We start from the raw sequence: 108,023 nt of genomic DNA, 5'->3' as shown, positions 1-108,023 counted from the left end.
CATCGCCGATGGTAGTGTGGGGTTTCCCCATGTGAGAGTAGGTCATCGTCAAGATTAAATTCCGAAACCCCAACTGCACATGCAGTTGGGGTTTTGTTTTTGCACGTGGAAAATTTGCTCTTATTCGCAAACAAATTTGCACAGTTATTTTCGGATTGGAACACTAGAATAACCGTTACTTTCTCCACTCCCAGAGCCTTCTATGCCAGATCCGGTTGACGCCCCCGGGTTGTCAGAATTACCACTGGACGACCTGGTTGCCTGCCATGAATGCGACTTGCTGATGCGCAAGCCCAAGCTCGCCCTCGGTGAGAAAGCCCAGTGCCCTCGTTGTGGCTATGAGCTCTACGCGCACCGGCACAATGTGGTCGAACGCAGCCTGGCCCTGGTGATCGCGGCCTTGTTGCTCTATGTGCCGGCGAACTTTCTACCCATCATGCAGCTCAATCTACTGGGACAGTCTTCCGAGGACACGGTCTGGAGCGGTGTGCAGGGGCTGTTCGACACCGGGATGGAAGGCGTGGCGGTGGTGGTGTTCCTGTGCAGCATGGGCATTCCCCTGCTCAAGTTGATTTGTCAGCTTTTAGTCCTGCTGAGTATTCGTTGGGACATCGGCCGCAGTTACGGCCTGCTGCTCTATCGCATTTATCATCATCTGCGCGACTGGGGCATGCTCGAGGTCTACCTGATGGGGGTGCTGGTGGCCATCGTCAAGTTGGCCGACATGGCATCCATTACCGTGGGCCTGGGCCTGGTGTGTTTTATCAGTCTGTTGTTGGTGCAGGTCTGGCTGGAGGTGGTGATGTCGCCTCACCAGATCTGGCAAGCGTTATCGGGAGAGGACATACATGCGGGCGATTGAGGCAGGCATTCTGATCTGTACTGAATGCCACGAGTTGAATCGGCAGGAGGCTGACAGCGAAGAGCAGACCTGCACTCGCTGCGGGGCCATGGTTCATCCTCGTCGCCCCAATAGCATACTGCGCACCTGGGCGTTGCTGCTCACCGCCGCGATCCTCTACATCCCGGCCAACGTGCTGCCGATCATGACCGTCAGTTCCCTGGGCCAGGGTGACCCCAGCACCATCATGTCCGGGGTCATCCAGCTGGTGCAGCACGGCATGTTTCCCATCGCTGCGGTGGTGTTCGTCGCCAGTATCCTGGTGCCCACCTTCAAGCTGGTGGGCATTGCCCTGTTGTTGTTTTCGGTGCAACGTCACCAGCCGCTCTCGGCCCGACAGCGGATCATCATGTACCGCTTTATCGAGTTCATCGGCCGCTGGTCGATGCTGGATATCTTTGTCATCGCCATCCTGGTGGCGGTGGTCAACTTTGGCCGGCTGGCCAGCATCGAGGCCAATCTCGGTGCGGTTGCCTTTGCCAGCGTGGTGATTCTGACCATGCTGGCTGCAGTAACTTTCGATCCCCGACTGATCTGGGATAACACGGAGTCGGACGACGACCATGAGTGATTTGCCTACCGCCAAAACCCGCCCGGCCTCCAACTGGTCGGCTATCTGGGTATTGCCCCTGATTGCCCTGATCATCGGCGGCTGGCTGGGCTGGCGTGCCTACAGCCAGACCGGTATCGAGATCCAGTTGCGCTTTGAAAGCGGCGAGGGGATCCAGGCCAACAAGACTGAAGTGGTCTACAAGGGCATGCCCGTAGGTAAGGTCAAAACCCTGGCTCTGGACGATGAGGGCAACTCCAAGGGAGTGATTGCCACGGTCGAGATGAACAAGGACGTCGAACAGTACCTGAAGACCAACACCCGCTTCTGGCTGGTCAAACCCAGTGTCAGCCTGGCCGGGATCACTGGCCTGGAAACCCTGGTCTCGGGCAACTACATCGCCGTCAGCCCCGGGGATGGCGAGCCGAGCCGCAAGTTCAAGGCCCTGGCCGAAGAGCCTCCTTTATCTGATGCCAAACCGGGCCTGCACCTGACCATCAAGGCCGAGCGCCTGGGGTCGCTGAACCGTGGCAGCCCAGTGTTCTACAAGCAGATCCAGGTTGGCCAGATCAAGAGCTTCCTGCTCTCCGAAGACCAGAACACGGTAGAGCTCAAGGTCTATATCGAGCCCACCTATGCCAATCTGGTGCGCAAGCACACACGTTTCTGGAACGCCAGCGGCATCAGCATCGACGCCAACCTGTCCGGGGTAAAAGTACGCAGCGAGTCCCTGTCCAGCATCGTCGCCGGGGGGATCGCCTTTGCCACGCCGGAGAATCGCAAGGACAGCCCGCCCACCGACCCAAGCCTGCCGTTCCGTCTGTATGAGGACTTCGACGCCGCCCAGGCCGGGATCCGGGTCAAGGTCAAGCTCACCGATTTCGAAGGCCTGCAGGCCGGGCGCACCCCGGTGATGTACAAGGGCATCCAGGTGGGCAGCCTGAAAGCCCTGAAGGTCGACTCCGACCTGAGCAGCGCCACCGCCGAGCTGACTCTCGATCCCCTGGCCGAGGATTACCTGGTCCAGGGCACCCAGTTCTGGACCGTCAAGCCTTCGATCTCCCTGGCCGGCATCACCGGTCTTGAGGCCCTGGTCAAGGGTAACTACATCGCTATCCGTCCCGGCGACAAGGGCGCCGCGCCCCAGCGCGAGTTCGAGGCCCGGGCCAAGGCCCCGCCGCTGGACCTGCGTGCCCCCGGCCTGCACATGGTGCTGTTCACCGACAACCTGGGGTCGCTGGATGTCGGCAGCCCGATTCTCTATAAACAGGTCAAGGTCGGGTCGGTGCAGAGCTACCAGTTCTCCCACACCCGCAAGCAACTGGTGATCGGCGTCCACATCGAGAAGGAATATGAAGGCCTGGTCAACGGTTCGACGCGCTTCTGGAACGTCAGTGGCATCACCCTGACCGGGGGCCTGACCGGTGGTATCCAGATCAAGAGCGAGTCGCTGCAAAGCCTGATGGCGGGTGGCATCGCCTTCGAGACCCCGCTGCCCAACGTGCCGCTGAAAAAGCGCATTCCACGTTTCCGCCTGTTCGCCAACCAGGAGGAGGCGGCGCAGCGCGGCACCCTGGTGAGCATCAAGGTTGATCGCGCCGACGGCTTGCGGGCCGGCACGCCTGTACGCTTCAAGGGCCTGGACGTGGGCAAGCTGGAAGAAGTGACCCTCAGCGCCGACATGCAATCGGTCATGCTCAAGGCGCGGATCACCGAAGTGCCCGAGCGCATCGCCCGGGTCGGCAGCCAGTTCTGGGTGGTCAAGCCGGAGTTGGGCCTGATGAAGACCTCGAACCTGGAAACCCTGGTCACCGGCCAATACATCGAGGTCCAGCCTGCGACGAAGAGCCAGGGCGTGCAGACCAGTTTTGTCGCCTTGCCGCAACCGCCGGAAGCCAGCGTTCAGGAAGCCGGCCTGAGCCTGGTGTTGAGCGCTGCTCGGCGTGGCTCGCTGAAAGTCGGAGTGCCGGTAACCTACCGCGAAGTGGCGGTGGGCAAGGTGACCGGTTACGAGCTGGGCCAGACGGCCGATCGGGTACTGATCCACATCCTCATCGAACCCAAGTACGCACCGCTGGTTCGCAGTGGTACGCGCTTCTGGAACAGCAGTGGATTTGGTGTCGACTTTGGCCTGTTCAAAGGGGCGACGGTGCGTACCGAATCCCTGGAGACCCTGATCCAGGGGGGGATTGCCTTCGCGACGCCGGATGGCGAGCGCATGGGCAACCCGGCGCGGCCTCAGCAGACCTTCCCGCTGTTCGACAAGTTCGAAGAGGAATGGCTGACCTGGGCACCGAAGATCCCCCTGGGCAAATAACCTTCCTGTAGGAGCCGGCTTGCCGGCGAAGAGGCCCTCAGCCCTGCGTCGCGCCAGAGGACGCCTTCGCTGGCAAGCCAGCTCCTACAACAGCTTTCCCATAAAAAAGGCCGCGCTCGGAAGAGCGCGGCCTTTTTCGTTGCAGCGTTACGAAATCAGACTTCGTCCAGCTCCGCTTCTGCTTCCGGCTCTGCGTTCAGCACGGCCTTGACCTGATCGTGACGACGGATGAACTTCCAATCGGCCTCGTCGATGTAGATGCCGTTCGGTCCGCTGCCACCTTCCAGGTCGATGGCCACTTGGGCGGAAACCTGGGGCTTCACACTGGCCAGGATTGGCACGAAGCCCAGTTGCAGGCTGGTTTCCAGCAGCGCCGCCTGGTTGCGCTCGTCGATGTCCGCCGCCTCGTCGAGGTAGTAAGGCAGGCGGATGCGCCCGGCCTGGTCGCGGTCCATCAAGTGCAGCAACAGGTACATGTTGGTCAGCGCCTTGATGGTCATGGTGGTGCCGTTGGACGCCGCGCCATCGATGTCGGTGTGGATGACCGGCTGGCCGTTGACCTTGGTGATCTCGAACGCCAGTTCGAACAGGTCCTTGAGGCCCAGCTGGTTGTGGTTGGCCGCCACCAGCCGCGCCAGGTACTCCTTGGCTTCTTCGTTCTTGTTGTCCTGCTCGGCGCTCTGGCTCAGGTCGAACACCGACAGGGTCTCGCCTTCTTCGTATTGCCCGGCGCTGTGGATGATCTGGTCGATGTGCTTGAGGGCTTCCTTGTTCGGCGCCAGGACGATACGGAAGCTCTGCAGGTTGGACACCTGGCGCTTGTTGATCTCGCGGTTGAACAGCGCCAGCTGGTGTTCCAGGCTGTCGTAGTCGCTGCGGATATTGCGCAGGGTCCGGGCGATATCGGTGACCGCGGCGCGGCGCGCCTTGCCCAGGGTCAGGGCTTCGTCGGTGCGGTGGGCATAGGCGTTGATCAGCAGCTGCAGGCGCCGCTCTACGTCATCCTCGCTGTCGAACTTGGCCACGCCCTTGAGGCGCACCTGGGCATACAGTGCCTCGATCTGCCCGTCGACCCGCTGCAAGCCCTGCCAGCTGTCCTGGTAGTCGTTGAGCAATGGCAGCAGGTTGTCCATGGAATCGTCCACCGGGTCCATGAACGGCGTGCCGAAGGGCAGGTCTGCCGGCAGCAGCTGACGGCGACGCAGAGCGTCGTCCAGGGTGCGCTGCTTGGCTTCCATGTCGGCGATCTGCCGGCCCACCAGTTGCAGCTTCGCAGACAACTGCTGGACGCGCTCGGTGAAGGCGTCGCTGGAGCGCTTGAGTTCGTCCTGGGCGGCCTCCATCTGTGCCAGCTGCTCCAGCTTCTCGCCTTCCTCGGCGCTCAGAGTCTGAGCGCGGCGGAAGTCTTCCAGGGCCTTCTGGGCATCCAGTACCTGTTGGTACAGGGCTTCGGTCTGGGTCTTGCTGGCGGCGCGGTCGGCGGCCACGGCGGCCTGGGTCTTGAGCTGTTTGAGCTCTTTTTCCAGGCGTTCTTTCTGATCCCGCAGGGCGGCGCGGTCGGCCAGGGCCTGCAAGGCTGGCGGTTCGATGTGGGAGATGTCGATCGACAGCCCCGGCACTTCGAAGCGCTCGCCCTTGAAGCCGTCGAGGATCAGCTCCACCGACTTCACCCACTCGCCGTTGTCGTCCAGGGCAATGCCGTGTTCGCCCAGGGGCAGGCTGAACAGCGCGCTGTTGAACAGGCGCATCAGGCGCTCCACGTCCTGCTGGGAGAACTCTTCCCGCAGGCGGGCGTAGCTGTTGTTGTCGGCATGATCGAGCTGCTGCTTCACCGACTTCAGGCGTTTTTCCAGGTCCCGCAGGCGCTCTTCCAGGTCTTCGGCGGAGAATTGCCGGGACTGGGCCAGGGCGCCGGCCAGCTCGTCGTGAGCATCCTTGGCCGCCAGCAGTTGCTGTTCCAGGACCTTGACGTCATCCACCAGGGCGAAGCGGTGCTTGAGCACCGACAGCTCACCCAGCCAGCGCTGGGTACCGGTGATTTCCCGCTCCAGGCGCATCATTTCCTGGGTGCTGCTGCGCTGGTCGTTCTGCAGCGCGTCCTGCTCGTTGCGGTAATGCTCGGCCTGGATAGTCAGCTCTTCCTTGCGGGCGCCGGCGTAGTCCGACCAGGTGCCCAGCAGCGAGTCCAGCAACGGCGACAGGCGATGCAGCTTGCCCCGCAGAATGTCCCGCTGTTTCACGCCGTTGGCCAGGGCCTCCACCAGGGGGCCGGCGGCCACCAGGGAGTTGTAGTCCTGCTCCATGCGTCGTACGTCGCGGAAAGCTTCGTCGCACGCGGCGATGTAGTCGACGCTGCCGGAGCGCAGGCTGTGCTCGAAGGCGTCGAGGAACAGCTGCTTGAGCTTGGCCGCGGTGATTTCGCGCATGTGCAGCAGGTTGATGAACAACGCGCGGAAGGTCTTCAGGCTTTGCTCGCTGGTGGAGCGCAGCGGGATCAGGGTCAGGTCCAGGGGGATCGAGGTGTGGCCGCCCACCAGCAGGCGCCGCAGTTCATCGGGCTTGAGCTCATAGGCCTTGAGGCCCTGGCGCTCCAGGTTGGTGAACAGCTCTTTCTGCCGCAGGCAGGTGTCGTCCTTCTGGTAGTGCGCCAGGTCCAGCTGCCCGGCGTAGGCGAAGAACTGGTGGCCGAAACCGCCGCCCGGGCCGCGCCCGACCACGCCGATCACATGGGGGCCGTGGGGCAGCGAGACTTCCACCAGGATGTAGCTGGTGTCGGAAGCGAAGTAGAAGCGCCGGGATTGTTCCAGGCTGTACTTGCCGAAGCTCATGTCCGACATGCGTGCCAGGATCGGGAATTGCAGGGCGTTGATGGATGCCGACTTGCCCAGGTTGTTGGCCCCGTACACCGACAGCGGCTCTTCCAGGGGGAACAGGCCGAGGCTGTAGCCGGCGGTGTTCAGTAGGGCAAAGCGGCGGATGCCGTAGCGTTCCTTGCTCATGCGTCGAGCTCCTGTTCTTCGGCGATGGCTCGGGCCAGCGCGTCTTCTTCACTTTCTTCGGACTCGTCGAATTCGCTCAGGTCCAGCGGGTCATCGGTCTGCAGCAGTTTTTCGTCGCTGTCGTCGTCCACCAGCACCGGGGTCGGCAGCGGCAGCACGCTGTGCAGGCTGGCGGCCAGGTCGCGGTCCTGCTGGACCGACAGGCAGACATCGAGGAAGCGGTGCATCGGCGGCAGGAAGCGATAGATCCCCGGCTCCTCGGCGGCAAAACCCAGCTGGGTCATGCGGCGCATGATCTTCTCTTCCAGCTCTTCCTGGGTCTGCACTTCGGCCTGGATGAACAGGTCGCGGTATTTTTCCAGCAGCGACGGCAGTTCGTCGCGGCCCAGGCTGCCGCCGTCGAGCACGGCGATCGGGTCGCGGCCCTGGTCGGCCAGGTGCTCCACCAGGATGAAGGTGAACAGCGCCAGGCGCTGGGCGGTCTTGTTCACCTGGGCGGCGGCGTTGTCCGGCACGAAGTAGTAGAAGCCGCGGGTATCGCACACCAGCTCGAAGCCCAGGGCCTTGAACAGGGTGCGGTACTGGTCCTGGAAGTTCGACAGTTGGGCGTACAGCTCCGGGTCGCGGCGGCTGACGTGGTAACCCTTGAACAGCTCGCGGAAGATCGGCGCCAGCTGGGACAGTTCGGAAAGATCAAGATGCATTGGCGTTGCTCGCAGAATGCTCGGCGGCGTCATCGCGGGCCGAGAGCAGGGCGAAGGAGCGCAGGCTGACCTGGTGCTCCTGGGTGTGGTAGTCGCGGCGTTCGAGGCGCTCGCGCTTGAAGCGTTTTTCCCGGGACAGGCGCGAGAACCAGTACAGCAGTTCGTCGGTGGCGCCATCGGGCTCCTGGTCCAGCAGCCAGCTCATCAGGTCCGGCATCGGCAGGGCGTCTTCGCAGCGCTCGAGCATTTCCCGGACCGTGCGCGGTGCCTTGGGGGCCACGCCCTTGTGGGTCTTGTGGGCCTTGGGGAAGCGCGCGGGCTTGGGTTCGAAGCGGGCCAGGGCGTAGACATAGGCTTCCACCTGGCCGGAGCTGCCGAGGAAGGTGCTTTGCGGACGGGTGAACATCGGCATGGCGGCCTGGGGCACGGCGTCGATGCCCTTGCGGCGGATGGCCGACAGGGCCAGGGCCGCGCCGCGGGTCACGGCGTTATGACGGCGCGCCTCCTCACGCAGCGGCAGCAGCAGTTCCCGGGCGTGGCGCAGGGTCAGTTGGGCGCTGGTCTGCATTTCCAGGATCCGCGCGTGGGTGCGCAGCAGCATGTCGTCGTCCACCAGGTGGCCCAGGCGCTGCTGTTCGGTGAGCATGCGCAGCAGGACGTTCTCCACCTTGCGCACGCCCTGTTCGAAGGCGCCGTCGGCGTTCACCAGTTGGATCATCGGTTCGACGTATTCGTCCCAGGTGGCCAGCACCTCGGCATAGCGCTGGCGCAGGGGGATCTGCCGGTCGCTGGTCTTGGCCCGCTCGGCAACGGCCACCAGGGCCTGTTCGTCGTTGGCGAGCTTCTTCAGGACATCGCGCACGCGCATGTCCAGCAGCCGCAGCTGGCGCGCCAGGTCGTTGCCGTCGCGCACGTCGAAGGCGTCCTGGATGTAACCGGCCAGGCGCTCGAGGTGGCGCAGGTAGGCTTCGATCTCCAGGCACAGGCCCAGGCGGTGCTCACGGCGCAGGTAGGCGAGGAAGTCGTGGATCTGCGCATTGAGCTCGAAACGGTTCGGGCTTTTCGCCACCGGGACCAGGATGTCCAGGCGTATCCATACGTCCAGCAGGTGGGTGATGTCCTGGGGCGTGCTGTCCAGTTGTTGGGCAGCCAGCTGTGAACGCAGTTCGGCAAGACTCAGGGTGCCTTGGTCGAAGTGCTCGCACAGCGGCTCCAGAAGTGCCCAGTGTTCGGCGAGGGCGCGCAAGACGCGCTTGGGTTCGATCATCGGAATGGCCGGCTGGTTGGCAATGAAAAGCGGCGATTGTACTGCATCAGGGGGCTGACGATTCACCCCCAGGTCCAGGTATGAGACGGACAGTCGCTTTTGTGCGCAATCAACTGCGGGCGATCTTCGGCGAAGGACGGTAGAATCCCCCACCTCAGTTATCCACAAGTGGCCGACCTTTGCTTATCGAGTCCCGTCGTCGCGCTTATCTGTCCGCCATGCAGGTGGTCAGTTGGCTGCCGCGCAGCGAATTGCCCTTTGCCGCCCCTTCGCGCCCCGAGTTGCTGGCCCTGCCGGAACCGGAGGTGGAGGCGCCGCCTGCCCCTGTGGTCGAGGCCAAGGCCCCCGCGGCGCCGGCGGCAAGGAACGTCGAACGGCCGAAGATCGAGGTGCCGCGCCCCTCCACCGCCCCTGCGCGCCCAGCCAGCAAGGCGCTGACCGAGGGCGAAGAGGCCCCGGCCCCGGTGGTCAAGGCCCCGGTGGTACCGCCGCCACGTTTTGCCCTGCAGTTGCTGCGGGCCGGCCGTTGCCTGCTGCTGGTGGAGTTACCCACAGGCGAAGCCTTCCAGAGCCGCGACCCGGCCTACCTGTTGCTCAAGGACATGCTGCGCGCCGCCGGCCTGCCGGACAGCCCGCAGATCCTCGCCGAGCCGGTGCGCTGGCCGATGCTGACCCGGGGCAACCTGGACCAGGGCCCCGAGGCTGCGCGGGATTTCGTCCAGGCCTTTGTCGGCGTGCGGATCGAGCAGGAACCCTGTGTCTGCCTGTGGCTGATCGGCCTGCCGGCGGTGCGATTTGCCGGCGAGGCGAATGCCGAATCCTACAACCGCGAACTCCAGGTCGAAGGCCTGGGTTCGGCCTGGGCCCTGCCTGGCCTGGAACTATTGATGGAAGAGCCACAGCGTAAGGCTGATGTCTGGCAAGCCATGCGTCGCTTGATGACGCGCTGGAAAAGCACTGATGAGCAAAATGACCAATGAGTGACGCGTTGACCTTCCGCCTGGCCACCGAAGCGGACCTGGATAGCATCCTGAAAATCGAATATGCGGCGTTCAGCCACCCCTGGACCCGGGGCATTTTCATGGATGCCTTCAAGTCCTACGAGGTCTGGCTGATGTTCGAAGGCAGCCAGCAAGTGGGCCACGGGGTGATCCAGGTGATCATCGACGAAGCGCATCTGCTGAACATCACCGTCAAGCCGGAAAGCCAGGGCCGCGGCCTGGGCCTGCGGTTGCTGGAAGAGCTGATGAAGCGCGCCTACCAGAAGGACGCCCGGGAGTGTTTCCTGGAAGTGCGCTCCAGCAACCAGACCGCCTATCGGTTATACGAGCGTTATGGCTTCAATGAAGTGGGGCGCCGCCGCGACTACTACCCGGCGGTAGGCGGTCGCGAAGACGCCCTGGTCATGGCCTGCACGCTGGTCGACTGAGCCTTTAACCGCACGCGGGCCAATGTAGGCGCTGGCTTGCCAGCGAAGGCGCCATTCGGGGCGATGCACGGCTTGAGGGCCTCTTCGCCGGCAAGCCGGCTCCTGCGGGAGAGCGCGCCATTGAATGCGGTGCAGGGCTCAGGGCTTGCCGTCCAGCGGGTCGCGGCGGGCCAGTTCGGCTTCATCCAGGCCATTGCCGCCACCAATGTTCTCTTCTTCGACAATACTCAGGTCCCAGTCGGCCGGTTTGTCGGCACCGGCCTCATGGGCGGAGCGGGCGCCGTCTTCGCGGATCAGGGTTTCCGGGCTCAGGTCATCATCGCTTGCACCGTCGTCCGTGACGCGGTTGCTGGCGCGGGCGGCGGGTTCGTCGTCATCGAAATGCAGCTCCTCCATGGAGCCCATGCGGTCCTGATCGTCGTCGATGGGTTCGGGCTGGGGGGCGTTGTAGGGGCGTCGTGATTCGTTCATGGCGATTACTCATACTTCGGGACTGGATAAAGGGTGGACCCTTGCACGCCCCTGAAGATTCCCCCGCAAGGGATGGCCGGTATCTGTAGCAATAGGCGTGACCTCGACGGGCGGCCGTCTGTCAAAGCAGTGCATCATTCTTGAGGCTTCACAGCATGAACGAACTACAAGATCTGATTGATAACAACGAGCGTTGGGCCGAAGCGATCAAGCAGGAAGATCCGGACTTCTTCTCCAAACTGGCTCGCCAGCAGACCCCGGAATACCTGTGGATCGGCTGTTCGGACGCGCGGGTGCCGGCCAACGAGATCGTCGGCATGCTGCCGGGCGATCTGTTCGTGCACCGCAATGTGGCCAACGTGGTACTGCACACCGACCTCAATTGCCTGTCGGTGATCCAGTACGCGGTGGATGTACTCAAGGTCAAGCACATCCTGGTTACCGGCCACTACGGCTGTGGCGGCGTGCGCGCCTCTATGCAGGATCGCCAGCTGGGCCTGATCGACGGCTGGCTGCGTTCGATCCGCGACCTGTACTACGAGCACCGTGAAGCGCTGGGGCAGTTGCCCACGGAAGAAGAGCGGGTCGACCGTCTGTGCGAACTGAACGTGATCCAGCAGGTGGCCAACGTCGGCCATACCAGCATCGTGCAGAACGCCTGGCATCGCGGGCAGAGCCTGTCGATCCACGGTTGCATCTACGGCATCAAGGACGGTCGCTGGAAGAGCCTGAACGCCACCATCAGCGGCTTCGAGCAGTTGCCGCCGCAGTATCGGCTGCGTCCGGTAGGCGCGGTCTGATCGTCGCTGGCCGCAGGCGGCGATAGGGCGCAGGCTTGCGGGCTCTGTCAGAGCACCGCGACCCTGCGGGTCGATCGCAGCCTGCGGCAGCGGCTACAGGTTGAGCGGCCGGCTCAGAGGTGCGGTACCTCGGTGCTTGGCGCCGGTGCCGGGGCCTTGAGCTGGTTGAGCTGGGTCTTGACCGGTGCACTGGTGCATTTGGCCGCGGCTTGCTGCTCGCTCAGCTTGCGCACCGAGGTGTAGAACAGCTCGCAGGTCTGCACTTTCTGCGTCACCTGCCAGGTCTGGGTGCAACTGCCGAGCAGGGTGCTCGGGTCCGTCCCCGGCTTGCTGCCCATGCCGGCCTGCCAGCAGGCCGCGCTCAGGTCCTGGCCCATCACTTTCAACCCCGCGGCATCGGCCTTGGCCTGGTCATCGTCGTAATTCGCCGGGTCTGCCGCGTACCAGATATAGCTCGGGTGGTTGGAGCCCAGCACCGGCACCTTGACCCCCTCGCTGGGGCTGATCTGTGCCAGGCCCAGCACATTCACCGTGACCCCGTACTGCTGTTTGAGCCAATTGCGCACCGGTGCGCCGAAGGCCACCATCGGCAGGGCCGCGCCGCTGGTGCTCTGGCTGACCTGCTTGACCATGCTGGTCTGGTAGCTGTTGAAGTAGCTGTAGACCCCCTCCAGGTCCTTGCCGGCACTCGATGGCGCGGCAATCGGCGCGATGTCGACGATGGTCTGGTAGGCCGGGGTCTGCTCGGCGGCGATGCCGTTGGCCGTCAACAGGGTTGCCCAGCGGTCGGTGGTGGCCGACTCCAGATAGTCCTGGGCCTGGGTCAATGAATAGTCCGGCGGGAAGTGCAGCAGCTCGACGCTCTTGCGGTTTTCCAGGGCCATGCCCAGGGGCAGGAACAGGTACCAGCTGTAGGCCCATTTGCCATCGGCATTGAGCTGGCTGGCGCCCTTGTAGGCCAGGTCGCCGGCATCCAGCAGGGCACTCAGGGGCTTGTCGTAGCCGTCCGGCACACCGCTGATGGAGGCCAGGACCTTGTCGCCGGTGGTCTTGACACTGACTTTTGCAGCGCTGTAGCCGTCACGCTGCACGCTCTGGGTCAGGTAGTGAGCCACCGTCTCCTCCAGGGTCCAGTTGCGATAGCAGATCACGTTGCAGTTGTTGGGGTAGGCGAAGAGTTGGGTGACGCGCTGGGGGCTGCCCAGATCGACTTCGACATCGGCCTGTGCCGTCGCGCTCAGGGCAGCAGCGGTCAGCGCCAGGGTCATTCCTGCGAATTTGAACATGCTCAGATCCTTTTCAGCGTGAACCCCTTCGAAGGGGGGGCAGGACATACTGAAACAGCACCGAGCGGAGAAACAGCCGGGAGTGAAAAAATATCCATTGCCCCGGCCGCGCAGGGTTCAACCAGGCATGAGGCGCGTCCAGGGAAACCCCGGGGCATGGAGCTGACAGACCCGGATGACCACGATCATGACGACCAGATAGATCGGCTGCCAGGGGCTGAAGTGATTCCAGTGCAAGGCGCCCAGCCAGGGGCTGCGGGCACAGAAATCCGGGTCCGGCTGGCCGATGCGCCGCGAATGCAGCAGGCCGATCAGCACAAAGCCCAGGTAGGCCAGTATCCCCAGGGCCCCCAGCCAATAGCCGAACAGGCCCAGCATGACCGCTTGCGGCACCCCGTGGCGCAGCACCAGCCAGTGCTGGTGCGGATTCAGGCGCTTGGGCACCAGGCGCTCGCTCAACCACAGGTCGATGGCCAGCAGGCGGGCGATCGCAGGGGCCCAGGTGTTGAGCAGGATCAGCCCGAAAAGCGCCAGGACACCCCCACAGAACAGCCCCATCATCACTGCAAGTTCTTTGCTGTGTTGGGGCTTGTCCATGAAGTACAGGCTCAGGGCCAACCCCATGGCGACCCCTGACCTGATCCAGCTGTCCACGCCCTGCGGACGCGGCATCAGGTTCTGCCAGAAAAACACATCGCTGCGAGGCAGCCGCTCCAGCAGCGCCGGGAAACGCGAGGCCAGGGTCTGCGACAGTTCCATGCAGGCCTGCCAATGTTCGTCTTCGAAGTGCCGGGTCAGGGCGACCTGGCGACGTCGGGGCATGGGGTTCAGCAGCAGGCGAGCCGCAGCAACGTCCGGCGTCGCTTCGCCGGGTTCCCCGGCCTTGGCCAGCAGCTCCTGATAGAAGGCCTCCTGCTGGCAGCGCTCGATCAGCGACTGCCAGAGCCACGCCGGTTCAGGGGTGTTGCCACGGCTTTCGTCCCAGCCGAACACCTGGCATACCCGATCGAACAAGGGTACCTGCCAGGCTTGCTGCTGCAGCAACTGCAGCATTTCATGCTGCCAGTTCTGGCGATGATCGAAGATCCGCAGCCAGGGTTGTGCGCAGTAGCTCGTCAGGCGTTCGAGGAAGGCCCGCTCCTGGCCGGCTTGCAGCAACGCTTCCAGCGTCCGGCGGTATTCCTGCAACAGCGTCTTGACCAGGAATGCCTCTTGCCAGGCCTCCATGGGCGGTTGTTGCCAGGGTGTCAGCCAGTCCAGATGCTCGGCGGCCCAGCCGATGATCGCGGCGTATTGCTCGGGGTGGGCGCAGCACGCCACCAGCAGGCGCTGCAGGAAATCGTCCTCGCAGCCCTGCTGCCGAGCCTGTTGCCAGCGCTCTGGCAGGTTCTCGACGCTCAGCCCCTTGAGCAGCGGCAATGCGCTAGTGGCTGGAGCGGGTAGGGGGGCGGGATCCTGCGGGGCGGGCGGGACCCAGTCCGCCAGCGGTTCGACGGACAGGGGGACGTCTTCAAGCAGGCTGGCCCATTGCTGGGCCTGGGAAGGGCCCCTCGGCGTTGGCCGCGGGGCGGCCGCGTCCATCTCTATCAGGCCCGACCAGGCCTGCAGGTTGTCCGGGGGCGGTGCCTTAGTGGAGGCGGCCTGGATCACCGCGACTTCATCCGCGATCTCTTCCCGCCAGCGGGCCAGTTGCAGCGCCCGCTCATAGGCTTCACGCAGGCGCTGGAAGCCTTCGGCATCCTCGTCCGGACGGGTGATCTTCAACTGCCGGGCATAGCTGCGCTTGATGCTGCGTTCGTCGGCGTCCTCGGGCAACTCCAGCAGGGACCAGCAATCCATGTTGCCGCTCCTCAGTGCCAGTGGCCGTTTTCCAGGTGTTGCAGTTGTTCACTGAGCTGGCTGCGCACTTCGCGGATCTTGCGCTCGTCCTGGGTTTCCAGCACTTGCTGGAATTGCCCGGCCCAATAGCCGATCTGTTCGCGCAACTCCCCCAGGCTCTCCTGATACAGGCGTTCCAGTCGGGCGCTGAGCAGCGTGTTGACCTGCTGGTCGCGGGGGTGAATCTTCAATTGCGCCAGGGCCTTGAGGCGCTCCTGGATTTCTTCCGGAGTCAGCACGCCGGGGTTGTTTTCGATCACCAGGGAATGGCTTTCCCCGGTCAGCGGGATGCTCACCTGAGCTTCCAGCAGGCCGTTGATGTCGTAGGTGAAGCGCACGTCCAGCGAGACTTCGCCGGCGGGGCGCTTGGGCACGCGCATTTCCAGCTGGCCCAGAGCGACGTTGTCGCGCACCAGGCGGCTTTCGCCCTGGAAGATCTTCAGCAGCACCTGCTCCTGGTTGTCATGCAGGGTCTGCACGGTCTTGACCCGGCTTACCGGCACCACGCTGTTGCGCTCGATGATCGGCAGGTAGTGCCCGCTCTCGATCTGGTTGCCGTATTGCTGGGAGGTCTCGATCCCCAGGGTGTAGGAGCAGACGTCGGTCAGCACTACTTCTTCCAGGGCCGCCGAGCGTGCCTTGAGGGCCGCCTGGACCGCCGCGCCCTGGGCCACCACCTGGTCGGGATCGAGGCTGATGGAGGGAAAGCGCCCGAACAGCCCTGCCGCCAGCTTGCGCACCAGGGGCATGCGGGTGGCGCCGCCCACCAGGAGGATTTCATCCAGGTCGCTGACGCGGATCCGTGCATCGCGCAGGGCGCGTTCGATGGGCGCCCGCAGGCGTTCCAGCAGCGGCGCATAGAGGCTGGCCAGTTGCGCCTGGGTGATGCTCTGGGTCCATTGCCGGCCATCGACCCGCAGGCTGAATTCGGTGCTGGGCTCCTGGCCGAGGGCGCGGCGCACGCGCTCGGCTTCCCGGCGCAGTGCCTGGAGCACGCTCTGGCGTTCGGGAAAGCCCGCGGCCTGGGCCTGCTGTTCGAGGAAGTGTTCCAGCAGCAGGTTGTCGAAGTCCTCGCCGCCGAGGAAGTTGTCGCCGGCGCTGGCGCGGACTTCCATGACCCCGTCGAACAGCTCCAGGATCGACACGTCGAAGGTGCCGCCACCGAGGTCGAAGACCAGGAACGAGGTTTCCCGGTCACGCTGGTGCAGGCCGTAGGCCAGGGCTGCGGCGGTGGGTTCGTTGATCAGTTTTTCCACCTTGAGCCCGGCCAGTTCGCCGGCAATCCGCGTGGCCTTGCGCTGGGCATCGCTGAAGTAGGCTGGCACGCTGATCACCGCTTCCTCCACCGGTTCGCCATAGGCCCGCTCAACGTCTTCCTTGAGGCTCTTGAGCACCAGGGCCGAGAGTTCTTCGGGGCGGTAGGTACGTTCCCCCAGGCGCACTTCGGTGGCGCTGCCCATGTAGCGCTTGAACAGCGCCGTGGTGAGCTGCGGGTGCGTGTGCAGGCGCTCCCTGGCGGCTTGCCCCACCAGGATCCGGCCTTCGTCGTCCAGGCCCACCACGCTGGGGGTGAGCAGTTCGCCGAGGGCATTGGGCACCAGCTCGCTGGCGGTTTCGCGCCAGACCGCGACCAGGCTGTTGGTGGTCCCCAGGTCGATACCTACGATCATGACGACGAACTCCCTTTCCAATCGGAAAACAGATGAAACAAATAGGTGGCGCGCAGGATATTACCCGCCGGGTGGATGGGTAAAGTGGGTGATGTTATATGGCTATCATTTGTGCCGGTGCCGCAGAACCGAAGCCGGGCTTGGGTTTCGGTTCTGCGGTGGCAGGTGGGCCCGTTGCGGGCCCGGCCGGGGTCAGGCCGTGAAGTGCAGGGCGTTGGTCAGGTCGCCCATGGGCTTCTGGCCCCGGGCGATCATGGCCTGGTCACGTTCCTTGATGCCGTCCAGGGTTTCCAACTGGAACACCCGGGTGATCAGCCGCAGGATCGAGGCGGTGTCGTACACCGTGTGGTCCACCGTGCCCTTGCGGGCGAACGGCGATACCACCAGCGCCGGAATCCGCGTGCCCGGGCCCCAGCGGTCGCCCTGGGGCGGCGCCACGTGGTCCCACCAGCCGCCGTTTTCGTCAACGGTGACGATCACCACCATGTTTTTCCACTGCGGGCTTTCCCGCAGCACTTTCAATGCCCGGTCGATATGCCGGTCGCCGGCGGCCACGTCGGCATAGCCGGCGTGCAGGTTGAGGTTGCCCTGGGGCTTGTAGAAGGTCACCGCCGGCAGCTTGCCGGCCTCGGCATCGGCGAAGAACTTGTTGGTGCTCGACTCATCGCCCAGGCCGCCGTCGCGCAGGCGCTTGGCCCGTTCGGCGGGGTTTTCCGGGCCCTGGCGCACGAAGTAGTTGAAGGGTTGGTGGTGGTACTGGAAGTTGGGGATCTTGGGAATCCCGCCGGAATCCTTGAACTGCTCCAGGGTCGCCTGCCAGGCGCCGCCGTACCAGGCCCAGTCGACGTTCTTTTTCGACAGCTTGTCGCCGATGTGTTCGTGGGTTTGAGGCACCAGTACGCTGGGCAGGTCCGGCTTGGCGTAGTCCGGGCGCTCCGGGTCGCGGATCCAGGTCGGCCAGTAGGGCGGGGCCATGGTATTGACCGCGTAACCGTCCGGGGTCAGGGCGCTGGGACCGAACTGCGGAGCGCCGTCCATGGCACTGGCCGGGGACTTGTCCAGGGGCTTGAGGCGGGTGCCCTTGGGGTCGTCGCCCTGCAGGGTGGCGATCTGCGACTTGGCCACCGAGTTGGCGGCATCGGGGTAGAACGGCACCTTGGCGCTGATCAGGTACTGGTGGTTGAGGAACGAGCCACCGAATGCCCCCTGGAAGAAGTTGTCGCAGAGCACGAACTCCCGAGCCACGTCCCACAGGCGCAGGGAGTAGCGGGTCTGGGCGTAGTGGCCCATGGTCAGGGCGCCGGAGTCGGCCCAGGCCACGAAGCTGTCGTTCTTGCCGCCGTTGATCTGCATCTGGTTCTGGTAGAACACGTGCCACAGGTCGCGGGTCACCAGGCCCAGGGGCAGGTCCTCGCCACTGGGCCCCTTGAGGGCGAAGGGGGCATTGGGCAGGTTTTCCTGGAACTGGGTTTCCACCGGGTAGGTGATGCCGTCCAGGGTCTGCGGGCCCACCTGGAGAATGCCGCCCCAGATCGGCGGCAGTTTCTGCAACAGGTTGCCGTCGCGGTCGCGCTGCTGGAAGTCTTCGGGCTTGAGGGCCGAGAGCGGTTTCTCCACCCCGGGAAAGTTGGCGAACAGGTTGTTGAAGCTGCGGTTCTCGGCGAACAGTACCACTACGTTCTTCACCTGCGCCTGCAGCGTCTTGTCCAGTTCGGCCGGGGACAAGAGGCGTTCCACCGGCGGTTTGCCTCCTGGCTCGCCGGGCTGGCCGCAGGCGCTCAGGGTGGCGCCGACCCCCAGAACCGCAACGCCGCCTAGGAAGCGGCGGCGGCTGGTATCGGTAGGCTGGTCGGTGGCGGATTCGGGGGTGTCGCGCAGGTCGGTATCGTCGCTCATGTCGGCTCCTTGCTCGGCTCTCTGAGGATTCGTTACAAAGTATTTCGGTCGCACGTTAACAACCGAATATGACGCAAAGGCTACAGGAATGCGGCACGGCCTGGCTGTCTGGGCCCTGGATAAATCTGCGATTGGGCCGACGGGCCGTTATCCACAGGCCCGCTGTGCAGCGGGCCTGTGGCTCTGTCAGGGAATGACTGGCGGCAGGTAGGACAGGGTGGTCCCCAGGGCCCAGAGCAGCACCAGCACCAGGGGCGCATGCACCAGCAACTGGACAAAGGAGAAGCCGATCAGGTCCCGGGCCTTCAAGCCCAGCACCCCCAGCAGCGGCAGCATGTAGAAGGGGTTGATCAGGTTCGGCAGGGCCTCGGCGGCGTTGTAGATCTGTACCGCCCAGCCCAGGTGGTACTGCAGGTCATTGGCCACCTGCATCACGTAGGGCGCCTCGATGATCCACTTGCCGCCGCCCGAAGGAATGAAGAAGCCCAGCACCGCCGAGTACAGCCCCATCAGCAGCGCGTAGGTGTCGTGGGAAGCGATCTGCACGAAGAAGGTCGAGATGTGGTGGGCCAGGGTCTGGCCATCCACGCCCTTGACCACGGTCATCAGCGCGGCGATCGAACCGTATAGCGGGAACTGGATCAGCACCCCGGTGGTGGTGGGCACTGCCCGGGCCACGGCATCAAGGAAGCTGCGCGGGCGCCAGTGCAGCAGGGCGCCGGCCATCAGGAACAGGAAGTTGTAGGTGTTGAGCCCGGAGATCGCGGTGATCGCCGGTTTGGTGGCGAACTCGTGATACAGCCAGCCGGCCGCCAGCAGCGCCAGGAGAAGGGTCAGCAGCGGGCTGTATTCCAGCCATTCGCCAGGGCGGGTCCGGGGTTGCGGCTTGGGCATGCTGAAACTCGGGTCGACCCCGCAGGCCTGGGCATCCCGGGCGCTGCCGGGGCCGGGCGCCGTGGCGTAGGCGACGATCAGCGAGACCACCACCAGGGCCAGCAGCAGGACGCCGGATTGCCAGAGAAAGATGGTCTGGGTGAAGGGAATGACCCCGGTGATGGCCAGGATCGACGGTGGCAGGCTGCCGGGGTTGGCCTGCAACTGCGCCGCCGAAGACGACAGCCCCAGGGCCCAGACCGCGCCCAGGCCCAGGTAGGCGGCAGCGCCGGCGGCGCGGTAGTCCATGCGCAGTTCGGTACGCCGGGCCAGGGCCCGCACCAGCAGGCCACCGAACACCAGGGACAGGCCCCAGTTGAGCAGGGAGGCGACCATGGAAATCAGCGCCACCCAGGCCACCGCCGAGCGGCCGTTCCTGGGAATGCGCGCCAGCTTGTCGATCAGCTTCACCGCCGGCGGCGAGCTGGCTACCACATAGCCGCCAATGACCACGAAGGCCATCTGCATGGTGAAGGGGATCAGGCTCCAGAAGCCGTCGCCAAACGCCATGGCGGCATCGGTGGGCTTGGCGCCCATGGCCAGTGTGGCCAGGGCAACGATGATCACCGCCAGCGCGGCGAACACCCAGGAGTCGGGAAACCAGCGTTCGGCCCAGTTCGAGCAGCGCAGGGCAAAGCGGGCGGAGCGGCTATCTTGAATATCAGCGGCCACGTGAGTACCTCGGATTTCTTATGTTTATAAGGAGGTCGGCCGCCCCAGGCAGAGGCGGCCGAGAACTGTGCAAGAATGCGGCAATTGCCACGGACTGCAAAGGATCTCAACGCCCATGTCATTCTCCCCCGAAGAACGCGCCGCACTGCTCAAGGTCAAGGGTGTCGGTTCTACCGTGGTCGCTCGCCTGGAACAACTGGGCATCACTTCCCTGGCCCAGCTGGCCGCCGCCGATGCCCTGCACATCGTCACCCAGGCTTCGGCCCTGGTGGGTTCCAGTTGCTGGAAGAACAGCCCCCAGGCCCGCGCGGCGATCCAGGCGGCGATCGCCATGGCCAAAGGCAACTGAAGCGGTGCAGCGCCACCCGCCTTTCGCCTATCAGGCGGTCTACCGCTACCTGTCGCGGTGGATCGACAACGCCGCCAGCGATCAGGAGCAACGCCTGCCGTCATTGCGCGAACTGGCGCAGCGGCTGAAGGTTTCCCTGTCCACCATCAAGTACGCCTACGCCCTGCTGGAAGACGAGGGGCGCATCTGTTCGCGGCCGCGCCAGGGCTATTTCACCCGGGCCCTGGCCGCCGCGACCGTGCCCGAGACCGGTGAGGATCTGCTCGACAACCTCTATGCCCAGGCCCGCCTGCCGGGGCGCCTGGCGCTGTGCAGCGATGCGCCGGCGATGCTGCTGTCGCTGGAGCAACCCTTGCTGATGACCGAGCGCGAACTGGCCCGCCAGTACCCGCGCAACCAGGCACCGCTGTACCAGCCCCTGGGCGAGCAGGAGCTGCGCAGCGAACTGGCCCGGCGCTACACCTGCTCCAGCCGCGACTACTGGCAGGCCGACCAGGTGTTCCTGGGGGCCGATCTGCACAGCGTGGTGGAGTTGGCGTTGCGGGCGCTGGACCTGGACGGCGGCGTGGTGCTGGTGGAGTCCCCGTGTTCCTGGGCGATCCTGCGCCAGTTGCGGGCGGCGCGCCTGCGGATTATCGAGCTGCCCCTGGATGCCGGCGGGCGCTTCGATCTGCAGCAGGTGCAAGCGCTGCTTCAGCGCGAGCCGGTGCGCCTGGCGGTGTTCTCCTCGACGGTGAACATCCCCCACGGCAGCCTGATGCCCGCCGCCGACAAGCAGCAGCTGTGCCGCTGGTTCGCCGAGCGGGGGATCTGGCTGCTGGAGAACGACAGCTACGGAGCATTCAGCTTCGTGCCCGGCGCTGCTCGCTATCGGGATTTCGCCGATCCCGAGCGCCTGCTGGTGTTCGCCAGCCTGGACAAGGCCATCGGCGCCGAGGCGCCCTTGAGCTACGTGCTGAGCCGCAGCCTGGGCCCGGCCTTGCAGCGCCAGTGCCTGGAGCGGCGCTTTCGCCTGTCGCCGATCCGCCAGAAGGCCGTGGCCCGGCTCTTGAGTTCCGGTCGCGTAGACCAGCACGTGCTGAAACTGCGGGGCATGCTGCAACAGCGGATGAAGCAGTTGCAGCAACTGCTGGACGAGCAGGCCGGCGGGCTGTTGCATGCGCCGCTTGCCGCCGGCGGCGCGACCTTGTGGGTCGAAGCCAGGCGCCCGGTGCCGATGACCCGGGTCTACGAGCGCCTGCTGGCCGACGGCATCGTCATCGCCCCGGGGGCGATCTTCAGCCAGCAGGGCTTGTGGCAGCAGCACCTGCGCCTGAGCTTCACCCTGGACTGGAGCAAGGATATCCAGGGCGCCCTCGGGCAGTTGGCGCGGGCGGTGAGTCAGGCTTCCTGAACCACCCCATAACAATGCTGCAACTGCGGAAAGGCCTGCTCCCGAACCTCTGCGGCGAAGCGTTCGCAGGCCTGGCTGATCAGGGCGCCGGCATCGGCGTATTGCTTGACGAAACGCGGCACCTGGGGCCCGCCCAGCCCCAGCAGGTCTTCGGTCACCAGTACCTGGCCGTCGCAGGCCGGGGAGGCGCCGATGCCAATGGTCGGCATCGGCGAGAAGTCGCTGATGCGCCGCGCCAGGGGCTCCGCAACCCCTTCCAGCAACAGGCTGAAGGCGCCGGCCTCGAGGTGGGCCCGGGCATCTTCCTCGATCTTGCGGGCCGCCTCGCTGTCGAGCCCCTGGGCCTTGAACCCGCCCATCTGGTTGACGAACTGCGGCATCAGGCCGATATGCGCCATCACCGGAATGCCCCGCTGCACCAGGAACTCCACGGTGGGCGCCAGGGCCCGGCCGCCCTCCAGCTTGAGGGCGGCGCAACCGGTGCGGGCCATCACCTCGGCGCAATTGCGGTAGGCCTGTTGCGGGGATTCCTGGTAGCTGCCGAAGGGCATGTCGGCAATCACGCAGGCCAGGCGGCTGCCGGCCACCACCGCGCGGGTGTGGGCGATGATTTCCGCCAGGCTCATGTCCAGGGTCGAGGTGCGCCCGTAACCGACCATGGCGGTGGAATCACCGATCAGGATGAAATCCACGAAGGGGTCCATCAGCCGCGCCATGTGGCTGGTATAGGCGGTGAGGGAAACGATCTTCTGCCGGCCTTTCATGGCCACCAGTTGCGGGACGCTCAGGCGCTGGGTGCGGGTATGGCTGCTCATGACGACTTTCCTGATTCTGCTTGGGTGGGAAAGTGCCCGATTATTGGCCTGGCGCGCGGCCGTTCAAGGTACAGAAAACCCCGGAAAACCAACCCAGGGCCGGGAACGGGTTGTTCCCCGGATCTTTTGCGTAGACCATGAGCGCCTTTGCTTTGTGCTGCCATCGAGTTGCTTTATGACCCCTTCCACTGAGTCGTCGCCGGCGCGCTTTTCCCGCTCCGACTACAAGACCCTGGGCCTGGCCGCCCTGGGCGGTGCCCTGGAAATCTACGACTTCATCATCTTCGTATTTTTCGCCCTGACCCTGAGCCAGCTGTTCTTTCCCCCGGAAATGCCCGAGTGGCTGCGCCTGCTGCAGAGCTTCGGGATCTTCGTCACCGGCTACCTGGCCCGGCCCCTGGGCGGCATCCTCATGGCCCATTTCGCCGACCGCCTGGGGCGCAAGAAGGTCTTCAGCCTGAGCATCCTGATGATGGCGCTGCCCTGCCTGCTGATCGGCATCATGCCGACCTATGCCCAGATCGGTTATTTCGCGCCCTTGCTGCTGCTGGCGCTGCGGGTGCTGCAAGGTGCCGCCGTGGGCGGCGAAGTGCCCAGCGCCTGGGTGTTCGTCGCCGAGCACGCGCCGCGGGCCCATCGCGGTTATGCCCTGGGCTTTCTCCAGGCCGGGCTGACCTTCGGCTACCTGCTGGGCGCCCTGACCGCGACCTTGCTGGCGCGGGTCTTCAGCCCCGAGGAAATCCTCGACCACGCCTGGCGCTATCCCTTCCTGCTGGGCGGCGTGTTCGGCGTGATCGGCGTCTGGCTGCGCCGCTGGTTGAGCGAAACCCCGGTGTTCGTGGCGCTGCAGCACCAGCGCGATGCCGCCGCCGAACTGCCCCTGCGCACCGTGTTACGGGAACACCGGCTGGCGATCCTGCCGGCGCTGATCCTCACCTGCGTGCTGACCTCGGCGGTGGTGGTGTTCGTGGTCATCACCCCGACCATGATGCAAAAAAGCTTCGGCATGAGCGCCAGCCACACTTTTGCCCTGAGCAGCCTAGGGATTGTCTTTCTCAACATCGGTTGCGTGCTGGCGGGGCTGATCGTCGACCGCCTCGGCGCCTGGCGCACGGTGATGCTCTATAGCCTGCTGCTGCCACTGGGCATCGCCGTGCTCTATGGCTGCCTGATCAGCGGCGGCGCCTGGATCGGCCTGGCCTATGCCATCGCCGGCCTGGGCTGCGGCGTGGTGGGGGCGGTGCCGTCGGTGATGGTGGGCCTGTTTCCGGCGAGGATTCGCGTGTCGGGGATCTCATTCACCTACAACATCGCCTATGCCCTCTGGGCCAGTACCACGCCGTTGCTGCTGATCGCCCTGATGCCCTGGAGCCCCTGGATCTGCGTGATCTACTGCGCAGTGATGGGAGCGGTGGGAGTCGTCAGCGCCGGTTACTTCGGCGGCCGTGTGGGTGAGGAAGGGCCAGCGGCGGCGAGAGAAAGCTGCATGGCTGACCAACGCTAGGACTTTTCTTCGGCCTGCTGTGATTCAGCGAAGCGGCGAGCTAGAGCCTTCACCACAACGCCTCTTGATCCCGCGTGAAACCGGGCTGAAAAAGGGCTTTCAGCCCCCGGTTTTTTCCCGCTAATCTCCCGGAACGCGCGGCCTGCGCTTGGGTTTCCGGGAGCTGTCTTGATTCGTTCGACGCTGTGTTCCTTGCGAAATTTCTCCGCCTTGGCGCCACTGTTACAAGTGGCACTGATGAGCTTCGTGCTGGGGTTGGTGTTTGCCCTGATCCAGGCCTGGACCTGCACGCAACTGGACTACGGCCTGGAGGGCGCCAGCCCCGACAGCTTGCGCGCCCGGGTGATCGCAGTGGAGGCCGGGGCGTTGCTGGTGGAGGAACTCGACACCGGGGAGCGCCAGCGCTTGCGCCTGAACCGTGAACTGACCCGGCTCCAGCTGCCACTCGCTCAACTGCCGGGGCAGACCCTGGGTCTCCGCCACCTGCGGGGGTACCTGCTCAGTTGTAGTCGCGACGATCAACCCGGGTGCAGCGCCCTGTGTTCCAGCGCGGCAGAGTGCCAGCAGCGCCTGCGCCAGGGCGACTCGTGTGTTGGCCTGCTGGGCTTTGCCTGGCTCGTCAGCCTGATCTGCGGGCTGCTGCATGGCTTGGGGCATCGACCGTTCTGGCAGCGAGCGGGCTCCTGAGGCCGCTTTCGCGGGCAAGCCCGTTCCTGCAGGTGCTCCGGCTTGCCGGCGAAGAGCCCCCCGGGCCTGCTGTCATTCGGGCAGCAGTTGTTCCAGATAGCGGGTGCGTTCGGTGCTCAGGCGGGTCACGCAGAGGTTGATCAGGGTCACATGGGCCGGCTTGCCCGGTTCCACTTCGAAGGCCTCCAGCACGCAGGTGCTGTCGCGGTATTTGATCCAGGCGCGTTGGGCGTTCTTCAATTTGCCGAGGTATTCCTGTTCTTGCAGCAGGCTGCTGGGGTACAGGTTGTGCACCCGGACCAGCAGCGCCTGATAGCTCTGGTTGAGTGCGGCGTCGGCCCGCTCCTTGTCCTGCTGGGCGCAGCGGTCGACCTGTTCGCTGACGCTGATGTGCTCGCAATCCAGCGCTGCGGCCTGGGCAGGCGCCCAACCAGCGGCGCCTGCAATTACGGCGATGACGAGGCCAAAGATCCAGGGCTGATAAGGCATGTCGGTCCCTTGCGCTGAGAATGAAGCGGGCATTCTACAGCGCTGTTCCCAATGCAGAAGGGCTGGCCTGCCCACCACGGCCAGCGGTTATTGCAACCAGTGCCAGAGCAGCAGCGTCCCCACCAGCCCGACCACGGAAACAATGGTCTGCAGCACCGACCAGACCCAGAGTGTCTGCTTGAGTTGCAGGCCGAAATACTCGCGCACCATCCAGAACCCGGCGTCGTTCACGTGGCAGAAGAACACCGAGCCGGCGCCGATGGCCAGCGCCACCAGGGAGCTTTGGGTGGCGGCCAGACCGGCCATCATCGGCGCCAGGATGCCGGCGGTCGTGGTGGTGGCCACGGTAGCCGAGCCGGTGGCCTGGCGCAGGGCCACGGCGATCAGCCAGGCCAGGAGGATATAGGGCAGGTGCGCGCCTTCGGCCACCTTGCTGATGGTCTGGCTGACCCCGGCATCCAGCAGCGTCTGTTTGAGCCCGCCGCCGGCGCCAATGGTCAGCAGCAGCACGGCAATCGGTGCCAGGCTTTTGCGCAGGGTGTTGCCCACCTGGTCCCGGGCCATGCCGTTGGCCCAGCCCAGGCAGATCACCGCGGCGATCACCGCCAGGCCCAGGGCGATCAGGGGTTCGCCGAGAAATTTCAGGGTCAGGGCCAGGGTGTTCTCCGGGCTCATGGCGACCTTGGCCAGGGTGCTGCCGAGCATCAGCAGCACCGGCAGCACAATGATCAGCAGCGACACGCCGAAGCCCGGCTGGCGCGGGGCCTTGGGCGCAGCACTGAACAGCGCGCCGAGCTCCGCCGGTTCGCTGACCTGCAGGCGCTTGGACAACCAGTTGCCATACAGCGGGCCGGCCAGGATCACCGCCGGCACGGCCAGGCACAAGCCCAGCAGCATGGTCAGGCCGAGGTCGGCGTGCAGGGCGCTGACGGCGATCAGCGGGCCCGGGTGCGGGGGCATCAGCGCGTGCAGGGTGGTCATCCCGGCCAGGGCCGGAATGGCGATTTTCAGCAGCGGCAGGCCCGAGCGGCGGGCCATGACGAAAATGATCGGCACCATCATCACCAGCCCCACTTCAAAGAACAGCGGCAGGCCGATGACCATCGCCACCAGGGCCATGACCCAGGGCAGCGACTTGCCCTTGCCCAGGCCCAGCAAGGTCGAGGCGATGCGGTCGGCGGCGCCGGACTCGGCCATCAATGCGCCGAGCATCGAGCCCAGGGCAATGATGATCCCGGCCTCGCCGAGAATCGCCCCGGCGCCCTTGCTGAAGGCCTTGGCCACTTCCTCCGGCGGCAGGCCTGCGCCCACCCCGGCAATGAAGGTACCGATCAGGATCGACAGGAACGGCGGCAGTTTGGTGGCGCTGATCAGCACAATGATGCTGGCGATGGCCACCAGGCAGCAGATGATCAGGCGGGTGTCGTGGACCATCCAGGCGGCAGTCGATACATCCAAGGCGGGACTCCTCAATCGGCTATTTTTATCTGTTACGTTTTGTTTCACTTTTTCGGGAGCATACCCGAGGCGCCCGCCGCAGAGGGCTTATGCGCACTTTTGGTGCATTCGTTAGCCGGCTAACTATGGGCCTGACCTGGATAACCGGCAGATAACCGGCAGATGACAATTCGCTTATCCAGCCCTGGGCACCTGGCCAATCGAACTATCATCAGAGCCACGCTTTACCAGCCAACCGAGGATCTCTCATGGGCGCAGGACACAGTCACGGCCAGGTACGGGCCGGGCATGAACGCAAGTTGTGGATGGCCCTGGGGCTGACCGGCAGCTTCATGCTCGCCGAGGTCATCGGGGCCTTTGTCACCGGCAGCCTGGCGCTGCTGTCGGATGCCGCGCACATGCTCACCGATACCCTGGCGCTGGCCATCTCCCTGGTGGCGATCCAGGTCGCCAAGCGCCCGGCGGACCGCAAGCGTACTTTCGGTTATGCGCGCTTCGAGATCCTCGCCGCGGCGTTCAACGCCCTGCTGCTGTTCGTGGTGGCGTTCTACATTCTGTTCGAGGCCTGGCAACGCCTGCAGGCACCGGCCGAGATCCAGTCCACGGCAATGCTGGTGATCGCGGTGCTGGGGCTGATCGTCAACCTGATCTCCATGGGCCTGCTGGCCTCCGGCAGCAGCCAGAGCCTCAACGTCAAGGGTGCATACCTGGAGGTGTGGAGCGACATGCTCGGTTCACTGGGGGTGATCATCGCCGCGTTGGTGATCATGTTTACCGGTTGGGGCTGGGTCGATTCCCTGGTGGCCGCGGCCATCGGCCTGTGGGTGTTGCCTCGGACCTGGACCCTGCTCAAGGAGAGCATGAACGTGCTGCTGCAAGGGGTGCCGGACGGGGTCGACATCGACCAGGTGGAGCAGGCCATACGCCAGGTGCCGGGGATCAGCGAGGTGCACGACCTGCATATCTGGGCCCTGACCAGCGGCAAGAACGTGCTTAGCGCGCATCTGGTGGCGCACCTGCAAGGGCGGGATGAACAGGCGATCCTGGCCGAGGTCACCGAGCTGCTGCAGGAGCGCTTCGACATTGCCCACGTCACCTTGCAGGTGGAGCAGGTAGGGTTTCATGAGCAGGTGCATGAACATTGAGGGAGCCGCGCTTGCGTCTTGTGCAGGAGCCGGCTTGCCGGCGAACACGGCCGTGCCTCAGTCGCGTTCTTCAAGGACATAACCCACACCGCGCAGGGTGTGGATCAGCTTGCGTTCGAAAGGGTCGTCGATCTTCGCCCGCAGGCGGCGGATCGAGACTTCCACCACATTGGTGTCACAGTCGAAATTCATGTCCCAGACAAAGGAAATGATCTGGGTCCGCGACAGCACCACGCCGCTCTGGCGCATCAGCAGGTGCAGCAGGGCGAACTCCTTGGTGGTCAGGTCGATGCGCTGCTTGCCGCGAAAGGCCCGGTGCCGGCCCTGGTCCAGCTCCAGGTCGGCGACCCGCAGCACATCCGGCACCGGCGCCTGTTCGCTGCGGCGCATCAGGGTGCGGACCCGGGCCAGCAATTCCGGAAACTGGAACGGCTTGACCAGGTAATCGTCGGCGCCCAGGTCCAGGCCACGGATCTTGTCCGCCAGCCGGCCCTGGGCGGTGAGCATCATCACCCGGGTGCTGCTGTCCTGGCGGATCTGCCCGAGCACGCCCCAGCCGTCGATGTGCGGCAGGTTGATGTCGAGGATCACCAGGTCGTACGCATGCTGGCGAGTCAGGTGCAGGCCATCCGCGCCGTTGTTGGCGCAATCCACCACGTAGCCACTTTCAGTCAGCCCCTGATGCAGGTAGTCAGCGGTCTTGGGTTCGTCTTCGATGACCAGAATACGCATGAAAATGAGGTTCTCGGCAGATGGGAGACAGTAACGAAAAGACGCGAATAATCAGCGGGCCAATGCTCGAAAGTTGTGCGGCCCCGTGCCGTATTCGTGTTCTTTAAAGTTCGCTTGCTGGCACTTGAAAAGTGCTCTTGATGTTCACTTCGAATAGCCGGATGTTAATACAGAACCTTGAGCCAGAGCCTTTGCTAACGGATTTGTAATCTTTGCGCCACCCTGCTGATAAGCACTGAAAGTTACAGTTGGCCGAACTTGAAACTCTCCCTGTCAATGGGCGAACTGCTGCAGTTTCATATCGGCCGGAACTCCCGTGGATAAGCGTCGATATGGTGCGCTGCAACTTCGCAGACACTTTGCCTCCATAGGGGCCGGAACTTGTTATGCCGACTTTCCCGAGAATATCTGCCCGGGCAGCACGCACCTGCGTCCTGACCCTGTTGCTGGCCCTGGCGAGCCAATCTGCAAGCGCCGTCGAGCAACCGCTGTTGAGCCTGGACAGCGCCCTGGCCCGAGCCTTTGCCAACAACCCTGAACTGGCCGCCGCACGCTGGGAGATCGACATCGCCCAGGGCGCCCGCCAGCAGGCCGGGCTCATCCCCAACCCGGTGCTGTCGGTGGACGCCGAGGACACCCGCCGGGATTCGCGCACCACTTCGGTCAAGCTCAGCCAGGCCCTGGAGCTGGGGGGCAAGCGCGGAGCACGGATCGACGTGGCCAGTCGCGGTCAGGAGCTGGCGGCCCTGGAGCTGGAGCGGCGTCGCAACCAGTTGCGTGCGGATGTTCTGGATGCCTATTACGCGGCGCTGCGGGCCCAGGAGCGCACCCAACTGGCCGGGCGCTCCCTGGCCCTGGCCGAACGGGGCGTGGCGGTAGCCCAGGGCCGGGTCAACGCCGGCAAGGCCTCGCCGGTGGAAGCCACCCGTGCCCAGGTGCAACTGGCCGAGGTGCGCCTGGAACTGAACCGGGGGCAGATGGAGCAGGACAATGCCTACCGACGCCTGGCCATGGTCACTGGCGCGGCCACCAGCGACTTTGCCGGGGTGCAGGAGCAGCCCCTGGCGCTGGCGGCGCTGCCGGCCCCGGCACAGTTGCTTGGCCGCCTGCCGGAAACCACCGAACTGCGCCTGGCGGAGCAGGAAGTGGTGCAGCGCGAGGCGTCCCTGGGGCTGGAGAAGGCCCAGCGCATTCCCGACCTGGACGTCAGCGTGGGCAGCCAGTACGACGCCAGCGCCCGGGAGCGGGTCAACCTGGTAGGGCTGTCGATGCCTTTGCCGCTGTTCAATCGCAACCAGGGCAACGTGCTGTCCGCCGCCCGCCGCGCCGACCAGGCCCGGGACCTGCGCAACGCCACCGAATTGCGCTTGCGTACCGAAACCCGCCAGGCCCTGGAACAGTGGAACACCGCCCGGGGCGAGGTGCAGTCCTTCAACCAGACCATCCTGCCCGCCGCCCAGCGTGCGGTGGACAGCGCCACCCAGGGCTTCGAGATGGGCAAGTTCAGCTTTCTCGACGTTCTCGATGCTCAACGCACCCTGATCGGCGCGCGCACCCAGTACCTCGCCGCGGTGGCGCAAACCACCGATGCCTGGGTACGGATCGAGCGCATCTACGGCGACCTCAGCCGTTGGTGAAACCCTGGCTGATGGGCCTGGCGTGCCTTGCCGCGTTGCTGGTGAGCGACTGCAGTGGCGCACCCCCGACAGCCCCCGAAGACCCACCCGCGCATTGGTGCGTGCATGAGCTGCATCGGGCCATTGGTCAATGGCTGTTTCCCTCTACCCCGTAAGGCAGCGCCTGGCGCTACCGACCCTCGATCGATTCAGGAGTCCCCATGGATAAAAAACGCAGCCTTGTTCTGGCCAGCACGGCAGTGGTCGGCCTCGGGCTGGCGGCCTTGCTGCTGCCGGGCCTGTTCGCCAGCCCGGCAACGGTGCCCCAGGCCGAGGAGGCCGGGCACGGCGCCCAGGAGCCCGAGGGCCATCTGGAACTCAGCCCGGAACAGATCCAGGCCGCCGGCATCGAGCTGGCCGCAGCCGGTCCGCGGCGCCTCAACCGGGTACTCAGCCTGCCGGGAGAGATCCGCTTCGACGAGGACCGTACCTCGCACATCGTGCCCCGGGCCGCCGGTGTGGTGGAGTCGGTACAGGTCAACCTCGGCCAGGCGGTCAAGCGCGGCGAACTGCTGGCGGTGATCGCCAGCCAGCAGATCTCCGATCAGCGCAGCGAGCTGGCCGCCGCCGGGCGGCGGGTGGAACTGGCCCGTACCACCTTCCAGCGCGAGCGCCAGTTGTGGGTCGACCAGATCTCCGCCGAGCAGGATTACCTGCTGGCACGCCAGGCCCTGCAAGAGGCGGAAATCGCCCTCAACAATGCCCGGCAGAAGATGAATGCCCTGAGCGGCAGCGCCCAGTTGGTGGGCGGCAACCGCTATGAAATGCGCGCGCCGTTCGACGGTGTGGTGGTGGAAAAACACCTGAGCGTGGGCGAAGTGGTGGGCGAAAGCAGCGCCGCGTTCACCCTCTCGGACCTGTCCCGGGTCTGGGCCACCTTCGGCGTGTTTCCCAAGGACCTGGACAAGGTCCGGGTCGGCCAGCCGGTGCAGGTCAGCTCCAGTGAGCTGGGGACCCAGGTCCAGGGCCAGGTGGCCTACGTCGGCAGCCTGCTGGGGGAACAGACCCGCACCGCCACGGTGCGGGTGACCCTGGCCAACCCCAATGACGCCTGGCGCCCGGGGCTGTTCGTCTCGGTACAGGTGGCCACCGAAGCCTTCGACGCACCGGTCAGCGTGCCGCAGACGGCGATCCAGACCGTGGAAGACCGGCCCTCGGTGTTCGTCCGCGTGGCCGAGGGGTTCCAGGCCACGCCTGTGGTCACCGGGGCCAGCCAGGACGGTTTTGTCGAGATCCGTGAGGGCCTCGAAGCCGGGGCCCAGGTAGCCGCCCGCGGCAGCTTTACCCTCAAGTCCGAACTGGGCAAGGGCGCGGCCGACCACGGCCATTGATCGGCCTCATCAGAGAGTGACTTCCCATGTTTGAACGCATCATTCAATTCGCCATCGAGCAGCGCATCATCGTCCTGCTGGCGGTGCTGCTGATGGCCGGCGTCGGCATCGCCAGCTACCAGAAGCTGCCGATCGACGCGGTGCCGGACATCACCAACGTCCAGGTGCAGATCAACTCCGCGGCGCCGGGGTTCTCGCCCCTGGAAACCGAACAGCGCATCACCTTTCCCATCGAGACGGCCATGGCCGGCCTGCCGGGGTTGCAGCAGAGCCGGTCGCTGTCGCGCTCGGGGTTGTCCCAGGTAACCGTGATCTTCAAGGACGGCACCGACCTGTTCTTCGCCCGCCAACTGGTCAACGAGCGCCTGCAAGTGGCTCGCGAGCAATTGCCCGATGGTGTCGAGGCAGTGATGGGGCCGATTTCCACCGGGCTCGGGGAGATCTTCCTGTGGACCGTGGAGGCCGAGGAGGGCGCCCGCAAGGAGGATGGCACGCCCTACACCCCCACCGACCTGCGGGTGATCCAGGACTGGATCATCAAGCCGCAACTGCGCAACGTGCAGGGCGTGGCCGAGATCAACACCATCGGCGGCTTTGCCAAGGAGTACCAGATTGCCCCGGATCCCAAGCGCCTGGCGGCCTACAAGCTGACCCTGAGCGACCTGGTGACGGCCCTGGAGCGCAACAACGCCAACGTCGGCGCCGGCTACATCGAGCGCAGCGGCGAGCAGTTGCTGATCCGCGCGCCGGGGCAACTGGCGTCCATCGAGGACATCGCCAACATCGTCATCAGCAGCAGCGACGGCACGCCGATCCGCGTGCGCAACGTGGCCGACGTGCAGATCGGCCGCGAGTTGCGCACCGGCGCGGCCACCGAGAATGGCCGGGAAGTGGTGCTGGGCACCGTGTTCATGCTGATCGGCGAGAACAGCCGTACTGTGTCCCAGGCGGTGGCGAAAAAACTTGAGGAGATCAACCGCTCGCTGCCCGAAGGCGTGGTGGCGGTCACGGTGTACGACCGCACCAACCTGGTGGAAAAGGCTATCGCCACGGTGAAGAAGAACCTCTTCGAGGGCGCGCTGCTGGTGATCGTGATTCTGTTCCTGTTCCTGGGCAATATCCGCGCGGCGCTGATCACCGCCCTGGTGATCCCGCTGTCCATGCTGTTCACCTTCACCGGCATGTTCAGCAACAAGGTCAGCGCCAACCTGATGAGCCTCGGTGCCCTGGACTTCGGCATCATCGTCGACGGCGCGGTGGTCATCGTCGAGAATGCCATCCGCCGCCTGGCCCATGCCCAGCAGCACCACGGGCGCATGCTGACCCGCTCCGAACGCCTGCATGAAGTCTTTGCCGCGGCCAAGGAAGCCCGGCGCGCGCTGATCTTCGGCCAGTTGATCATCATGGTGGTGTACCTGCCGATCTTTGCCCTTACCGGGGTGGCCGGGAAAATGTTCCACCCCATGGCCTTCACTGTGGTCATGGCGTTGCTGGGGGCGATGATTCTCTCGGTGACCTTCGTTCCGGCGGCCATCGCTCTGTTCGTCACCGGCAAGGTCAAGGAAGAGGAAAACCTGCTGATGCGCAGCGCCAAGCGCGGCTACGCCCCGGTGCTGGACTGGGTGATGGCCCGGCGTGGCCTGACCTTCGCCCTGGCGGGCTTGATCCTCGCCGGCAGTGCGCTGCTGGCCAGCCGTATGGGCAGTGAATTCATCCCCAGCCTCAGCGAAGGCGACTTTGCCCAGCAGGCCCTGCGGGTGCCCGGCACCAGCCTCACTCAGTCGGTGGACATGCAGCAGCGCCTGGAGAAAACCCTGCTGGCGCAAGTGCCGGAGATCGAGCGGGTGTTCGCCCGCACCGGCACCGCGGAGATCGCCTCGGACCCGATGCCGCCGAATATTTCCGACAGCTACCTGATGCTCAAGCCCAAGGCCCAGTGGCCGGACCCGAACAAGTCGCGAGAGGCGCTGATCGCTGATATCCAGCGTGCCAGTGCCCTGGTGCCGGGCAGCGCCTACGAGCTGTCGCAGCCGATCCAGCTGCGTTTCAACGAGCTGATTTCCGGGGTGCGCAGCGATGTTGCGGTGAAGGTGTTTGGCGATGACATGGCGGTGCTGAACAAGACCGCCACGCAAATTGCCACGGCCTTGCAGAGCTTGCCTGGCGCCTCGGAAGTCAAGGTCGAGCAGACCTCGGGGCTGCCGGTGCTGACCATCAATATCGACCGCGACAAGGCCGCGCGTTTCGGCCTCAACGTGGGGGACGTGCAAGACACCATCGCCGTTGCGGTGGGCGGGCGCCAGGCCGGCACCCTGTACGAAGGCGACCGGCGCTTCGATATGGTGGTACGCCTGTCCGATCAACTGCGCACCGATATCGACGGCCTGTCCCGGCTGCTGATTCCCATACCGGCGACGGCGGGCACGGCCAACGGGCAGATCGGCTTCATCGCCCTGTCGGAAGTGGCCAGCCTCGATCTGGTGCTGGGCCCCAATCAGGTCAGCCGGGAAAACGGCAAGCGCCTGGTGATCGTCAGCGCCAACGTGCGCGGGCGGGATATCGGCTCCTTCGTCGAAGAGGCAACGGGCCTGATTGCCGAGAAGGTCAAAGTCCCGGCCGGCTACTGGACGACGTGGGGCGGTCAGTTCGAACAATTGCAGGAAGCCTCCCAGCGCCTGCAGGTGGTGGTGCCGGTGGCCTTGCTGCTGGTGTTCGGGCTGCTGTTCATGATGTTCAACAACCTCAAGGATGGCCTGCTGGTGTTCACCGGGATTCCCTTCGCCCTGACCGGCGGGATCATGGCCCTGTGGCTGCGGGACATACCGCTGTCGATCTCGGCGGGGGTGGGCTTCATTGCCTTGTCCGGGGTCGCCGTGCTCAACGGCCTGGTGATGATTGCCTTTATCCGTAACCTGCGAGAGGAAGGGCGCTCGTTGTCCCTGGCGATTCATGAAGGCGCCCTGACCCGACTGCGCCCGGTACTGATGACCGCCCTGGTGGCCTCCCTGGGCTTCATCCCCATGGCCCTGGCCACCGGCACCGGCGCCGAAGTGCAACGGCCCCTGGCCACGGTAGTGATTGGCGGCATCCTGTCCTCCACCATCCTCACCTTGCTGGTGCTGCCTGCCCTGTACCAATGGGCGCATCGCAGGGAAGAAGACTGATCGCTTGCCGCTTCTTGTAGCCGCTGCCGCAGGCAGCGGCTACAGGTGTCAGTCCTGCGGCAATTGTCGGGCAAAAAAAAGCGCCCCAAGGGGGCGCTAAAAATTCATCTCTTTCCAAAGGAGCATCAGAAAAAACGCTTCAAGAGATGAATGTGCTCGGTAGGCAATCGCTGTCAGATGTCTTCTTCGGCCGTGGTGGGCGCAGAAGCATCGCGAGGGGCTTTGCCGGTGCTGCCGGTGGCGGCTGTTTCCTGGTTGGCGTCGCCGTGGATCTGTTCCTGGCTGGCCAGGAAAGCTTCGCGGACCTGCTGTGGGCGTTCGCTGCCATCAGCGGCCCAGGTGGCGGAGCTGGTTGTGGCCAGTAGGCCGATCAATAACAGTTGGGTTGGGCGCATGGGCTTCTCCTGACACGTTGGGCGGCCGTGAAAAACACGGTGGCTGCCAGTGTGTCCGGGAGTATATGAAGGCCAACCTAACGAGAAGGTGAGGCCGATATTACAGTTCTGAAAGGCATGAGTCTGTGAAGAAGTTTTAACACCGGGCAGGCCTGGCGCCTGCCCGGAGCCGTTCTCTAGAGCAGGGCCAGGGGGTACTCGACGATCAGGCGGAACTCTTCCAGATCGGATTCGAACTGGCTCGAACGAATGGTCGCCTGGCGGATGCGCAGGGACAGATCCTTGAGGCTGCCGCCCTGGAACACGTACTTGGCTTCGATATCCCGCTCCCAGCGGCGCTGGTCGGTCAGTGGGTCACCCGCCGCATCGCGGCGCATGTACACCGAGTTGGCGTGGCTGTAGTCGGCGCCGCTGCCGCGGGCGTAACGGGTCATGAACGACAGGCCGGGAATGCCCAGGGGCTGCATGTCGAGGTCGTAGCGGACCATCCACGAGCGTTCCTTGGGCGAGTTGAAGTCGCTGTACTGGATCGAGTTGTCGAGGAAGATCGAGTCCGATTGGCGCAGGTAGTCGAAGTCGTCGTTGCCGTTGTTGCGCTGATGCGACAGGGCCAGGGTATGGGCGCCGTAGGTGGCGCCGACCTTGGCGCTCCAGATGTTGTTGTCGAACTCGCCCAGGAGTTTCTTGCCCTCATCGACGGCCTTGTAATAGTTGAAGCCGCTGAACAGGCTCAGCTGGTCGGACAGCGGGTAGTTGCCCGCGACGCCGAAGTAGTACTGGTCCCAGGCGTCCTTCAGGCGGCTGCTGTAGAGGCTGAAGTTGAGATTGGAATTGAGCCGGTAGTCGCCGCCGAAGTAGCCGACCCAGGGCGAGTCCACCTTGCCGGCGTAGAAGGTGGCGAAGCCATCGCGCATGCCACTGCTGTCGGGCTGGCTCATGGCATGCAGGCGCCCGCCCTGCAGGTTGAGGCCGTCGATGCTGGTGTTCTCCAGGGTCACCCCGCGAAAGCTTTCCGGCAGCAGGCGGGAGTCGCCGTAGTGCACCACGGGGGTCTTGGGAAACACATCGCCGACTTTCACCACGGTATCCAGGGCTCGCATTTTCACCGCCCCCCCAGCCTTGCCGTAGCTGTCGGCGGGCCGGTTGTCGTGGTTCAGCGGCAGCATGCCGAAGGAGCCACCGCCGCCGCTGCGGCCGGTGCCCGAGTCGAGCTTGAGGCCGTACATGGCAAAGGCATCGAGGCCAAAGCCCACCGTGCCCTGGGTGAAGCCTGATTCGAACTGGCCGATCAGGCCCTGAGCCCAGGCTTCGGAATAGCCGTTGCCGGTGGGGCTGGACTGGCCCTTGCGGTCGTCGCGGTTGAAGTAGAAGTTGCGCAGCAGCAGGTCGAGGCGGCTGCCTTCGACAAAGCCTTCGGGCCGTTCCTCGGCGGCCACTGCCGCCATAGGACTGAGCCCCAGTACCGCAGCGAGCACGGACAGGGACAAGGGGGGATTGATACGCATGGGGGTCGCTCCTGAGTGTTGGCAGCTATCAACTTTTATATCGCCAGAGGCGTTCTTATTGGGCTCGACCGGCAGGCGTCGCAACGCCTGCCCAGTCGCTGTCGATAGTTGCAAACGGCAGATAACGGCGGGGTGACCCGGTCATTACAATTGTGCAAGAAAGCCGTCCAGGGCCCGGGCCAAAACCCCGACGGGCCGGGGGTTATCCCGGGTAGGGCGGGCTGTCGGCAGCGCCCATTACAGATAAGTAATCTGCCCGCGATCATCCTGACAGGGTCGGTTGCTTATCCTCGCTGGCGTCAACTGGACGAGGAAACTGTGATGAAAGCAATCAACCTGAGTCTCGCCGCGCTGCTGTTGAGCCTGGCTTCCCTGGTGCAGGCCGAAGGGGGAGGCGACCGTACGTTCGCCCGGGCCATGGTGGAAAACCAGAAGGCCATGGAGCGCTATGCGGCGAACCAGGGCAAGCCGGCGCCAGTGGTGCAGGCGTACCGCTACGGCATGAAGCTGGATGTCGCCAAGGTGGTCAACGTGACCCCGCCGATCAAGTCCTGCGAGGTGGTGCCTTCGCGCATGACGTATGAGGATTCTGCCGGCCAGCTCAAGACCATCGAGTACCAGGTCATGGGCCAGTGCCGCAAAAACGGCAGTTGATGGGCCGCCGGCGCTGCTGTGCCGGGCCCGCAGGGGTGGGGCCGGCCAGCGTGGCTGCACTCAGTCGTTGCCGGAGCCGGGGTGCAGGGCGACGATCATGTCCACTTCCACCGAGGCATTCTTGGGCAATTGATAGACCCCCACCGAGGTCCGGGTGTGTACGCCGGCGTCGGCAAAGATCGAATAGAGGACTGCGGAGGCGCCGTCCGCCACTTCGCTCTGCTGGGTGAAGTCCGCCGCACTCTGGACATAGACGTTTATCCGCAGGATGCGCTTGATCCGCTGCAGGTCGCCGAGCATCTGCTCGAGGATCGCCAGGGCCCGCAGGGTGCAGATCTGCGCCCCGTGCCGGGCCTGCTCCAGGGATGTTTCGGCACCGACCCGGCCAACCACCATCACGGTATTGTCGATACGCGGGATCTGCCCGCTGACATACACCTCATCGCCATTGCGCACCGCCGGCACGTAATTGCCGCCAATGCGCATCTCGCCTTCGAAACTGTGTCCGACCTGTGCTGCGGCCTGCTGGAAAAGTGCCTTGCGTGATGCATTCATAGTCCAACTCCGTCGATCGCCCTGGAATTTCCCGTCGCCGACTATACGCGCTCCTTGGTTGCGCGAAATCCCCGGCTGCGGGCCCGAATTCCGCGGCCTTGCTGGCCGCGGAATTATTTTTGTCAGACAAGCCTTAATGGCTATTAAGAAAAATCTTTCAGGGCCGATGTTAGGCCCAAAGCAGTCCACTTTTTCAGCCCCCCCGGTACATCCTCATGTTCAATAAACGCTTGAAGCAGGAGTTGTCGACTCTACGCGAAGAACTTTCGAGCCTTCAGCAAGTGAAGGAGAGCCTTGAAAGCGAGATGCTCGTCATCAACCTGAGCGCCGATGGACGGATTCAGTCGGTCAATCACAATTTCGCCCAGGAAATGCTCTACAAGACTGGCGATCTGGTGGGCCGGGCCCTGGAGGACATCGTCCCGGAACACGTCAAGCATGATGAGTTTCACCTGCGGTTCAAGGCGACCCTGACCCGGGGCGAACACTTTGCCGGGGCGGTGCGGCTGCTGCGCGGCAATGGCCAGGAAGCCTGGCTGCGTTCCATCTCCCAGCCGGTTCGCGACTCCGAGGGGCGGATCAAGTATTTCGCGATCTTCTCCAGCGACCTGACCCGCACCATCGAGGCCTCTCGGGAGCACGAGAACCTGATTGGCGCGCTGATGCGTTCCACCGCGCTGATCGAGTTCGACCTCAACGGCAACGTGCTGACGGCCAATGACCGCTTCCTTTCCAGCATGGGCTACAGCCTGGCGCAGATTCAGGGCAAGCATCACCGCATCTTCTGCGAGCCGGAGGAGTACAACAGCCAGGCCTACCAGGCCTTCTGGAAACGCCTGAACGCCGGGGAGTTCATCGCCGAGCGCTTCAAGCGCATCGACGCTCATGGCCGGGTGGTCTGGCTGGAGGCTTCCTACAACCCGGTCATGGACGCCAACAACAAACTCTACAAAGTGGTGAAGTTCGCCACCGTGATCACCGACCAGGTGAACCAGGAACTGGCCGTGGCCGAGGCGGCTAGCATTGCCTACAACACCTCGTTGCAGACCGACAATAGCGCCCAGCGCGGTACCACGGTGGTTACCGAGGCGGTGAACGTGATGCGCGATCTGGCCAAGCACATGCAGGAGGCCGGCGAAGGCATTGGCGCCCTCAACGAGCAATCCCTGGTGATCGGCAGCATCGTCAAGACCATCAGCGGGATTGCCGAACAGACCAACCTGCTGGCGCTCAACGCGGCCATCGAGGCGGCCCGGGCCGGTGAGCAGGGACGTGGTTTCGCCGTGGTGGCCGATGAAGTCCGGCAACTGGCCTCGCGCACCAGCAAGGCCACCGAGGAAATCGTCGGCGTGGTGCGCCAGAACCAGGACATGGCCCGCGAAGCCGTGGAACTGATGGCCGAAGGCAAGCTGCAGGCCGAGCAGGGGCTAGCCCTGGCGGCGGAAGCCGGCACCGTGATCGTCGAGATCCAGGACGGCGCGCAGAAGGTGGTCAGCGCGGTCGGCCAGTTCGCCAACCAACTGTCCTCCTGATTGCTCCCCAGCACAGTGCTCCCGCCACGGGGCACTGTGGGTTTCAGGGCGGCATCGACCAGCCCCGGCGCCCTTGGCGCCATTCATTTCCCACGCTGAAACACTCGGGCATGACCGATAGGGCCCCGGGCGACGGCTGCGCCCAAGAAAAACCAAGAAATTTCCTAGAGGCTTGTAGGAAGTGTCTGGAAAGCGCCGCGAGGCTTGGAGAAAGCCCAAACTGCGCCGATGGCTAGGGGTTGTTGTATCCACTCCTAGTCTGTCGGTGTATCCATGTTCAACAAACGTTTGAAGCAGCAACTTGCCACCCTGAGCGATGAGCTGAACGCTCTGCAGCAATTCAAGGCCTGCCTGGAAAGCCAGGTGCTCAATCTCGAACTCGATGGCGAGGGAGCCATCCGCCGGGCCAACCAGAACTTCATCCAGGCCCTGGAACTCGATGGCCAGCCACTGGCCGGCGTGGCCCTGGAGAGCATCATCTCGCGCCACCCTCAGGCTGTGCCGTTGTATCGCGAATTCAAGGCGGCCCTGGGGCGCAACGAAAGCTACACCGGCCAATTGCGCCTGCAACGCGGAGGCGGCCGCGAGGCCTGGCTGCAGGTCTGCGTGCAGCCGATCCGCGATGGCGCCGGGCGGCTCGATCATTACAACCTGATCTGCACCGACCAGAGCGCTTCGGTGGAAAGTGCCTGCGAGCATGAAAACCTGATGGCGGCGCTGCTGCGCTCCTCTGCGGTGATCGAGTTCGACCTGCAAGGCCGGGTGCTGACGGCCAACTCGCGGTTTCTTGCCTGCATGGGCTACCGGCTGGATGAGGTCCAGGGCCAGAACCACCGCCTGTTCTGTGAGCCGCAGGAATACGAAGGGCCCGGCTACCAGGAGTTCTGGGCACGGTTGAACGCCGGCGAATACATCGCCCAGCGGTTCAAGCGCATCGACAGCCAGGGGCGGGTGGTGTGGCTCGACGCTTCCTACAACCCGGTGGTGGACGCCAGTGGCCAGCTCTACAAAGTGGTGAAGTTCGCCATCCTGATCACCGATCAGGTGAACCAGGAGCAACGGGTAGCCGAGGCGGCGGACATCGCCTACAGCATCTCCCGACAGACCGACACCAGCGCCCAGCGTGGCTCGGCGGTGGTCACCGAGACCCTGGACGTGATGCGTGACCTGGCTACCTGCATGCAGCAGGCCGGGGACGGCATCGAAGCCCTGAACGATCAGTCCCTGGTGATAGCGAGCATCGTCAAGACCATCAGCGGGATTGCCGAACAGACCAACCTGCTGGCCCTCAATGCGGCCATCGAAGCGGCCCGGGCCGGTGAACAGGGACGGGGTTTTGCGGTGGTCGCCGATGAGGTCCGGCAACTGGCCTCGCGCACCAGCAACGCCACCGACGAGATCGTCGGCGTGGTGCGCCAGAACCAGGACATGGCCCGCTCGGCGGTGGAATTGATGGCCGAGGGCCGGCAGCAGGCGGAGCAGGGCCTGACCCTGGCAGCGGAGGCCGGCACGGTCATCGTCGAGATTCAGGACGGTGCGCAGAAAGTGGTCAGTGCGGTCGGCCAGTTCGCCAACCAGCTGTCGGCCTGAGGGCGTGGGCGTGCGCCTTGGGGGCGCACGCCCGGGTTGCTAGCGTTGCGCAGGCCCATGGCACTCGTAGTGCAAGCGGTCGAACCACTCGCCGTGCAACAGGAAGCTGCGCCGCGAATGGCCGTAGCAAGAGAAGCCGCAGGCTTCCAGCACCCGCACCGAACCGGTGTTCTGCGGCCGCGCATTGGCTTCGATGCGGCTCAGTTGCAGTTCGTCGAAGGCACGCAGCAGCACCAGTTGCACCGCAGTGCGGGCAATGCCGCGGCCGTTGAAGCGGGCGCCGACCCGGTAGCCCAGTTCCGCGCAATTGAAGTAGGGGCGCTGCACCCGATGCAGGTTGACGCGCCCCACCAGCACTGCGTTGTCGCGGATCAGGAACTGATAGCCGCGGTCTGCCTCGGCATCCTCGCACGCCTGGTTTATGGCTTCGGCGACCCCTTCGCGGGAGTAGTAGGTGGCAGGCCGGGCGTTGATCGAGGCTTCGAAGAACGCTCGGTTTTCCCCTTCGAAGGCCAGCAGGTCATCCAGGTCGTCGAGGTGGGGAGCGCTGATGTGCAGGTGGGTCATGGTGCCAGTGCCTCAATCCGTGAAGGCGCTTTCTTCTCACGATCCGCGGGTGTTCAGCAAGCCTCCAGGTGCGGTTTGATCAGTTCGGCGAACCATTCGATGAACACGTTGAGGCGGCGCGAGCGATGGCGCCGGTCGGGGTATAGCGCGCAGATATCCATGGGCGCCACCGGCAGTTCACGGAGTACCTGCACCAGCTCGCCACGGTCCAGCAGGTGCTGCACGTCGAAGCGTGGCACCTGGATCAGCCCCAGCCCCTGACGGCAGCAGGCGATGTAGTTCTCGACGTTGTTGACGATCACCCGGCTGGGCAGCCCCAGCAGGTGCTCGCGACCTTCCAGCAGGTATTCCCAGGGCTGCTCGCGGCCGGTGTCCGGGGAGGCATAACCGACCATCCACTGGCCGTTCTGCAGGTCCTGGGGGGTGTGTGGCTCCCCCTGTTCGGCCAGGTAGGCGGGGCTGGCGCAGTTGATCAGCGCCAGTTGCCCCAGTGGGCGGGCGACCAGGCTGCTGTCGGCCAGGCTGCCGACGCGGATCGCGCAGTCGATGCCTTCCTGGACCAGGTCGATGCTGCGATCGCTGGCGCCCAGGGCCAGTTGCAGGCCGGGGTATTGCGCCAGCCATCGGGGCAGGGCGGGGACGATCAGGCGCCGGGCGATACGGCTGGGCACATCGATGTTCAAGCGCCCGCTGACGTCTATCTGGCGGTGGTGGAACAACTGGTTGAGTTCGGCGGCGTCTGCCAGCAGGCGCCGCGCCCGTTCCAGCAGAATGGCGCCGTCGGCGGTCAACTGCACGTGGCGGGTGGTGCGGTGCAGCAGTCGGGTGCCGAGGCCGGTTTCCAGTTGCTGCACGGCGGAAGAGACGGTGGCCCGTGGCAGTTCCAGGGCATGGGCAGCCTTGATGAAGCTACCCATGTCGGCCACCTGGATGAACACGCGGTATTGCTCAAGCTTATCCATCGTTTGAACGATCCTGGTTCGGGGGCGCCTGACGGCAGTGGATCGCAGCATCGGCCGAGGCGATCGATGCTGCGGCTCGGCAGGCCAATTTACCCCTTGGGCGCCAGGATTACTTGGTGGTGTAGCCGCCGTTGATCAGTAAGGTCTGGCCAGTGATCCACCAGCCTTCGGTGACCAGGTGGCGAATGAAGGGCACCACGTCCTCGATATCGGTGAGCCCGGTCTTGCTCGAAGGCGACAGGGCTGCGGCGCTCTTGTGGTACGCCACGGCGTCGGCGCCTTCGGCCGGGTAGAAGAATGGGGTATCCATGGGCCCGGGGCCGACGGCAGTCACTGAAATGCCGCGGGCACCGAACTCCTTGGCCGCGGCCCGGGTGAAGTGTTCCACCGGCGCCTTGGAGCCGCCATAGGCGGCATAGAACGGAGTGAAGGCCCCCAGCAGCGAAGTCACCAGGGTCACCAGTTTGCCGTTGTCCTCCAGGTGCTTGCCGGCTTCCTTGATAAAGAAGAAGGCGCTCTTGGCATTGACCGCGAACATCTGGTCGTATTCGTCCTCGCTGATTTCAATGATGGGTTTCTTCAGCACCTTGCCCACGGTGTTGATGGCGATGTCGATCTTGCCGAAGCGCGCCTTGGCCTCGTTGAACAGTTGCTCCACGGCACTGGCGCGGGTGAGGTCGGCCTGCCACGCCTGGGCCTCCACGCCCAGGGCCTTGAGTGCCGCCACCGTGGCCTCGGCGTCGGCCCCGCTGGCGTTGCTGTTGTAGTGCACGGCCACCGCCCGCGCACCGTGGCTGGCCAGGTCGCGGGCAATCAGGCCGCCGAGGTTCTTCACGCCACCGGCGATCAGCACGACTTTGTTGTTCAGGGAGTGATCGGTCATGGCGCGGGTCCTTCAACAATTGGGGTGAAGGCTGAGTCTAGTGTCTGCACCGCTGTTGATAAGCCGTCGGCGGCTGGACGGATTATCCAGAAAATCCGGCCAATGACCTTGCCTGCCGGCGGCCGCGATGGGGCTACAATCGCAGTTTTTTTCAGGAGCCAGTCATGTCCGATCTTCGTCGCCCGGTACCGCTGGACAAGGCGTACCGCTTGCTCAACCACGGCCCAACGGTGCTGGTCAGCGCAGCCCATGGCGGGCAGCGCAACATCATGGCCGCGGCCTGGGCCATGCCCCTGGATTTCGAGCCGCCGAAAGTCGCCGTGGTGCTCGACAAGTCCACCTGGACCCGACAACTGCTGGAGGCCTCGGGCACCTTCGTGCTCAATGTGCCTTGCGTGGCCCAGGTGGATATCGTGCAGAGCCTGGGCAACAGCTCCGGGCTTGAGCTGAGCCAGGGCGGTAGCGACAAGTTCGCCGCCTACGATCTGCAGGCCTTTGCCGGCGAGCAACTGGCGGCGCCGCTGCTGGAAGGTTGCGTGGCCTGGCTGGAATGCCGGCTGCTGCCCGAGCCCCACAACCACCAGCAGTACGACCTGTTCCTTGGCGAAGTGATTGCCGCCCAGGCCGATGCCCGGGTGTTCAGCGAAGGGCGCTGGCACTTCGACGGGCACGACCGGCTGCGTACCCTGCACCATGTTGCGGGTGGGCATTTCCTGACCATCGGTGACGCCGTTGACGGTCGGCAACTGCCCCAGGTCGGAGAAGCTTGAGCCGACCCCCGATGCACTTTTTTTCAAGGAGTGAACATGCACGAAGTCTTTCAGCGTCTAGTGAGCCTGCTGGACAGCCACCAGGCGCGCTATCGGGTGATTTTTCACCCGGCCGAAGGGCAGTCGGCGCGGGTTGCCGAGATCCGCGGCACTGAACCTGGGCAGGGGGCCAAGGCCATGCTCTGCAGCCTCAAGGGCACAGACGAGGTGTATGGGCTGGTGATTCTCAGCGGCGACCAGAAGCTGGACATGAAAAAGGTCGGCGCGGCCCTGGGGGGCAAGAAGGCGCAACTGGTATCGCCGGAGCTGGCCAGGGAACTGACTGGTTGCGTGATCGGCGCCATTGCTCCGCTGAGTTTCGATCCGCGCATCCGGCTGATCGTCGACCCGCAACTGACCTCCCGCTACAGCGAGATCGCCTTCAACGCCGGGCGCCTGGATGCCTCCATGGTGCTCGATACCCAGGACTACCTGAGGGTCGCCCAGCCGCTGCTGCTGAGCGTGACCCGGGACCTGGAGAGCGACAGCGCCCAGCCCGGTTGAAGGCGGCTACCAGCTCAACCGAGCCAGGGCCTCGGCAAAGGCGGTGAGCTTCGGCGAGCACTGGCGCGAGGGCGGATACACCAGCGACAGCTCGCGGCTGCGCCCGGCATGCTCCTGCAGCACCGGCACCAGTTGGCCGGTGTCCAGGGCTTCGCGTACCGCGAACTCCATCAACTGGGCAATGCCGAAGCCGCCGAGCACCGCGTCCACCAGGGCATCGCCGATATCGAAAATCAGCCGGCCCTGGACGGCCAGGTCCAGGGGCTTGCCCTGGTCCATGAACTGCCAGTCCACCAGCCGACCGCTGCGCAGGTTACGCACGGCCAGGCAGTTGTGCTGCTGCAGGTCGGCCAGGTGCCGGGGCGTGCCATGGCGTTCCAGGTAGCCTGGCGCCGCCACCGTGACCCAGCGCAGGGGAGCCAGGGGCCGGGCAATGAGGCGCTGGTCCTGGATCACCCCGGTGCGCACCACCGCGTCGAAACCTTCATCGATGATGTCCACCACCCGGTCGGTCATCACCGCTTCGATGCTCAGCGCCGGGTGCTGGGCCGTCAGATCGCCGATCACCGGCATCACCACCTTGCGCCCGAACAGTGACGGGGTACTGATCTTCAACATTCCACTGGGGGATTCGCGGCGGTCCAGCAGCAGGTGTTCGGCGTGGGCCAGTTCCGCCAGCAGGGGCGCGGCGCGCTCGACCAGCACCTGGCCGTCCGGGGTCAGGCTGACACTGCGGGTGTTGCGTTGCAGCAGGCGGACCCCGAGCTGCTGTTCCAGGCGGGAAATGGCTCGGGACAGGCCGGACTGGGTCAGCCCCAGGTCACCGGCGGCACGGGTGAAACTGCGGGTTTCGGCAACCCGGACCAGCAGGCGAAGGGCGTTCAGATCCATGATTAAAGTCATTACTGAAAGAGAGAATGGCTTGTTTATCATTTAAACGGCATCGATGACACTGGCCGCCGGTTATTTCCACACAAGGATCTTCGCGATGTCCGCGACCCCGTTAGCCAAGCCGTCGGGCTGGATGCTGTTACTGCTGGCCACCGCGCAATTGATCATCGCCCTGGACGCCACCATCGTGTTTGTCGCCCTGCCGGAAATCGGCAGCCACCTGGGCTTTTCCGCCCAGCAGTTGCAATGGGTGGTCAGCGCCTACAGCGTGGCTTTCGGTGGTTTCCTGTTGCTGGGCGGACGGGCGGCGGACCTCCTGGGCAAGCGGCGTTTCTACATCGTCGGCCAGTCTTTGTACGCCCTGGCCTCGCTGGCCGGCGGCCTGGGCGGCAGCGCGCTGCTGCTGGTGCTGGCCCGGGCGGTGCAGGGCGTGGGCGGGGCAATGCTGTTCCCCGCGACCCTGGCCCTGATCAACACCTGGTACGCCGAGGGGCCGGCGCGCAACCGGGCCTTTGCGGTGTGGAGCGCGGCCTCGGCGGCAGGGCTGGCCCTGGGGGCGCTGCTGGGCGGGGTGCTGACCCAGTACTGGGGCTGGGAGGCGGTGTTCCTGGTCAACGTGCCCCTGGCTGGGGCCTGTGCGTTGCTGGCCCGGCGCTGGATACCCGCCGACCCTGCGCGCCAGCGCGGCCGTCAGTTCGACTTGCGCGGCGCGCTGACCGTGACCCTGGGTGGCACCCTGCTGGTGTTTTCCATCGTCCAGGGCCCGGAGTGGGGCTGGAGCGCCCCGGCGACCCTGGGCTGCCTGGCGTTGTCCCTGGCCCTGCTCGGGTTGTTCGTGCGCCTTGAACAGCGTAGCGCCGACCCGCTGATGCCCCTGCGCCTGCTGGGTTATCCACAACTGCGCATGGCCATGGTGATTACCGCGCTGTTCATGAGCAGCTTCGGCGTGCAGTACTACTTCCTCAGCCTGTATTTCCAGCAGGTCTATCAGTTCAGTGTGTTGCAGAGCGGACTGGCGTTCCTGCCCTCGACCCTGCTGTGCACCGCCGGGATCTGGGTCGCGGAGCGGGCCCTGCTGCGCGTAGGCTTGCGGGCGACCCTGGTCAGCGGCTTGCTGCTCGGGGCGCTGGGCATCAGCCTGATGTACCTGGCCCTGCCGGGCAGTAGCGGCTTTGTCGGCCTGCTGCCGGGGATCGTGATCATGAGCATCGGCCAGGGCATGACCTGGACCTCGATGTGGGTCTCGGCCGGGCAGGGTATCGCGGCGTCCGAGCAAGGGGTGGCTGCGGGCGTGGCCTCCACCAGCCAGCAGATCGGCGGCGCCCTGGGGCTGGCGCTGCTGGTGTCCCTGGCCAACACCTTGAGCGCCGGCGGCAATCAGGCCTATGGCATCGAGATGGCTACCGCCGCCAGCGCCCTGCTGGCGCTGTTCGGGGCCTTGCTGGCGCTGCGCCTGCCCCGGGCTGGAGTGGCCTTGCCGGCCTGTTCCGTGGCCCAGGGCTGAGGGCGTCAGCCATGGGCCTGTGGCAGGTGGCGGCGCACCGCCCACAGCACCCCGGCCAGGAGCAACAGGGCGGCGCTGCTTTGCAGCAGGCTGGGCAGGTGCTGCAGGCAGATGAAGCCATAGAGCAGGGCGAACAGGGTCTCGAACACGATCAATTGGCCGCTCAGGGTCAACGGCAGGCGCCGGGTCGAGGCATTCCACATGCGATTGCCGAACCAGGAGCCGAGCACCGCGCTGGACAGGCTCAGGCCCCAGAACAGCATCCAGCGCTGCTCGCTGGCCTCGGCCCGGGTGCCGGGCAATGAGAACCCGTCCGCCAGCAGCCAGACCAAGGCGCTCATCAGCCCAGTGGTAATGCCCCACAGGGTCGACCACTGGCTGCTGTTGAAACGGCTGCCTTTGAGGTAGCGGGCGTTGTCGGTGGCAAACCAGGTCCAGCACAGCAAGGCGCCGAAGGCGCAGAGCAGGCCCAGGGCGCGCTGGCCCAGTTCCACCGAATCGCTGTGGGCGGTGAGCAAGGTGTCGAGGTTGATGCAGCAGATGCCGGCGAACACCAGCAGCAAGGGCCAGCGCAGCCGGCGCAGGGGCACAGCATCGGCATCACCGCGGCCAGCCAGGGTGATGGTCAGCGGCAGCAAGCCGACGATCAGTGCGGTGCTGGCTACGCCGGCCCACTGGATGGCGCTGGCCAGGAGCATGAAATAGATCAGGTTGCCGGTCAGCGCCAGCTTCACCAACAGCACGGCATCGCCCCAGGTCAGGCGTTGCAGCAGCTCCCGGGCCTGGGGCGCAGCCAGGAGCAGGGAGAATGCACCGTAGAGGCTGAAGCGCGCACAACTGAGCAGCAACGGGCTGAACTCAGGCAGCAGGCTGGGCACCACAATCGCCAGGCCCCAGACCGCACCGGCCAGGGCGGCATAAGCAACTCCACGTTTCATGCAAACACTCGTACCTATTCATCAAGTTGCGCAGGCTAGTCATTGCTGACCGGATGGACAAAGGATATATAGGCACCTACCTATTCTCCTGGGGAATGCCTTGTGAGCCGCTTCGCCCGTCATCTGCCGCCGCTGGAAACCCTGGTCACCTTCGAGGCGGTGGGCCGCAACGCCAGCTTCACCCGTGCGGCCACCGAGCTGTGCCTGACCCAGAGCGCGGTGAGCAAGCAGATCCGCGCCCTGGAGCTGTCGCTCAAGACCGAACTGTTCGAGCGCCAGGCCCGGGGGGTGAAGCTCACCGCCAGCGGCGCCTCGCTGTTCGTCGAGGTCAGCACCCAGCTCGAAGCCTTGCTGCGCAGCGTCAGCCGCCTGCGGGCCGGGCGCGACGCCAATACCATCACCGTGCAATGCACCCACGCGGTGGCGCAGTTCTGGCTGTTCCCGCGCCTGCTGGCATTCAACAAGCAGCACCCGGACATCACCGTGAGCATCCATGCCAACAACGACATGGACGAGTCCAGCGTGGCCGAGCATGACTTCGGCATTCTCTATGGTGCGGGGCACTGGTCGTCCCTGGCGGCGGTATCGCTGTTCGCCGAGATGGTCTACCCGATCGTCAGCCGGCGCCTGGAGCTGCCTGTGGTCAAGGAGCTGGCGCAACTGGCCGAACTGCCGTTGATCCAGCTGGACGCCTCGGAGTGGAACTGCATCGACTGGCGGGACTGGTTCCATCATTTCGGGCTGGACTACAGCGCGCCACCGGGGGCCCTGGGGTTCAACCAGCTGACCCTGATGTTCAGCGCGGTGCAGCAGGGCATGGGCGTGGGGCTGGGCTGGGATTTCATGGCCAGCCAGTTGGTGGCCCAGGGCGAGTTGCTGCGGGTTGGCGAGTGGGCGTTCCGCACCGGGCAGGCGGATTTTCTGGTGCATCCGCGGCACAAGCGCCTGTCCGCCAGCGGCCAGTTGTTTCGCGACTGGCTGGTGGCCCAGGCGGCTGAATGAGCGCCCGGGGCTCAATGGCCAGCCCCGGGCTATGGGTCAGAGGCTGGCGCGCGGCACGCTGAAGCGGAACTCGCTGCCCTTGCCCACTTCGCTGTGGGCTTCGATCTTGCCGCCGTGGGCGTGGATGATGCCCTGGGTGATGTACAGCCCCAGGCCGGTGCCGTTGGGGTTGCCTTCCTTCATGGTCCAGTAGCGGTCGAAAATGAATGGCAACTGGTCGGTGGGAATGCCCTCCCCGGAGTCGCGCACGCTGAACACGATCTGCTCGCCGTCGGACATCGCCACCACCCCGACCTTGCCCTGTTTGGGGGTGAACTTGATGGCGTTGCCCACCAGGTTCGACAGCACCTGGAACAGGCGCTCGGGGTCGGCGTTGATCCTGAGGTCCGGTTCGGCGTGGAAGCTGATGTCGATGGCCTTGTCCAGGGCCAGTGGCGCCAGCAATGAATAGGCCTCTTCGAACATCTGGCTGACGTCCAGCGGCTGCGGGGCGATGCTGTAGCGCCCGGCCTCGATCTTGGAGGTGTCCAGCAGGTCTTCCAGCAGGTTGTTCATGCGGCTGGCGGCCTGCTGCATGGTGTCGATGGCCGAGGAAATGCGCCGTGAGGTATGCGGGCCATCGGAACTGAAGGCCTTCTGCATCATGCCGCAGAGCATGGAGATCACGGTCATCGGGTTGCGCAGGTCGTGGGACACCACCGCCACCAGTTCGTCCCGGGCGCGCACGGCCTGTTGCTCGCGCAGCACCTGGCGCGCCAGGTCGTGCTCCAGGGCCGAGCGACGCAGGTCATTGGCGGCGAAGCGGTCGCCGTGGCTCCACTTGGTGGAGATCCCGGCCATCTCCACTTTCCAGATCTCGAACGAGGTGCGCGGCCGCAGGCGCAGGCCGGCGTCGGAGTTTTCCAGGTCCAGGGGCTTTTGCGGGTTGCCGCTCCAGTTGATGTTTTCCTTCACTTCCGGGCGGAACCACAGCACACCGTTATCCACAGGCTTGGGCAGGGTCATGGCCAGGACCCCGCTGGCCACCTGTTGATAACTCGCCGCCGGCGGGTAGACGCTGGCCAGGTGATGGCTGGCGAACACCGCCTGCCCGGTACCTTGCAGCCAGCGGTGCAGGGCGCGGATTTCGTCCTGGGGCGGGCAGTTGCCGAAACAGTGCAGTTGCTTGTCTTCGATGATTGCCACGCCACCGGCCTGGGTCAGCTCCAGCAGCAGTTGCGGCACCTGGGTCAGGCCGTCGAAGACGCTGTCGGGGGTGTCGCGCATGGCCTGGTCGAGGCTGGCCAGGGCGGCGACTTTCTCTTCCCGCTGGCGGCTGATATCCAGGGCTTCCATGGCGCTGATCTGCAACGACAGCACCTGGCCGATGGTCTGGCAGGCAATGCGCAGCTCGTGGGGCACCAGCAGCGGCTGGCGGTTGCCGCAACTGATCAGGCCCCAGAGCTGGTCGCCCTTGAGCAGGGAAATGCTCATGGAGGACAGCACGCCCATGTTCTTCATGTACTGGCAGTGGATCGGCGACACGCTGCGCAGGGTGGCGAAGCTCAGGTCCAGGGCCTGCTGAGTGTCCGGGCGCAGTGCCGGTAGCAGGGGCACCGGCTGGTAATCGGCGTTGGGGATGATCCGCAGCCAGTTGCTGCGGTACAGCTCGCGGGCTTGCTGCGGAATGTCCGAGGCCGGGAAGAACAGGCCATTGAACACTTCCATGGTGGGGCGGGTGGCTTCGGCGATCACCTGGCCGTGGCCTTCCTCTTCGAAGCGGTAGATCAACACCCGGTCGTAGCCGGTCATCGCCTGGATTTCGCTGACGCTGATGGCGTACAGCTCATTCAGGGTCTTGGCCGTCTGCAAGCGCCGCAGCAGGCGCCCCAGGTTCTCGGTCTGCTCTTTCAGGTGCTGGGGCTGCAGGTGTTCGAGCTGGATTTCCAGCTCCAGCATCAGCACTCCCTGGTGGCGATGCAGCAAGCCTTCGAAGCGCGCGCCATTGACGGCCAGGTGCAGCGGTGGCGCATCGGACAACCGCGGCAGTTGCAGCACCTCGCGGATGCGCTGGCCGTCGGTGTCTCCCAGCAGTTGCTCCAGGGGCTGGCCGAGGACCTGCGCGGCAGGCTGGCCCAGCAGGGCCTCGACGTTGGCGCTGATCTGCTGGATGCGCAGGTCCGGCTCCGACAGCGTCAGCAGCACGCCATGGGGCTGGATCGCACCGGGGGAGCGGATTGGCTCATCGGCGCAGTTGGCCAGCAGTTGTTCGAAGGCTTGGGCGTCTTGTGGGGTCATAGCAGCACCTCGCGGCTGTCGAGCCAGTGCTCGAAACAGGCAAATGTAGATTGCGCGGCGCGGACCACTTGTTGTCGTGCGCTCGCGTCCTCGGGCATGCGCCCCAGGTAGTCGAGAAAATCTTTCCAGCGCCGCCCGGTGGCGGCGCCATACACGTCGAGGAAAGCCCCGCCGTTATCCCCGTGCAGGTCCAGGCGCTGGGCCATTTCCCGGCGCAGGATCTGTCCGCCCAGGGTCGCGCCCTCCAGTACATAGAGGGCGCCCAGGCACGCGCCGGGGCTGGCCAGTGCGGGCAGATGGTCGCAGCGGGGCAGGGCGTCGATGCGCTCCGGGGCCAGGCCCAGGGCCTGCAGGTCGCCGGCCAGGGCCGGGGTCTTGCAGCGCTGCTCCGGGTCGTAGCCGGCAGGGATCAGGCCGCTGTCATGCAGGGCCGCCTCCAGGGGCTGATAGAAGCCGAAATAGGCCTGGATCAGGCGCTGGTACCAGGCCGCATCGAGGTGCTCGGAGAAGAACGGCAGGCGCTTTTCCAGGGCCACGTGCAAGGTCGCGGTGCCGGCGCGCAGGTCTTGAAGCAGGGTGGGGGCGGTGGTGTCTTGGTGCGGTTTGGGCATTCAGGGGTCAGGGGTCGCAACAGGTAATGGACGCGCCATGGGCGTCATCGAAAGCTGGGACCAGGCTGTAGTCCCTGCACTAGAGCCATCGCACAGAAAAATAAGAGCGTCACTCTACCTGTGCTTTTTGCACTGACGTACAGTTTTTGACGCACCATTGGTCGGCCAAGGGTAGTCGATCGATGACGTGTTGCTGTGTCTGACTGTGTTCAAGAGGCAGAAATTCCTTTTTCCGTCTCGCAGGTTCAGCGGTGAGGATCAGATCCAGACGTCGTTCTGGGCGGTGCGTTCGCCACCTTGATCGCCGGTGTTGAGCACGCCCTTGGGTTCGATCAGCAGCAGTTTGACCTCCTGCTCGGCCCAGGGTTTGTGCTCGACGCCCTTGGGCACCACGAACATCTCGCCACTGCCGATGGCCACCCGGCCGTCACGGAAGTCGATGTACAACTGGCCGTCGAGCACGATGAAGGTTTCATCGGTGTCGGCGTGGGAGTGCCAGACGAATTCGCCCTGCAACTTGGAGATCTTGAACTGGTAGTCGTTCATCTCGGCGATCACCTTGGGGGTCCAGTGTTCGCTGAACAGGCCGAGTTTGCTGGCGAAGTTGATGCTCTGGTAGGCGTCTTGCGGGGCAGGGTTTTGCATGGTGTGGTCCACCTCAGTGATGAATGAGCGCTGAGGGTAAACAGCCAGGGGCCAGGGCTTCTTGAACGATCGTGTGTGGCCTCAGCGGCCGAGCATCTTCAGCCAGCGCGCCGGTGGCAGGCCGTAGGTCTGGCGAAACTGCCGGGTCATGTGGCTCTGGTCGGTGAAGCCGGCGATCAGTGCGGCGTTGGCCAGGGTCTGGCCCTGCACCAGCAGCGCGCGGACCAGGTCCAGGCGGCGCATGCTCAGGTATCGGTAGGGGCTGGTGCCGAACAGCAGGCGAAAATCCCGGGACAGGCTCCAGCGGTCGCGCCCACTGTGGGCCGCCAGTTCCTCCAGGGTCAGGGTGCGGTCCAGGGCGCTGTGGATGTATTCCCGGGCCCGCTCGGCCGCCACATAGTCGAAACGTTGCCGTGATTGGGCGACCCCGGAGACGCTGTTCAGGGCATGGGCCAGATCGAACAGGGCGTCTTCCTGTTCCAGCGGGTCCAGGGGGCTGTCGACCCCACGCAGCAGGGCCTCGGTGGCGGCAAACAGCCGCGGGTCGTTGGACAGGCCGCCAGTAATGAAGGGCAGCGGCTGGCCGCCGAGGATCTGCTGGATCAGCGCCGGCTCGACATACAGCATGCGGTAGTGAAAGCCGTCGTGGGTGCCGGCCTCGCCGTCGTGGGCTTCGTCGGGGTGCAGGACCATGGTGGCGCCGGGCAGGCTGTGGCGCCAGCCGCCGCGGTACTGGAAGCTCTGCACCCCGTGCAGGGTGCGGCCGATGGCGTAGGTGTCATGGCGGTGCATGTCATAGCCATGGCCGGCGAAATACGCCTCGATGCGCTCCAGGCCCCGGGCGGGCGGCGCGCGGTGAACCCAGTCGGTGACAGCTGCGGGTTTGGCCATGGAACGGTCCTGATGGATGAAACCAAGGGCCGTACGTTAACTCAGGGGCGCGCTGGCTGTCTTGCCCCTCGGTTCTACGCCGTAGCGGTTCTGCCGGAAGAAGGGCGGCTTGCAGGAGGGTTCCGGCGCTGCACGATGGCTTGTTGCCTGAGCCGGGTTGCGAGGCCAATCGGCGGTTGCCTGGGCAGGCGCGAGTGGAGTAGCGTCGTTCCCCCGGACCCTCTTCATGGCCATCTGTTCCCATGTACGCCTCACACCTGGTTTACCTCGCCCCGTTGTTGTCGCTGGCTCTGCTCTGGAGCGTGGCGGTGATCACCCCCGGGCCGAACTTTTTCACCACTGCACAACTGGCGGCGGGCTGTTCGCGGCGCCATGGCCTGTTCGCCGCCCTGGGGGTGGCCAGCGGCACCGTGCTCTGGGGGCTGGCGGGAGGCTTGGGCATCAAATCGCTGTTCAGCGCGGCGCCGGCGCTGTTCGTGTTGTTCAAGGTTGCCGGTGGCTGTTACCTGATCTACCTGGGGCTCAAGCAGTTCAAGCGCAAGCCGGCCCTGGAGACCCCGACCACCGATGGCGCGAGCCATGCTGCGCGCAGCCTGTTCTCGGCCTACCGGCTGGGCTTTCTCGGCAACATGACCAACCCCAAGTCGGCGCTGTTCGTGGCCACCATTTTTGCCACGTCGATGCCGGCCTCCCCGCCACCTCTGCTACTGGGGCTGGCGGTGCTGACCATGGCCGGCCTGTCGCTGTCCTGGTACTGCTGCGTAGCGCTGTTTTTCGCCAGCAGCCGGGTGGCCGGGTTCTATGCCCGGGCCCGGCGCTGGCTGGACCGCCTGGCCGGTGGTTGCTATGTGCTGTTCGGCGGGCATCTGCTGGCCAATCGCTGAACGGCCGGTGCCTTGCGCCGGCCAGTATCCGCCCCCCAAAAAGGACGACCCGTCCCCGTATCAGGAGACTGAACATGGCTGTTGTTTTTCGCCCGGTGGCAGAGGCGGACATTCCGCGGATCTGCAGTTTCGTGGGCAATCCCCAGGAGCTGTATTTCTTCTTTCCCGCCGCCACCTGGCCGCTGACCCACGAGCAGTTGCGCGACTCCATCGCTCAGCGCAGCGACTCGACGGTGATCGAGCGTGACGGGCAGGTAGTGGGCTTTGCCAACTTCTACCGCTGGGCCAAGGGCGGCACCTGTACCATCGGCAATGTCATCGTCGACCCAGAGGTGCGCGGCGCGGGCCTGGCGGCGCAATTGATCGGGCAGATGATCCACATCGCCCACAGCAAGCACCAGGCCAGCGAGGTGACGCTGTCGTGCTTCAACAGCAACGTGGCGGGGTTGCTGCTCTATCCGAAGCTGGGCTTTGTGCCGTTCGCCATCGAAGAGCGCAAGAACAAGGAGCAGGAGCGAGTGGCGCTGATCCATTTGCGCTACAGCCCCCAGCTGAATTGAAGAACCGTCAGCAATCATTTTTTCAACGGGAAGCAGTCATGAGCAAGTTGCGGGTCGGGATTATTTTTGGTGGCCGTTCGGCCGAACACGAAGTGTCGCTGCAGTCGGCGCGCAATATCGTCGATGCCCTGGATCGCACGCGTTTCGAGCCGGTGCTGATCGGCATCGACAAACAGGGGCACTGGCACCTCAACGACACCTCGAACTACCTGATCAACCAGGAAAACCCGGCGCTGATCGCCCTCAACCAGTCCAATCGCGAACTGGCGGTGGTGCCGGGCAAGGCCAGCCAGCAACTGGTGGAAACCTCCAGCCAGGAACTGCTGGGGCATGTCGATGTGATCTTCCCCATCGTCCACGGCACCCTGGGCGAAGACGGTTGCCTGCAGGGCCTGCTGCGCATGGCCGACCTGCCCTTTGTCGGCTCCGATGTGCTGGGCTCGGCGGTGTGCATGGACAAGGACATCAGCAAGCGCCTGCTGCGCGACGCCGGGCTGGCGGTGACCCCGTTCATCACCCTGACCCGGGCCACCCGTGCTCGCTACGGTTTTGCCTTGGCCCGGGAAACACTCGGCCTGCCGCTGTTCGTCAAGCCGGCCAACCAGGGTTCATCGGTGGGGGTGAGCAAGGTCGACAACGAGGCCGAATACGAGGCCGCGGTGGAACTGGCCCTGGGCTTCGATCACAAGGTGCTGGTGGAGTCGGCAGTGCGTGGGCGGGAAATCGAATGCGCGGTGCTGGGCAACGACCAGCCCATTGCCAGTGGTTGCGGCGAGATCGTGGTCAGCAACGGTTTCTATTCCTACGACAGCAAGTACATCGACGGGGAGGCGGCCCAGGTGCTGGTGCCGGCGGACATCAGCATCGAGCACAGCGAGCGCATTCGGGCCCTGGCCGTCGAGGCATTCCAGGTGCTGGGCTGCTCCGGGCTGGCTCGGGTCGATGTGTTTCTCACCGATGAGGGGGAGGTGCTGATCAACGAAATCAACTCGCTGCCGGGCTTCACCCGGATCAGCATGTACCCCAAACTTTGGCAGGCCACCGGCATGAGCTACAGCGAGCTGGTGAGCCGCCTGATCGAGCTGGCGCTGGAGCGTCACGCTGAACGGCAAGGGCTGAAAATCAACCGCTGAAGCGGATCATCGTGGTTAAGGACGTGACGAATGAGTTCGGCAACAGATGCATCGGTTTATCTTTTTTCCTACGGCACCCTGCAAGACAAGGCGGTGCAGATCGCCAACTTTGGCCGTGAGTTGAGTGGCAGCGCGGATGCCATGCTTGGCTACGAACAGAGCTGGGTGGAAATCACCGACCCCGAGGTGCTGGCGGCCAGCGGCAAGACCCATCATCCGATCCTGCGCCCGGGGGCGGCGGACAGCGCGCCGATTCCCGGCACCGTGTTCTGCATCACCCCCGAGGAGCTGGCAGCGGCCGACAGCTATGAAGTCTCGGACTACAAGCGGGTCAGCGTGACCCTGGCCTCAGGCATCCAGGCCTGGGTCTACGTCAGCGCCTGAGTCTTCGGCTCACTCCGGCGGCAGCATCACCCCGATGCACGCCAGGGCCAGCAGCACCGCCCCGAGCACGATGAACACGTAGTTCAGCGGCGTGAAACGGGCGTTGCTGCGGCCTTCGGGATCTTTCGCGGCGGCATTCAGACCGCGCTGGCCGAGCCAGGTGATCCACGCCAGTACCGGCAGCAGCGCCAGGCTGGCAATGTCGGTCACCGGGTAGCCGATATTCTTGCGCGACAGCGCGTCCACCACGTTGTTGATGATCACCCCCACCACAAACAGGGTTGCCAGTTCACCGGGCCGCCAGTCATGGCTGCGGCCGTCGCGCTTGAGCGTCGCATCGGCTTCGCGGTACAGCGCATGGGTGAAGAAGATCGCGAAGAAGGCCCGGGCCACCGGCCACAGCTCCTGGCCGCTGGCGTGCCTGAACTGATGCCAGTTCTTGTAGGCCCAGTACACCTGGTAGATGCCGAAGGTGAGGATGTACAGGGTCAGGAACTTGGCCTTGGACACCACGTAGAACGGCTGTTGCGCCGCTTCGGGCGAGGGGGCGACCAGATCCGCCTGGGGCGGGGCATAGAGGTTGTCAGACACGGGCACTCCTTGGGTTGGGCCTGAGGGGGGAGGCAACGTTAGCTCAGGTTGCTGGCCAAGAACCAGCAGGGGCTCGGTGGCCGAGCGGAACCGGGTTCAGGCCCGAGGTGGATCCGCTGGCCGAACGTAGTGAATATCCCATTCACTTTCACCCACCTGAACAAAACCCAGGCGTCGATAAAAACGATTCGAGTCACTGCCGCGCAACGCATCCAGGTGGATGGGTAGCTGCTCTTTGGCGGAGCGTTCCAAAAGCTGCTCCAAGGCCTTGGCGCCGAGGCCCCGCCCTTGGAATTGCGGTAAGACGTACAGGTGCTGCAGGCGCAGATGATCACCGTGTGATTGGCTCTGGATAAAGCCTGCGGGCTGTCCGTCACTGAGGATGAAGTGGCAGCGTTCGGCCGCGAAGCTTGCGGCAAAACGCTCCCGGGCCCGCTGCGGATCGAAGCGCCCCAGGCGCTCAAGGCTTTCGCGCATCGCCGCGATGCGCATCTGGACCAGGGTTTCCAGGTCGCTCAGGGAGGTTGGGAGTAGTGCACTCTCGAGGTTCATGTCCGGCCGATCCACGAGTACTGGAAGGCCTTGGCTTCACCCCGGTGCCCGCGTCGACGATAGCTGGCCAGGGCCGGGGTCGAGCAGTAGGTGCACAGCTCGCTGATTTCGATCTGTTCATCACTGATTCCAGCGGCGTGCAGCAAGTGCACGGCATAGCGGCTCAGGTCGAACCACAGGGAATCGGCCTGGGTCGGTTGCGGTGGCGGAATCTGCGGCGGCAGCAGCGGGGCCGGTTGCTCACGGCTCCAGGGGGCCTGTGCGGCCGGCCACAGCGGGTCCTGAGTGGCGGACAGGGTGTCGATGAAATCGGCGCTGACTTCATAGCAGCAGGGTTTGATCGATGGGCCGATGGCCACCCGCAATTGCTGTGGGGTGATGCCCTTGCTGGCGAAGTGTTGCAGCACATTGGCGATGATCCCGCCATGCAGGCCTTTCCAGCCGCCGTGCACTGCCGCGACCCAGGAACCGTCCTCGCTGCTGATCAGCAACGGCAGGCAATCGGCGGTGACCACTGCGATGGGCCGGCTGGAATGGGTGAGTACCGCATCGCCGCGGATGATTCCGCTGGGTAGCGTGGTACTGGCTTGCACCACCTCGCCGCTGTGGATCTGCGAGCAGAAGAACAGGTTGGCCGGCAGGGCGGCGCCGAGGGTCGAAAACCCATGACGGATGCCGGATATCTGGTTCAACACACCTGCCTGGAAACTCATCGGGCCTTCGCTCGGTAACCTGGGAATGGCTGCAGAGCATAGCGGTATCCGAGGTACTTTTGCTGACAGACAACGCTGGATAGGCCGGGGCAGACCAGCGGTAGCCTGCTGGTCGGCCCCTTCACCGGGCGTTTCAGGCGCTCAGCGGGATATACAGTTCCACCACGCTGTCCGGGTGCATGGGCCCCAGAAAGCGCTCGCCGGTGTACTCGAACTCCACCGCGTCGATGGGCATCAGCCCGGCGGCGGGCAACCACTCGCTGTAGGCGGCGCGAAAGGTTTCCGGCAGGGTGGCCACGCTGCCGTGATGCTCGACTCGCGCGTAATGGCGGGCAGGGATTTCCAGCTCCACCATGCCGGGCACCAGGGGCGCGTCGGCGGCGACCGGCAGGCCGGCCACATAACGCCACTGGCCGTCTTCCAGGGGCTGGCAGATGCCATAGGTGCCCACCGGCTCGGCCAGGCGCTGGATCTCCTGTTCCCGAGGTTCGAAACGTTGCCAGAGCTCGGCGATGGTGCCCGGGTCGTCCTGCTGCCAGGCCATGCCGATGATCCGCTGCGGCGCCAGGAATACCTTCTGTGGTGTCTGCGCGGCTGGGGGTTGGCGCTGCGGCTGGGCCAGGTAGCGCTGCAGATGGCCCAGTACTTTCTGGCTGCGGGCGATCTCGCTTTGCAACTGCCGGGCATGCGCCTGCAGTGACTGCTGCATGTGCAGCACGCTGTCCAGGCCGCCCTGGTCCGCCAGAGTGCGGATGTCTTCCAGGGACATGCCCAACTGCCGCAGCCAGACGATGCGCCCCAGGGTCACGATCTGTTCCGGGCTGTAATAGCGGTAGCGGTTGTCTCGGCCGGTGAGGGCCGGGGTGAACAGGCCGATGCTGTCGTAATGGCGCAGGGTCTTGGTGGTAAGGCCGTGGCAGCGGGCCATTTGTCCGATGGTGAGCATGGAGCGTCCTTGGTGTTGTTGGGCTGCCAGGCAGGTTGAGCCTTTACCCAAGGGCAAGCTCAAGTCCGGCAGCACGGCTCAGGACGATTTGATCGGCTTGATCAGGCTCTCGGCGGGAATGCCGAACAGCTGGTGCAGTTTCCAGATCATGGGCAGGGTCAGCGCGCGCTTGCCGTTGAGCACTTCATAGACGCGGTTGGTGCGGCCGATGGCCGGCGCCAGGTCGGCGGCGGACAAGCCGGATTGCTCCATGCGGAACTTGATCGCCTCGATCGGGTTGGGCAGGTCCAGGGGAAACTGCCTGGCCTCGTATGCCTGGATCAGGGTGATCATCACATCGAAGTAATCGCCTTCAGGTGTCCCAGGCTGCGGTTCGTTGTCGAACAGGGGCGAGACGCTTTTCAGTGCGGCGCGGTAGTCCTGGTCGGTGTGGATGGGGCGGATGTTCATGCGGGTTGCTCCATGTCTACGCTGTCGGCGTCAATGGCATCGTACTGCTGGTGGGTACCTACGAACTTGATGTACAGCGCGCCGAAGCGATAGGCCACGGCAACGATCAGTCGATACTCATTCCCCTTGATGTTGAAGACCACCCTGCGGCTTTTGAGAATGCTCGCGTTGCGATACTGGTCCTTGATCTGCGCAGGGTTGGACCACTCGGCTTTCCTTGCTTCATCGACCCAGGCCAGCAAGGGCTGTTCTGCGTCCGGGTACTTCTCCCAGAAGGCCTTCAACTGACTGACTGCAATAATTCTCATGGCGTGATCCTAGTCCCGTCCTGGGACTTAAACAAGTCGCTGAGTGCGTCAAGCGATGTACGGACAGATCGCTGGATCTGCCCGCGCAGGCGACGTTGGTTCAGGGACGATCAGGTCATGCAGAGAGCGTGGCGTGCACGTCGTCCATCAGTGCCTTGCCCATCTCTGCCAGGTAGTGTGCCGCCCAAGCATAGCGGTCGCACCGCGGCTCCATGGCGGCCTCCAGGGTGAATTGCTTTGCCAGATGCAACAGGGTCGAGGCGTGTTCCAGGGCGTCGTTGATCGGCACGTCGGCATTCACCCGAAACAGCGGATGCAGGTGCTCGCCGCATTGGGAAAAGCGGATTTCACCGAGGGTGGTCAGGGGCGATTGAGTGGTCATCGGGCACCTCCGGTTTTTTGTGACGGGAGGTATTGGAGAAACAGATTGCAGAAGCAGTTCATGGTCACGACTCCTTGATTCGAAGGACCGTCACCGTCTGCCGCCAAGCAGATCAGGGTGGCGGATTGCGCAGGATTGGCGGACCGGGAATCAAGGAACCGGCGAACCCGAAGGTTCTCCCACGCAACCCGCCATAACGCAGGTATGCGGGCGCAAAAAAAGCGCCTGCATGTGGGTGGGGCGCTGTTGCGCCTCGATTCTATCAGGCCGCCAAGCCTGTTCGCTGATTTTGCAGCGACGGTCGAACCATAGGTTGGAGTAGGGGGCGTCGCAACGGCATTACTGCGACATTTTGTGAACCAACCCTGTAGCCGCTGCCGCAGGCTGCGAACGACCGGAACGGTCGCAGCGATCTCCCAGGCGCCGAAGGCCCTTCGGTCCTTGTCGCAGCCTGCGGCAGCGGCTACAGAAAGCCCTGTTTCGCCATCTCACTGGTCGCCGCCCAACCCAGCCCCTGATACAGCGGCTTGCCAGCCTCGGTCGCATGCAGCACGGCAAAGCCCAGCCCGCGCTGGCTGAACTCGGCCTCCGCCAGTTTCATCAGCGCCGAAGCCAGGCCGCGGCGCCGGTAGGCCGGTTCGACGTAGACGTTGAGTACGTAGCCGCGCTGATCCTGGGTTGGATGGGAAGGGTGGGGCGGCCAGTCGATGCTCATCAGGCCGATGCTGGCCACGCTCTGCTCGGCGTCCATCAAGGCGAAGCCGTAGTAGCGACCGTCCTCCAGGCGTTCACGCAACCAGGGCCGAAAGTGCTCGGTCATCACCTGCAAGGTGGAGAGGTCCTTACCCGCATCGAGAAACATCGCCTGGCGATGGCGGCAGATCAGTTCAAGGTCCTGGGGCGTCAGGCGGCGTGGGCTCAGGCCCGGAATATCAAGGTCGGCTGCAATCTTGTTCATCGTCGGTTCCTCGGTGGACAGGGACGATGCTAGGGCAGATCCAAAGGTCGGATCAGACACAGACCGCCGCAAAATCTTGCATACAGAGCCCTCGTTCACCGCCCACAAAAAAGGGCCAGCCTCACGGCCAGCCCCTGGGTTCATCCGATTACTCTCAATCCCCCAGCGCTTCCCCTTCGCGCCGCGGGTCGGCGCCGCCGGCCCAGGAGGCCTTGCCCTGTGCATCACGCACGCGAACGATGGCCTGGGTACCGCTGGTCATGTCGATCTCGTTTACCTCATGTCCCTGAGCTTGCAGTGCCTGTTTCAGGGCCGGGCTGAACTGGCCCTTCTCCAGTTCGGTCGGCCCGTTGCGGCTGCCGAAGTTGGGCAGGCCGACGGCGGCTTGCGGGTCGAGGTTCCAGTCGAGCATGCCGACCACCGACTTGGCCACGTACTCGATGATCTGCGAGCCGCCGGGGGAGCCGACGCTGGCCAGCAGTTCGCCGCTGGCGCGGTCGAAGACCAGGGTTGGCGCCATGGACGAGCGCGGACGCTTGCCCGGTTGGACGCGGTTGGCCACCGGCTGGCCGTTTTCCTCGGGAATGAACGAGAAGTCGGTCATCTGGTTGTTGAGCATGAAGCCCTGGACCATCAGGTGCGAGCCGAAGGCCGCTTCCACCGTGGTGGTCATCGATACGGCGCCGCCCAGGTCATCCACTGCCACCACTTGCGAGGTGGAGATGCGCATTGGCGAACGGTCCGGTGCATAGGCCACCTGGATGCCCTGGGGCTTGCCCGGTTCGGCCTTGCCCATGCTGCGCTCGCCAATCAGTGCGGCACGCTTGGCCAGGTAGTCCGGGGCGATCAGGCCGGCCACCGGCACGGGCACAAAGTCGCTGTCGGCCACGTACAGGCCACGGTCGGCATAGGCCAGGCGCTCGGCTTCGGCAATCAGGTGCACCGCTTGTGGCGCTGGCTCCAGGCCGGCGGGCAGGTTGGTTTTCTGCGGCTTGAGGTTGGCCAGGGTGTAGCGCGGGTCGCGCTGTTCCAGGGCCTGCAGGGTGCCGAGTATCTGCGCCACCGCCACGCCGCCGGAGGAGGGCGGCGGCATGCCGCACACCTGCCAGCGCTTGTAGTCGCTGCACAGCGGCGCGCGTTCCTTGGCGCGGTAGCCTTGCAGGTCGTTGAGCGACAGGCTGCCGGGGTTGGCGTGGCCCTGGACCTTGGCGACGATTTCCGCGGCCACCGGGCCCTTGTACAGGGCATCCGGGCCTTCCTCGGCGATGCGTTTGAGCACCGCGGCCAGTGGTGGGTTTTTCAGCAAGGTGCCCACGGCTTTCGGCGTGCCGTCGGCATTCAGGAAGTACGCGGCCATGTCCGGCGAGCGTGCCAGGAAAGGATCGGCGCTGATCATGCTGTGCAGCCGTGGCGAGATGGCGAAGCCTTGCTCGGCCAGGCGGATCGCCGGTTCGAACAATTGCGCCCAGGGCAGGCGCCCGTGTTTCTGGTGGGCCATTTCCAGGGCCCGCAGCACGCCCGGGGTGCCGACCGAGCGTCCACCGATCTGCGCCTGGGGGAAGGCCATGGGCTTGCCGTCCGCCTGCAGGAAGAGCTTCTCGGTGGCGCCGGCCGGCGCGGTTTCCCGCCCGTCATAGGTGCGCACGGCCTTGCCGTCCCAGAGCACGATCATCGCGCCGCCGCCAATCCCCGAGGACTGCGGTTCCACCAGGGTCAGCACGGCCTGCATGGCAATCGCCGCGTCGATGGCCGAGCCGCCCTTGCGCAGCATTTCGCGCCCGGCCTCGGCGGCCAGCGGGTTGGCAGCGGCGGCCATGTGCTTGTCGGCATGGCGAGTCTGCATGTCGGTGCGGTAGCCCGAGGCGATTTCCGGGGCGGCAGGCAGAGCGTTGGAAGAAGGCGGGTTGTGGCAGGCGCCAAGGCTGAGGGCGGCAGCCAGCAGGCTGAGGCCGAGCAGTTGGCGGTGACGGGGAGGGAAGTTCGAGAACACGCGTTGAGCTCCGTTCACAGGGAAATGAGGGGTCGTCCGTGCGGGGGAATGTACAGCAGTGGCGCCGGCAGTTGGACCCGGATGTAGCCCTGGGCACGAGGCTGGAGGGGGCCATCTCCCCTGTACATGGGGTCGCAGGCAGTCTTTCACCCGGCCGTCGATTGATCTGAGTCAGGGCGGGAGGGGGGCGTTGGGTACAGGGTGAAACAAACTATAAGCCTGATGAGGGGACGTCATGCACCGTTGTAAGTGGTTACTTGTTTTCGGATTGCTGTTGGGGGGGGAGGTCAGGGGGGAAACGCCAAGCGAACCGATCCAGCCGGTACAGCCGGTGAAGATCACCGATGTGGCCAAGGTGGAGCTGGGCAAGCAGTTGTTCTTCGACCCGCGCCTGTCCAAGTCCGGTTTCATATCCTGCAACTCCTGCCACAACCTGAGCATGGGCGGCAGCGACAACCTGCCCACCTCCATTGGCCACAACTGGCACCAGGGGCCGATCAACTCGCCCACGGTGCTCAACTCCGGCATGAGCGTCGCGCAGTTCTGGGACGGCCGCGCGGCCACGCTTCAGGAACAGGCCGGTGGCCCCATCGCCAACCCGGGGGAGATGGGCTTCACCCATGACCTGGCGGTGGACGTGCTGCGTTCCATTCCCCAGTACCGGGCCTCCTTCAAGCAGGTCTACGGCGACGACGGCATCAAGTTTGACGACGTGACCAACGCCATCGCTGCGTTCGAAGAAACCCTGGTTACCCCCAATGCGCCGTTCGACCGCTGGCTCAAGGGCGACAAGGCGGCCATCAGCCCCTCCGCGCTCAAGGGCTATCAACTGTTCAAGTCCATCGGCTGCGTGGCTTGCCACAACGGCGAGGCGGTGGGCGGTGGCTCATTCCAGAAGATGGGCATGATCGAGCCCTATGTCACCCAGAACCCGGCCCAGGGCGTGGCCGGGCTGACCGGCAAGGATGCCGACCGCATGCTGTTCAAGGTGCCGACCCTGCGCAACGTGGCGCTGACCTATCCCTACTTCCACGACGGCGCCTACTGGAAGCTGGAAGAGGCGGTGGACGTGATGGCCCGTCTGCAACTGGGACGCAAGCTGGGTACCGAGGAGGTCAGCCAGATCGTGGCCTTCCTTGAAACCCTGACCGGTGACCAGCCGGACTTCAAGCTGCCGATCCTGCCGCCGTCCTCGGCGCAGACACCGCATCCGCAGCCGTTCAACTGAGCAAAAAAAACCGCAGCCTGCTGCGGTTTTTCAAGCCCCACGTGCTGGGTCAGCCCTGCTTGGCCCCAGTGGCACAATTGAACCGGTCATCGATGGGTGCTTGGCGAGCGGGTTCGAAGTAGCCAGGTGTACGAGTGCTATCGGTGCGTTGCCAGCGTTGTGGGTAAGACAGCATCGAGTAGGGCGAGTGGTCCTTGAGCGTCTCGTAGTTCAAGGACAGGTCGATCTGTGCGGCGCCGTGCAGGAGGGGGCCTTCGATCGAAAGGACGGAGCCGGTCAGCCAGGTTCGCTCAGGGCTTTCCAGGTACCTGGGCGCGGTGATGCGCAGCCAGGTACGCCCGGCATCCTGGGAAAAGTACAGGCGCGGCAAGCCGGCCCCGCCCTTGCTGAAGCCCGGTCCTTGGGCAATCGGAATCACCAGGTAATTGGAGTTGGCAGCATCGATCATCAAGTGCGAACCACGGCCATGCACGGTGATGCCGTTGAATGAGCCAAAGGGTGCAACCGGGGTGTGGATGCCGAGCCGGGTGTCGGTGTAGTGCACCATGTCGCCACTGCTGGCGATGACCGGCGAGGAACCGTTGCAGAGCTTGAAGGTGGTCCGGTCGATCTCGAAAAAGCGTGATGAATCGATGCGGTAGATGACCCGGCCGGGCAGGTACTGGATCGGCTCGGGAGCGCTGCAGGCCCCAAGTACCCCGCACGAGATCAGTAACAGCAGCTTCCTTGCCCACATGAGAAAACGACTCCTTGTTCCTGCCTGAATGCAGGGGCTGGCGTTTATGACATCCCTGGGGGCTTGGCGCAACACTGGCCATGGCGGGCCAGCGTTGCGCTGATGTTGCGGCGCCCTCTCAGGGCTTCATCTGCCAGGCCGTCGAGCTGGCCGCGGCCTTGAACTTGGCCCGATTTTCCGGAGTCGCCGGCGGTTCGGAGTCGCCGAAGATCGCCTTCAGCCAATGGCCATCGGTGGGGTTGGGGAAGAGGATGAACTTGCGGCCGAACTGCTCCTTGTCCTCGGTCATCAGGCTGCTGCGCTGCTTGACGTCGGCCACGTAGTACTTGCGTTTGAAGTCGTTGAGGTTGTCGCCCAGCATCAGCACCACGTTGTGGTCCTTGGCGATCTCCTGCTGCCGCGGCTCCTTGTTGGAGCTGTCGCGGTACACCGTCAGGTGCTGCTCATCGGCATAGGGCAGCTGGTTCTTGCGCAGGTTGGCCAGGGCGTATTCGTAGGTCTTTTCGCCCTGGTCGCGGCTGGTGACGTAGAACACTTCGACACCCTTGGACTGGGCGTACTTGAGGAACTCCACGGCGCCCGGGGTGGCCACCGGGCCATTGTCGGCGACCCATTTGTCCCAGGCCTCGTCGTCGAAGAACTCCTTGCCCGAATTGATCATGTAGCCCCAGTAGCTGTTGCTGCTGAGCACGGTGTCGTCAACGTCGCTGATGATCGCCAGTGGCCGCTCGCCGGCCTTGTGTTCCTGCAGGGCGCGGTCCAGTTGCAGGCGGGCGATGTTGAAGCCCTGGTAGTACAGCGCCTCGAATTCGGCGGCGGTTTGCTTCCAGGCCACGGCGGCGGTCAGCAGGTTGGAGGGCGGGGTAGGAGCCTGCTCGGCGAAGGTCGGGGTACAGGTGATTGCCAGGAGCGAGAACAGCCAGGGAGCGACCGCGGTTCGGGTGATTTTTGTTTTCATTTTCGAGCCCTTGAAGTGAGGATTGCGCAGCTCTCACAAACACTGCCGGAGTGTTCTATCCCAGCCAGTGGCGGTGCTCAATGCGGGTGTCGCGTTTGTGGATCAATGCGGCGTAATCCCCGGTACTTTTTCGCGGGCATAAAAAAACGGCCTACCTTGCGGTAAGCCGTTTTTAGTACTTGGTGGCTACACAGGGACTTGAACCCCGGACCCCAGCATTATGAATGCTATGCTCTAACCAACTGAGCTATGTAGCCAAGTGGCGCGCATTATTCGCTCGGAACGACAATGCGTCAAGCGTTTTTATAAAAAAATTATCTACGCTATCAACCGTTTATCCCTTCCCCCCGAAAATCAGTGGCGATGGGCAGCGCTGGAACCAGCGGCTGGCCTGTTCGTAGGCGTGGGCCAGTTGCAGGACGGCGAAGTCGGCCTGGTGTCGGCCGATGATCTGCAAGCCCATGGGCAGGCCGTTGGCATTGAAGCCGGCCTGCACGCTGGCCACCGGGCAGCCGGACAAGGTGCCGGGAATCACCACCTCCATCCAGCGGTGGTAGGTGTCCATGGCCACGCCTTCGATGTTGCGCGGCCAGGGTATGTTCTTGTCGAAGGGGAAGACCTGGGCGCTGGGCAGCAGCAGGTAGTCGAAGCGTTCGAACAGTTTTGAAATGGCGCGGTACCAGTCGCTGCGGATCACCGAGGCTTCGAACACCTGGCTGGCGCAGAGCTTGAGGCCGTTCTCCACTTCCCAGATGGCTTCCGTCTTGAGTTGTGAGCGCTTATGCGGGTCGGCATAGGCGCCGCCCAGGGACCCGGCGACCATCCAGTGGCGCAGGGTGCGCCAGCTGCTCCACAGGCGCTCGGGGGCGAAGTCGGGGCTGGCGGGTTCTACGCTGCAGCCCAGGCTGCGGAAATCGCCCAAGGCCTTTTCGCAGAGCTCCAGCAGGCCCTTTTCCATTGGCAGGTAGCCGTTGAAGTCCCCCAGCCAACCCAGGCGCGCACCCTTGAAGTCGCGCTCCAGCGGGGCGGCGAAGCCCTGGCCGGACTCGGCGATGGACAGCGGCGCCCGCGCATCGCCCCCGGCCTGCACCGACAGCAGCAGGGCCGCGTCGCGCACGCTGCGGGCCATGGGGCCTTCGTAGCCGAGCTGGTCGATGAACAGGTCGCTGCTGTCGTCGAAGGGCACCCGGCCCTGGGACGGGCGGAAGCCGAAGATGTTGTTGAAAGCCGCCGGGTTGCGCAGCGAACCCATCATGTCGCTGCCGTCGGCCACCGGTACCAGGTGCAGGGCCAGGGCTGCGGCGGCGCCGCCACTGCTGCCGCCGGCGGTCTTGCTCGGGTCATAGGCACAGCCGGTGGCGCCGAACAGCGGGTTGTAGGTCTGGGAGCCGAGGCCGAATTCCGGGGTGTTGCTCTTGCCGATCAGGATCGCCCCGGCGGCCTTGATCCGTTCCACCATGATGCCGTCGCGCTCTGGGATGAAATCCCGGTACAGCGGCGAACCCAGGGTGGTGCGGATGCCCCGGGTCAGGGACAGGTCCTTGATCGCGTGGGGCAGGCCGTGCATCCAGCCGCGATATTCGCCACGGGCCAGTTCGGCGTCGCGCCGGTCGGCCTCGGCCAGCAGGGCTTCGGCCGGTTGCAGGCTGACCAGGGCATTGACCAGGGGGTTGTAGTGCTCGATGTGGGCAAGGTAGGTCTGCATCACTTCCCGGCAGGAAACCTGACGCAGGCGGATACGCTCGGCGAGTTCATGGGCCTGAAGCAGGACCAGTTCGCTGGGGGGCTTGGCGATCATGGCAGGAGGGCCTTTCAAACGGCTTTAGAAACGCCCCGGCATCCAGGCCGGGGCGGCAAGTCAACGCTGCTCAGCGCATCAGGTTGGTCCACAGGCGGTCGGCAAGGCGGATTGCGCCTTCGCCACAGGTCTGGCTGAAGACCACCTTGGTACCCTCGGGAATGTGCAGCTCGGGAGCATCCTTCAACCCGGCGTCGAGGAAGGGTTCGACGCCCTTGATCGGGCTCTGGTGCTTGAGGAAGTTCTGGGTCATGGCAGCGTTCTCAGGCTGGCTGAGGAAGGCGATGAAGGCCTTGGCGTTCGCCGGGTTCTTGCTGCCCTTGGGGATGACCATGTTGTCCACCCAGGCCAGCACGCCTTCTTTCGGGTAGAGATATTTCAGGCCGGGCTTCATCTCCCGGGCGCGCATCGACGAGCCGCCCCAGAACATCGACATGTCGATTTCCCCGGCCGCCAGGTTCTCGCGGATCGCCCCGGCCTTGGAGCTGTAGGTCTTGACGAAGGGCTTCTGCGCCTTGAGCAGGCCAAGGATCTGCTGCATCTGCTTGGGGTCTTCGCTGCACAGTGGAATGTTCAGGTACAGGCTGGCCATGTCGATCACTTCGCTCACCGAGTCGAACATGTTGATCCGCCCCTGCAGCTCCGCTGGCGGCTCGTAGAGCACCTTGTAGCTGTCGCTCGGGCCTTTGTAGCGTTCGCCGTTGAGCACCACGCTGGTGGTGCCCCAGATGAAGGGCACCGAGTAGGCGCCTTCCGGGTCCCAGGTCGGGTTCTTCAGGTTGTCGACCACGCTGGCGTAATAGGGCTGCTTGGCCGGGTCGAAGCGCTCCAGCAACTGTTCCTTGATCAGGATCGGGATGAACTGGTGGGACGGGATCGCCACGTCATAACCGGTGCCGCCCTGTTTCAGCTTGGCCAGCAGGGTTTCGTTGGAGTCGTAGGAGTCCACCGTGACCTCGATACCGGTCTGCTTCTGGAACTTGGCGAGGATTTCCGGCGAAAAGTAGCCGCTCCAGCTCACGACGTTGAGTTTCTCGGCGGCCTGCACCGCCAGTGGCAGGCTCAGCAACAACGAGGTACCCAGGCTTGCGATCAACTTGCTCATGTCATTTCCCCAAGGTCAGTGGAAGGTTCAAGCGTGTTTCTTGCTCAGCAGATAAGAGAGGCTGACGAACAGCACCGAGACGCCGAGGATCAGCGTCGACACGGCATTGACGTCGGGTGTCACGCCCATGCGCAACAGGCCGAAGATGAAGATCGGCAGGGTGGTGGTGCCGGCCTGGGACACCATCATCGAGATCACGAAGTTATCCAGGGAGACGATGAAGGCCAGCATCAGCCCGGAGACGATCCCCGGCATCAGCAGCGGCAGGGTCACCTTGCGGAAGGTGCGCCAGGGGCCGGCGTACAGGTCTGCCGCCGCATGCTCCAGGGACAGGTCCATGTCGTTGAGGCGGGCGCGGATCGGCAAATAGGCGAAGGGGATGCAGAACACCGTGTGGGCGATGATCAGGTTGCCGTAGCCCAGGGACAGCCCCAGGGTGGAGAACAGCGCCAGGGTGGCCACGCCGACGACGATTTCCGGCAGCACCAGGGGCAGCATGATGGCGCCCATGGACAGTTGCAGGCCCTTGAACTTCGCCCCGCGTGAGGTGCCCAGGGCCGCCAGGGTGGCGATGGCGGTGGCCGCCATGCAGGCGCACACGGCGATCAGCAGGCTGTTGCCTGCCGCCTGGCGCAGGGCCTGGTTGGCGAACGCCGCGCGGTACCAGTCGAGGCTGAAGCCGCTCCACACCGTGGCCGACTGGTTGGCGTTGAAGGAGAACACCACCAGCACCAGGATCGGCGCGTAGAGGTACAGGTAGAACAGGAAGCTGAAACCGCCGAAGCCGGGAAAGTCCTGGACACCGAGGCCGTTGCGCTTGAACAGGCGGATCATCATGCACCCTCCTGAAGGGTTTTCTGGCGCTGGGCGCGCAGGGCGTAGACGGTCAGTACCAGCATCACCGCGGCCATCAGCACCAGCGACAGGGCTGCGCCGAAGGGCCAGTTACGGGCATCGCTGAACTGCCGGAAGATCAGGTTGCCAAGCATCATCCGGGTGCCGCCCCCCAGCAGTTCCGGGGCGATCATCGCCCCCAGGCAGGGCACGAAAGTCAGGATCGCCCCGGCGAAAATTCCCGGCTTGGCAATGGGCAGCACCACCTTGCGCAGGGTCCGAATGCGTCCGGCGTAGAGGTCCTGGGCCGCTTCCAGCAGGCGGGTGTCCATCTTTTCCAGGGTGGCGTAGATCGGCAGCACCACGAAGGGCGCGTAGGTGTAGACCAGCCCCAGCAGCACCGCACCGTCGGTATAGAGCAACTGCAACGGCTCGTGGATGACCCCCAGGCCCATCAGGCTGTTGTTGATCACCCCGGTGTTGCGCAGCAGCAGGATCCAGGCGTAGGTGCGGATCAACAGGTTGGCCCAGAACGGCACGGTGATCAGGAAGATCAGCAGGCCGCGGCGCTGCACTGGCTGCATGGCCAGCCACACCGCTACCGGAAAACCGATCAGCAGGGTGATCACCGTGGTCAGCCCGGCGATGCCGATCGAGCGCAGGGCGATCAGCAGGTAGGAGTCGGCGAAGGCCAGGCTGTCGTCCAGTTGCCGTTCGAACAGCAGGGAGGTGTAGGCGTCGCTGCTGAAGACCTTGTTCACCCCGCCGTAGGGGTTGGCTTCCATCAACGAATAGCCGATGACGATAAGGATCGGCACGATCAGGAACAGGCCGATGGCCACCAGGGCCGGGCTGACCCCGAGAAAGCTGCGCAGGGCCTTGCGCCGTTCCAGGTGCTGGGAAATCGAAGAAGCGTGCATGGCGAATCCTCGTGGTCAATCCAGCAGGACGCTGGCGCTGCCGCGTTCGAACAGCAGCCCGGCGCTGCTGCCTACGCTCAGGCGCGGGTGGTGTTCGAGGCTGTTGGGCGTGCGCACGGTGAGGCGTGTGCCGTCGCCGAGGCTGACCTGGTATTGCAGGTCGGTGCCCAGGTAGATCAGTGCTTCGATGCGGCACGCCAGGGCGCCTTGCGAGGCATCACCACGCAGGTGCAAGCGCTCGGGGCGCACCGACAGGGTGACCTGCTGGCCGACCTTGGCGGTGGTGCAGGGTTGCGCCGGCAGCGCCTGCCCGGCGGGCCCGCTGAACCAGGCCAGGCCCGCTTCGACACGGCTGACCGTGGCCGGGATGAAGTTGGTTTCACCGATGAAGTCGGCGACGAAGCGATTGCGCGGCTGCTCGTAGATTTCTTCCGGGCGACCCACCTGTTGCACTTCGCCTTCGGAGAGCACGGCGATGCGGTCGGACAGGGTCAGGGCTTCTTCCTGGTCGTGGGTGACGAAGATGAAGGTGATACCGGTCTTGGCCTGGATGGCCTTGAGTTCTTCGCGCATGGCCTGGCGCAGCTTGAGGTCCAGGGCCGACAGCGGCTCGTCCAGCAGCAGTACCTTGGGGTGGGGGGCCAGGGCCCGGGCCAGGGCGATGCGTTGCTGCTGGCCGCCGGACAGCTGGTTGGGCTTGCGCGCCGCAAAGCGCTCCATCTGCACCAGGGCCAGCATCTCGCGCACCCGCTCGGCGATCTGCGCCTTGCTCAATACCTGGCCCATAGGGCGCGATTCCAGGCCGAAGGCCAGGTTCTCGGCCAGGGTCATGTGGGGGAACAGTGCGTAATGCTGGAACACCGTGTTCACCGGGCGCTCGAAGGGCGGCCGGTCGGCGATGTTCTCGCCATAGAGAAGGATCTCGCCCTGGGTCGGGAACTCGAACCCGGCGATCATCCGCAAGAGGGTGGTCTTGCCACAGCCCGAGGGGCCGAGAAGGGTGAAGAATTCGTTGTCGCGGATATCCAGGTCGATGTTCTTCAGGGCCACCGGGCCGCTGTGTGGATCGCCGTAGACCTTGCGCACTGAACGGATGGACACCGCCAGCGTTTGCAGCGCATGCAGGGCATTCATGCCTTACCTCCGATTCCCCCATGAGCTGTCGTGCAGGCCATGGATCTTGTTTTTCTTGGGCAGGATCGAAATGTGTCGGGTGCGTGGAAAGCTTGTCTTTGCAGGCTTTGCGCGGGTTTTACCGGGTTCTGCTGGGGCTGATTATCAGTGAGGGGTTGCGGGGGCGAAACATCAATTTTAACATACCGGCTGTTAAAAAATTTAATAGCAAGAGGCGGGCGAAATCATGGTCGAGCAGCGTTTGCCACCGTTGAATGCAGTGCGTGCTTTTGATGCCGCCGCCCGTCTTGGCAGCTATGTCGAAGCCTCCAGGGCCTTGCATGTGACCCAGCCGGCCATCGGCCGCCACGTGAAGCTGCTGGAGGACTGGCTCGGGGTGCAGCTGTTCGAGCGCACGTCCCGCGGGGTGAACCTGACCCCGGCGGGGGAGAAGTACCACCGCAAGATCGCCGCCGCCCTGCAACTGATCATCGAGGCCGGGCGCGAGGTACAGCCCAGGGCTGCCGAGCGCTGGCTGCGGATCATGGTCGTGCCGGGGTTTGCCAAGCGCTGGCTGACCCCGCGCCTGGAGGCGCTGCGCCACGTGCGCCCGGGCCTGAAGTTCGCCATCGAGCCGAACTCGACCTTTAGCGAAGTGGATGCCAAGAGCAGCGACCTGGGGATCGCCTACGGCCTGGACGGGCAATACGCCGAGTCCCGGGTCAGCCTGATCTGCCCCCGGGTGTTTCCCATCTGCACCCCGGCCTACCTGGCCAGTATCGAGGTGATTCGCGAGCCGGCGGACCTGGCCCGCCATGAGTTGATCCACTTCGATGACGGCGAGTGGTGGAACATGTGGTTCGCCGCCAATGGCCTGGATATCCAGCTCACGTCCGACCTGATCTACGTGAACAACGACCATGCGCTGTCGGTGGCGGAAAGCGGCGGTGGTATTGCCCTGGCCAACGAAGTGCTGGTGCGCGAGGAGCTCAAGGCCGGCACCCTGGTGCGGGTGCTGGAAGACCAGGTGCAGCTGGAAAGCTACCGGGTGCTGACCCCGGCCAGCGAGTGGTCGGAGGACGTGGAATGGTTTATCCAGTGGCTCAAGGCCGAGCTGGAAGCGGATTTCCCCGAGGCGCGAATCGGGGTTCGTTAGCAAGCTAATGGGATGGCGCGACTGCACCGAAAAATGGCACATTGACGCACCTGCCCCTGTGCACCCACCCGTTGTACGGAAAATCCTATGGCTAGCAGCAACTCCCCGAGCGTCGCCGCGACGGCTTCCCCGGCTTCGCAAAGCAGTCCCCTGGTCCTGCGCATCATTGGTGCGGTGGCCCTGGCGCACCTGATCAACGACTTGATCCAGGCAGTGCTGCCGGCGATCTACCCGATGCTCAAGGACAGCTACGGCCTGACCTTCACCCAGGTCGGCCTGATTACCCTGACCTTCCAGCTGACCGCGTCGCTGTTGCAGCCCTGGGTCGGCTACTACACCGACCGCCGGCCTCAACCTTTCCTGCTGCCGGCGGGAATGATCTGCACCCTGATCGGCATCCTGATGATGTCCCAGGTCGGCAGCTTTCCCTTGATCCTGCTGGCAGCAGCATTGATCGGCATTGGCTCCTCGACCTTCCATCCGGAGGCTTCGCGGGTCGCGCGGCTGGCCTCGGGCGGGCGCTATGGCCTGGCCCAGTCGAGCTTTCAGGTCGGCGGCAATGCCGGCACCGCCTTCGGCCCCTTGCTGGCTGCGGCCATCATCATTCCCTACGGCCAGGGCAATGTGGCCTGGTTCGGCCTGTTCGCGCTGTTTGCCCTGGTGGTGCTGTACGCCATCAGCCGCTGGTATGCCAACCACCTGCGCCTGTACAAGCTCAAGCAGGGCCAGGCGGCGACTCACGGCCTGTCCAGGAACCGGGTGATCAGCGCCCTGGTGGTCCTCGGGCTGCTGGTGTTTTCCAAGTATTTCTACATGGCCAGCTTCACCAGCTACTTCACCTTCTACCTGATCGAGAAATTCGACCTGTCGGTGGCCAGCTCGCAACTGCATCTGTTCCTGTTCCTGGGAGCCGTGGCGGCGGGAACCTTCTTCGGCGGCCCGATCGGCGACAAGATCGGGCGCAAGGCAGTGATCTGGTTCTCGATCCTCGGGGTGGCGCCGTTCACTCTGTTGCTGCCCCATGTCGACCTGTTCTGGACCAGCGTCCTGAGCGTGGTGATCGGTTTTATCCTGGCCTCGGCATTCTCCGCCATCGTGGTGTACGCCCAGGAACTGGTGCCGGGCAACGTTGGCATGATCGCCGGGGTGTTCTTCGGCCTGATGTTCGGTTTTGGCGGGATCGGTGCGGCGCTGCTGGGGCACCTGGCGGACATTCATGGCATCGAGTATGTGTACTACCTGTGCTCGTTCCTGCCGCTGTTCGGGGTGCTGGCGATCTTCCTGCCGCGTACCCGCAAAGCCTGATGGCTTGAGGCGTGCTGGCGATAGAACGCCCGGGGTTCTGGCCCCGGGCTTTTTTTTGCCTGGGCTTCAGCCGCCCTGGCGGGTGTGCCCGGTGCCTTGGCGAAAGGCGTTGGGTGTCTGGCCGCCGAGGCGCTTGAAGAAGCGGGAAAAGTAGGTGGGGTCGCTGAAGCCCAGGTTGTCCGAGAGCTGGCTGATGCTGATGTTGGTGTAGATCAGGTTGCGCTTGGCCTCCAGCATCAGGCGCTGGTGGATGATCTGCAACGCGGTCTGCCCGGCCAGTTCCCGGCACAGGGTATTGAGGTGCACGCTGGACAGGCCGATGCGATGGGCCAGGGCTTCCACCGTCGGGTGCTCCTGGTAATGCTGCTCCACCAGCTTGATGAAGTGCCCCAGCAGTTGCTGGTTGCGCTCGCTGCGGTTGCTGGGCGTCACGTTCTGCTGGCGTCGGCGGCTGATCCACACCAGCAGTACGTTGACCAGCGAATGCAGCAGCAGGTCCCGCGCCGAGGCGCTGCCTTCGTACTCCTCCAGCAAGGTCTTGAACAGGCTGTTGAGGCGCTGCCGGTCACGGCCCACCGGGTAGCGCCCGGCCGCGGCCAGGACCGCCAGGGGCGCCCCCAGCTGGCTTTCCAGCTGGGCCACTAGCGGCGCACCCAGGGTCAGCACGTAGCCCTCGATGTTCTCGGAAAACTGAAAGCCGTGGACCATCAGCGGCGGCACCACCTGGATGGTTGCTTCGCGCACGTCCTCGCGGCGCCCTTCGACTTCCACCAGGGCCTGTCCGCTTTGCACATAGAGCAGTTGATACAGGTCGGCGTGGCGGTGCGGCTTGATCTCCCAGTGGTGCAGGCTGCTGCGCTTGGGGATGGATTCGCAGTGCAACAGGTCCGGAGTCGGCCAGGCCTGGTTTTCGCCGTAGAGCTTGAATACGGGGATGCTGGAGCGACTGGCTTTCATCGGGCGCGGCCCTGGGGGTGAGGGGTTGGAATGCTCGATAATCGAACGCTGTTTTCAAAAGTGCATTTTTACGGTGGTTAATCACCATTTTTTGCGATTTTTGTCGGCAAAAATGCAGGGGTACAACAATAACCATAAATTCCGGATTTCGCCTGCACGGTGACTGGAATGCCCTTATGAGACGACAACAATGAAAACTCAGGTTGCGATTATCGGCGCCGGACCTTCCGGCCTTCTGCTGGGCCAACTGCTGCACAAGGCCGGCATCGACACCGTGATTGTCGAGCGCCAGACCCCGGACTACGTGCTGGGCCGCATCCGTGCCGGTGTGCTGGAGCAGGGCACCGTGGACATGCTGCGCGAGGCCGGTGTGGCCCGCCGCATGGACGCTGAAGGCCTGGTCCATGAAGGGGTGGAGCTGCTGATGGGCGGCAAGCGCGTGCGCATCGACCTCAAGGCCCTGACCGGCGGCAAGACGGTGATGGTCTATGGCCAGACCGAAGTCACCCGCGACCTGATGGAGGCCCGCGCTGCCTGCGCAGCGCCGATCATCTATTCGGCGGACAAGGTGCAGCCCCATGACATGAAGGGCGCGCAGCCCTATATCACCTATGAAAAAGACGGCCAGCTACAGCGCATCGACTGCGATTACATCGCCGGCTGCGACGGTTTTCATGGCGTGGCACGCAAGAGCATCCCCGAAGACGTGCTGAGCCACTACGAGCGCGAATACCCCTTCGGCTGGCTGGGGCTGCTGTCCGATACCCCACCGGTCAATCACGAACTGATCTATGGGCAGCATGAACGTGGTTTCGTGCTGTGCAGCCAGCGCTCCCTGACCCGCAGCCGCTACTACCTGCAAGTGCCGCTGAGCGACAAGGTCGAGGACTGGTCCGACGAGCGCTTCTGGAACGAGCTCAAGGCCCGTCTGCCAGAAGAGGTGGCGGCTGACCTGGTGACCGGGCCAGCGCTGGAGAAAAGCATCGCGCCGCTGCGCAGCTATGTGGTGGAGCCCATGCAGTACGGCAAGCTGTTCCTGGTGGGGGACGCGGCCCATATCGTTCCGCCTACCGGTGCCAAGGGCCTGAACCTGGCGGCCTCCGATGTGTGCTACCTGTACCGGATCCTGGTCAAGGTCTACCGCGAAGGGCGTACCGAGCTGCTGGAAAAGTATTCCGAACTGGCCTTGCGCCGGGTGTGGAAGGGCGAACGCTTCAGCTGGTTCATGACCAATCTGCTGCACGATTTCGGCGACCGGCAGGATGCCTGGGACCACAAGATGCAGCAGGCCGATCGTGAATATTTCCTCAACTCCCACGCTGGCCTGGTGAACATTGCCGAGAACTATGTGGGCCTGCCTTACGAAGAAATCTGCTGAGCCCACGACCCTGAAGCGACCCGCATGCAGTGGGCCGTTTCAGGGCGCTGCCTGCAACGGGCGGCAAGCCGTAATGTAACAGTGCGGAAACATTCCTATTTATAAATGATATTCATTAGCATTACACTCCGATCCCTCTCTCCCTTGATGCACCATCCGGGTGCATTGAATCGACAAGGATCGTTTGTAATGAAAGTCAGCTCCTGCCTGTTCAATTCGCTTCTGCTCAGCGCCGGTGTCGGCCTGCTGGCCCCGCTGGCGCAGGCCGGCGATGCGGTTGAAGAGGCCAAGCCTGCATCGTTGGAACTGGATACCGCCTTTGTCACGGCTACTGGCGGCGCCACGGATCTCAAGGATGCCCCGGCCAGTGTCAGCGTCATCACCCGCGAGGAAATCGAGCGCCAGCCGGTCTATGACCTCAATACCCTGCTGCGCCGGGTGCCGGGGGTGACCGGTGGTTTCGGCCCGGTGGGCGAGCAGTCGAAGATCAAGCTGCGGGGGCTGGACGACAAGTACACGCTGATCCTGGTGGATGGCAAGCGGATCGGCAGTTCCGCGGACCTGAGTTATCGCCGCGACCTGGCGCGCCAGGACCTGAACTGGATCTCGCCGAACATGATCGAGCGCATCGAGATCGTCCGCGGGCCTATGTCGTCGCTGTATGGTTCGGACGCCATGGGCGGGGTGATCAATATCATCACCCGCAAGGTCTCGCGGACCTGGACCGGCTCGGCCAGCACCAATATCACCGTGCCCAAGGATTCCGACCGCGGCCAGACCACTCAGTACAGCGTGAATGCGGCAGGTCCGCTGACAGAATCCCTGGGGCTGCGCCTGGGGGCCAACGTCACGCGTCGGGCTGCGGATGAGGTAGAGGCGCGGCGCGATGCCCAGGGCGATTTCATGTACGACGATGGCGCGGGCGGCTCCAAGGATCAGAGCGTGAATGCACTGCTGGACTGGCAGATCAACCAGGAGCAGAGCCTGTCCTTCGAGGCGGTGCATGGCGTTGAGCATTCCTGGGCATCAAAGAAGACCTTTGGTGACTGGAGCGAGACCGTTGGTGGCGCCTTCGGCCCCAGCCGCCTGACCCGCGACAGCTACATTCTGTCCCATACCGGCGACTGGAGCTTTGGCACCTCGAAGCTCGATGCCTACCTGAACAAGTACCGCAACGACCTTGACCTGGGCAAAGCCAACTCGGAAGAGAAGATCGTCGAGGGCAGCCTGAATATTCCCTTCCAATTGCTGTTGGACCAGCGCCTGACGGTGGGCGGGCAATGGAAGCGTGAAGAGCTGACCAACACCGATACCCTGGGCACGGTACCCGTGGATTATCAGGGCGCGCCGGTCAGTGGCTCGACCTTGAAGGGCGATTACTCGGCGGCCTTTATCGAGGATGAACTGTTCCTGCTGGACAACCTGTCCCTGACCCTGGGCAACCGCTTCGACCACAGCGACAAGTACGGTAACCACAACAGCCCGCGGGCGTATGTGGTCTATCACCCGCACCCGGACTGGACCGTGCGTGGCGGTGTTTCCAAGGGTTTTCGTGCGCCAAGCCTGAAGGAGGGCAGTGCGGGGGCGGCTACCGAATCCGCAGGTCGGGGCTGTGGTTCGTTACGGCCGTTGGGCTATGTCACTGGTAGTTGCTGGATGGCGGGCAATCCGAACCTGACACCGGAAACCAGCACCAACAAGGAAATCGGCCTTTCGTTCGACCACGATGGCTGGGAAGCGGGCCTGACCTACTTCCACACCGATTTCACCGACAAGATCGAATACGGCCCGTTGGGCCAGTACCAGGGCCGCTGGTGGACCATGCTGGAAAACGTCGACAAGGCCCGTACCCGTGGCTGGGAAGGCACCGCCCGGGTTCCGCTGGGCGACTCCGTGAACTGGCGCACCAACGCCACCTACATGCTGGAAAGCAAGAACCTGTCCACCGGTGAAGACCTGATCAGTTCACCCAAACTGTCGGCATTCAGTGCGCTGGACTGGCAGGTCACCGACCGTCTGAGCACCGAGCTTTCGGCTCAGCACGTCGGCAAGCAGCGGGGCCTGGGCAATGATTTCGTGCAGTCCTACACCACCTACGACCTGACGGCAAACCTGGCGCTGACCAAGTGGCTGACCCTGAATGGCGGCGTGCAGAACCTGCTGGATAAAGACCTGCGGGATGGATCGACCAACTTCTACGTGCCCGGGCGGGCGTTCTTCGCGGGGGCGACCACTTACTTCTGAGGCCGCTGGATGTAGCGGGGGGAATCAGCCCCATTGCGCGGCAATGGGGCTGAAGGGGCATTACACGTTGAAGCGGAAGTGCATCACGTCGCCGTCCTTGACGATGTATTCCTTGCCTTCCAGGCGCCATTTACCGGCTTCCTTGGCTCCGGCTTCACCCTTGAACTGGATGAAGTCGTTGTAGGCGATGACTTCGGCGCGGATGAAGCCTTTTTCGAAGTCGGTGTGGATCACCGCGGCCGCTTGGGGCGCGGTAGCACCGACACGCACGGTCCAGGCGCGGACTTCCTTCACACCTGCGGTGAAGTAGGTCTGCAGGTTGAGCATTTCGTAGCCGGCGCGGATCACCCGGTTCAGGCCGGGCTCTTCCAGGCCCAGGGCCTCGAGGAACATGTCCTTTTCTTCGCCGTCTTCAAGTTCGGCGATTTCCGCTTCGATCTTGTTGCACACCGGCACCACCATGGCGCCTTCTTCTTCGGCGATGGCCTTGACCACGTCCAGCAGCGGGTTGTTCTCGAAGCCGTCTTCGGCAACGTTGGCGATGTACATCACCGGCTTGGTGGTCAGCAGGTGGAAGCCGCGGATGATCAGCTTCTCGTCGGCGCTCATGTCCTTCATCAGGCTGCGGGCTGGCTTGCCTTCGGTGAAGTGGGCGATCAGCTGTTCCAGCAGGGCTTTCTGGGCCACGGCATCCTTGTCACCGCCCTTGGCGTTGCGGGCGACTTTCTGCAGTTGCTTCTCGCAGCTGTCGAGGTCGGCAAAGATCAGTTCCAGGTCGATGATTTCGATGTCGCGCTTGGGATCGACGCTGTTGGACACGTGGATCACGTTGTCGTCTTCGAAGCAGCGGACCACATGGGCGATGGCGTCGGTTTCGCGGATGTTGGCCAGGAACTTGTTGCCCAGGCCTTCACCTTTCGAAGCACCGGCCACCAGGCCGGCGATGTCGACGAACTCCATGGTGGTGGGCAGCACGCGCTCGGGCACGACGATGGCGGCCAGGGCGTCCAGGCGCGGGTCGGGCATCGGCACGATACCGCTGTTGGGCTCGATGGTGCAGAAGGGGAAGTTCTCGGCCGCGATCCCGGATTTGGTCAGGGCGTTGAACAGGGTGGACTTGCCGACGTTAGGCAGGCCGACGATGCCGCAATTGAATCCCATGGTGTATTCCCCGAGGAGTAGAGTCAGGCCTTCTGGCTGTGCAGGTTTTTCATCGCGCGGTTCCATTCACCGGCGAAGATATCCGGCAGCACGCCGAGGGCAAAATCGATGCTGGCATCGAGTTTTTCCTGTTCGGCGCGTGGCGCACGACCCAGGACAAAGTTTGAAACCATACTGGCAACGCCCGGATGGCCGATGCCGAGCCGCAGGCGGTGAAAGGTATTCTGATTACCGAGCTGCGCGATGATGTCCCGCAGTCCGTTGTGCCCGCCATGGCCGCCGCCGGTCTTGAGCTTGGCGACGCCTGGCGGCAAGTCGAGTTCGTCGTGGGCCACCAGGATCTCTTCCGGCTTGATGCGGAAGAAGCCGGCAAGCGCCGCCACGGCCTGGCCGCTGCGGTTCATGTAGGTGGTGGGAATCAACAGACGAATGTCCTGACCCTGGTGACTGAAGCGCCCGGTCAGGCCGAAATATTTGCGATCGGCGACAAGGTTGATCCCTTGTTTTTCGGCGATGCGCTCAACAAAAAGGGCCCCTGCGTTATGCCGGGTCTGTTCGTATTCGGTGCCTGGATTACCCAGGCCAACGATCAGTTTGATGGCAGTCACGATAGGGGCCCTTCTTTGGAGTGGTGGATGACATCGCCGCAACCGGTGCTACGGCGAAAGTGGACGACAAGAGCTGGGTTGCCTTGCGGCAAACTTCGCGTTCTCGCCCGCTTTCTCGCTACGTTCCAGTCCGCGATGTACTCCGCTTAACTCCCGCGTCAGAGTGAATTACTCTGCAGCGCCTTCTGCAGCTTCTGGAGCAACACGTGGAGCGTGGACGTTGGCTACTGCCAGGTCGTTGCCGTGTGCCAGGGCCACGAATTCAACGCCCTTAGGGGCCTTGATGTCGGACAGGTGAACAATGGTGCCGATTTCAGCGTCAGCCAGGTCGACTTCGATGAACTCAGGCAGGTCTTTGGGCAGGCAGGAAACTTCGATTTCCGCGATGACGTGCGAGATCTCGCCGCCTTTCTTGACCGGAGCAGCTTCGTTGATGAAGTGCACTGGAACGATGGCGGTCAGTTTCTGACCAGCAACCACGCGAACGAAGTCAGCGTGCATCACGTGGCCTTTGGCCGGGTGACGTTGCAGGGCCTTGATCACGACGTTCTGCTTGGTGCCACCAACGTTCAGTTCGATGATGTGGCTGTAGGCAGCTTCGTTTTCCAGCAGCTTGGCAACTTCTTTGGCCAGCATGCTGATGGATTCAGGGGCTTTGTCGCCACCGTAAACTACAGCTGGAACCAGGCTTGCGAGACGACGCAGGCGGCGGCTCGCACCTTTCCCCAGGTCGGAACGCACTTCAGCATTCAGAGTAAAATCGTTCATGTTGTATCTCCAAAATAACCACACTCGCCCCAGCGTTTGCGACCAGCGCTAAAGGCGATATGGGCAAAAAAGCCCCGTCCCAACACAGGTTGGGACGGGGCGCTTTTCGTCATCGGGATGTTCTGCCAGGGACGGGCCCTAGCGGAACATCGCGCTGATCGATTCTTCGTTGCTGATACGGCGAACCGCCTCGGCAACTACCGGTGCGATATCCAGTTGACGGATACGCGCACAGGCTTGTGCTGCAGCGGACAGCGGGATGGTGTTGGTCACCACCAGCTCGTCCAGCACGGAATTTTCAATGTTCTCGATGGCCCGACCCGACAGCACAGGGTGTGTGCAGTAGGCAAAGACCTTGGCTGCGCCATGCTCTTTCAGGGCCTTGGCCGCGTGGCACAGGGTGCCGGCGGTATCGACCATGTCATCGACCAGAATGCAGGTGCGCCCTTCGACGTCGCCGATGATATGCATCACTTCGGAGTGATTGGCTTTCTCACGACGCTTGTCGATGATCCCGAGATCAACGCCCAGGGACTTGGCCACGGCACGTGCACGCACGACGCCGCCAATGTCCGGGGACACGATCATCAGGTTCTCGAAACGCTGATCTTCGATGTCATCCACCAGAACCGGGGAGCCGTAGATGTTATCTACCGGAATATCGAAGAAGCCCTGAATCTGGTCAGCATGCAGATCAACCGTGAGAACACGGTCGATGCCGACTACGGTGAGCATGTCAGCGACGACTTTCGCGCTGATAGCCACACGTGCGGAACGCGGACGGCGATCCTGACGGGCATAACCAAAATAAGGAATAACAGCAGTGATACGAGTAGCTGAGGAACGGCGGAAGGCGTCGGCCATCACCACGAGTTCCATCAGGTTATCGTTGGTCGGAGCGCAAGTCGGCTGAATAATGAAGACGTCTTTACCGCGGACATTTTCATTGATCTCGGCAGTAATTTCGCCGTCGGAAAACTTTCCAACAGAGATGTCACCGAGAGGGATATGCAGCTGACGTACGACACGCCGAGCCAGATCGGGGTTAGCGTTCCCCGTAAAGACCATCATCTTGGACACGCGCAGTACCTGAAGGCTGAGGGTATACCTGGATGAGTATAGGAAAATGGCAGGGGCGGCTGGATTCGAACCAACGCATGGCAGGATCAAAACCTGCTGCCTTACCGCTTGGCGACGCCCCTGTATCTGTTGCTTCGAATGCCTTGCACTCGGTTCCTTTAGAGCAGACTTTGCAGCTTGCGATGCAACATCGAAACGTTGCTTCCTTTGGCTACAAACCCTGTAAGGGTCTCTGTAAGAAGGGCCGAGACTTTATCAGCTTCAGCTTTGCTTGGGAAGCCCCCAAACACACAACTTCCAGTTCCAGTCAGTTTTGCTTCGGTAAATTTACCTAGCAAATTCAATGCGTTACGTACTTCTGGATAACGCCTTGCGACTACCGGAAGGCAGTCGTTTCTGCTGTTTCCCTTGGGAACGGGGCGCACTTTAATGGGCGCGGTGTTCCGTGTCAACAAAGGATCTGAAAAAATTTCTGCTGTACTAACAGACACTTGCGGGACCAGTACCAGATACCAGGGTTCTTCGGGATATTCAGGGGTCAGTTTTTCCCCCACACCTTCGGCGAAGGCAGCATGCCCGCGGACGAAAACCGGAACATCGGCGCCCAGGGTCAGCCCCAGTGCGGCCAGTCGGTCTTCGTCCCAGCCCAGTTGCCACAAGTGATTGAGGCCCAGCAGGGTGGTGGCGGCATTCGAACTGCCGCCGCCGATGCCGCCGCCCATGGGCAGGACCTTGTCGATCCAGATGTCGATGCCCTGGGTGCAACCCGATTGTTCCTGGAGTTTCTTCGCCGCCTTGACGATCAGGTTGCTGTCGTGGGGCACGCCTTCGAACGCGGTGTGCAGGCGAATCACGCCGTCATCGCGCAGGGCGAAAGTGATTTCATCGCCGTAGTCGAGAAACTGGAACAGGGTCTGCAGCTCGTGATAGCCATCTTCACGGCGACCGAGGATGTGCAGCATCAGATTGAGTTTGGCCGGGGAGGGCAGGGTCAGTTTTTCCACGGACATTTCATTGCCCCAGCTTGCGCGGCAGCCATTCCTTGATCACCAGGGTGACGTCAAGGTCGCTGCCGTGCAGTTTGATCCGCTCGGGCAGCCAATAGCCGTTCTGCTGCGAGTAGCTGCTGTATTCCACCTGCCAGCCATCTTGCTCCAGGCTCGCCAGATGGCTGTCGCCGTCCAGGGTCAGGCGGCTTTTGCTGTCGGGCGCGGGCAGGCCGCGAACCCACCAGGCCAGGTGCGAGACCGGCAGCTTCCAGCCCAGCTGTTCTTCCAGCAGGGTTTCCGGGCTTGCGGATTCATAGCGACCCTGGTTGGCCACTTCCAGGCTGACCTGGCCGGGACGACCGGTGAGTCGTGCGGCGCCACGGCCCAGCGGGCCTGACAGGCGGATGTCGTAGTAGTCCTGGCGTTGCAGCCAGAACAGCGTGCCGCTGCCGGAATCCTTGGGGGCACGAATGCCGATCTTGCCGTTGATCTGCCAGCCGTCGAGGCCGGTCAGTTGATCCTTGTGCAAGCGCCATTGCGCAGGGTTGCCCTGGCCCTGGACGGACTCGCGGGCACCGAAGCCGGCGCAGCCGGCCAGCAGGGCGATAAAGCTGAAAACAATAAAGTGGCGCAAAAACATGGTCTTAAAGAGTCTCTGATCCGGTCAGGCGTTTGATGGTGCCGCGTAGCACGGGGCTGTCGGGCTGATCCTTGAGGAACTTGCTCCAGATCTGCTTGGCCTCGCGCTGCTTGCCGTTGTTCCACAGCACTTCACCCAGGTGCGCCGCCACTTCCTGATCGGGGAAGCGTTCCAGGGCCTGGCGCAGCAGACGTTCGGCTTCGTCCAGGTTCCCCAGGCGGAAATTCACCCAGCCCAGGCTGTCGAGGACGGCCGGGTCTTCCGGAGTCAGCTGGTGGGCTTGCTCGATCAGGGTCTTGGCTTCGGCATAGCGTGTAGTGCGGTCAGACAAGGTGTAGCCCAGGGCGTTCAATGCCATGGCATTGTCCGGTTCGCGCTGGATGATCAGGCGCAGATCCTTTTCCATCTGCGCCAGGTCATTGCGTTTTTCCGCCTGCATGGCGCGGGTGTACAGCAGGTTCATGTCGTCGGGGTATTGCTGCAGGGCCTGCTGGATGACTTTCCAGGCGCGCTCGCCCTGGTTGTTCGCCGACAGGGTCTCGACTTCGATCAGGTACAGCTGGATGGCGTAGTCGGGTTGGGCGTCGCGGGCCGCCACCAGGCGTTTTTGCGCCTCGTCGGTGCGGCCGTTGTTCATCAGGATATCGGCCTGGCGCAACTGTGCGGGCAGGTAGTCATTGCCCGGGCCGACCTGGCCGTATTCGATCAAGGCCCCTTGCGGGTCGTTGAGCTCTTCGGCGATCCGGCCCAGGTTCAGGTGCGCGGAATCTTCGTGGCTTTCACGGGCAATCAGGTCTTCCAGGTAGCCCTTGGCTTCTTCCCAGGCCTTGGCCTCCAGGCAGACGAGTGCCAGGGAATAGCGCAGTTCGTCATCTTCCGGATATTGCTGGACCAGACTGGAGAACTGGGTCTTGGCATCCTCCATGCGGTCCTGTTCCACCAGCATGCGGGCGTAGGTCAGGCGCAGGCGCTTGTCGTCCGGGTACTTGCGGATGCTTTTTTCCAGCAGCGGCAGGGCTTCTTTACCGCGGTTCAGGCTTTGCAGCAGGCGGGCGCGCAGCAGCAATGGCGCAACTTCGCCGTCTTCCGGTGGGTTCTGTTCCAGCAGGGCCAGGGCTTCCTTGGCGTCGCCGTCCTGTTGCATGAGCAAGGCCTTGCCGAAAATCAACTGGCTGTTGTGCGGGTGTTTCTGCAGCAGGCGGTCGAAGCTTTTCATCAGGCCGTTGCGCGTGTCCTGGTCGGTATCGGCTGCGGACAGGGCAAGAAAGTCGAAGTGGGTATCGCCCTTGCCTTGCAGGACCTTCTCCATATAGACCATCGAGTCGTCATAGCGCCCGGCCCGGGCCAGCTGGATCGCGGCGGCTCGCTGCGCTTCCAGGTCGTCGGGGGCGTTTTTCGCCCAGATCAGCGACGTGTCCAGGGCAGCCTGGTCGGCGCCCAGGTACTCGGCGATGCGAAAGGCCCGCTCGGAGATGCCCGGATCCTGGGTGTTGATGGCCTGGGTCACGTAGTTGTCCAGGGCAATGTCGAAACGATTGCGCTGGCCCGCGAGTTCAGCGCTCAGCAGGCTGAAGACGGTGTCTTCGCTGAACGAGGAATAGACCTTGGGCTTTTCAGGGGCGGAGGTGCTGTCTTCCACCGGCGACGTAGCGTCCGATGAAACGGGTGCCAGAGATTGGCAACCGCTGAGGAAGACAAAGGCGAGGAGCAACGCGGAAGATCTATTCATATAGGAAGAGGGCGACTAACCTGCGGTCGGATCATCATGACACAAGCCTTCGGCCAAACATAACCGAGACTCAACGGGATGCCAGAACAGAGGCAGTCTATTAGTTTCTGCGCGAAAACTGCCTGCGCTTCGACCATGCTGCGCGCTGGGCGGCCTTGGCGCTACGCAGAAACAGGCTCGAAATGCTCATTTAGGCCCCTAAACTCCGCTTCCTCGCCTGTTTTCGCCTTGCCTGATCTTCGCTCGGCGAGTTTTGGCACAAAACTAGGACAATAGTCGGCGGTAGTTGTTCTGAGTCGGGCGAAGTAGGACAATTGCCGGCTTCTCGACATCATCAGCGACCTTGAATGGCCTTCCTTGCACTCGGTATTAACCACAAGACTGCTTCTGTAGACGTCCGCGAGCGCGTGGCCTTTACCCCTGAGCAGTTGGTTGAGGCCTTGCAGCAGCTCTGCCGACTCACCGACAGCCGCGAAGCTGCGATCCTCTCCACCTGCAATCGCAGTGAGCTCTATATAGAACAGGATCATCTTTCTGCGGATGTGGTGCTGCGCTGGCTGGCGGAATATCACCATTTGAGCCTAGACGAGCTGCGCGCCAGTGCCTACGTGCATGAGGACGATGCGGCAGTTCGTCACATGATGCGGGTGGCGTCGGGGCTGGATTCGCTGGTGCTGGGCGAGCCACAGATTCTCGGGCAGATGAAGTCCGCCTACGCCGTGGCCCGCGAGGCCGGCACCGTCGGGCCGCTGCTGGGCCGGCTGTTCCAGGCCACATTCAGCGCCGCCAAGCAGGTGCGCACCGACACCGCCATCGGTGAGAACCCGGTGTCCGTGGCTTTCGCCGCGGTGAGCCTGGCAAAACAGATTTTCAGCGACCTGCAACGCAGCCAGGCACTGCTGATCGGCGCCGGGGAGACCATCACCCTGGTGGCCCGGCACCTGCACGACCTGGGAGTCAAGCGTATCGTGGTGGCCAACCGTACCCTGGAGCGCGCCAGCCTCCTGGCGGAGCAATTCGGTGCCCACGCCGTGCTGCTCTCGGATATTCCCCAGGAACTGGTGCACAGCGATATCGTCATCAGTTCCACCGCCAGCCAGTTGCCGATCCTCGGCAAGGGCGCAGTGGAAAGTGCCTTGAAGCTGCGCAAGCACAAGCCGATTTTCATGGTGGACATCGCCGTTCCCCGGGATATCGAGCCAGAAGTCGGCGAGTTGGACGACGTTTACCTCTATACCGTCGACGACTTGCACGAAGTGGTGGCGGAAAACCTCAAGAGCCGCCAGGGCGCGGCCCAGGCCGCCGAGGAACTGGTGAACATCGGCGCCGAGGATTTCATGGTGCGCCTGCGGGAACTGGCGGCGGTGGATGTGCTCAAGGCCTATCGTCAGCAGAGCGAACGCCTGCGCGATGAAGAACTGCAGAAAGCCCTGCGCATGCTGGCCAACGGCAGCGGCGCCGAGGACGTGCTGGCCCAGTTGGCCCGCGGCCTGACCAATAAACTGTTGCACGCGCCGAGCGTGCAGTTGAAAAAGCTCTCCGCCGAAGGCCGCCTCGATGCGCTGGCCATGGCCCAAGAACTCTTTGCCCTCGGTGAGGGCTCATCGGATAAAACCCCGTAATGAAAGCGTCACTGCTCAGTAAGCTGGACATTCTCCAGGATCGTTTCGAGGAACTGACCGCCTTGCTCGGCGATGCTGAGGTCATTTCCGATCAGGCCAAGTTCCGCGCCTATTCCAAGGAATACGCGGAAGTCGAGCCGATCGTGGCTACTTATAAACAGGTGCTCAAGGTCCAGGCGGACCTTGAAGGCGCCCAGGCGCTGCTCAAGGACAACGACCCGGACCTGCGGGAAATGGCCGCCGAGGAAGTGCGCGAGGCCAAGGAACAACTGGCCGACCTGGAAAGCAGCCTGCAGCGCATGCTGCTGCCCAAGGACCCCAACGACGGGCGCAATGTGTTCCTGGAAATCCGTGCCGGCACCGGCGGCGACGAGGCGGCGATCTTCTCCGGCGACCTGTTCCGCATGTATTCCCGTTACGCCGAGCGGCGCGGCTGGCGGCTGGAGATCCTCTCGGAAAACGAGGGTGAGCACGGCGGCTATAAGGAAGTCATTGCCCGGGTCGAAGGCGAGAGCGTCTACGGCAAGCTGAAGTTCGAATCCGGCGCGCATCGCGTGCAGCGAGTGCCGGCCACCGAGTCCCAGGGCCGCATCCACACTTCGGCCTGCACCGTGGCAGTACTGCCCGAGCCGGATGAACAGGAAGCCATCGAGATCAACCCGGCGGACCTGCGCATCGACACCTATCGCTCCTCGGGTGCCGGTGGCCAGCACGTGAACAAGACCGACTCGGCGATCCGCATCACCCACATCCCTTCGGGGATCGTGGTGGAGTGCCAGGAAGAGCGTTCCCAGCACAAGAATCGGGCGCGGGCCATGTCCTGGCTGTCGGCCAAGCTCAACGACCAGCAGACCAGTGCCGCGGCCAATGCCATTGCCAGCGAGCGCAAGTTGCTGGTGGGCTCGGGGGACCGTTCCGAGCGCATCCGCACTTACAACTTCCCCCAGGGCCGGGTCACCGATCACCGCATCAACCTGACCCTGTATTCCCTGGACGAAATCCTCGCCGGGGGCGTGGAAGCCGTCATCGAGCCGTTGCTGGCTGAATATCAGGCCGATCAACTTGCGGCATTGGGTGAGTAAATGACCATCATCGCCAGCCTGCTGCGCGCAGCCCAACTGCCCGACTCGCCGACCCCGCGCCTGGATGCCGAGCTGCTCCTGGCCGCGGCCCTGGGAAAGCCCCGCAGCTTTCTCCACACCTGGCCGGAGCGCATCGTGCCCAGCGAGGCGGCCCTGGTGTTCACCGACTACCTGCAGCGACGCCGCTCCGGCGAGCCGGTGGCCTATATCCTTGGCCAGCAGGGCTTCTGGAAGCTCGACCTGGAGGTGGCGCCCCACACCCTGATCCCGCGCCCCGACACCGAACTACTGGTGGAAGCGGCGCTGGAACTGTTGCCCGCGACCCCAGCCACGGTCCTTGACCTGGGCACCGGCAGTGGTGCCATCGCCCTGGCCCTGGCCAGCGAGCGCCCGGCCTGGCAGGTCACGGCGGTGGACCGGGTACTGGAAGCCGTGGCCCTGGCCGAACGCAACCGCCAGCGCCTGCAACTGGACAACGTCAGCGTGCTCAGCAGCCACTGGTTCAGCTCCATTGAGTCCCGGCGCTTTGATCTGATCATCAGCAACCCGCCCTACATTGCCGAAGCCGACCCCCATCTGGTGGCCGGCGACGTGCGTTTCGAGCCGGAAAGCGCCCTGGTGGCGGGCAAGGATGGCCTGGACGACCTGCGCCTGATCGTCGCCCAGGCTTCGCAGCACCTGGAGGCCGGTGGCTGGCTGATGCTGGAGCACGGTTACGATCAGGCCGCGGCGGTCCGCGAGTTGCTGGCTGCCCAGGGGTTCATCGAAGTCCACAGCCGGGTCGACCTCGGTGGGCATGAGCGCATCAGCCTGGGGTGCCGGCCGTGCTGACCGACCAGGAGCTGTTGCGCTATAGCCGACAGATTCTGTTGCAGCATGTCGATATCGACGGCCAGCTGCGCCTCAAGGAAAGCCGCGTGCTGATCGTCGGCCTCGGCGGTCTCGGTGCTCCCGCAGCCTTGTACCTGGCGGCGGCGGGGGTTGGTGAGCTGCACCTGGCCGACTTCGACAGCGTGGACCTGACCAACCTGCAACGCCAGATCATCCACGACAGCCACAGCGTCGGGGTCAGCAAGGTGGACTCGGCCATCAGTCGCCTGTCTGCCCTCAACCCGGAGGTCCGCCTGGTGCCCCATTGCCAGGCGCTGGATGTCGATACCCTGGCCGCTGCCGTGGTGGCGGTGGACCTGGTGCTCGATTGCTCCGACAACTTCAGTACCCGCGAGGCGGTGAACGCCGCTTGCGTGGTGGCCGGCAAGCCCCTGGTCAGCGGTGCGGCGATCCGCCTGGAAGGGCAATTGTCGGTCTTCGACCCGCGGCGCCCGGAAAGCCCTTGCTACCACTGTCTATACGGGCATGGCAGCGAAGCCGAACTGACCTGCAGCGAAGCCGGGGTGCTCGGCCCGCTGGTGGGCACCGTGGGCAGCCTGCAGGCCCTGGAAGCCCTGAAACTGCTGGCCGGGTTTGGCGAGCCGCTGGTGGGCCGGTTGTTGTTGATCGATGCCCTGGGCACGCGCTTTCGCGAGTTGCGGGTCAAGCGCGATCCGGGGTGCAGCGTCTGTGGTACCCATCGTGAGTGAAGCGCCGATCGGGGTGTTCGACTCCGGCGTCGGCGGCCTCTCGGTGCTGGCGGAAATACAACAGTTGCTGCCCCACGAGTCGCTGCTGTACTTCGGCGACTGCGGGCATATTCCCTATGGCGAAAAGACCCCGGAGTTCATTCGCCAGCGTTGCAGCCTGATGGCCCGGTTCTTTCGTGAACAGGGCGCCAAGGCCCTGGTGCTGGCCTGCAACACTGCTACCGTGGCCGGAGTGGCCGACCTGCGCCGCGATTATCCGGACTGGCCCATCGTTGGCATGGAGCCTGCGGTCAAGCCGGCGGCGGCCGCGACCCGCAGCGGCGTGGTCGGTGTGCTGGCCACCACCGGCACCTTGCAGAGTGCCAAGTTCGCCGCCTTGCTCGACCGTTTCGCCACTGATGTGAAGGTCGTCACGCAGCCCTGCCCGGGGCTGGTGGAGATGATCGAGAATGGCGACTTGCACAGTGCCGCTCTGCGCCAACTGTTGCACGGCTACCTCGAGCCTCTGCTGGCTGCCGGCTGCGACACCATTATCCTGGGCTGCACCCATTATCCGTTTCTCAAGCCGCTGCTGGCGCAGATGCTGCCCGGGCCTATCAGCCTGATCGATACCGGCGCCGCGGTTGCCCGGCAATTGCAGCGGCTGCTCGACGAAGGCGATCTGCGTGCCCAGGGGCCAGCCCGGAAAACCTGTTTCTGGACCAGTGGCGATGTCCCGCACTTTGCCCGGGTGCTGCCTCTGTTGTGGAAAGAATCTGCTGAAGTCCTGCCTTTGCAGTTGTGAAAAAATCGTGAAAAATCCCTTCGCTGGCGCTGAACTTCTGAATGCGCGCTGGCTTCTATAGCCTATCCACAGGGTTGTACAACACCATATAAAACCGTTCGAAAAGGATGTTCCTGATGAAGCGACTGTTGTGTTTGGCTGCACTTGCGGCCGGGTTGTTGGGGCACAGTTTTTCCGCGCAGGCGGCCGGAGTCGAGTTCTCCGTGGGGCAAACCGGCGATTCGACCCAGGCCTATCGGCTGGGTATGCAATGGGATTGGGACAAGAGCTGGCTGCAAAGTGACGTCGGCCGTCTCACGGGTTACTGGAGCGGCGCCTACACCTATTGGGATGGCGACAAGACCTCCAGCAACCACAGCCTGTCGTTCTCCCCGGTGCTGGTCTACGAATTCGCCGGGGCCAGCGTCAAGCCCTACATCGAGGCCGGCATCGGGGTAGCGGCCTTTGCCCATACCCAGGTCGAGGACAACAAGCTGGGGTCATCCTTCCAGTTCGAAGACCGCATCGGTTTCGGCCTGCGCTTCGCCGGTGGCCATGAAGTCGGTATCCGCGCCACGCACTACTCCAACGCCGGCATCAAGACCCCCAACGACGGTATCGAAAGCTACGCGCTGCATTACACGATGCCGCTCTAAGGCCGCTATCAGCGATACGCCGTGGCAATTCCCCGGCGTTCGCTCAAGCAATCGGCCTCGCCCAGCTCGAACTCGCGACAGATCAGCGGTCGCAGCTCATAGATGCTGCAACGCATGCTGTCGCGGTCCAGCGCCGCGCACCAGCCGTCATCCAGGCGGCGCATGACTTCCCCTCCCCAATCGTCGGTATCGATAAAGCGCTCGGGCACCCCGGTGTCGGTGATCAGCATGACCTCCAGCTGGCAGCAGCAGGCGGCGCAGGTGGAGCAACTGACGGCGGGTTCGGCGGCGATGGAGGTAACGGGGATGGTGGTCATAGGCGCGCAGTGTAAGGCAGTGAGCCCGGGCTGTGTTAAAGCCCGGACGGATGCTCAGTCTCCGGTGACCAGTGGCGGCTCTTGCGGTGCCGGCCGCGCGAGCACGTGCAGCAGCGGCAATAGCAGCGCCCAGAGCAGCCCCAGGCCGAGCAGGGTGGGGCCGGTGCCGTAGGGAAAGGTCACTCCCGCCAGGCGCCCCCCGGCGTAGTAGGAAAGCGGCCCGCCCAATGCCCCCAGCACACACCCCAGCCACCAGGGCCGGGCGCTCCAGGCCAGGCCATGGCGCAGTGTGGTGGCCAGCAGGGCCCAGAGCAGCATCAGCCACAAGGGCACCAGCAGGCTGACTTGCTGGAACTGAAACACCCCGAGCCAACTGAGGAAGCTGTCCAGGGCGATGCCGATCAGGGCAATGCCGACGATCATCGGGCCTTCGTCGGCCCAGCGGCCGATCCAGTGCAGATGCGCCAGCAGGATCGCCACCCCCAGCAGCAGCCAGAGGCTGTCGCCGCTGAGCACGCAGATGAACCAGCCCAGCTGGAACAGCAGGGCATTGACCAGTTGCCTAGGCATCGAGGCGCCCGAGCACTGGTTGTGGCGCGGCCGCAGGTTTGGCCAGCAGCAGTTGGGCGGTGCCAATGCTGCGTTCCAGGAAGCCGCCTTCGCAATAGCACAGGTAGAACTCCCAGAGCCGCAGGAAGTATTCGTCGTAGCCCAGTTCGCCGAGACGGCCATGGGCGCGGCGAAAGTTCTCGTGCCACAGGCGCAGGGTGCGGGCGTAATGCAGGCCGAAGTCCTCCATGTGCAGCAGGTTCATGTCGGTGTCGCGGCTGACCACTTCGAGCATCTTCTGTACGCAGGGCAGGGCGCCACCGGGAAAGATGTAGCGCTGGATGAAATCCACGCCATTTTTCGCCTGCTCATAGCGCTGGTCGCGAATGGTGATGGCCTGTAGCAGCATCAGGCCGTTGCTCTTGAGCAGGTGCGCGCATTGCTTGAAGTAGGTGGGCAGGAAGCGGTGGCCCACGGCTTCGATCATCTCGATCGACACCAGCTTGTCGTACTGGCCGCGCAGGTCGCGGTAATCCTCCAGCAGCAGGGTTACCCGGTCCTGCAGGCCGGCGGCCTCTATCCGCTGCCGGGTATAGGCGAACTGCTCCCTGGACAGGGTCGTGGTGGTCACCCGGCAGCCGTAGTGTTGCGCGGCATACAGGGCCATGCTGCCCCAGCCGGTGCCGATCTCCAGCAGGTGGTCCTCGGGCTTGAGCGCCAGCTTCTGGCAGATGCGTTGCAGCTTGTTCAGCTGGGCCTGCTCCAGGCTGTCTTCGGCGCTGCGAAACTGCGCGGCGGAATACATCATGGTGGGGTCGAGGAACTGCTCGAACAGCTCGTTGCCCAGGTCGTAGTGGGCCGCGATGTTTTTCTGCGAGCCCTTGCGGGTATTGCGGTTGAGCCAGTGCAGGCCGCGGATCAGCGGCCGGCCCAGTTTCGCCAGGCCTCCTTCCATGGCGTCCAGCACGTCCAGGTTGCTGACGAACACGCGGATCACCGCGGTCAGGTCCGGGGTGCTCCAGTAGCCGTGGATGAATGCCTCGCCGGCGCCGATCGAGCCGCTGCTGGCCACCAGGCCCCAGGCGCTGGAGTCGTGGATGTGGATTTCCCCCAGCAGGGCGGCACCACTGCTGCCGAACACCAGGCGTTCGCCCTCTTCGCAGACCACCAGTTGGCCGTGCCTGAGCTGCGCCAGTTGCCGCAGCACGCCACGGCGCAGCAGGCTGGCGGTGAGGCTGTGGGTGCTGAGCAAGGGGGTTCTGGCCGAGATGCTAGAGGATTTCATGGCGGCGATCCTTGGGTTGTACGGCGGCTGTGCGATAGGCGCCAACGGCGGCCCGATGGGGGAAAAAGCGCATGCCCTTGGCGGCCAGGCGCAGGGCCTGCCAGTAGATCGCCAGGCAGGTCTTGGCGGTCATCCATGGAAAATGTCGCAGGTACTGGTGCAGGCTGCGTCGATCCAGGGGCTGGCGTTGCAGGTTGAGGGTGGCGTCGAACACCTTGAGCTCGCCCTGCCAGTCGGCCATGTGCACGCCCAGCCGCTCGGCCGGCGGGCTGAAGCTCATGCGGTACTCCAGATCCCGGGGCAGGAATGGCGATACGTGGAAGGCCTTGGCCACGGCGAAGTGCTGGTGCTCGGGCGTTGTGGCAGTGCCCGGGCGGGCCGGCAGTACATAGTGATAGCGCTCGCGCCAGGGGGTGTTGGTGACTTCGCAGAGAATCGCCGCCAGTTGCCCGTTGGCCTCGAAGCAATAGAAGAAGCTCACCGGATTGAACGCCAGCCCCCAGCTGCGCACCTGGGTCAGCAGGCGTATTGCGCCGCTGGGGGCATGGCCGATGGCCGCGGCCACCTGTTGGCGTACCGCGTCGATCAGGCGCATGCCCTGCCCGGTGAAGGTCGGCAGGTAGTCGCTTTCACGGAAGGCGAAGGGCGCGAAACGGCTGCGGCCTGCCAGGGGCGAGAGCCCCAGTACCGCTTCCTGCTCGTCCAGGTCCAGGTACAGCAGGCCGATCCGGTAGCGGAAGGCATGGTCCTTGGGGGCGAAGCGCCGGTGGCTGATCCAGCCGTTGTACAGGGCGCTGTTCACAGTTGCTCTCCAAAGGCCTGGGCCACGCGCAAGGCGCTGACCACGCCGTCTTCATGGAAGCCGTTGGCCCAGTAGGCTCCGCAATAGAAGCTGTGGTGCGCGCCCTGCAGTTCGCCCCAGCGCGCTTGTGCGGCCAGCGCGCCGAGACTGTATTGCGGGTGGGCGTAGGTGTAGCGGGCAAGAATCTTCGAAGGGTCGATGGCGGCGCTCTGGTTGAGGCTGACGCAGAAGGTACTGCTGCTTTGCAGGCCCTGGAGAATGTTCATGTCGTAGGTCACGGCTGCGGCCTTTTCGGCGCTGGCGTCGAGGCGGTAGTTCCAGCTGGCCCAGGCCAGGCGCCGGCGTGGCAGCAGGCGGGTGTCGGTGTGCAGCACCACGTCGTTGTCGGCGTAGGGCAGGGCCTGGAGGATTTCCTGTTCAGCGACGCTCGGGCTGGACAGCAGTTGCAGGGCCTGGTCGCTGTGGCAGGCGAACACCACCTTGTCGAAGCGCTCGCTGCCGGCGTCGCTGTGGATAAGTACGCCCTGCTCATCGCGTTCGACCCGCCGCACCGGGCAGTCGAGATGGATGTGCTGGCGAAAGCTTGCGGTCAGCGGCTCGATGTAACGGCTGGAGCCACCTTCGATCACGCACCATTGCGGGCGGTTGCTCACCGAGAGCAAGCCGTGGTTCTTGAAGAAGCGCACGAAGAATTGCAAAGGGAAACCGAGCATCTGCCCCGGCGACATCGACCAGATCGCTGCGCCCATGGGCACGATGTAGTGGCGGATAAAACGCTCGCCGTAGCCCTGGCTTTGCAGGTACTGGCCCAGGGTGGTGTCGGCGGCGATGCGTTGTTGCAGCAGGTCCTGCTGGGAGGCCCGGTTGAAGCGCAGGATGTCCCGCAGCATGCCCCAGAACCCCGGTGACAGCAGGTTACGCCGCTGGGCGAAGAGGCTGTTGAGGTTGTTGCCGTTGTACTCCAGCCCGGAGGCTGGGTCGCACACCGAAAAGCTCATCTCGGTGGCTTTGTAGCGCACCCCGAGCTGCTTCAGCAGGCGAATGAAGTTGGGGTAGGTCCAGTCGTTGAAGACGATGAAGCCTGTGTCCACGGCCTGGGTCTCGCCATTGAGGCTGACGTTCACGGTGTGGGTATGGCCGCCGATCCAACTGCCGGCCTCGTAGACCCGGATGTCATGCCGGCGGTTGAGCACATAGGCGCAGGTCAGGCCAGCGATGCCGCTGCCGATGATGGCGATTTTCACGATGTTTCCCCGCTACGGGCCAGGCGCCTGGCAATGCCCAGTTGCAGGCGGCCGGGCAGCCAGGCCAAGAGCTTGAGGCCGAAGATGAACAGACCTGGGAAGGCGATCTCCAGGGGGCGCCTGCCCAGATGCCGGTGGATATGCCGGGCGGCCTGTTCGGCGGTCCAGCGCATGGGCATCGGGAAATCGTTGCGTGCGGTCAGTGGCGTGTCGACAAAACCCGGGCTGACCAGGGTCACGTCGATGCCTTCGGCAGCAAGATCGATACGCAGGGACTGCAGCAGATAGCGCAGCGCCGCCTTGGAGGCGCCATAGGCACCGGCCCGGGGCAGTGGCAAACAGGTCACCGAACTGGCCACGCCCACCAGGTACGGGCGATTGCCTGCGCGCAACAGCGGTAGTGCGGCCTCGATGCAGTAGCTGGCGGCCAGCAGGTTGGTGTTCAGCACCCGTTCGATCAGCGCTGCGTCGAACTGCTGTACCTCGATGTATTCGCAGGTCCCGGCATTCAGGATCACCGTGTCCAGGGCGCCCCAGGCCTGGGCGATGCGCTTGCCGATCTCGCGTACCTGCAAGGCATCGGTGAGGTCGCCGGGCACCACCAGCACTCGGCCCGGATAGCGCTTGGCCAGGGCCTCCAGGGGCTCGCGGGAACGGGCGCTGAGCGCCAGCTGGGCCCCGGCCTTGAGCAGTTCTTCGGCCAGGGCTGCGCCGATGCCGCTGCTGGCACCGGTGAGCCAGACCCTTCGTGGCATGGCAGGCTTCATCCGAGCCTCCGTTTCAGCCAGGCGATCATCGCCCCGAGTAGCGGCAAGTGTTCATAGAGCAGGGCACCGGCGTCGAAATAGTCGCGGTGGCGGTAGACCCTGGCGTCGCGCCATTGCAGGTACGAGCAGCCCGCCACCTGGATCAGGCCGCCGCCGTTGAGGCGCGGGTGGCGGTAGCTCATGGTCCAGCGCAGGTAGCCCTGGCCCTCGGCGCACAGGTCGCTGCCGTGGAAGTCAAAGCGCAGCTCACGGACGTTGGCGTAGAGCTCGGCGAAGTAGCCGCGCAACTGAGCCAGCCCCTGGACCTCGTGCAGAGGATCGGTGAACTGGATGTCATCGCTGTAGAGCTGCTCCAGCCGGTCGAGATTGTGCCGGTCGAGGGCGGCGAACTCCCGGGCGAAGTTGTCGAGAAAGTCACTCATGGCTCACCCCTGCATCCATTCGCGCGGGCAGCGCCTTGAACGCCGCCAGGGCCCGCTCCCGGGAGCGTGAAAGATCGACGATCGGCGCCGGGTAGCCAGGCACGCCGAACAGGCCGCCCATGGCCGCCGGGTTGTGGATATCTTTTTTGTTCAGCCCCGCCAGTTGCGGCAGCCAGTGCTTGATGAAGCGCCCCTCACTGTCGAACTTCTGCGACTGGCTGATGGGGTTGAAGATGCGGAAGTAGGGCGCCGAATCGGTGCCGGTGGACGAGCTCCACTGCCAGCCGCCGTTGTTGGCCGCCAGGTCGCCGTCGATCAGGTGGCGCATGAAGAAACGCTCGCCCTCGCGCCAGTCGATCAGCAGGTTCTTGGTCAGGAACATCGCCACCACCATGCGCAGGCGGTTATGCATCCAGCCGGTCTCCAGCAGCTGGCGCATGGCAGCATCGATGATCGGCAGGCCGGTGCGGGCCTCCTGCCAGGCCACCAGTTCCTCGGGGGCATGGCGCCATTTCACCGCCTCGGTTTCCGGGCGAAAGGCCCGGTTCCGGGACACCCGTGGGTAGCCCACCAGGATGTGTTTGTAGAACTCGCGCCAGAGCAGTTCGTTGATCCAGGTGACGGCCCCGGGGCTGCCGCTTTCAAACTCGCCCTGGTTGCCGCGCAAGGCGGCGTGCAGGCACTGGCGGGGCGAGATCACGCCGGCGGCGAGGTAGGGCGAAAGCTGGCTGGTGCCGGGTTTGGCCGGGAAGTCGCGTTCGCTCTGGTAGTAGTGGATCTGTTCATCGCTGAACTGCTCCAGGCGCCTTTGCGCCTCGTCCTCGCCGGCGGGCCACAGCTCGCGCAGGGCTTGGGTGGGGCTGGGAAAGCCTTCGACCTGCTGCGGGAGCGGATCGGCGTTGATCGACAGCGGCAACTGAGCCCCGGGTGCCTTCACCAGGGCCGGCAGTGCGGTCTGCAGGCGGCTGTAGCAGACCTTGCGAAACTGGCTGAAGACCTGGAAGTAGCCGCCGCTCTTGGTCAGTACGCTGCCGGGCTGGAACAGCAATTGGTCGAGATGACCCTGGACGCTGATTCCGGCGTGTTGCAGGGCCTGGGTTACGGCCGCATCGCGGCGGCTTTCGTGGATGCCGTATTCCTGGTTGAAGTGCAGCATCTGCACCTGCAATTGCCGGCACAGTTCAAGCAGGACCTGAGGCGCCTGCTCCCAGGTGGCGGCGCTGCGGATCAGCAGCGGGATATTCAGGCGGCCCAGGGCGGTGCTCAGCGACTGCAGGTTACGCAGCCAGAAATCGATCTTGCAGGGTGCATCGTCATGGGCCAGCCACTGCTCCGGGCTCAGCAGATACACCGCTACGGCCGCGCCCCGCTGGGCGGCGGCGCTCAGGGCGGTGTTGTCATGTAGGCGCAGGTCGCTGCGCAGCCAGATCAATTGCATATCGGTTCCCGGATCAGAAAAGTCCTCGCTCGAGCAGTAGCTGGCAGGCCGCTATCGGGTCCTGGGCCAGGTACAGATCGGCGATTTCAGTGGTACATACGGACCACTGGGCGGGGTGGATGCACACCGCGGGTCCGACGATGAATTTTTTGCAGGCCACGCCGCTGAGCAGCCTGGGCAACTGGGCGGGGTTGAGTGCCTTGCCGGAATACAGCAGCAGGCCCCGGGCCTGCAGGCGTTCGGTGGCCAGGGCCAGTTCGCCGCCGGGCAGCGGCCAGTCGAAGACCTCCACCGGGCAGTCGGCGTTACTGGCCAGCCAGGCGGTGAGCCACAGGTGCGGCTCCAGTGGCAGGTCCGACTGGTTGACCAGCAACAGCGGGGCGCCCTGCACTTGGCGGTTGTTGTGATAGATCCGGGCGCCGAGCTTGCTGCGCAGCCAGGAGTAGAAGAACACCTGTTCCATCTGGCTGCCGAACTGGCCTTGCCAGCGCTGTTGCAGTTCCGCCAGCAGCGGCATCAACAGGTGCTCGCACAGGGTCCGTGGCGGGTACAGCGCCATGGCCTGATTGAAGGTGTCGTCGACCTTGCGCTCGGCCAACTGGCTGATGGCCCGGGCGAGGGCGGCGCGCAGGTGCAGCCAGTCATTCTCCACCTGGGGGCTGGAGCTGGTGTCGCTGTCCAGCAAGGGCTTGACCTGGCTCACCGCAACCCCTCGATTGAGCCAGGTGAGGATGGTCAGGATCTGCTGCACCTGCTCGCTGGAATACAGCCGGTGGCCCTTGGGCGTGCGCCGGGGCACGATCAGCCCGTAGCGGCGCTCCCAGGCCCGCAAGGTGACTGCGTTGACACCGGTCTGGCGCGCCACCTCGCGGATCGGCAGCCAGCCCTGTTCCTGGCAGTCGGTATCCGGGGCGGTGTCTTCGTCGACCGCTGGGGGGAAGAGTTTCATGGCTCAGATCGCGTTGCGCAGGCTGAGGTCTTCGGGGTGCGGCTGCAGGTACAGTTGCTGGGCAATGTAGGGATCGGGGTTCTGGCGCAAGTGGTGCTTGAGCAGGGTCAGGGGCACCACCAGCGGCACGATGCCCTGGCGGTACTGGCTGATGAGGCGTTGCATTTCCTGCTTGTCCTCGCTGCTGATGGCCCGCTTGAAGTAGCCACTGATGTGCTGCAGCACATTGCTGTGGGTGCCACGGGTGGCGCAGCGGCTCAGCGCTTCCATCAACTGGCTGAAGTAGCGTGGGCCGATCAGCGTCGCATCGCCCTTGCCCATGCTGCCCAACAGATTGCCCAGGGCCTTGTACTGTTCGGGGTGATGGGCCATCAGCAGGTATTTGCAGCGTGAGTGGAAGTCGGTGAGGGCACGGCGGCTGAGCCCTTGCTGAACCAGGGCCTGCCAGTCGCGATAGACGAACACCCGGGTCAGGAAGTTCTCCCGCAGCACCGGGTCATTCAGGCGTCCGGCTTCCTCCACGGGCAGGTCCGGGTGCCGGGCGCAGAAGGCCTGGGCGTAGATGCCGCGCCCGCCGCTGCGATGGGGAATGCCGTTGGCCTGGTACACCTTGACTCGCTCCAGGCCGCAAGAAGGGGAGCTCTGCATGAAGATGTAGCCGCAGATATCTCCCAACTGGCCCGCCATGTGTTCGGCGTAGTCGGCCAGGGGCTGGGTGACGTCCAGGCTGCTGTCCCGTGTGCCTGTGGCCCGTGGCTGTTCGGGGGGGCCTACCAGGCGAATCGGCTCCCGGGGCGTGCCCAGGCCGATGGCGACTTCCGGGCACAGGGGCACGAAATCGAAGTAGTCGCACAGCACCCGGCTGCACAAGCGAGATTCCTTGTGCCCGCCGTTGTAGCGGACCTCGACGCCCATCAGGCAGGCGCTGATGGCGATTTTCGGCTTGGCAGACATGGTTCAACCTCCGGGTATACCTGTACAAGAACGGTGGCTTGTACAACTTTTATCCATCATAGAATTAAAGTTGTACAAGTCAAATTATTTGTATAGGTATCCGCCGACGCGGATGCGCCAGGTTATTGCCAGCCCATGTGCCAGTCGCGCTCGTTCTGCAGGGTCTGCCAGCTCAGGCGCTGGCTGCGTCGGGTGAGCACCGCCTGCAATTCGATGTCCAGCACGGTGCCTTGTTCATCGCAGAACAGCTCGGTAACCAGGAAGTGTTTCTCACGGTGTTGCGGGTGGGCTGCTGTCCACTTCGACAGCAGCAGTTTGCGCGGGTTGAGGCGATTCACTGCAGGCTCTCGTGGAGCCGGCGCGCGGCCTCCTGCCCGCTCAGCCAGGCGCCTTCGACGCGGCCGGACAGGCACCAGTCGCCGCAAACGTACAGGCCCAGATCGGCGTCGGCCAGGGCGCCCCATTCATGGCTGGTGGCCGGGCGGGCGTAGAGCCAGCGGTGGGCCAGGCTGAAGGTCGGGGCGGGCATGACGCTGTGCAGCAGCTCGGCGAAGGCACCGTGCAGTTGTTCGGTCACGGCTTCTTTCGAGAGGTCGATGTGCTGCCGGCTCCAGGCGCTGGTGGCATGCAGGACCCAGGTGTCGAGGTGGCTGTCGCGCCCGGGCTTGCTGCGGTTGCGGGCCAGCCAGTCCAGCGGGCTGTCCTGCACGAAGCAGCCTTCCATGGGGGTTTCCAGAGGGGTATCGAAGGCCAGGGCGACGGCCCAGGTTGGGTCCATTTTCACCCCGGCGGCGACACCCGCAAGCTTCGGCGCGGCGGCCAGCAGGGCAGTGGCCTGTGGTGCCGGCGTGGCGATCACGACGTGGCTGAAAGGGCCGTGGGTGAAACCTTCGGCGTCCTGCAGATGCCAATGCTGTTCGCCGCGGAAGACTTCGGTGATGCGGCAGGCGAAGTGGGCCTCGAGGTCGCCGATCAGCGCGCGGGTGATGGCGCTCATGCGGGGAGTGCCGACCCAGCGGGTCTGTTCATCCGGCGAGGGGCTGAGCTGGCCGCCGTGGGAGTTGTAGAGTTGTGGCGTCCATTCGGCGACCCAGCCCTTGGCTTGCCAGCGCTGGACTTCGGTGACGAAACGACGGTCACGGGCGGTAAAGTACTGGGCTCCCAGGTCCAGGCTGCCGGCATCGCTGCGTTTGCTCGACATGCGCCCGCCGCTGCCGCGGCTTTTGTCGAAAAGGTGGACGGTATGCCCGGCATCTCGTAGCGCCTGGGCGGCGGAGAGTCCGGCGATGCCGGTACCAATGATTGCGATGGGTACTGTCATAGGGGCCTCGTTTACCTTTCTGTACAGATTACGCCGCCGCCAAAACCTGTACAATATTGTTTTTTGGTATAGCTTTCGGCGTCATCGGTTGTTCAGGTTGTCTATCGTTAAAACACAGCCTGTCCGATTGAAAAGATCCCTGCTTATAAAAATAGACTAGTGATTCGGGTAAAACGCCACGCGAGGAAGATGTCATGCATATATTGCTGACCGGCGGTACTGGTTTGATCGGGCGTGCCCTGTGTCGTCACTGGCAGGCCCAGGGTCACCAGTTGAGTGTATGGACTCGCCAACCCGATAAGGTTGCCGCCCTGTGCGGTCCCCAGGTGCGGGCTGTCAAGACGCTGCAAGAGCTGGACCAGATCCCGGTGGACGCGGTGATCAACCTGGCCGGGGCGCCGATCGCCGATCGGCCCTGGAGCCACAAGCGCAAGGCGCTGCTTTGGCACAGCCGCATCGCCCTGACCGAAACCCTGTTGGCCTGGCTCGAAAGCCGCGAACACAAACCCGGTGTGCTGGTGTCGGGCTCGGCGGTGGGCTGGTACGGCGACGGTGGCGAACGGGAACTGAGCGAGGATTCGCCCCCGGTCAACGAGGACTTTGCCAGCCAGTTGTGCATTGCCTGGGAAGAAACTGCCCAGCGCGCCGAAGCCATGGGCGTGCGTGTGGTGCTGGTGCGCACCGGTTTGGTGCTGTCGCCCGAGGGCGGCTTTTTGTCGCGCCTGCTGCTGCCCTTCAAGCTGGGGCTGGGCGGGCCGATCGGCAACGGCCGGCAATGGATGCCGTGGATTCATATCGACGATCAAATCGCCCTGATTGATTTTCTTGTGCATCAGCCTGGGGCGCAGGGTCCTTATAATGCCTGCGCGCCAAAACCGGTGCGCAACCGCGAGTTCGCCAAGACCTTGGGGCGGGTGCTGCACCGGCCTGCACTGATACCGCTGCCGGCGTTTTTCCTGCGCCTGGCCTTGGGTGAATTGTCGTTGCTGTTGCTGGGAGGCCAGCGTGCCGTTCCCGCGCGGTTGCTGGAAGCGGGTTTCACTTTCCAGTTCACTGATTTGCCTGCGGCCCTGGACGCCTGTGTCCAGCCGCCTCTGAAATAGGACGTTGCATGACCGATCACGCGTTGCTCCTGGTCAACCTGGGTTCGCCGGCTTCCACTTCGGTGGCGGACGTGCGCAGCTACCTCAACCAATTCCTCATGGACCCTTATGTGATCGACCTGCCCTGGCCGGTCCGACGTTTGCTGGTGTCGCTGATCCTGATCAAGCGGCCAGAGCAATCGGCCCACGCCTACGCGTCGATCTGGTGGGAAGAGGGTTCGCCGCTGGTGGTGCTCAGCCGGCGTCTGCAGAAGGTAATGAGCGAGCAGTGGAAGCAGGGCCCGGTAGAGTTGGCCATGCGCTACGGCGAGCCTTCGATCGAGTCCGTGCTGCTCAAGCTGGTGGCCCAGGGGCAACGCAAGATCACCCTGGCCCCGCTGTATCCACAGTTTGCCGACAGCACGGTCACCACCGTGGTCGAGGAGGCCAGGCGTGTGGTACGCGAGCATAAGCTGGACGTGCAATTCAGCGTGCTGCAACCCTTCTACGATCAACCCGAGTACATCGAGGCGTTGGTGGCCAGCACCCGGCCGCACCTGCAACAGCCTTTCGATCATCTGCTGCTGAGTTTCCACGGCCTGCCCGAGCGGCACTTGAACAAGCTCAACCCGGGGCACTCCCTCGATGGTGCCGGGGACTGCTGCGCAGAGTCATCGCCCCAGGTGCTTGCCAACTGTTATCGCGGCCAGTGTTTCCGTACCGCCAGGGCCTTCGCCCAGCAGATGGGCCTGGCCGACGGGCAATGGTCGGTTTCCTTCCAGTCACGGTTGGGGCGAGCGAAATGGATCGAGCCCTACACCGAGGCACGCCTTGATGAACTGGGTAAACAAGGGGTGAAGAAGCTGCTGGTGATGTGCCCGGCATTTGTCGCCGACTGCATCGAAACCCTGGAGGAGATCGGTGATCGCGGTCGCGAGCAGTTTCGCGAGGCGGGAGGGGAGGACCTGGTGTTGATCCCTTGCCTGAATGACGACCCACAATGGGCCAAGGCCTTGAACGCCTTGTGCGAGCGAGCGCCGCTGGCGTTGTAAATAGCTTCGCCGGCAAGCCGGCTCCTGCGTGGGAGACAGCTTGCCGGCGAAGGGTTCTCTAGATCAACGGCTCATCGGCCTTCTTGTTCTTCCAGCCGTCGTTCCCCGGCAGCACCAGGTTCAGCACGATGGCGACAACGGCGCACAGGGCGATGCCCTTGAGGCCGAAGTCATCCGGACCGGTACCGGTTCCCACCAGCACGCCGCCAATGCCGAACACCAGGGTCACCGAGACGATCACCAGGTTGCGGGCTTCGCCCAGGTCGATCTTGTGGCGGATCAGGGTGTTCATCCCCACTGCGGCGATCGAGCCGAACAGCAGGCAGAGAATCCCGCCCATCACTGGCACCGGGATGCTTTGCAGCAGCGCGCCGAACTTGCCGATAAAGGCCAGGGTGATGGCGAAGACCGCCGCCCAGGTCATGATTTTCGGGTTGTAGTTCTTAGTCAGCATCACCGCGCCAGTGACTTCGGCGTAGGTGGTGTTGGGCGGCCCGCCGAACAGGCCGGCAGCGGTGGTGGCGATGCCGTCACCGAACAGGGTGCGGTGCAGGCCGGGCTTCTTCAGGTAGTCGCGGCCGGTGACGCTGCCGACCGCAATCACGCCACCGATGTGCTCGATGGCCGGTGCCAGGGCGACCGGGACGATGAACAGGATCGCCTGCCAGTTGAACTCCGGTGCGGTGAAGTGCGGCAGCGCCAGCCAGGGGGCGGCGGCGATCTTCGCGGTGTCCACCACGCCGAAGTAGAACGACAGGGCAAACCCCACCAGCACGCCGGAAATGATCGGCACCAGGCGAAAGATGCCTTTGCCGAACACCGCGACGATCAGGGTGGTGAGCAGCGCCGGCATCGAGATCATCATCGCCGTCTGGTAATGAATCAGCTCGCTGCCGTCACCGGCCTTGCCCATGGCCATGTTGGCGGCGATGGGGGCCATGGCCAGGCCGATGGAAATGATCACCGGGCCAATGACCACCGGCGGCAGCAGGCGGTCGATGAAACCGGTGCCCTTGATCTTCACGGCCAGGCCGAGAAAGGTGTAGACGAAGCCCGCCGCCATTACCCCGCCCATGGTCGCGGCGAGGCCGAACTGGCCCTTGGCGAGAATGATCGGGGTGATGAAGGCAAAGCTCGACGCCAGGAAGACCGGCACCTGGCGCCCGGTCACCACCTGGAACAACAGAGTCCCGAGACCCGCCGTGAACAGCGCCACGTTCGGGTCGAGACCGGTGATCAGCGGCATCAACACCAGGGCACCGAAGGCCACGAAGAGCATCTGGGCGCCAGACAGTACCTGGCGCCAGAGCGGATCGTTGAACTCGTCCTGCATGATCAGGAATCCTTCTGCTTGGTGCCGAAGATCTTGTCACCGGCATCACCCAGGCCAGGAATGATGTAGCCATGCTCGTTGAGCTTCTGATCGATGGAAGCGGTGTAGATGGTCACGTCCGGGTGCGCCTGCTCGACGGCGGCGATGCCCTCGGGGGCGGCCACCAGGACCATGGCGCGGATGTCACGGCAGCCGGCCTTTTTCAACAGGTCGATGGTGGCGACCATGGAACTGCCGGTGGCCAGCATCGGGTCGATGATCATCGCCAGGCGCTCGTCGATTTCCGGTACCAGTTTTTCCAGGTAGGTGTGGGCTTGCAGGGTTTCCTCATTGCGGGCCACGCCTACGGCGCTGACCTTGGCGCCCGGGATCAGGCTCAGCACGCCTTCGAGCATGCCGATGCCGGCACGCAGGATCGGTACCACGGTAATCTTCTTGCCGGCGATCTTCTCGACCTGGACAGGGCCGCACCAGCCTGGAATCTCGTAGCTTTCCAGGGGCAGGTCTTTGGTGGCTTCGTACGTCAGCAGGGCACCGACTTCCTGAGCGAGCTCGCGAAAGTTCTTCGTGCTAATGTCTGCGCGGCGCATAAGGCCAAGTTTGTGTCGGATCAGCGGATGGCGGATCTCACGGATGGGCATAGGGAAAGGCTCCGGCGGCGGGCAAAAAAAACGGCCTAGATTAATCTATCCGGGGTTGTTGTCCTATAGACATAAAGTACGTTAGTCCAGAAACGCTTGATCTGACCGGGCCGGATGCGTACCTTTGCCCGCTTTTCCGAAACTGCCACCCCTTGGAGAGCGCCATGTCCGCTGATCTCGAGCATATCCGTCAAATCATGCGCGAGGCTGACTGCCTGTACACCGAAGCTGAAGTCGAGGCGGCCATCGCCCGGGTCGGTGCACAAATCACTGAAGAACTGGCTGAGCGCAATCCGGTGGTATTCTGCGTCATGAACGGTGGCCTGATCTTCGCGGGCAAGCTGCTGACCCACCTGCGCTTTCCCCTGGAAGCCTCCTACCTGCACGCTACCCGCTACCGCAACGAAACCAGCGGCGGTGAGCTGTTCTGGAAGTCCAAGCCGGAAGTCTCCTTTATCGACCGCGACGTGCTGATCATCGACGACATCCTCGATGAAGGTCACACCCTGGGTGCGATCATCGACTTCTGCAAACACGCCGGCGCCCGCGCCGTGCACACGGCCGTGCTGATCGACAAGGACCACGACCGCAAGGCCCGTCCGGACCTCAAGGCCGACTACATGGGCCTGCCTTGCGTGGACCGCTACGTGTTCGGCTACGGCATGGACTACAAGGGCTACTGGCGTAACGCTGCCGGCATTTATGCCGTGAAGGGCATGTAAGCGATGACCGGGCCGAGCTTTCTCGATCAAGCGTTGTTCAGCGACCTGGCTGAGAAAGCCGCGGCCAACCCCCGCGGTCGTCAGCACCACAACTTCCATGCCATGGAAGAGCCTTGCCACCGCATGGCGGTGGGGCTGCAACCCTCCACTTATGTTCCGCCGCATCGCCACCTGAGTGCTGACAAGGCCGAGACCCTGCTGGTGCTCAAGGGGCGCCTGGGCGTGCTGATTTTCGATGAAGCGGGCCAGGTCCAGGGCAAGCGGGTGCTGCAGGCCGGCGGCGACTGCGTCGGTGTGGACTTGCCGGCCGGGGTTTTCCACGGCCTGGTGGTGCTGGAGCCCGACAGCCTGATGTTCGAATGCAAGGCCGGCCCTTATCGCCCAGTGGGCGAGGGTGAGCAGGCCAGTTGGGCGCCCCGTGAAGGCGAGCCCGGCGTGGCCGAATACCAGGCCTGGATGCGCGCCCAGTTCGACTGAACAGGCCCGCGCCCGTGACAGCGGCCTACCGTCGATAACGGTGCAAGATTTGCGGTAAAAACCCGTGCTAGAGTGCTCGGCCCTTGTCTGGAGCCTGTCATGAGCCTGTTGATTCGCAGTAGCGCGGCCCTTCTTCTGTGCTTGAGCCTGCCCCTGGCAGCCGCCCCGGCCCCCTTGCACGGGCAGTTCCTGCCTCCCGATGATCTGACCCTGCGCGACAGCGTCCCGCAACAGCAGCAGTTGTTGCAGGTCACCGAGTATTCGGTGGTGATCGGCAGCCAGCGCCAATCGAACCAGCAACCGATTCCCGTGACTTCGCCAGTGTGGGTGCGGCTCAAGGGCAAGCCGTTGAACAAGGGCGCCACCATCAGCCAGGTGCTGGTGAACTTCGACGGTGAAAGCAAAAGCCTGAAAAAGCCGCAGTTCGATGCCAAGAGCCGGACCCTGACCCTGTATTACCCGCTGGCCCAGTACCGTGCGGTGATGGACCTGTTGCGCAACGACACGGTGTATTGCCAGTTCCTCAGCTATGCCAACGGGCACATCTGGGCTGACCTGCATACCGGCAGCGTGCGTTCGCGTTGAGGCCATATGCGGGCTGGGGGTAAACTGCCCGCCCCGTGAAATGTCTGCGAGCTGGAGTCGGCAATGCGTAAAGATAAGAAACAAGTGATTGGTGACGAGATCAGCGACGAGCAGATCAAGTTGTTCCTCGATTTCGAGCCGGTCGATGCAACTTCGCCGTCCCTGCACAAGCTGATCAAGGCCTATCGTGGCCTGCGCATCGATGATTTCGAACGCTTCCTGACCTTCTTCGTCGAAGCCGGTTTCGACCTGGATGGCAAGGATGAGCACGGCCAGAGCTTCGTCGACCTGATCCGCGATCAGCGCAACGCCGCCGACTACATCGAGCTGATGGACAACGCCCGCGGCTGATCTTCTCGCCAGGCATAAAAAAACGCCCCGTCCTGCGAAGGACGGGGCGTTTTTCATTCAGCGCGGATCAGGCGCAGCTTTCGGTTTCCTTGCTTGGCTCGACCAGCTCCAGGCTCAGGTTGTTTTCGCTGTTGATCTGGTGGTACAGCGTTGCGTCGGTTTCCAGGACCTTTTCTCGTGCCGGGAAGATTTCCTTGAGCTTGGCAGCCCATTCGCCGCTGGCCTTGGCCGGGAAGCATC

The 108,023-nt window shown here is 64.1% G+C and carries 106 protein-coding genes, 2 tRNA genes and 2 pseudogenes (1 of these 110 only partly in view); 44 read left to right on the top strand and 66 right to left on the bottom strand.

What is annotated here, in order from left to right:
* Positions 1-202 precede the first annotated feature (202 nt).
* From AC1RL5_RS26005 to AC1RL5_RS25995, 3 genes are read left to right on the top strand one after another with little or no spacing between them, the layout of a single operon-like run.
* Positions 203-862: a paraquat-inducible protein A gene (locus AC1RL5_RS26005; RefSeq protein ID WP_041119907.1), complete on the top strand. Its 660-nt coding sequence runs from the start codon at positions 203-205 to the stop codon at positions 860-862.
* On the top strand, positions 849-1,472 hold the full coding sequence (locus AC1RL5_RS26000; protein WP_015637044.1) for a paraquat-inducible protein A: 624 nt from the start codon (positions 849-851) through the stop codon (positions 1,470-1,472). Before AC1RL5_RS26005 ends, AC1RL5_RS26000 begins: the two co-directional genes overlap by 14 nt.
* On the top strand, positions 1,465-3,768 hold the full coding sequence (locus AC1RL5_RS25995) for a PqiB family protein (protein WP_011063484.1): 2,304 nt from the start codon (positions 1,465-1,467) through the stop codon (positions 3,766-3,768). The genes AC1RL5_RS26000 and AC1RL5_RS25995 overlap by 8 nt, the downstream gene beginning before the upstream one ends.
* Before the next feature lie 155 nt (positions 3,769-3,923).
* Here the strand turns inward: AC1RL5_RS25995 and mksF are convergent, their stop codons facing one another.
* Genes mksF through mksB form a run of 3 tightly spaced genes read right to left on the bottom strand, consistent with a single transcriptional unit; the run spans position 3,924 to position 8,738 of the window.
* A complete protein-coding gene (gene mksF, locus AC1RL5_RS25990) occupies positions 3,924-6,767 on the bottom strand; it encodes an Mks condensin complex protein MksF (RefSeq protein WP_015637042.1) in 2,844 nt (947 codons plus the stop codon).
* On the bottom strand, positions 6,764-7,471 hold the full coding sequence (gene mksE / locus AC1RL5_RS25985; RefSeq protein WP_047285462.1) for an Mks condensin complex protein MksE: 708 nt from the start codon (positions 7,469-7,471) through the stop codon (positions 6,764-6,766). The genes mksF and mksE overlap by 4 nt, the downstream gene beginning before the upstream one ends.
* Positions 7,461-8,738, bottom strand: a complete 1,278-nt coding sequence (mksB, locus tag AC1RL5_RS25980; RefSeq protein WP_026020016.1) for an Mks condensin complex protein MksB — start codon at positions 8,736-8,738, stop codon at positions 7,461-7,463. Before mksB ends, mksE begins: the two co-directional genes overlap by 11 nt.
* Positions 8,739-8,917: 179 nt before the next feature.
* On the opposite strand from mksB, the gene AC1RL5_RS25975 reads away from it, so the two are divergent.
* Positions 8,918-9,718, top strand: a complete 801-nt coding sequence (locus AC1RL5_RS25975) for a hypothetical protein (RefSeq protein WP_011063480.1) — start codon at positions 8,918-8,920, stop codon at positions 9,716-9,718.
* Positions 9,715-10,167 carry a ribosomal protein S18-alanine N-acetyltransferase gene (gene rimI / locus AC1RL5_RS25970; protein WP_011063479.1) on the top strand — a complete coding sequence of 151 codons (453 nt, stop codon included), beginning with the start codon at positions 9,715-9,717 and terminating at the stop codon, positions 10,165-10,167. The genes AC1RL5_RS25975 and rimI overlap by 4 nt, the downstream gene beginning before the upstream one ends.
* Positions 10,168-10,305: 138 nt before the next feature.
* Here the strand turns inward: rimI and AC1RL5_RS25965 are convergent, their stop codons facing one another.
* Complete coding sequence (locus AC1RL5_RS25965; protein ID WP_011063478.1) at positions 10,306-10,638, bottom strand: hypothetical protein; 333 nt, start codon at positions 10,636-10,638, stop codon at positions 10,306-10,308.
* 155 nt (positions 10,639-10,793) lie between these two features.
* Here AC1RL5_RS25965 and can point away from each other — a divergent pair, with 155 nt between their 5' ends.
* A complete protein-coding gene (gene can / locus AC1RL5_RS25960; protein WP_011063477.1) occupies positions 10,794-11,438 on the top strand; it encodes a carbonate dehydratase in 645 nt (214 codons plus the stop codon).
* A 113-nt stretch (positions 11,439-11,551) separates the two neighbouring features.
* Here can and AC1RL5_RS25955 read toward each other — a convergent pair whose 3' ends face one another.
* The 5 genes from AC1RL5_RS25955 to AC1RL5_RS25935 form a co-directional block, all read right to left on the bottom strand.
* On the bottom strand, positions 11,552-12,724 hold the full coding sequence (locus AC1RL5_RS25955; protein WP_041120710.1) for a hypothetical protein: 1,173 nt from the start codon (positions 12,722-12,724) through the stop codon (positions 11,552-11,554).
* Between the two features lie 117 nt (positions 12,725-12,841).
* On the bottom strand, positions 12,842-14,563 hold the full coding sequence (locus tag AC1RL5_RS25950) for a J domain-containing protein (protein WP_492589905.1): 1,722 nt from the start codon (positions 14,561-14,563) through the stop codon (positions 12,842-12,844).
* Between the two features lie 11 nt (positions 14,564-14,574).
* The gene (locus tag AC1RL5_RS25945; RefSeq protein WP_492589903.1) at positions 14,575-16,272 is read right to left on the bottom strand and encodes a molecular chaperone HscC; all 1,698 of its coding nucleotides are present in this window, start codon (positions 16,270-16,272) and stop codon (positions 14,575-14,577) included.
* A 192-nt stretch (positions 16,273-16,464) separates the two neighbouring features.
* Positions 16,465-18,168, bottom strand: coding sequence for an acid phosphatase (locus AC1RL5_RS25940; protein ID WP_492589901.1), 1,704 nt, complete (start codon positions 18,166-18,168; stop codon positions 16,465-16,467).
* A 186-nt stretch (positions 18,169-18,354) separates the two neighbouring features.
* Positions 18,355-19,773 (bottom strand): short-chain fatty acid transporter, encoded by a 1,419-nt coding sequence (locus tag AC1RL5_RS25935; protein ID WP_011063472.1) that lies wholly within the window; start codon positions 19,771-19,773, stop codon positions 18,355-18,357.
* A 115-nt stretch (positions 19,774-19,888) separates the two neighbouring features.
* Here AC1RL5_RS25935 and AC1RL5_RS25930 point away from each other — a divergent pair, with 115 nt between their 5' ends.
* Complete coding sequence (locus tag AC1RL5_RS25930; protein WP_041774476.1) at positions 19,889-20,122, top strand: hypothetical protein; 234 nt, start codon at positions 19,889-19,891, stop codon at positions 20,120-20,122.
* Positions 20,123-20,126: 4 nt separating this feature from the next.
* Positions 20,127-21,515 carry an aminotransferase-like domain-containing protein gene (locus AC1RL5_RS25925; RefSeq protein ID WP_093408069.1) on the top strand — a complete coding sequence of 463 codons (1,389 nt, stop codon included), beginning with the start codon at positions 20,127-20,129 and terminating at the stop codon, positions 21,513-21,515.
* On the opposite strand, the gene panB is transcribed toward AC1RL5_RS25925, so the two are convergent.
* Entirely contained in the window at positions 21,503-22,330 is an 828-nt protein-coding gene (gene panB, locus AC1RL5_RS25920) for a 3-methyl-2-oxobutanoate hydroxymethyltransferase (RefSeq protein WP_011063469.1), read from the bottom strand. The genes AC1RL5_RS25925 and panB overlap by 13 nt on opposite strands.
* A 175-nt stretch (positions 22,331-22,505) precedes the next feature.
* On the opposite strand from panB, the gene AC1RL5_RS25915 reads away from it, so the two are divergent.
* Both AC1RL5_RS25915 and AC1RL5_RS25910 read left to right on the top strand, forming a co-directional pair.
* The gene (locus AC1RL5_RS25915; protein ID WP_207239599.1) at positions 22,506-23,834 is read left to right on the top strand and encodes an MFS transporter; all 1,329 of its coding nucleotides are present in this window, start codon (positions 22,506-22,508) and stop codon (positions 23,832-23,834) included.
* Positions 23,835-24,071: 237 nt separating this feature from the next.
* The gene (locus AC1RL5_RS25910) at positions 24,072-24,521 is read left to right on the top strand and encodes a hypothetical protein (protein WP_083533699.1); all 450 of its coding nucleotides are present in this window, start codon (positions 24,072-24,074) and stop codon (positions 24,519-24,521) included.
* A gap of 72 nt (positions 24,522-24,593) precedes the next feature.
* Here AC1RL5_RS25910 and AC1RL5_RS25905 read toward each other — a convergent pair whose 3' ends face one another.
* Positions 24,594-25,010: a lysozyme inhibitor LprI family protein gene (locus AC1RL5_RS25905; protein ID WP_015637031.1), complete on the bottom strand. Its 417-nt coding sequence runs from the start codon at positions 25,008-25,010 to the stop codon at positions 24,594-24,596.
* An 87-nt stretch (positions 25,011-25,097) separates the two neighbouring features.
* The gene (locus tag AC1RL5_RS25900; protein WP_011063465.1) at positions 25,098-26,468 is read right to left on the bottom strand and encodes a GntT/GntP/DsdX family permease; all 1,371 of its coding nucleotides are present in this window, start codon (positions 26,466-26,468) and stop codon (positions 25,098-25,100) included.
* Between the two features lie 248 nt (positions 26,469-26,716).
* Between AC1RL5_RS25900 and AC1RL5_RS25895 the strand changes: the two genes are divergently transcribed.
* Complete coding sequence (locus tag AC1RL5_RS25895; protein ID WP_492589899.1) at positions 26,717-27,613, top strand: cation diffusion facilitator family transporter; 897 nt, start codon at positions 26,717-26,719, stop codon at positions 27,611-27,613.
* Positions 27,614-27,670: 57 nt separating this feature from the next.
* Here AC1RL5_RS25895 and AC1RL5_RS25890 read toward each other — a convergent pair whose 3' ends face one another.
* Positions 27,671-28,345 carry a heavy metal response regulator transcription factor gene (locus tag AC1RL5_RS25890; RefSeq protein ID WP_011063463.1) on the bottom strand — a complete coding sequence of 225 codons (675 nt, stop codon included), beginning with the start codon at positions 28,343-28,345 and terminating at the stop codon, positions 27,671-27,673.
* Between the two features lie 386 nt (positions 28,346-28,731).
* Between AC1RL5_RS25890 and AC1RL5_RS25885 the strand changes: the two genes are divergently transcribed.
* The 3 genes from AC1RL5_RS25885 to AC1RL5_RS25875 all read left to right on the top strand — a co-directional run bounded on the left by AC1RL5_RS25885 (position 28,732) and on the right by AC1RL5_RS25875 (position 34,516).
* Complete coding sequence (locus AC1RL5_RS25885) at positions 28,732-29,982, top strand: TolC family protein (RefSeq protein WP_072450971.1); 1,251 nt, start codon at positions 28,732-28,734, stop codon at positions 29,980-29,982.
* A gap of 200 nt (positions 29,983-30,182) precedes the next feature.
* Positions 30,183-31,352: an efflux RND transporter periplasmic adaptor subunit gene (locus AC1RL5_RS25880; protein ID WP_492589897.1), complete on the top strand. Its 1,170-nt coding sequence runs from the start codon at positions 30,183-30,185 to the stop codon at positions 31,350-31,352.
* Positions 31,353-31,378: 26 nt separating this feature from the next.
* Positions 31,379-34,516 carry a CusA/CzcA family heavy metal efflux RND transporter gene (locus AC1RL5_RS25875; protein ID WP_011063460.1) on the top strand — a complete coding sequence of 1,046 codons (3,138 nt, stop codon included), beginning with the start codon at positions 31,379-31,381 and terminating at the stop codon, positions 34,514-34,516.
* A gap of 173 nt (positions 34,517-34,689) precedes the next feature.
* On the opposite strand, the gene AC1RL5_RS25870 is transcribed toward AC1RL5_RS25875, so the two are convergent.
* Together AC1RL5_RS25870 and AC1RL5_RS25865 are read right to left on the bottom strand one after the other, a co-directional pair.
* Positions 34,690-34,911 (bottom strand): hypothetical protein, encoded by a 222-nt coding sequence (locus AC1RL5_RS25870; protein WP_011063459.1) that lies wholly within the window; start codon positions 34,909-34,911, stop codon positions 34,690-34,692.
* 176 nt (positions 34,912-35,087) lie between these two features.
* On the bottom strand, positions 35,088-36,416 hold the full coding sequence (locus tag AC1RL5_RS25865; RefSeq protein ID WP_011063458.1) for an OprD family porin: 1,329 nt from the start codon (positions 36,414-36,416) through the stop codon (positions 35,088-35,090).
* 321 nt (positions 36,417-36,737) lie between these two features.
* On the opposite strand from AC1RL5_RS25865, the gene AC1RL5_RS25860 reads away from it, so the two are divergent.
* Positions 36,738-37,070: a DUF2790 domain-containing protein gene (locus AC1RL5_RS25860; protein ID WP_072450969.1), complete on the top strand. Its 333-nt coding sequence runs from the start codon at positions 36,738-36,740 to the stop codon at positions 37,068-37,070.
* A 60-nt stretch (positions 37,071-37,130) separates the two neighbouring features.
* Here the strand turns inward: AC1RL5_RS25860 and AC1RL5_RS25855 are convergent, their stop codons facing one another.
* Positions 37,131-37,625, bottom strand: coding sequence for a RidA family protein (locus AC1RL5_RS25855; protein WP_072450968.1), 495 nt, complete (start codon positions 37,623-37,625; stop codon positions 37,131-37,133).
* Between the two features lie 215 nt (positions 37,626-37,840).
* On the opposite strand from AC1RL5_RS25855, the pseudogene AC1RL5_RS25850 reads away from it, so the two are divergent.
* From AC1RL5_RS25850 to AC1RL5_RS25835, 4 genes and pseudogenes are all read left to right on the top strand, one after another.
* A pseudogene (locus AC1RL5_RS25850) lies at positions 37,841-38,563 on the top strand (PAS domain-containing protein); the annotation flags it as partial.
* Positions 38,552-39,157 carry a methyl-accepting chemotaxis protein gene (locus AC1RL5_RS25845; RefSeq protein ID WP_370059451.1) on the top strand — a complete coding sequence of 202 codons (606 nt, stop codon included), beginning with the start codon at positions 38,552-38,554 and terminating at the stop codon, positions 39,155-39,157. The pseudogene AC1RL5_RS25850 and the gene AC1RL5_RS25845, both read left to right, overlap by 12 nt.
* Positions 39,158-39,430: 273 nt before the next feature.
* A pseudogene (locus AC1RL5_RS25840) lies at positions 39,431-40,207 on the top strand (PAS domain-containing protein); the annotation flags it as partial.
* A complete protein-coding gene (locus tag AC1RL5_RS25835; RefSeq protein ID WP_375538539.1) occupies positions 40,202-40,747 on the top strand; it encodes a methyl-accepting chemotaxis protein in 546 nt (181 codons plus the stop codon). The pseudogene AC1RL5_RS25840 and the gene AC1RL5_RS25835, both read left to right, overlap by 6 nt.
* Before the next feature lie 39 nt (positions 40,748-40,786).
* Here the strand turns inward: AC1RL5_RS25835 and AC1RL5_RS25830 are convergent, their stop codons facing one another.
* The 3 genes from AC1RL5_RS25830 to AC1RL5_RS25820 all read right to left on the bottom strand — a co-directional run bounded on the left by AC1RL5_RS25830 (position 40,787) and on the right by AC1RL5_RS25820 (position 43,159).
* Positions 40,787-41,314, bottom strand: a complete 528-nt coding sequence (locus AC1RL5_RS25830; protein WP_072450966.1) for a GNAT family N-acetyltransferase — start codon at positions 41,312-41,314, stop codon at positions 40,787-40,789.
* A gap of 53 nt (positions 41,315-41,367) precedes the next feature.
* Complete coding sequence (locus AC1RL5_RS25825; RefSeq protein ID WP_019093558.1) at positions 41,368-42,276, bottom strand: LysR family transcriptional regulator; 909 nt, start codon at positions 42,274-42,276, stop codon at positions 41,368-41,370.
* 109 nt (positions 42,277-42,385) lie between these two features.
* Positions 42,386-43,159, bottom strand: a complete 774-nt coding sequence (locus AC1RL5_RS25820) for an SDR family oxidoreductase (protein WP_103408115.1) — start codon at positions 43,157-43,159, stop codon at positions 42,386-42,388.
* A 164-nt stretch (positions 43,160-43,323) separates the two neighbouring features.
* Here AC1RL5_RS25820 and AC1RL5_RS25815 point away from each other — a divergent pair, with 164 nt between their 5' ends.
* Both AC1RL5_RS25815 and AC1RL5_RS25810 read left to right on the top strand, forming a co-directional pair.
* Positions 43,324-43,929, top strand: a complete 606-nt coding sequence (locus AC1RL5_RS25815) for a flavin reductase family protein (protein ID WP_072450964.1) — start codon at positions 43,324-43,326, stop codon at positions 43,927-43,929.
* 36 nt (positions 43,930-43,965) lie between these two features.
* A complete protein-coding gene (locus tag AC1RL5_RS25810) occupies positions 43,966-44,472 on the top strand; it encodes a YbaK/prolyl-tRNA synthetase associated domain-containing protein (RefSeq protein ID WP_072450963.1) in 507 nt (168 codons plus the stop codon).
* Between the two features lie 6 nt (positions 44,473-44,478).
* On the opposite strand, the gene AC1RL5_RS25805 is transcribed toward AC1RL5_RS25810, so the two are convergent.
* Positions 44,479-45,363 (bottom strand): LysR family transcriptional regulator, encoded by an 885-nt coding sequence (locus AC1RL5_RS25805; protein WP_145712252.1) that lies wholly within the window; start codon positions 45,361-45,363, stop codon positions 44,479-44,481.
* A 97-nt stretch (positions 45,364-45,460) separates the two neighbouring features.
* On the opposite strand from AC1RL5_RS25805, the gene AC1RL5_RS25800 reads away from it, so the two are divergent.
* Positions 45,461-46,867 carry an MFS transporter gene (locus AC1RL5_RS25800; protein WP_145712254.1) on the top strand — a complete coding sequence of 469 codons (1,407 nt, stop codon included), beginning with the start codon at positions 45,461-45,463 and terminating at the stop codon, positions 46,865-46,867.
* Between the two features lie 5 nt (positions 46,868-46,872).
* Here the strand turns inward: AC1RL5_RS25800 and AC1RL5_RS25795 are convergent, their stop codons facing one another.
* A complete protein-coding gene (locus AC1RL5_RS25795) occupies positions 46,873-47,805 on the bottom strand; it encodes a DMT family transporter (protein ID WP_011063444.1) in 933 nt (310 codons plus the stop codon).
* 102 nt (positions 47,806-47,907) lie between these two features.
* Between AC1RL5_RS25795 and AC1RL5_RS25790 the strand changes: the two genes are divergently transcribed.
* Complete coding sequence (locus tag AC1RL5_RS25790) at positions 47,908-48,807, top strand: LysR substrate-binding domain-containing protein (RefSeq protein ID WP_011063443.1); 900 nt, start codon at positions 47,908-47,910, stop codon at positions 48,805-48,807.
* 36 nt (positions 48,808-48,843) lie between these two features.
* Here AC1RL5_RS25790 and AC1RL5_RS25785 read toward each other — a convergent pair whose 3' ends face one another.
* From AC1RL5_RS25785 to AC1RL5_RS25770, 4 genes are all read right to left on the bottom strand, one after another.
* Complete coding sequence (locus tag AC1RL5_RS25785; protein ID WP_207239604.1) at positions 48,844-51,084, bottom strand: ATP-binding protein; 2,241 nt, start codon at positions 51,082-51,084, stop codon at positions 48,844-48,846.
* Entirely contained in the window at positions 51,081-51,695 is a 615-nt protein-coding gene (locus AC1RL5_RS25780; protein WP_103407755.1) for a biliverdin-producing heme oxygenase, read from the bottom strand. Before AC1RL5_RS25780 ends, AC1RL5_RS25785 begins: the two co-directional genes overlap by 4 nt.
* A 258-nt stretch (positions 51,696-51,953) precedes the next feature.
* Positions 51,954-52,340, bottom strand: a complete 387-nt coding sequence (locus tag AC1RL5_RS25775; protein WP_011063440.1) for a cupin domain-containing protein — start codon at positions 52,338-52,340, stop codon at positions 51,954-51,956.
* Positions 52,341-52,421: 81 nt separating this feature from the next.
* Entirely contained in the window at positions 52,422-53,231 is an 810-nt protein-coding gene (locus AC1RL5_RS25770; RefSeq protein ID WP_047285399.1) for an AraC family transcriptional regulator, read from the bottom strand.
* 242 nt (positions 53,232-53,473) lie between these two features.
* On the opposite strand from AC1RL5_RS25770, the gene AC1RL5_RS25765 reads away from it, so the two are divergent.
* The 4 genes from AC1RL5_RS25765 to AC1RL5_RS25750 all read left to right on the top strand — a co-directional run bounded on the left by AC1RL5_RS25765 (position 53,474) and on the right by AC1RL5_RS25750 (position 56,192).
* Positions 53,474-54,115 (top strand): LysE family translocator, encoded by a 642-nt coding sequence (locus AC1RL5_RS25765; protein WP_053153815.1) that lies wholly within the window; start codon positions 53,474-53,476, stop codon positions 54,113-54,115.
* 74 nt (positions 54,116-54,189) lie between these two features.
* Positions 54,190-54,675, top strand: coding sequence for a GNAT family N-acetyltransferase (locus AC1RL5_RS25760; protein WP_072450956.1), 486 nt, complete (start codon positions 54,190-54,192; stop codon positions 54,673-54,675).
* A 38-nt stretch (positions 54,676-54,713) separates the two neighbouring features.
* Positions 54,714-55,808: a D-alanine--D-alanine ligase gene (ddlA, locus tag AC1RL5_RS25755; protein ID WP_492589894.1), complete on the top strand. Its 1,095-nt coding sequence runs from the start codon at positions 54,714-54,716 to the stop codon at positions 55,806-55,808.
* 30 nt (positions 55,809-55,838) lie between these two features.
* Entirely contained in the window at positions 55,839-56,192 is a 354-nt protein-coding gene (locus tag AC1RL5_RS25750; RefSeq protein ID WP_011063435.1) for a gamma-glutamylcyclotransferase family protein, read from the top strand.
* A 9-nt stretch (positions 56,193-56,201) separates the two neighbouring features.
* Here AC1RL5_RS25750 and AC1RL5_RS25745 read toward each other — a convergent pair whose 3' ends face one another.
* The 9 genes from AC1RL5_RS25745 to ggt all read right to left on the bottom strand — a co-directional run bounded on the left by AC1RL5_RS25745 (position 56,202) and on the right by ggt (position 63,082).
* Complete coding sequence (locus AC1RL5_RS25745) at positions 56,202-56,783, bottom strand: membrane protein (protein WP_019093550.1); 582 nt, start codon at positions 56,781-56,783, stop codon at positions 56,202-56,204.
* A gap of 96 nt (positions 56,784-56,879) precedes the next feature.
* Positions 56,880-57,335 carry a GNAT family N-acetyltransferase gene (locus AC1RL5_RS25740; RefSeq protein ID WP_072450955.1) on the bottom strand — a complete coding sequence of 152 codons (456 nt, stop codon included), beginning with the start codon at positions 57,333-57,335 and terminating at the stop codon, positions 56,880-56,882.
* Positions 57,332-58,048 carry a purine nucleoside phosphorylase YfiH/LACC1 family protein gene (locus AC1RL5_RS25735; RefSeq protein ID WP_011063432.1) on the bottom strand — a complete coding sequence of 239 codons (717 nt, stop codon included), beginning with the start codon at positions 58,046-58,048 and terminating at the stop codon, positions 57,332-57,334. Before AC1RL5_RS25735 ends, AC1RL5_RS25740 begins: the two co-directional genes overlap by 4 nt.
* Positions 58,049-58,181: 133 nt before the next feature.
* The gene (locus tag AC1RL5_RS25730) at positions 58,182-58,994 is read right to left on the bottom strand and encodes a MerR family transcriptional regulator (RefSeq protein ID WP_207239606.1); all 813 of its coding nucleotides are present in this window, start codon (positions 58,992-58,994) and stop codon (positions 58,182-58,184) included.
* Positions 58,995-59,072: 78 nt separating this feature from the next.
* A complete protein-coding gene (locus tag AC1RL5_RS25725; RefSeq protein ID WP_011063430.1) occupies positions 59,073-59,444 on the bottom strand; it encodes a helix-turn-helix domain-containing protein in 372 nt (123 codons plus the stop codon).
* Entirely contained in the window at positions 59,441-59,752 is a 312-nt protein-coding gene (locus AC1RL5_RS25720; RefSeq protein WP_072450953.1) for a type II toxin-antitoxin system HigB family toxin, read from the bottom strand. The genes AC1RL5_RS25725 and AC1RL5_RS25720 overlap by 4 nt, the downstream gene beginning before the upstream one ends.
* A gap of 115 nt (positions 59,753-59,867) precedes the next feature.
* Entirely contained in the window at positions 59,868-60,134 is a 267-nt protein-coding gene (locus AC1RL5_RS25715; protein ID WP_072442483.1) for a DUF3077 domain-containing protein, read from the bottom strand.
* A 463-nt stretch (positions 60,135-60,597) separates the two neighbouring features.
* On the bottom strand, positions 60,598-61,092 hold the full coding sequence (locus AC1RL5_RS25710) for a GNAT family N-acetyltransferase (RefSeq protein WP_072450952.1): 495 nt from the start codon (positions 61,090-61,092) through the stop codon (positions 60,598-60,600).
* 154 nt (positions 61,093-61,246) lie between these two features.
* Positions 61,247-63,082 carry a gamma-glutamyltransferase gene (gene ggt / locus AC1RL5_RS25705; protein ID WP_072450951.1) on the bottom strand — a complete coding sequence of 612 codons (1,836 nt, stop codon included), beginning with the start codon at positions 63,080-63,082 and terminating at the stop codon, positions 61,247-61,249.
* Positions 63,083-63,317: 235 nt separating this feature from the next.
* Here ggt and AC1RL5_RS25700 point away from each other — a divergent pair, with 235 nt between their 5' ends.
* Positions 63,318-64,310: a cytochrome-c peroxidase gene (locus tag AC1RL5_RS25700; protein WP_072450950.1), complete on the top strand. Its 993-nt coding sequence runs from the start codon at positions 63,318-63,320 to the stop codon at positions 64,308-64,310.
* A gap of 49 nt (positions 64,311-64,359) precedes the next feature.
* Here the strand turns inward: AC1RL5_RS25700 and AC1RL5_RS25695 are convergent, their stop codons facing one another.
* The 8 genes from AC1RL5_RS25695 to AC1RL5_RS25660 form a co-directional block, all read right to left on the bottom strand.
* Positions 64,360-65,046 (bottom strand): T6SS immunity protein Tli3 family protein, encoded by a 687-nt coding sequence (locus AC1RL5_RS25695; protein ID WP_072450949.1) that lies wholly within the window; start codon positions 65,044-65,046, stop codon positions 64,360-64,362.
* 118 nt (positions 65,047-65,164) lie between these two features.
* Positions 65,165-66,004 (bottom strand): 5'-nucleotidase, lipoprotein e(P4) family, encoded by an 840-nt coding sequence (locus tag AC1RL5_RS25690; protein ID WP_065365183.1) that lies wholly within the window; start codon positions 66,002-66,004, stop codon positions 65,165-65,167.
* A 180-nt stretch (positions 66,005-66,184) separates the two neighbouring features.
* A tRNA-Met gene (locus AC1RL5_RS25685) sits at positions 66,185-66,261 on the bottom strand.
* A gap of 77 nt (positions 66,262-66,338) precedes the next feature.
* Positions 66,339-67,802: an amidase gene (locus AC1RL5_RS25680; protein ID WP_072450948.1), complete on the bottom strand. Its 1,464-nt coding sequence runs from the start codon at positions 67,800-67,802 to the stop codon at positions 66,339-66,341.
* A 70-nt stretch (positions 67,803-67,872) separates the two neighbouring features.
* The gene (locus AC1RL5_RS25675) at positions 67,873-68,907 is read right to left on the bottom strand and encodes an ABC transporter substrate-binding protein (protein WP_011063422.1); all 1,035 of its coding nucleotides are present in this window, start codon (positions 68,905-68,907) and stop codon (positions 67,873-67,875) included.
* A gap of 27 nt (positions 68,908-68,934) precedes the next feature.
* Positions 68,935-69,744, bottom strand: coding sequence for an ABC transporter permease (locus AC1RL5_RS25670; protein ID WP_492589892.1), 810 nt, complete (start codon positions 69,742-69,744; stop codon positions 68,935-68,937).
* Complete coding sequence (locus AC1RL5_RS25665) at positions 69,741-70,661, bottom strand: ABC transporter permease (protein ID WP_041119859.1); 921 nt, start codon at positions 70,659-70,661, stop codon at positions 69,741-69,743. The genes AC1RL5_RS25670 and AC1RL5_RS25665 overlap by 4 nt, the downstream gene beginning before the upstream one ends.
* A 15-nt stretch (positions 70,662-70,676) precedes the next feature.
* Positions 70,677-71,795 carry an ABC transporter ATP-binding protein gene (locus tag AC1RL5_RS25660; protein WP_041119858.1) on the bottom strand — a complete coding sequence of 373 codons (1,119 nt, stop codon included), beginning with the start codon at positions 71,793-71,795 and terminating at the stop codon, positions 70,677-70,679.
* A gap of 226 nt (positions 71,796-72,021) precedes the next feature.
* Between AC1RL5_RS25660 and AC1RL5_RS25655 the strand changes: the two genes are divergently transcribed.
* Both AC1RL5_RS25655 and AC1RL5_RS25650 read left to right on the top strand, forming a co-directional pair.
* A complete protein-coding gene (locus tag AC1RL5_RS25655) occupies positions 72,022-72,930 on the top strand; it encodes a LysR substrate-binding domain-containing protein (protein ID WP_093408147.1) in 909 nt (302 codons plus the stop codon).
* 87 nt (positions 72,931-73,017) lie between these two features.
* Positions 73,018-74,235, top strand: coding sequence for an MFS transporter (locus AC1RL5_RS25650; protein ID WP_011063417.1), 1,218 nt, complete (start codon positions 73,018-73,020; stop codon positions 74,233-74,235).
* 66 nt (positions 74,236-74,301) lie between these two features.
* Here the strand turns inward: AC1RL5_RS25650 and AC1RL5_RS25645 are convergent, their stop codons facing one another.
* On the bottom strand, positions 74,302-75,192 hold the full coding sequence (locus AC1RL5_RS25645; protein WP_015636982.1) for a helix-turn-helix domain-containing protein: 891 nt from the start codon (positions 75,190-75,192) through the stop codon (positions 74,302-74,304).
* 190 nt (positions 75,193-75,382) lie between these two features.
* Here AC1RL5_RS25645 and pobA point away from each other — a divergent pair, with 190 nt between their 5' ends.
* The gene (gene pobA, locus AC1RL5_RS25640; protein WP_072450946.1) at positions 75,383-76,570 is read left to right on the top strand and encodes a 4-hydroxybenzoate 3-monooxygenase; all 1,188 of its coding nucleotides are present in this window, start codon (positions 75,383-75,385) and stop codon (positions 76,568-76,570) included.
* A 189-nt stretch (positions 76,571-76,759) separates the two neighbouring features.
* Complete coding sequence (locus AC1RL5_RS25635) at positions 76,760-78,814, top strand: TonB-dependent receptor domain-containing protein (protein ID WP_492589890.1); 2,055 nt, start codon at positions 76,760-76,762, stop codon at positions 78,812-78,814.
* 60 nt (positions 78,815-78,874) lie between these two features.
* Here the strand turns inward: AC1RL5_RS25635 and ychF are convergent, their stop codons facing one another.
* The 8 genes from ychF to AC1RL5_RS25595 form a co-directional block, all read right to left on the bottom strand.
* Positions 78,875-79,975, bottom strand: a complete 1,101-nt coding sequence (ychF, locus tag AC1RL5_RS25630; RefSeq protein ID WP_015636980.1) for a redox-regulated ATPase YchF — start codon at positions 79,973-79,975, stop codon at positions 78,875-78,877.
* A gap of 23 nt (positions 79,976-79,998) precedes the next feature.
* Complete coding sequence (gene pth / locus AC1RL5_RS25625) at positions 79,999-80,583, bottom strand: aminoacyl-tRNA hydrolase (protein WP_011063412.1); 585 nt, start codon at positions 80,581-80,583, stop codon at positions 79,999-80,001.
* A gap of 168 nt (positions 80,584-80,751) precedes the next feature.
* Positions 80,752-81,351, bottom strand: a complete 600-nt coding sequence (locus tag AC1RL5_RS25620; RefSeq protein ID WP_011063411.1) for a 50S ribosomal protein L25/general stress protein Ctc — start codon at positions 81,349-81,351, stop codon at positions 80,752-80,754.
* A 138-nt stretch (positions 81,352-81,489) separates the two neighbouring features.
* On the bottom strand, positions 81,490-82,431 hold the full coding sequence (locus AC1RL5_RS25615; RefSeq protein WP_003171603.1) for a ribose-phosphate pyrophosphokinase: 942 nt from the start codon (positions 82,429-82,431) through the stop codon (positions 81,490-81,492).
* Between the two features lie 47 nt (positions 82,432-82,478).
* Positions 82,479-82,553, bottom strand: a tRNA-Gln gene (locus AC1RL5_RS25610).
* Between the two features lie 36 nt (positions 82,554-82,589).
* Positions 82,590-83,441, bottom strand: a complete 852-nt coding sequence (ispE, locus tag AC1RL5_RS25605; RefSeq protein WP_019095036.1) for a 4-(cytidine 5'-diphospho)-2-C-methyl-D-erythritol kinase — start codon at positions 83,439-83,441, stop codon at positions 82,590-82,592.
* Between the two features lies 1 nt (position 83,442).
* Entirely contained in the window at positions 83,443-84,060 is a 618-nt protein-coding gene (lolB, locus tag AC1RL5_RS25600) for a lipoprotein insertase outer membrane protein LolB (RefSeq protein ID WP_019095037.1), read from the bottom strand.
* Between the two features lie 4 nt (positions 84,061-84,064).
* Positions 84,065-85,789, bottom strand: coding sequence for a tetratricopeptide repeat protein (locus tag AC1RL5_RS25595; protein ID WP_011063408.1), 1,725 nt, complete (start codon positions 85,787-85,789; stop codon positions 84,065-84,067).
* A gap of 347 nt (positions 85,790-86,136) precedes the next feature.
* Here AC1RL5_RS25595 and hemA point away from each other — a divergent pair, with 347 nt between their 5' ends.
* From hemA to AC1RL5_RS25565, 6 genes are all read left to right on the top strand, one after another.
* Positions 86,137-87,411, top strand: coding sequence for a glutamyl-tRNA reductase (gene hemA, locus AC1RL5_RS25590; protein WP_011063407.1), 1,275 nt, complete (start codon positions 86,137-86,139; stop codon positions 87,409-87,411).
* Complete coding sequence (gene prfA / locus AC1RL5_RS25585) at positions 87,411-88,493, top strand: peptide chain release factor 1 (protein ID WP_072450944.1); 1,083 nt, start codon at positions 87,411-87,413, stop codon at positions 88,491-88,493. The genes hemA and prfA overlap by 1 nt, the downstream gene beginning before the upstream one ends.
* Complete coding sequence (gene prmC, locus AC1RL5_RS25580) at positions 88,494-89,324, top strand: peptide chain release factor N(5)-glutamine methyltransferase (RefSeq protein WP_103407747.1); 831 nt, start codon at positions 88,494-88,496, stop codon at positions 89,322-89,324.
* Complete coding sequence (locus AC1RL5_RS25575; protein WP_103407758.1) at positions 89,318-90,073, top strand: molybdopterin-synthase adenylyltransferase MoeB; 756 nt, start codon at positions 89,318-89,320, stop codon at positions 90,071-90,073. The genes prmC and AC1RL5_RS25575 overlap by 7 nt, the downstream gene beginning before the upstream one ends.
* Positions 90,066-90,857, top strand: a complete 792-nt coding sequence (murI, locus tag AC1RL5_RS25570) for a glutamate racemase (protein WP_072450993.1) — start codon at positions 90,066-90,068, stop codon at positions 90,855-90,857. Before AC1RL5_RS25575 ends, murI begins: the two co-directional genes overlap by 8 nt.
* A gap of 116 nt (positions 90,858-90,973) precedes the next feature.
* Positions 90,974-91,492 carry an acyloxyacyl hydrolase gene (locus AC1RL5_RS25565; RefSeq protein ID WP_015636972.1) on the top strand — a complete coding sequence of 173 codons (519 nt, stop codon included), beginning with the start codon at positions 90,974-90,976 and terminating at the stop codon, positions 91,490-91,492.
* Between the two features lie 8 nt (positions 91,493-91,500).
* Here the strand turns inward: AC1RL5_RS25565 and AC1RL5_RS25560 are convergent, their stop codons facing one another.
* The 12 genes from AC1RL5_RS25560 to AC1RL5_RS25505 form a co-directional block, all read right to left on the bottom strand.
* Positions 91,501-91,809, bottom strand: a complete 309-nt coding sequence (locus AC1RL5_RS25560; protein ID WP_011063401.1) for a YkgJ family cysteine cluster protein — start codon at positions 91,807-91,809, stop codon at positions 91,501-91,503.
* 54 nt (positions 91,810-91,863) lie between these two features.
* Positions 91,864-92,379: a DUF2878 domain-containing protein gene (locus tag AC1RL5_RS25555; RefSeq protein ID WP_072442504.1), complete on the bottom strand. Its 516-nt coding sequence runs from the start codon at positions 92,377-92,379 to the stop codon at positions 91,864-91,866.
* Positions 92,372-93,643, bottom strand: a complete 1,272-nt coding sequence (locus tag AC1RL5_RS25550) for an SAM-dependent methyltransferase (RefSeq protein ID WP_072450942.1) — start codon at positions 93,641-93,643, stop codon at positions 92,372-92,374. Before AC1RL5_RS25550 ends, AC1RL5_RS25555 begins: the two co-directional genes overlap by 8 nt.
* The gene (locus AC1RL5_RS25545) at positions 93,630-94,445 is read right to left on the bottom strand and encodes a DUF1365 domain-containing protein (protein WP_065365195.1); all 816 of its coding nucleotides are present in this window, start codon (positions 94,443-94,445) and stop codon (positions 93,630-93,632) included. The genes AC1RL5_RS25550 and AC1RL5_RS25545 overlap by 14 nt, the downstream gene beginning before the upstream one ends.
* Complete coding sequence (locus AC1RL5_RS25540) at positions 94,442-95,689, bottom strand: NAD(P)/FAD-dependent oxidoreductase (RefSeq protein ID WP_492589887.1); 1,248 nt, start codon at positions 95,687-95,689, stop codon at positions 94,442-94,444. The genes AC1RL5_RS25545 and AC1RL5_RS25540 overlap by 4 nt, the downstream gene beginning before the upstream one ends.
* On the bottom strand, positions 95,686-96,456 hold the full coding sequence (locus tag AC1RL5_RS25535; protein WP_065365196.1) for an SDR family NAD(P)-dependent oxidoreductase: 771 nt from the start codon (positions 96,454-96,456) through the stop codon (positions 95,686-95,688). The genes AC1RL5_RS25540 and AC1RL5_RS25535 overlap by 4 nt, the downstream gene beginning before the upstream one ends.
* The gene (locus AC1RL5_RS25530; protein WP_072450940.1) at positions 96,453-96,878 is read right to left on the bottom strand and encodes a nuclear transport factor 2 family protein; all 426 of its coding nucleotides are present in this window, start codon (positions 96,876-96,878) and stop codon (positions 96,453-96,455) included. Before AC1RL5_RS25530 ends, AC1RL5_RS25535 begins: the two co-directional genes overlap by 4 nt.
* Positions 96,871-98,316 carry a deoxyribodipyrimidine photo-lyase gene (gene phrB / locus AC1RL5_RS25525; protein WP_093408180.1) on the bottom strand — a complete coding sequence of 482 codons (1,446 nt, stop codon included), beginning with the start codon at positions 98,314-98,316 and terminating at the stop codon, positions 96,871-96,873. The genes AC1RL5_RS25530 and phrB overlap by 8 nt, the downstream gene beginning before the upstream one ends.
* A gap of 13 nt (positions 98,317-98,329) precedes the next feature.
* Positions 98,330-99,265, bottom strand: a complete 936-nt coding sequence (locus AC1RL5_RS25520) for a MerR family transcriptional regulator (RefSeq protein ID WP_072450938.1) — start codon at positions 99,263-99,265, stop codon at positions 98,330-98,332.
* 3 nt (positions 99,266-99,268) lie between these two features.
* Positions 99,269-100,219 (bottom strand): YbgA family protein, encoded by a 951-nt coding sequence (locus AC1RL5_RS25515; protein ID WP_492589885.1) that lies wholly within the window; start codon positions 100,217-100,219, stop codon positions 99,269-99,271.
* A 122-nt stretch (positions 100,220-100,341) separates the two neighbouring features.
* Entirely contained in the window at positions 100,342-100,557 is a 216-nt protein-coding gene (locus AC1RL5_RS25510; RefSeq protein ID WP_072450936.1) for a TIGR02450 family Trp-rich protein, read from the bottom strand.
* The gene (locus AC1RL5_RS25505; protein WP_011063390.1) at positions 100,554-101,540 is read right to left on the bottom strand and encodes an NAD(P)/FAD-dependent oxidoreductase; all 987 of its coding nucleotides are present in this window, start codon (positions 101,538-101,540) and stop codon (positions 100,554-100,556) included. The genes AC1RL5_RS25510 and AC1RL5_RS25505 overlap by 4 nt, the downstream gene beginning before the upstream one ends.
* Before the next feature lie 194 nt (positions 101,541-101,734).
* Between AC1RL5_RS25505 and AC1RL5_RS25500 the strand changes: the two genes are divergently transcribed.
* Positions 101,735-102,643, top strand: coding sequence for a TIGR01777 family oxidoreductase (locus AC1RL5_RS25500; protein WP_011063389.1), 909 nt, complete (start codon positions 101,735-101,737; stop codon positions 102,641-102,643).
* A gap of 8 nt (positions 102,644-102,651) precedes the next feature.
* Positions 102,652-103,674, top strand: a complete 1,023-nt coding sequence (gene hemH / locus AC1RL5_RS25495; protein WP_065365201.1) for a ferrochelatase — start codon at positions 102,652-102,654, stop codon at positions 103,672-103,674.
* A 58-nt stretch (positions 103,675-103,732) separates the two neighbouring features.
* Here hemH and AC1RL5_RS25490 read toward each other — a convergent pair whose 3' ends face one another.
* Together AC1RL5_RS25490 and upp are read right to left on the bottom strand one after the other, a co-directional pair.
* The gene (locus tag AC1RL5_RS25490) at positions 103,733-105,007 is read right to left on the bottom strand and encodes a uracil-xanthine permease family protein (RefSeq protein ID WP_011063387.1); all 1,275 of its coding nucleotides are present in this window, start codon (positions 105,005-105,007) and stop codon (positions 103,733-103,735) included.
* Positions 105,008-105,009: 2 nt separating this feature from the next.
* Positions 105,010-105,648, bottom strand: coding sequence for a uracil phosphoribosyltransferase (gene upp / locus AC1RL5_RS25485; RefSeq protein WP_011063386.1), 639 nt, complete (start codon positions 105,646-105,648; stop codon positions 105,010-105,012).
* Positions 105,649-105,812: 164 nt separating this feature from the next.
* Between upp and AC1RL5_RS25480 the strand changes: the two genes are divergently transcribed.
* The 4 genes from AC1RL5_RS25480 (at position 105,813) to AC1RL5_RS25465 (ending at position 107,783) form a co-directional block, all read left to right on the top strand.
* Positions 105,813-106,370: a hypoxanthine-guanine phosphoribosyltransferase gene (locus tag AC1RL5_RS25480; protein ID WP_011063385.1), complete on the top strand. Its 558-nt coding sequence runs from the start codon at positions 105,813-105,815 to the stop codon at positions 106,368-106,370.
* 3 nt (positions 106,371-106,373) lie between these two features.
* Entirely contained in the window at positions 106,374-106,847 is a 474-nt protein-coding gene (locus tag AC1RL5_RS25475; RefSeq protein WP_011063384.1) for a WbuC family cupin fold metalloprotein, read from the top strand.
* Between the two features lie 99 nt (positions 106,848-106,946).
* Positions 106,947-107,432 (top strand): hypothetical protein, encoded by a 486-nt coding sequence (locus AC1RL5_RS25470; RefSeq protein ID WP_053153731.1) that lies wholly within the window; start codon positions 106,947-106,949, stop codon positions 107,430-107,432.
* Positions 107,433-107,495: 63 nt separating this feature from the next.
* On the top strand, positions 107,496-107,783 hold the full coding sequence (locus tag AC1RL5_RS25465; protein WP_019095051.1) for a PA4642 family protein: 288 nt from the start codon (positions 107,496-107,498) through the stop codon (positions 107,781-107,783).
* A gap of 67 nt (positions 107,784-107,850) precedes the next feature.
* On the opposite strand, the gene mqo is transcribed toward AC1RL5_RS25465, so the two are convergent.
* On the bottom strand, positions 107,851-108,023 hold the final stretch of the coding sequence (gene mqo / locus AC1RL5_RS25460; protein WP_019095052.1) for a malate dehydrogenase (quinone). The gene runs 1,339 nt beyond the window's last position; the window shows 173 of its 1,512 coding nt (coding positions 1,340-1,512); its start codon lies off the right edge, out of view; it ends in the stop codon at positions 107,851-107,853.

The organism is Pseudomonas sp. GW822-FHT06D10 (assembly GCF_058799535.1).
Note: the sequence above shows the minus strand (reverse complement) of the source record. Positions and strands in the feature narration are given on the sequence as shown.

Bases quoted from the DNA above. Each gene is read 5' to 3' on its own strand.
- AC1RL5_RS25750 (WP_011063435.1), top strand. From the start codon at position 55,839: ATGAGTTCGGCAACAGATGCATCGGTTTATCTTTTTTCCTACGGCACC.
- ispE (WP_019095036.1), bottom strand. From the start codon at position 83,441: ATGTCCGTGGAAAAACTGACCCTGCCCTCCCCGGCCAAACTCAATCTG.
- upp (WP_011063386.1), bottom strand. From the start codon at position 105,648: ATGCCCATCCGTGAGATCCGCCATCCGCTGATCCGACACAAACTTGGC.
- AC1RL5_RS25875 (WP_011063460.1), top strand. From the start codon at position 31,379: ATGTTTGAACGCATCATTCAATTCGCCATCGAGCAGCGCATCATCGTC.
- AC1RL5_RS25910 (WP_083533699.1), top strand. From the start codon at position 24,072: ATGAGCTTCGTGCTGGGGTTGGTGTTTGCCCTGATCCAGGCCTGGACC.
- prfA (WP_072450944.1), top strand. From the start codon at position 87,411: ATGAAAGCGTCACTGCTCAGTAAGCTGGACATTCTCCAGGATCGTTTC.
- AC1RL5_RS25720 (WP_072450953.1), bottom strand. From the start codon at position 59,752: ATGAGAATTATTGCAGTCAGTCAGTTGAAGGCCTTCTGGGAGAAGTAC.
- AC1RL5_RS25555 (WP_072442504.1), bottom strand. From the start codon at position 92,379: ATGCCTAGGCAACTGGTCAATGCCCTGCTGTTCCAGCTGGGCTGGTTC.
- mksE (WP_047285462.1), bottom strand. From the start codon at position 7,471: ATGCATCTTGATCTTTCCGAACTGTCCCAGCTGGCGCCGATCTTCCGC.
- AC1RL5_RS25480 (WP_011063385.1), top strand. From the start codon at position 105,813: ATGTCCGCTGATCTCGAGCATATCCGTCAAATCATGCGCGAGGCTGAC.
- AC1RL5_RS26000 (WP_015637044.1), top strand. From the start codon at position 849: ATGCGGGCGATTGAGGCAGGCATTCTGATCTGTACTGAATGCCACGAG.
- AC1RL5_RS25470 (WP_053153731.1), top strand. From the start codon at position 106,947: ATGAGCCTGTTGATTCGCAGTAGCGCGGCCCTTCTTCTGTGCTTGAGC.
- AC1RL5_RS25550 (WP_072450942.1), bottom strand. From the start codon at position 93,643: ATGAAATCCTCTAGCATCTCGGCCAGAACCCCCTTGCTCAGCACCCAC.
- AC1RL5_RS25825 (WP_019093558.1), bottom strand. From the start codon at position 42,276: ATGGATAAGCTTGAGCAATACCGCGTGTTCATCCAGGTGGCCGACATG.
- AC1RL5_RS25805 (WP_145712252.1), bottom strand. From the start codon at position 45,363: ATGGATCTGAACGCCCTTCGCCTGCTGGTCCGGGTTGCCGAAACCCGC.
- hemH (WP_065365201.1), top strand. From the start codon at position 102,652: ATGACCGATCACGCGTTGCTCCTGGTCAACCTGGGTTCGCCGGCTTCC.
- AC1RL5_RS25780 (WP_103407755.1), bottom strand. From the start codon at position 51,695: ATGCCCAAACCGCACCAAGACACCACCGCCCCCACCCTGCTTCAAGAC.
- AC1RL5_RS25690 (WP_065365183.1), bottom strand. From the start codon at position 66,004: ATGAAAACAAAAATCACCCGAACCGCGGTCGCTCCCTGGCTGTTCTCG.
- prmC (WP_103407747.1), top strand. From the start codon at position 88,494: ATGACCATCATCGCCAGCCTGCTGCGCGCAGCCCAACTGCCCGACTCG.
- AC1RL5_RS25770 (WP_047285399.1), bottom strand. From the start codon at position 53,231: ATGGCCAAACCCGCAGCTGTCACCGACTGGGTTCACCGCGCGCCGCCC.
- AC1RL5_RS25635 (WP_492589890.1), top strand. From the start codon at position 76,760: ATGAAAGTCAGCTCCTGCCTGTTCAATTCGCTTCTGCTCAGCGCCGGT.
- rimI (WP_011063479.1), top strand. From the start codon at position 9,715: ATGAGTGACGCGTTGACCTTCCGCCTGGCCACCGAAGCGGACCTGGAT.
- AC1RL5_RS25740 (WP_072450955.1), bottom strand. From the start codon at position 57,335: ATGAACCTCGAGAGTGCACTACTCCCAACCTCCCTGAGCGACCTGGAA.
- ddlA (WP_492589894.1), top strand. From the start codon at position 54,714: ATGAGCAAGTTGCGGGTCGGGATTATTTTTGGTGGCCGTTCGGCCGAA.
- AC1RL5_RS25505 (WP_011063390.1), bottom strand. From the start codon at position 101,540: ATGACAGTACCCATCGCAATCATTGGTACCGGCATCGCCGGACTCTCC.
- AC1RL5_RS25885 (WP_072450971.1), top strand. From the start codon at position 28,732: ATGCCGACTTTCCCGAGAATATCTGCCCGGGCAGCACGCACCTGCGTC.
- AC1RL5_RS25565 (WP_015636972.1), top strand. From the start codon at position 90,974: ATGAAGCGACTGTTGTGTTTGGCTGCACTTGCGGCCGGGTTGTTGGGG.
- hemA (WP_011063407.1), top strand. From the start codon at position 86,137: ATGGCCTTCCTTGCACTCGGTATTAACCACAAGACTGCTTCTGTAGAC.
- AC1RL5_RS25905 (WP_015637031.1), bottom strand. From the start codon at position 25,010: ATGCCTTATCAGCCCTGGATCTTTGGCCTCGTCATCGCCGTAATTGCA.
- AC1RL5_RS25815 (WP_072450964.1), top strand. From the start codon at position 43,324: ATGTCCGATCTTCGTCGCCCGGTACCGCTGGACAAGGCGTACCGCTTG.
- AC1RL5_RS25645 (WP_015636982.1), bottom strand. From the start codon at position 75,192: ATGAAAGCCAGTCGCTCCAGCATCCCCGTATTCAAGCTCTACGGCGAA.
- pobA (WP_072450946.1), top strand. From the start codon at position 75,383: ATGAAAACTCAGGTTGCGATTATCGGCGCCGGACCTTCCGGCCTTCTG.
- AC1RL5_RS25775 (WP_011063440.1), bottom strand. From the start codon at position 52,340: ATGCAAAACCCTGCCCCGCAAGACGCCTACCAGAGCATCAACTTCGCC.
- AC1RL5_RS25845 (WP_370059451.1), top strand. From the start codon at position 38,552: ATGGACGCCAACAACAAACTCTACAAAGTGGTGAAGTTCGCCACCGTG.
- AC1RL5_RS25535 (WP_065365196.1), bottom strand. From the start codon at position 96,456: ATGAAGCCTGCCATGCCACGAAGGGTCTGGCTCACCGGTGCCAGCAGC.
- AC1RL5_RS25620 (WP_011063411.1), bottom strand. From the start codon at position 81,351: ATGAACGATTTTACTCTGAATGCTGAAGTGCGTTCCGACCTGGGGAAA.
- AC1RL5_RS25765 (WP_053153815.1), top strand. From the start codon at position 53,474: ATGTACGCCTCACACCTGGTTTACCTCGCCCCGTTGTTGTCGCTGGCT.
- AC1RL5_RS25490 (WP_011063387.1), bottom strand. From the start codon at position 105,007: ATGCAGGACGAGTTCAACGATCCGCTCTGGCGCCAGGTACTGTCTGGC.
- AC1RL5_RS25950 (WP_492589905.1), bottom strand. From the start codon at position 14,563: ATGGATTGCTGGTCCCTGCTGGAGTTGCCCGAGGACGCCGACGAACGC.
- AC1RL5_RS25715 (WP_072442483.1), bottom strand. From the start codon at position 60,134: ATGACCACTCAATCGCCCCTGACCACCCTCGGTGAAATCCGCTTTTCC.
- AC1RL5_RS25710 (WP_072450952.1), bottom strand. From the start codon at position 61,092: ATGAACAAGATTGCAGCCGACCTTGATATTCCGGGCCTGAGCCCACGC.
- AC1RL5_RS25895 (WP_492589899.1), top strand. From the start codon at position 26,717: ATGGGCGCAGGACACAGTCACGGCCAGGTACGGGCCGGGCATGAACGC.
- AC1RL5_RS26005 (WP_041119907.1), top strand. From the start codon at position 203: ATGCCAGATCCGGTTGACGCCCCCGGGTTGTCAGAATTACCACTGGAC.
- AC1RL5_RS25680 (WP_072450948.1), bottom strand. From the start codon at position 67,802: ATGATCGCCAAGCCCCCCAGCGAACTGGTCCTGCTTCAGGCCCATGAA.
- AC1RL5_RS25995 (WP_011063484.1), top strand. From the start codon at position 1,465: ATGAGTGATTTGCCTACCGCCAAAACCCGCCCGGCCTCCAACTGGTCG.
- AC1RL5_RS25530 (WP_072450940.1), bottom strand. From the start codon at position 96,878: ATGAGTGACTTTCTCGACAACTTCGCCCGGGAGTTCGCCGCCCTCGAC.
- AC1RL5_RS25675 (WP_011063422.1), bottom strand. From the start codon at position 68,907: ATGAGCAAGTTGATCGCAAGCCTGGGTACCTCGTTGTTGCTGAGCCTG.
- AC1RL5_RS25515 (WP_492589885.1), bottom strand. From the start codon at position 100,219: ATGTCTGCCAAGCCGAAAATCGCCATCAGCGCCTGCCTGATGGGCGTC.
- AC1RL5_RS25700 (WP_072450950.1), top strand. From the start codon at position 63,318: ATGCACCGTTGTAAGTGGTTACTTGTTTTCGGATTGCTGTTGGGGGGG.
- AC1RL5_RS25665 (WP_041119859.1), bottom strand. From the start codon at position 70,661: ATGCACGCTTCTTCGATTTCCCAGCACCTGGAACGGCGCAAGGCCCTG.
- AC1RL5_RS25695 (WP_072450949.1), bottom strand. From the start codon at position 65,046: ATGTGGGCAAGGAAGCTGCTGTTACTGATCTCGTGCGGGGTACTTGGG.
- AC1RL5_RS25855 (WP_072450968.1), bottom strand. From the start codon at position 37,625: ATGAATGCATCACGCAAGGCACTTTTCCAGCAGGCCGCAGCACAGGTC.
- mksB (WP_026020016.1), bottom strand. From the start codon at position 8,738: ATGATCGAACCCAAGCGCGTCTTGCGCGCCCTCGCCGAACACTGGGCA.
- AC1RL5_RS25955 (WP_041120710.1), bottom strand. From the start codon at position 12,724: ATGTTCAAATTCGCAGGAATGACCCTGGCGCTGACCGCTGCTGCCCTG.
- AC1RL5_RS25830 (WP_072450966.1), bottom strand. From the start codon at position 41,314: ATGACCCACCTGCACATCAGCGCTCCCCACCTCGACGACCTGGATGAC.
- lolB (WP_019095037.1), bottom strand. From the start codon at position 84,060: ATGTTTTTGCGCCACTTTATTGTTTTCAGCTTTATCGCCCTGCTGGCC.
- AC1RL5_RS25800 (WP_145712254.1), top strand. From the start codon at position 45,461: ATGTCCGCGACCCCGTTAGCCAAGCCGTCGGGCTGGATGCTGTTACTG.
- AC1RL5_RS25860 (WP_072450969.1), top strand. From the start codon at position 36,738: ATGAAAGCAATCAACCTGAGTCTCGCCGCGCTGCTGTTGAGCCTGGCT.
- AC1RL5_RS25865 (WP_011063458.1), bottom strand. From the start codon at position 36,416: ATGCGTATCAATCCCCCCTTGTCCCTGTCCGTGCTCGCTGCGGTACTG.
- AC1RL5_RS25930 (WP_041774476.1), top strand. From the start codon at position 19,889: ATGTCATTCTCCCCCGAAGAACGCGCCGCACTGCTCAAGGTCAAGGGT.
- AC1RL5_RS25945 (WP_492589903.1), bottom strand. From the start codon at position 16,272: ATGATCGTAGGTATCGACCTGGGGACCACCAACAGCCTGGTCGCGGTC.
- AC1RL5_RS25810 (WP_072450963.1), top strand. From the start codon at position 43,966: ATGCACGAAGTCTTTCAGCGTCTAGTGAGCCTGCTGGACAGCCACCAG.
- AC1RL5_RS25785 (WP_207239604.1), bottom strand. From the start codon at position 51,084: ATGACCCCACAAGACGCCCAAGCCTTCGAACAACTGCTGGCCAACTGC.
- AC1RL5_RS25650 (WP_011063417.1), top strand. From the start codon at position 73,018: ATGGCTAGCAGCAACTCCCCGAGCGTCGCCGCGACGGCTTCCCCGGCT.
- AC1RL5_RS25670 (WP_492589892.1), bottom strand. From the start codon at position 69,744: ATGATGATCCGCCTGTTCAAGCGCAACGGCCTCGGTGTCCAGGACTTT.
- phrB (WP_093408180.1), bottom strand. From the start codon at position 98,316: ATGCAATTGATCTGGCTGCGCAGCGACCTGCGCCTACATGACAACACC.
- AC1RL5_RS25660 (WP_041119858.1), bottom strand. From the start codon at position 71,795: ATGAATGCCCTGCATGCGCTGCAAACGCTGGCGGTGTCCATCCGTTCA.
- AC1RL5_RS25465 (WP_019095051.1), top strand. From the start codon at position 107,496: ATGCGTAAAGATAAGAAACAAGTGATTGGTGACGAGATCAGCGACGAG.
- AC1RL5_RS25500 (WP_011063389.1), top strand. From the start codon at position 101,735: ATGCATATATTGCTGACCGGCGGTACTGGTTTGATCGGGCGTGCCCTG.
- AC1RL5_RS25655 (WP_093408147.1), top strand. From the start codon at position 72,022: ATGGTCGAGCAGCGTTTGCCACCGTTGAATGCAGTGCGTGCTTTTGAT.
- AC1RL5_RS25475 (WP_011063384.1), top strand. From the start codon at position 106,374: ATGACCGGGCCGAGCTTTCTCGATCAAGCGTTGTTCAGCGACCTGGCT.
- AC1RL5_RS25940 (WP_492589901.1), bottom strand. From the start codon at position 18,168: ATGAGCGACGATACCGACCTGCGCGACACCCCCGAATCCGCCACCGAC.
- AC1RL5_RS25730 (WP_207239606.1), bottom strand. From the start codon at position 58,994: ATGCTCACCATCGGACAAATGGCCCGCTGCCACGGCCTTACCACCAAG.
- AC1RL5_RS25560 (WP_011063401.1), bottom strand. From the start codon at position 91,809: ATGACCACCATCCCCGTTACCTCCATCGCCGCCGAACCCGCCGTCAGT.
- AC1RL5_RS25520 (WP_072450938.1), bottom strand. From the start codon at position 99,265: ATGAAACTCTTCCCCCCAGCGGTCGACGAAGACACCGCCCCGGATACC.
- AC1RL5_RS25915 (WP_207239599.1), top strand. From the start codon at position 22,506: ATGACCCCTTCCACTGAGTCGTCGCCGGCGCGCTTTTCCCGCTCCGAC.
- AC1RL5_RS25870 (WP_011063459.1), bottom strand. From the start codon at position 34,911: ATGCGCCCAACCCAACTGTTATTGATCGGCCTACTGGCCACAACCAGC.
- AC1RL5_RS25595 (WP_011063408.1), bottom strand. From the start codon at position 85,789: ATGAATAGATCTTCCGCGTTGCTCCTCGCCTTTGTCTTCCTCAGCGGT.
- AC1RL5_RS25820 (WP_103408115.1), bottom strand. From the start codon at position 43,159: ATGACCGATCACTCCCTGAACAACAAAGTCGTGCTGATCGCCGGTGGC.
- mksF (WP_015637042.1), bottom strand. From the start codon at position 6,767: ATGAGCAAGGAACGCTACGGCATCCGCCGCTTTGCCCTACTGAACACC.
- AC1RL5_RS25965 (WP_011063478.1), bottom strand. From the start codon at position 10,638: ATGAACGAATCACGACGCCCCTACAACGCCCCCCAGCCCGAACCCATC.
- AC1RL5_RS25735 (WP_011063432.1), bottom strand. From the start codon at position 58,048: ATGAGTTTCCAGGCAGGTGTGTTGAACCAGATATCCGGCATCCGTCAT.
- panB (WP_011063469.1), bottom strand. From the start codon at position 22,330: ATGAGCAGCCATACCCGCACCCAGCGCCTGAGCGTCCCGCAACTGGTG.
- AC1RL5_RS25795 (WP_011063444.1), bottom strand. From the start codon at position 47,805: ATGAAACGTGGAGTTGCTTATGCCGCCCTGGCCGGTGCGGTCTGGGGC.
- can (WP_011063477.1), top strand. From the start codon at position 10,794: ATGAACGAACTACAAGATCTGATTGATAACAACGAGCGTTGGGCCGAA.
- AC1RL5_RS25890 (WP_011063463.1), bottom strand. From the start codon at position 28,345: ATGCGTATTCTGGTCATCGAAGACGAACCCAAGACCGCTGACTACCTG.
- AC1RL5_RS25725 (WP_011063430.1), bottom strand. From the start codon at position 59,444: ATGAACATCCGCCCCATCCACACCGACCAGGACTACCGCGCCGCACTG.
- AC1RL5_RS25760 (WP_072450956.1), top strand. From the start codon at position 54,190: ATGGCTGTTGTTTTTCGCCCGGTGGCAGAGGCGGACATTCCGCGGATC.
- AC1RL5_RS25880 (WP_492589897.1), top strand. From the start codon at position 30,183: ATGGATAAAAAACGCAGCCTTGTTCTGGCCAGCACGGCAGTGGTCGGC.
- ychF (WP_015636980.1), bottom strand. From the start codon at position 79,975: ATGGGATTCAATTGCGGCATCGTCGGCCTGCCTAACGTCGGCAAGTCC.